Here is a 115,343-nt window from a genome sequence, read left to right as displayed (position 1 = left end):
AATGCAGAACAGGAATAAGACGTTAACGGTTATTTTTTTCATTTTAGTTAGATTTAGGTATCCAAGCATTAATTTTATTTTCTAATATCGCTAAAGGCATTACACCGGATTCCAATACTTTTTCATGGAATTTTTTAATATCAAATTTAGCACCCATTTTTGTTTCGGCTTTTTTACGTAATTCTAGAATCTTCAACTGACCAATTTTATAGGATAAAGCCTGTCCAGGGATGGCCATATACCGCTCTATTTCTGGAATAATACTAGCTTCACTTTCGGCCTCATTTGCTAATGAATATTGGATGGCTTGCGCTCTAGTCCAGCCTTTGGAGTGCAGTCCAGTGTCAACTACTAGTCGCACTGCGCGGTGCATTTCATTGCCCAGCATTCCAAAGTATTGATACGGATCTTGATACAATCCCAGTTCTTTTCCTAAGCTTTCCGTGTACAAAGCCCAACCCTCACCATAAGCGCCAAACCAATTGAATTTTCTGAAGTCAGGAAGATTTTCGTTTTCCTGCTGCAAGGATATTTGGAAATGGTGCCCAGGAACGGCTTCATGCAAAAACAAATCTTCATCGCCGTACATATTATAATTCGCTACATCAGGTATCGGAACATAGAAAATGCCTGGGCGCGAACCATCAGCAGTTCCTTGATTGTACTCGGCGCTAGCCGTTTTTTCTCTAAAGGCTTCTGTTCTTCTGATTTCAAACTTCGTCTTGGGTTGGAGTGCGAATAATTTATCTACATTCGGTTTGATTCGGGTATAAATGCTTTGAAAATTGGCTATAACCTCTTCTGGTTTTGTAAATGGTTTTAATTCTTTTTTGTTTCTAACCACCTCAAAGAATTCTAATAAAGTGCCCTTGAAACCTACTTGCGTTTTTACCTTTTCCATTTCGGAGTTCAATCGTGCGACTTCTTTTAATCCCAGTTCGTGAATTTGTTCGGGAGTCATATCAGTAGTGGTCCATTGTTTTACATACGTGGCATATAACTCTTTTCCAAAAGGCAAACTTCCTATTCCGCTGGTAGCTCTGGAAGCAGGAAGATATTCTTTATTCAGGAAATCGGCCATTTTCTTGTATTGCGGAATCAATTTGTTGTTGATGGTTGCGGTATATTTTGCGGTTAACTCGTTTTTGATTCTGTCAGGAAAAGTAGTAGGCAGGAGTATTATAGAAGAATAAAACAAATTGTCTTCGATTTTAGGTGTAGCCATTTCTGCAAATTGTGGAATCAGTTTTACCGTTAATGATTTTGGTAAAACAACCCCTTTTGCCATTCCTTTTTTCATATACACCATTGCTGAATCGATCCAGGCAGCATATTTGTCCATTCTTTTTAGGAAATTGGTGTAATCTTGTTCTGTCTTAAATGGTTGTGCACCGGTTCCTCCCGCAAATTGTCCCATGGTTAGATGTGTTCCCCAAAATTGATGTACCGGCAGCAAATTTGTCGGTTGTTTTAATAAATCTTTCCCGATTTCAACTTCCCATTTGATGATTTCGTAACTGTTTTTTTCCTCTTCGGATAAGTCTTCAATAGCAAATCCTTTTAAGGCAGTTTGGTATTTGTCAAAGAAAGCTTCTTGTGATTTTCTAAAACTGTCCGTCATTTCAAACTGCAGTTGGTCGTTGTATTGGTTTTGACCACTTTGGGTCGCATCCAGAGGATTCATAGCATTTTTGTCGTCAAAATAATTTTCTGTCAGACTGCTAAAGTCTTGTTTTTTTTCTTCCGATTTACAATTAAGTAGCAATAATGAAGTGGTTACGGAAAGTAAAAGAGTGGTTATTTTTTTCATAATTATATTTGGTAATAGATTGAGCTAATTTATTGTTTTTTTTTCAAATTCAAATGTAAGAATAGTTTTTCGTTTGTAAAAACATCTTTATTTGTCATAAAATTTAGTTAACGCGCCATCGTACAGTTTGTTTTTAGTAGATTTCTGCTAAATTTACTTTTTTAATTAATCACACCTAAATGAGAAAAAAATCCTTTTTTATTTTGTTAGTTATCGGAAATATGCTAACAATTGAAGCACAAGAAAAACAAGAAAACACTAGTATGAATCCATTTTTTCAGGCTTACGACACGCCGTTTAATGTGCCGCCTTTCGATAAAATTAAAAACGAACATTTTAAGCCCGCGATTTTAGAGGGAATTAGTACCCATCAAGCGGAGGTTAATGCTGTTGCAAATAATACGCAACCCGCTACTTTTGAGAATACTATTCTTGCCATGGAAAATGCAGGGGAATTATTATCGAATGTGAATACGGTTTTTTCTAATCTGAATTCGGCGAATACCAATAAAGAGATTCAGAATATTGCCAAAGAAATGGCACCAAATCTTTCCGCGCACAGAGATAATATTTACCTGAACGAGAAATTATTCGCAAAAGTAAAAACGCTTTGGGACAAAAAAGAAACTTTGGGACTGAATTTAGAACAGGCTAAAATTTTGGATAATGCGTACAAAAATTTCGTTCGTAGTGGAGCCAATTTATCAAATGCTGACAAGGAAATATTGCGTAAAATAAACGGAGATCTTTCGCTGACCAGTTTAAAGTATGGACAGAATATTTTGGCGGAGACTAATTCATACGAGTTGGTTGTTGATGCCAAAAAAGATTTGTCCGGATTGCCACAAGGATTAATTGATGCTGCTGCTGTTGATGCCAAAGCAAAAGGCAAAGAAGGAAAATGGGTTTTTACCCTTTCTAATTCCAGTGTGATGCCATTTCTGCAATACAGTTCTAATCGAGAATTGCGCAAGCAAATTTGGAATGCCTACCAGACTAGAGGTAATCAAGATAATGAATTTGACAATAAAAAGAATGCAATAGCATTAGCAAATCTTCGTGGGCAAAAAGCACGATTATTAGGGTATAAATCACATTCTAATTATGTCTTGGAAGAATCAATGGCTAAAACTCCCGAAAATGTGAATAAGCTATTGAATGATTTGTGGAAACCAGCTTTGGAAATTGCTAAAACGGAAGCTGCCGATATTCAGAAAATGATGGCTAAAGAAGGAATTAAAGGTGCCGTACAGCCGTATGACTGGAGGTATTACACGGAGAAAATTAGAAAAGAACGTTTTGATTTAGACGAAGAAGAATTAAAGCCGTATTTCAGTTTAGAAAATGTTAGAAAAGGCGTTTTTCAAGTAACCGAAAAGCTTTACGGGCTTCAGTTTAAAGTATTGACGGATGTTCCAAAATACCATGAAGATGTTACCGTTTGGGAAGTGACTGAGAAAGACGGAACCCATTTGGGTGTTTTATACATGGACTTTCATCCGCGTGAATCCAAACGAGGCGGTGCATGGATGACCTCGTACAGAACTCAAAAAACGGTTGACGGAAAACGCGTGGCTCCAGTAGTTTCTATTGTTTGTAATTTTACTAAACCATCAGCGAATGCCCCAGCACTTTTGACATTTGATGAGGTTACGACTTTCTTTCACGAGTTTGGACATTCTTTACACGGAATGCTGTCTAATGTTACCTATAAAAGTTTAGCAGGAACAAGTGTTCCAAGAGATTTTGTAGAACTTCCTTCTCAAATTATGGAGAATTGGGCAGCTGAACCAGAGGTCTTAAAAATGTATGCAAAGCATTATAAAACTGGGGAAGTGATTCCAGAAACATTGGTGAATAAATTAAAAAAAGCAGGGACTTTTGACCAAGGTTTTACTACAACAGAATATCTAGCAGCTTCTTTATTGGATTTAGAATACCATTCTCAAACCAAAGACATTACCGTTGATGCAAACGCTTTCGAAAAAGCAGCAATGACAAAAATTGGTTTGATTCCATCTATTATTCCAAGATACCGAAGTACGTATTTCAGTCATATATTTTCTGGAGGATATTCTTCCGGATATTACAGTTATATATGGTCAGGAGTTTTAGATACGGATGCTTTTGAAGCGTTCAAAACAACTACTTTGTTCAATCCTGAAAAAGCCAAATTATTCCGTGAGAATGTTTTGGAAAAAGGAGGGACAGAAGATCCGATGGTTTTGTACAAACGTTTCCGCGGTGCGGAGCCAAGTATTGAACCGCTGTTGAGAAAACGTGGTTTGGACAAAAAAGAAGAAGTATTTAAAAAGATAAAAGGATAAAATAATTTTGTTCTAAAGCAAAAACCCTACAATACAAATAATGTGTTGTAGGGTTTTTTATTGTCCTTCAAAAAAGGCTTATCCGTGATACACTCTGGAAGCAATTATTTTACCTTCTCTGATATCTAATACTTCTGCTACCAGTAAATCTTCTTCACCGGCTACCGTTCGTATGTATTCCATAAAAACGCGGTCACCATTTGCGGTAAGCGATTTTACATTGTAATTCAAACTCGGCAAACGTTCAAAAGTATCTTTCCACCATTCTCGCAAGGCTTCTTTGCCGGTGACAAAACCGTTGCTTTCGGGTTTGAATATTTTTAGTTTTGGACTAAAATGCACAGCATCGTCATCATACAAAGACAATAGTTTTTCTAATTCTTTATTGTTGAAAGTTTCAAACCATTTAAAAGCTATAGATTGTAATTTTTCTGGCATCATACTAATTTTAATTTGCATTTTTAATTAAAAAAATCCCGTTTTGCTACGCAAAAGGGATTTAATTTTATAATTTCAAAGAAATATTAAACGTTCTTCAAATTGATGATTTCTTGTTCAGTAAGCAATCTCCAGTTTCCTCTTGGTAAATTCTTTTTAGTCAAACCAGCAAAAGCAACTCTGTCAATACGCAACACATCATAACTGAAATGTTCAAAAATATTACGAACCACTTTCACGTTAGCGGATCTCAACTGTAATCCAATTTCACTTTTCGCTTCTCCGTCAATGTAGCTTACATCTTCCACAAAAACACGGTGTCCGTCAAGAGTCAGTCCTTTGTTTATTTTTTCTAAATCCTCAAATTTCAAGTTTTTATCTAATGAAACTTGGTAAATTTTAGATGATTTTTGACTTGGTAACGTAAATTTACGAATCATATCCGTATCATTCGTAAACAATAGTAAACCAGTTGTATTCTTGTCCATTCTCCCAATAGCGCCAATTTTTGCTGTTGTAGAGCCTTTTACCAGTTCCAGTACATTACGATATTCCTGACCTTCGTCCATCGCAGTAGTAAAGTTTTTTGGTTTGTTCAATAAGATGTATACTTTTTTCTCCGGTGTCAAAGTGGCGCCGTCAAAATTTACTACGTCTCCCGGTTTTACCATATATCCCATTTCGATAACGGGAATTCCATTTACTTTTACAGTTCCGGATTGAATGTAAATATCCGCATCACGACGCGAGCATGCCCCAGAATTGGCGATGTATTTATTCAAACGGATTTCGTCTTTTACCTTTGGTCTTTTAGGAGCTTGATTTGGTTTTTTTTCTACTTTATCCGTATCGACAGCTACAACTTTAGTATTTATTTTAACTTTTTTTGGCCCTTGTGCCCGTTTTTGCATCGCAGGTTTTGGCTTGTTAGAACTTGGTCTTGAACTATTTGTTCTAGCACCACTTCCTTTATTGTTGCCTTGCTTATTATTCATAATATTCCTTAATTTGCGCAAAGATAGTATTTATATAATTGAGAATCAATAGATGGCAATTATAAAAAAGGTAACTGGCTTGTTAATAAGCGAATTAAAAAAAAATAAATTCGCTTTTTAGAGATGGCTCTCGATTTCTACTGTTCCCCCTTTTCTTTTTAAAACAAAAAAAATCTAGTCATCTTGCTATTTTCATAAGTTGTTTTTGTTCGTTTTATCAGGAATGAAATAGTGAAATACTGCCGCAATAAAGCACTAATTGTACTATTAGATGCAATCTTTCTGGGATATTTCAAGCAGTTATTAATGCGCTTCCAGCCAGTCTTTGCCAGTGCCAAGATCTACTTCTAGTGGAACATTTAACTTGAAAGCATTTTCCATTTCATATTTTATCATCGGTTTGATTTTTTCGAGTTCATCATTATGCACATCAAACACAAGCTCATCATGAACCTGTAGCAACATTTTACTTTTCCAATTTTCAGAGGTTAGTTTTCCGTGAATATTAATCATTGCAATTTTGATGATATCAGCAGCACTGCCTTGAATTGGTGCGTTTACCGCATTTCGTTCTGCGCCACCTCGAACAATGGCGTTTTGAGAATTAATATCTTTCAAATAACGACGACGACCCAGTATTGTTTGTACATAGCCATTCTCTCTTGCAAAATCTATTTGATTCTGTATATAGGACTTTAATCTTGGATAGGTTTGGTAATACGCTTCAATCAAATCAGCGCTCTCTTTACGAGATAAGTTAGTTTGATTGCTCAATCCAAAAGCCGAAACACCATATATAATTCCGAAATTGACCGTTTTGGCATGACTTCGTTGCTCGCGAGTCACTTCTTCCAGCGGAACATTAAAGACTTTTGAAGCAGTAGATTTGTGAATGTCTTCGTGATTCTGAAAGGCTTTGATCATGTTTTCTTCACCGCTTAATGCAGCAATTACCCGCAATTCTATTTGGGAATAATCTGCAGAAACCAATGTGTAATTTTCATCTCGTGCCACAAATGCTTTCCGGATTTGTCGGCCACGTTCGGTTCGAATCGGGATGTTTTGTAAGTTGGGATTATTCGAACTCAATCGTCCTGTTGCCGCAACGGTTTGCATATAATCGGTGTGTATGCGGTTCGTGATTTTGTCAACTTGGTTGGGTAAAGCATCAACATACGTGTTTTGTAGCTTTATCAATTGTCGCCAATCCAGAATGTCTTTTACAATTGGGTTTTCAGCGGCTAAATAGCTTAAGATTTCCTCTCCGGTTGCGTATTGACCGGTTTTGGTTTTCTTTTGTTTGGCTCCTCCAATTTTCAATTTGTCAAATAATACATCGCCCAGTTGTTTTGGGGAAGCGAGATTGAATTTTTCACCGGCAGTTTCATAAATATTTGCTTCCAATATCTTTATATCATCATCCAAGGTTTTCGACAGGGATTTCAAGAAATCGACATCTACGCGGATTCCTTCTTTTTCCATAGCGGCCAAAACAGGTACCAATGGAATTTCGATTTCCTCAAAAAGTTTTTTGGTGCCGGTTTTGTCTAATTCTAAAGTGAATATTTCCTTGAGTTGCAAAGTTACATCAGCGTCTTCAACCGCATATTCTTTGATTTCTTCCAGTTCAACGTCGCGCATTGATTTCTGGTTTTTTCCTTTTTTCCCAATTAAAGTTTCAATAGATTGCGGGGAATATTTTAAATATGTTTCTGCCAAAATATCCATATTATGACGCATATCCGGATTGATTAGATAATGTGCAATCATGGTATCGAATAGTTTTCCTTTTACGGTAACCTTGTAATTAGAGAGTATCTTTAAATCGTATTTTAAATTCTGACCAATTTTCTCGATGTTTTCATTTTCGAAAAAAGGAATGAATTTCTCGATTAAAACTTGTGCTTCCTCTTGATTTTCCGGAAAAGGAACATAGAATCCTTTTCCTTTTTCGAAAGAAAACGAAATCCCCACTAATTCGGCATGCAAAGCATCTAGACCAGTTGTTTCGGTGTCAAAACATACTGAAGCTTGTTTTTGTAAATTTTGCAACAGCAACTTCAGCCCTAAATCCCCTTGGATTATCTGATACGAATGTTCTGTGTTTGCTAGTGAACTATAATATTGATGGCGTGTTTCTTCTGATGAATCTTCCTGAATGGCACTTCCAAAAAGATCAAACTGTTCTTCAGTTTTAGGTTGTGTTTTTTTATATAATTTAGTTTCATCAACCGGGTTATTGGTGGTCGCAGTCGCTCCTTTTTTGAATATAGCGTCAAACTGCTCTGCCATTCGGCGGAATTCTAACTCGTTGAACAGTGCGTCTGTTTTTTCGACATCAGGAGTGGATAATTCATAGTCCGTTTCATCAAAAATAACGGGACAATCCAGTAAAATTGTGGCTAAGGTTTTAGATAATAATCCTTTTTCCTTGTTCGCCTCAATGTTCTCTTTCATTTTTCCTTTCAGCTTATCCGTATTAGCTAAAAGATTTTCCATGGTTCCAAATTCTTTTAGAAACTTCTTTGCAGTGACTTCGCCTACTCCGGGAAGTCCTGGAATATTATCCGCTGCATCACCCATCATTCCAAGGAAATCGATTACCTGATCCGGGCGTTCAATTTCAAATTTTGCCAAAACCTCAGGAATTCCCCAGATCTCTATTCCATTCCCCATTCGGGCAGGTTTGTACATAAATATGTTTTCAGAAACAAGTTGTGCAAAATCCTTATCCGGGGTGACCATAAAAACTTTATAATTTTGTTTTTCGGCTTGTTTGGCAATGGTCCCAATTAGGTCATCAGCCTCATAGCCTTTGACTTCTATTATAGGAATATGCATGGCTTTCAGTAAATCTTGGATATAAGGAATAGCAATTTTTATGGCTTCCGGAGTAGCATCACGATGGGCTTTGTATTCCGGGAAGATGTCATTTCTCAACTGGCTGCCACCATTGTCAAAAGCAACGGCTAAATGATCTGGTTTTTCTCTTTTTATAACATCCATCAATGAATTCATAAAACCCATAATGGCGGATGTATCCATTCCTTTAGAATTGATCCGTGGATTTTTTATAAAAGCATAATAGCCTCTGAAGATTAAGGCATAGGCATCAAGAAGAAACAGGCGTTTTTGTTGTGACATGAATTGTAATTTTTGTAAAGTTTTCAAAAGTACAAAACTTGTCAGATAAAGGCATGAAATATTTCTTCAAATCAATTTCACTATGTTTTTTAAAATAAAATAGGAGAAACAGGGGCTTAGGTGCAGCGATTTTATATTTGTTAAACTTGTTTATTAAATAAAGCACGAATAATTTGTACGATAACGGTTTTGCTTTTTATTTAAAATTAAGTTTTTCTATTTCAGCTAAGCTGTTTCAAGTTGATTTAATGTAATTTTAGTTAAATTTAGATTAATAAAAACGCATACTATTTTCTTAATTTGTTATTTTGTGTAAAATTTGATTAAAAATGATTTTCCGTGTCGTATTCTTGTGTTCAATTCTACTTATTATTGAGCTGTATACTTTTCAGATCTTAAAAACTTTGATAAAATCAAAACTAATATTGTTTTCAATTCAGGGTATAAGCCTATTAGTTTTAATATATATCGTGTATTCTTTAATGCAATTTGACCGTAGCGTAGGACAAACCCAGCAATTCATGTTTAGTATGGGATTGTTGCTTATTGTTTATGTTCCAAAATTAATTTTAGCCTTAATTTTAATAGGGGAAGACATTTTTAGAGTAGGTGCTGGAGCCTTAAATTTTTTCGTGGATTATGACAAGAGTACTGATTTCCTTAATTCCAGAAGAAAGTTTATCAGTCAAATAGGATTAGGGTTAGCGGCGGTTCCGTTTTTATCCTTGATATATGGAGTCACGATTGGGAAATACAATTACAAAGTGATCAGGCAGCGTATTTTTTTTCCGGATTTACCGGATGCTTTTGATGGTTTTAAAATTACTCAAATATCCGATGTTCATAGTGGAAGCTTTGATGACCCGGAAAAAATTAATTATGCGATTGACTTGGTAAATGAGCAAAATTCAGATATGATTCTGTTTACTGGAGATATTGTCAATACGCACGCCAAAGAGATGCATCCTTGGATAGAAACATTCAACCGAATTAAGAAACATGAATATGGCAAATATTCCGTTTTGGGGAATCATGATTACGGAGAATATGTAACCTGGCCAAGTGAAGCCGCAAAAGCAGATAATTTTAAGGCAATAAAAAATTTATACGGAGAAATTGGGTTTGATTTATTGCTGAATGAGCATACGTTTATCGAGAAAGGAGATGCCAAAATAGCATTAGTAGGTGTCGAAAACTGGGGACATAATTTCAAGCAGGCCGGAGATTTGAATAAGGCTTCGGGGCAGTTAAAGAAAGAAGATTTCAAGATTTTGATGAGCCATGACCCTTCCCATTGGGAGCACGTGGTGCAGCACGATGATAAACACTACCACCTTACGCTTTCCGGACACACACACGGAATGCAATTTGGAATCGAAATTCCCGGTTATTTCAAATGGAGTTTGGCGCAATACGTATACAAACAATGGGCCGGCTTATATGAAAACATGGGAAGATACGTTTATGTCAATAGGGGATTTGGTTTTCATGCCTTTCCCGGAAGAGTAGGAATCATGCCGGAAATAACGGTCATCGAACTAAAAAAAGGCACTAATGTAGCAGAATTCGTTTAAAATGCTACATTTGTAAAATTAACATCTCTGTTTAGTGAATTTTAAAAATTAAATTTTTGGTTTTATGTCAAAATTTGGAGAACTTATAAATACTAAAATTCCGGTATTAATTGACTTTTATACGGAGTGGAATGAATCCTCCGTTTTAATGCATCCTGTGATCAGAGATGTAGCGGCGGCCCTTGGCGATAAAGCGAAAGTCATTAAGATTGACGTGGATAAAAATCAAGAATTAGCGGATGCTTTGCGGATCAAAGGGTTGCCTACGTTGATGATCTATAAACAAGGTCAGATGATCTGGAGACAGTCCGGAGAACTTGACGCCAATACGATAATTAGTCTCGTTCAGGAACAATTGTAATATTTTTATAAAGGGTTGCACTTAAAATTATTTTCTTTTAAATAAGCTAGTGTTTTTGGCAACACGTATTGTAGGTTCTTGAACGCTTTTATACTGTCGTGAAAAACAATAATACTCCCCGGTCTTACATTTGACAACACATTATTCAGGCATTTTTCTTTAGATATTGTGGCATCAAAATCAGCACTCAGGACATCCCACATAATTATTTTGTACCCTAGTTTTTGTAGTTTTTTTGATTGCGATTTTTTTATTTTTCCATACGGAGGGCGAAAAAGTTTAGCGTCTGGATGGGTGTGGTTTTCAATCGCTTCTTGAGCTTGTTTCGTGTTTTTGATGTACGTATCAGTAGTTGTTTGCCAGCCATTTAAGTGGTTGAAAGTGTGGTTTCCTATGGTGTGGCCTTCCCGAATCACCTTTTTGAATATTTCAGAATTTTTTTCGATATTATTTCCAATACAGAAAAAAGTGGCTTTGATTCCGTATTTTTTTAATTCCACCAAAACCCATTCTGTAACTTCTGGAATGGGGCCGTCATCAAAGGTAAGGTATACAGTATTTCCTGTATTGGAGACATCCCAACTATAATTAGAGAATATTTTTTTTATAATCCAATTGGTTTTTATCCAGTACAATTTCATTTTTTTCATTTTAAAATTTAAAAAAATAGCGACATTGAAAAATGTCGCTATTTTTTTAATGGCTCTTTAATATTACTCTTTGTCGCGTCCAAAACGTTCAAACATTTTGATGTACGTATTGAAGACAATTTTGTTCTTATTGTAAAATGCGAGATCGCCATTTTCTTTCATGACTTGCAAGAGGCTTCTGTAGCGCTCAATATCAGTTATGATTGGAATTGCAATACTGCTTTGTTCAGAAGATTTAAGATTGCCATAATAGTTGAGGTTTTCTTGGTACTTAAAGACTAATCGGTCCAATAATTGTTCGGCTTTTATTTTTTCGCCAGTTTTATAATAGCCCCCCGCAAAAGGTTCTACTAATGAATAATAGCCAAAGCTGTCCAAAGGCATTTTTGCCATAGCTAAATCAATGATTTTTTTGGCTTTTTCTTTCTGTCCTTCTAGGATTAACTGATTCATCAGTCTAGAAAGGAAAGAACGGTAATTAATACTGTTCTTTCTTGTCTCAGGATCGTGATAGATGGATGGATTTTCGCTATTTCCCCAATCCATTTTCATAACATTATTATATAGTTTGTCTGAATCAATCATACCCATATTTAATGGGCTGCCATCTTTTGGGAAGGGAGTTTTTATAGGAACCAATTTATACGCCAATCCTTCTAGTTGAAGGTAGTCTTTCATCCATAAATAGTCTTCAGCGTCATAAGCCCCATTGCTAAAATAAATTGGTCTTTTCCAATTGTTATTAGCAATGATATCTAACATCATCAATCTGTTTTTATATAAGGCATTTCCTTTGATGTCTATATCAATATAAGGCACTATAGAGTCATTGTATTTAGGGGATACTACTTTGTTTTGTATGATCGTATTTTTGTCAACGGGAATCCGAATCTTATTGGTTGGGTAAAAATGGATGGTTTGTCCGTTTTGCATTCCTACCGTTGATTTAGGATTTTTAATAAAATCGATAAAATCTTTTATATCCCAGCGACTTTCAATTTTTGGAATATGAGCCACATAGTCTAATTTGTCTCCCACATACTCCTCGTGTGTAAACGAAACCGGTACCGGGTCTGATTCGTATGTTTTGGTTTTCATTTGATCGATATACCAGTCCGTCATGAATAAACTGGTGTTTACAATTTTGACATCGGTTCTTATTTTTTCAATTTCCTGTGCGTACCAAAGCGGGAAAGTGTCATTGTCTCCAATGGTGAATAAGATGGCATTAGGGTCACACGAAGTAAGATATGCTTTTGCCATAGACAACGCGGTATATTTGCCGGAACGGTCGTGGTCATCCCAGTTTTGTGACGCCATAAGCACTGGTGCCACTACTAAACTTAATGCGATAAGGAGAGGGCCAGCTATTTTTGGAGCGAGATGTTTTTTGACACTTTCATACAAGGCGTAAACACCAAAGCCTATCCAGATGGCAAATACATAAAAGGAGCCTACCAATGCATAATCCCTTTCTCGAGGTTCAAAAGGCCTTTCGTTCAAATAAATTTTCAGGGCTATTCCCGTAAAAAGAAACAAGGCAAGCAAAACATAAAAGCTTTTTAAATCCTTATTGGCATGATACATAAGTCCAATAAGGCCCAGAATAAAAGGCAAAAAGAAATATACATTCCGACCTTTGTTGTTCAATACATCCGATGGTAAGTTGTCCTGACTTCCTAAATGCAATTCATCAATGAATTTTATACCACTGAGCCAGTTGCCATCCAGATAGTCGTATCGTCCCTGAACATCATTTTGACGGCCAACAAAATTCCACATCAAGTACCTCCAATACATGTATCCAAATTGATACTCTACCATAAAACCTAGATTGTCCGCAGTTGTTGGTTTTTCAACAATCAAATAGTCGCCATAACTTTTTAGGAAGGTGACATATCCTTCGTTGTCAATTTGTTTTTGCGCGTAGGCTTGTCTGAATTCAGAAATTATTTTTTGAGTTTCATTTTTGAGTTGAGCAATCGCTTTATTATAATCTTCTTCACTAAGCTGACTGGCATCAATACCGTATTTTGCTAAATCATCCTCGTAAGGATAATTAGGATTTAATTTGAATTGAGGCGGATTGGTAAAATTCATGTAATTTTCAATATGTCCATCGCTCCACATTCTTGGGAGAATGGTTTTGTGATTGTCATCTGAATTTTGGGAAGCATTTTTATAATTATTGACAATAACATATTTCCCTGTTTTATAATCTCTTTCATAATTGGGTGCTTTGTCTAAATAAGGATTATTGGCATCTAATCCGGCAAAATTCTCTGTGTATTGTGGACCATAGAACAATGCATTTACACCATATTGTTCTCTATTGTAATAGGCTAAAACTTCGCGGGCATCAGACGGTTTGTTTTCATTGATTACAGTATTTGCATTTGCTCGAATGGGTAGCATCATCCATGTCGAGAAACCAATTAAAATAAAAAGGATGCAAAGAATTATGGTGTTGTAGAACACAAAGCCTTTTTGTTTGGTGTATTTCAATCCAAAGTAAAAGAAAGCAATCAAAGCTATTGTAACAAACACAGTGCCCGAGTCAAACGGCAGTCCTAAACTATTGACCATAAAAACTTCTGTTTTACCAAAGAATCCCATGGTCATAGGAAGTAGCAATTTGAAAATAAACAACAAAATAGCAATTACTACAACATTTGCAATAAGGAAACTTTTAACTGTTACTACCTTATAGTTTTTAAAAAAATAAAGAAAACCTATTGCGGGAATTGTTAGTAATGCCATAAAGTGAACCCCAAAGGAAAGTCCTACAACAAGAGAAATAATCAATAACCACTTATTTCCTCTTGGAGTATTCATGTCTTGCTCCCAGCGTAAACCCAGCCAAAACAATAGGGCAATAAACAAGGATGCCATGGCGTAAACCTCAGCCTCGACAGCATTGTACCAAAAGCTATCTGAAAAAGTGAAGGCTAAAGCACCAACAAATGAACTTCCTAGTATAACGATTTCATTGTTTCTGTTAGTCTCTGAAAATCGGGAAATCAATTTTTTTAGAAGAATGGACGAAGACCAAAAAAGGAATAAAATAGTAAAGGCACTCGAGAATACGGACATCATATTTACCATTAAGGCAATGTGTTGATCATCTGATGCAAACATGGCAAAAAAAGCGCCAATCATCTGGTATAAAGGAGCTCCCGGAGGGTGGCCAACTTGAAGTTTTGCTGCGGTGGAAATGTATTCGCCACAATCCCAAAAACTCATGGTAGGCTCAACAGTTAAAGTGTAAGTTAATAATGCGATTCCAAATGTTAACCAACCAATAATTGTGTTCCATTTATTGAAGTTGAATGTTCCTTTGTCCATGTACTAAAATTTAGTTTAAATGTAAGTTACAAAGAAAATGTTTTTTTATTTAACCCTAGTAGCATTAACACTATTTTCTGGAAAAGTAATGAAATTCAATAATCAATTGATTGTAAAGCTCTTTTGAGATATTTTGCAGCTGATTTTATTTTTTGTTATTTTTTTTTAATAAAAAGGTAAAAAAAATTTGTGCAAACTAAATTTTATTTTAAATTTGCACTCGCTTAGCAGCAATGCTGGTCTATGGTGTAATGGTAACACAACTGTTTTTGGTGCAGTCGTTCAAGGTTCGAGTCCTTGTAGACCAACAAAAAACCTCTCAATTCCTGAGAGGTTTTTTTATAGATAAAATTCTGAGTAGTGTTTGTTGGGATTTTCGAGATAAGAGAATGAAGTTGGTTAGTTGTTTTTGCAAAGCCAAAAGGAGTTAAATTCTAAAAGTGATAACAGGTCTGGTGGTGTGGTTTACTAAGTCCTCACTGATGCTTCCGTTAAAAAAATGCGCTAAACCAGTTCTGCCATGAGTGCAAAGGCCAATTAAATCAGCATCTATTGTTTTTGAAAAATTGATTATTCCACTTTCAATATTTGCATCATTAAATAGATGTGAGGAGTAGTTTGGAAGATCAAATTCAGCCATAAAAGCGCCCATCACCTTTTCGGCAGCAAGAGTGGTCTTAAAACTATTGGGAGTGCAAATCATGACTAAAAACAAATTGGCATCAAAGATCTTCGCGAACTCCATCATTTTTTTAAAAGGCTTTTTAGCTTCTTTTGAAAAATCAGAGGCAAAGACGAAATTTTTAAATTTTAATTTACCTACATCTTTTTTTATAACTAAAACTGGAATTTCGGAGAGTCGGACCACTTTTTCAGTATTAGAGCCAATAATGATTTCTTCAATGCCTGAAGTGCCATGAGAGCCCATAACGATTAAATCAATTTTATTCTTTTTGTTAAAGGATAAAATACCGCTAAAAGCTTTTTCAAATTGTACAGAGACATGTACCGGAATTCCTTTCAAATAGGGCTGTTCTTTTATTTTTTGAAGGTTTTCGTTAACTTTTTTGATGAACAACATAAGCGCCGGAGTAATGTCTGCTCCAGTAACAGAGTCATTCATGTGGTTTGGGAGTTCTAACAAATGCAATAGGAATATTTCACACTTGTTTTTTCTTGCAATTACAGCAGCCACTTTTAGAGCGTTTCCGGCATGATCAGAAAAATCGGTTGGGACTAAAATACGTTTCATAATTACAGCGTGTTAAATTATGGTAAAACTGTTGTTTTGAATTGTTCATTAAAGATAAGAAATTATTTTAGAGCAATCGATTATTTTGGTTTATAAAAAAAAACACTATATTTGCACCGTTATTTATTAAAATCTAGATAATGAGGGGACTAAATGTCCCCTCTTTTTATAAGCATATGACATTTAAAGAGAAAGTAAACACGTTATTGGCAGAAGGCCTGTTAGAGAAGCCGTCAATTTTTTTGATAGACCTGATTATCACGGATGCTTTTAAGGTTATTGTGACCTTGGATGGAGATAATGGAGTAGCGCTTCAGGATTGTATTGATGTGAGCCGTTCACTAGACAATAGCCTGGACCGTGAGGAGCAGGATTTTTCTTTAGAAGTGGCTTCGGTAGGAGTAGGATCTCCATTGAAATTGATCAGACAATACAAGAAAAATATAGGGCGTACATTGATTGTGAAGACTGGAGCAGAAATAATTGAAGCGGAATTAGTGGAAGCTAATGATGATTTTGTAATTTTGTCATGGGAAGCAAGAGAGCCAAAAAAGATTGGTAAAGGGAAGGAGACCGTTCAAAAAGAACTTAAACTACCTTATGGAGACATTAAAGAAGCAATTGTTACAGTAACATTTTAATTAAAGAATTCGCATGGAAAATTTAGCATTGATCGATTCATTCTCAGAGTTTAAAGATGATAAACTTATTGATCGTGTAACGCTTATGGCAATTTTAGAAGATGTATTTAGAAATGCATTGAAAAAAAAATACGGTTCAGATGATAATTTCGATATCATTATAAATCCTGATAAAGGAGATATGGAGATTTGGCAAAGAAGAGTAATTGTTGCGGATGAAGACTTGGATTTTGATCACCTTGAAATTACATTGACTGAAGCTAGAAAAATAGAGCCTGATTTTGAAATTGGAGAAGAGGTTTCTGAAGAAGTTAAATTAATTGATTTAGGAAGAAGAGCAATTTTAGCTTTGCGTCAGAATTTGATTTCTAAAATTCATGAACACGATAACACCAATCTTTACAAGCAGTTTAAAGATTTAATAGGAGATATTTACACCGCTGAAGTGCACCATGTGCGTCCAAGAGTTGTGATTTTAGTTGATGATGAAGGCAATGAAATTATTTTGCCAAAAGAAAAACAAATACCTTCTGATTTTTTCCGCAAGGGAGATAATGTCAGAGGGATAATTGAAAGCGTTGAGTTGAAGGGAAATAAACCTCAAATTATTATGTCTAGAACTTCGGAGAAGTTCTTGGAAAAATTGTTTGAGCAAGAAATTCCGGAAGTATTTGATGGTTTAATCATGGTAAAGAAAGTGGTTAGGATACCCGGCGAAAAAGCAAAAGTAGCTGTTGATTCTTATGACGACAGAATAGATCCTGTGGGGGCTTGTGTAGGTATGAAAGGGTCTCGTATTCATGGAATCGTGCGTGAATTAGGTAATGAGAATATAGATGTTATCAATTATACAAGCAACATTCAATTGTTTATCACAAGAGCATTAAGCCCTGCAAAAGTATCTTCGATCAAGATCAATGAAGAGACTAAAAGAGCAGAGGTTTTCTTGAAGCTTGAAGAAGTTTCAAAAGCGATTGGTCGTGGGGGACACAATATCAAATTAGCGGGCTTATTAACGGGCTATGAATTAGACGTTATTCGTGAAGGTGATGTTGCTGGTGCTACCGCTGATGATGATGATGTTGAATTAACAGAGTTTTCAGATGAAATTGAAGACTGGGTTATTGAAGAATTTGCAAAAATTGGATTGGATACTGCAAAAAGTATCTTAAAACAAGATGTAGAAGATTTAGTACGAAGAACAGACCTGGAAGAGGAAACGATTCTGGATGTAATGAGAATATTGAAAGAAGAATTTGACAGTTAGTCATTGAGTCTTCAACGATAAACATGCCATTTTACAATTAATTCTTGCTCGGTAGGTATCGAGTCGGGAGTAAAGTGAGGAATAACAAAAAAGGTAATAATAAAAAGGTTTTATGTCTGAAGAGAGAATTATTAGAATAAACAAAGTTTTAAGGGAATTGAATATTTCTTTGGAAAGAGCTGTGGATTATCTAAAAGATAAAGGGATAGCTATTGAAGCAAACCCAAACACAAAAATTTCTGATGATGTATACAATGTCTTGTGCGGTCAGTTTGCAGGTGACAAAGGGAATAAAGAAGCTTCGAAAGAAGTTGGGGAAGAAAAAAGAAAAGAAAAAGAGGCTTTGCGTTTAGAACGAGAGAAAGAAATCGAAGACAAACGTAAGATTGAGGAAGAGCGTCTGAAACAGCAAGAAGTTATAAAAGCGAGAGCAGTTATAGCGGGTCCTGTTCAGGTAGGTAAGATTGATCTTAATCCTAAAAAACCTTCCATCGTCACTCCTGTGAAAGCGGTTGAAAAAGTGGAGACTCCAGTTGCTAAAGTAGCTGAGGTGAAAGCAATTCAAAAAGAAGCTTCAACAGAAAAACTGTCGCCAGAAAAACCTTTAGAAGAAAAACCTGTTTCAGATAAAAAAGAGATAAAACCGGTTGTTGGAATTAAAGAGGTAAAAAAAGAGACTGTAAAAGCAGTCCCTGCTGAACCAAAAGAGGTAGTGAAAACGGAAATTGCTAAAACTGATGACGTGCCTGTTGATGAAACCATCACAACGCAATATCAAAAATTATCAGGAACTACTTTGACAGGGCAGATCATTGATTTGTCACAATTCAACAAACCAAAAAAGAAAAAAGAAGAACCTAAAATCACTCCTAATAAACCGGGTGCTCCAGGATCGGCTGCGGCTAATGCAAATAAAAACAAGCGTAAAAGGATTGCTCCTAAACCAGGAGTTCCTAGGCCGCCTGCAGTTCCAGGAGTTCCGGGAGCGCCAAATCCTAACAAGATTACGCCAAATGTTGGTGGTGGCGGATTTAATGCTAACAGAAGTGCAAGACCTGGTTTCGTAAGAGGAAACAGACCTGCTATTGTTGCTAAAGTAGAGCCTACGGAAGAAGAAGTAAAAAACCAAATTAGAGAGACTTTAGAAAAACTTCAAGGAAAAGGAGGTAAATCTAAAGCAGCTAAATATAGAAGAGATAAAAGAGATACGCACCGTCAAAAATCAGATGACGAGCAAAGAGCCATAGACGAAGGAAGCAAAACGATTAAGGTTACTGAGTTTGTTACCGTTGGTGAAATTGCCATCATGATGGATGTGCCAATTACAAAAGTTATTGGAACTTGTATGTCGCTTGGAATCATGGTTACCATGAATCAGCGTCTTGATGCGGAAACATTGACAATCGTTGCGGATGAGTTTGGTTATGAAGTTGAATTTATCACGGTAGATATTGAAGAAGCAATTCAGGTTGTTGCAGATAGAGAAGAAGATTTAGTATTCAGAGCGCCTATTGTTACGGTAATGGGTCACGTAGATCACGGTAAAACATCGTTACTGGATTACGTTCGTAAAGAAAACGTAATCGCAGGGGAGTCTGGAGGAATTACACAACATATTGGTGCCTACGGAGTAACTTTGGATAACGGACAAAAAATTGCATTCTTAGATACACCGGGTCACGAAGCTTTTACAGCGATGCGTGCGCGTGGTGCTCAAGTTACGGATATTGCAATTATTGTGATTGCTGCGGATGATGACATCATGCCACAAACGAAAGAAGCGATCAGTCATGCTCAAGCAGCAGGCGTTCCTATTATATTTGCCATTAATAAAATTGACAAGCCTAATGCCAATCCTGAAAAAGTAAAAGAAAGATTAGCGGGTATGAATTTACTAGTAGAAGATTGGGGTGGGAAAATTCAATCTCATGATATCTCTGCAAAAGTTGGTACAGGTGTCAAAGAATTATTAGAGAAGGTATTGTTAGAAGCGGAACTTTTAGATTTAAAATCAAATCCAAATAAAGCGGCTCAAGGTACAGTGGTTGAGGCATTTCTTGATAAAGGAAAAGGATATGTTTCTACCATATTAGTACAGCATGGAACGTTACGAGTTGGTGATTATATGTTAGCAGGGAAGCATCATGGTAAGATAAAAGCCATGCATGATGAAAGAGGGAATATAGTTACAGTTGCGGGACCTTCAACTCCGGTTTCTGTTCTGGGTCTTGATGGAGCAGCCACTGCAGGGGATAAGTTCAATATTTTTGAAGATGAAAAAGAAGCCAAACAAATTGCTTCAAAACGTTCTCAATTGATGCGTGAGCAGTCTGTACGTACACAACGACACATTACATTGGATGAAATTGGACGTAGAATAGCATTGGGTCAATTTAAAGAATTAAATATTATCCTTAAGGGAGATGTGGATGGTTCTGTTGAAGCATTGTCTGATTCGTTCTCTAAATTATCTACCGAAGAAATTCAAATTAATATTATTCATAAAGGGGTTGGTGCAATTACAGAAACTGACGTAATGTTGGCTTCGGCATCTGATGCAATCATCATCGGATTTAATGTTCGTCCTGCTGGAAACGCAAGACAATTAGCAGATAAAGAAGAAATTGATATCCGTTACTATTCTATTATTTATGCTGCAATTGATGACTTGAAAGATGCCATGGAAGGGATGTTAGCTCCGGAAATGAAAGAAGAAATTCTGGGTACAGCGGAGATTAGAGAGATATTCAAAATCTCTAAAGTAGGTTCTATTGCGGGTTGTATGGTAATGGACGGTAAAATTTCCAGAAGCGCTAAAATGAGAATCATTAGAGATGGTGTGGTGGTGCATACAGGTGAACTGATAGCATTGAAACGTTTCAAAGATGATGTTAAAGAGGTTGCTAAAGGCTATGATTGTGGAATTCAGATCAAGGGATATAATGACATTGAAGAAAGAGATGTTATTGAATCTTACCATGAGGTAGCAATTAAGAAGAAATTGAAATAGAATTATATTGTTTTAATTAAAATCCCGACTAGTCGGGATTTTTTTGTTTTAAACAAAGACAGGTTTAGTCTTGAAAAGCTTTTTTAATGGCTGAATAAAAGTTTTTTGTTTTAACACTGATTTTTATTTGTTAAGGAAAAGTGACAACTTTTTTTTATTTCAGTTAGTAAAACGCGATTTTTTATTTAATCGAGAGTGGGATAGGAGTTTGTGTTGAACTGAGCTTATTCGTTTATGTCATCCTGATTTAAAGTTTTTTGCTTATTTCAAATAATAGAGAGCTTGATTTTATATAATTTGAATATTTTTTAAGTTTATTAGAGGATAATTTTGCTATTTTTCAATTGTCTTTGGTTTTTTTTAATCCAATTATAAAAACAAAAAAACCACTTTTGAAGTGGTTTTTTTAAAATAGGAGATGCATGATTACTGATGCTGTTTTATTTGTTAGGCTTTATCAAATGTACATTGGAATAGCTTTTTTTGATCTCTATTAGATTTCGTTCTGCTTCAATTCGTGTTTTGAAATTCCCAACCCAAACTTTGTAGTTTGGAGTAAAAAAAATAATGGTGCCGTCAATATCTCGAAATTGTTGTCTAAATTGATTAAGAGTGTTTCTTGCTTTTTCACTTTCGCCACTAAATATTTGAATTTTATATTGGTCATTTATAGCATTAGAAATATTTGTTTTTCTCTTTTCATTTAGTAATTGTTCAAATTTAGGGTCTTGATTAACGGTTAAGTTTTTGTCTTGTGCAATTGCATGTATATAAGATATACAAAATGCAATAGTGATAAAAAAAGCTTTTTTGGAGGCTAAAATTCTCATAATGTGATTGTTTTTGTGTAAAAGTACTATTTAATAAATCATACTAAACTCAGAATATTATTTAGAATAGATATAAATTGAAATTAAGACTATTTTAAGGTTTTGAGAGTAGTTCTTAAGTCGTATTTTTGTGCAAGTTTAAAATAAAGGATCAGTTTTTATAAAAATAATTAGAAAAAACTGTGCCAATTTTTAGTAGATAATCATTATACTATATGAAAAAGGTGGGTAACCATAATTCGATCTCAAGGAAATTAATTCTTAGCATAGCTTTAATGCTGTCTGTTTCCTTTACTTCATTTGCTCAAGAAGCTACTCCAGCAGTAGCGGATGTTACTGCGGATGCTACAGCTACTTCACAAAGTGCTGATCCGGTTAAGGGTAAAGAGCTTTTTAATGCTAACTGTGCGGCATGTCACAAACTTGATGCGAAAGCAACAGGACCGGCTCTTAGAGGCGTGGGTGCTAAATATGATGCTTCATGGCTTCATAAGTGGGTTCGTAATAGTTCAGATCTTATCAAATCAGGAGATGCTCAAGCTGTAAAAGTTTATGAGGAAAATAACAAGGCCGTAATGTCTGCTTTTCCTCAATTATCGGATGCTGATATTGATGATATAATTGCTTACACTTCAGAGCCAAAAGCGGAGGCTCCTGCAGTAGCTTCAGGTACTGAGGCGGTTCCAGGAACAGCTGATGCAGGCAGTGGGGTTTCGAATAATATTATTTTAGGGGCTTTGTCCTTGGTGATGTTAGTTCTTGTGGTAATGTTGTTTCTTGTAAATAATGTGTTAACTAAAGTAGCAAAAGCAAATGGTATTGAAGTTGCTCCAAAAACTCCAACAACACCTATTTGGAAATCGTTTGTTAGAAATCAGTTTTTAGTATTGGTTACTTCTGTATTTTTGTTGTTGGCGAGTGCGTATTTTGTATATGGTTATCTGATGCAAATTGGTGTTGACCAGGATTATGCGCCAGTTCAGCCGATTCATTATTCTCATAGAATACATGCTGGAGATAATGAGATCAACTGTAAGTATTGTCACTCCTCGGCAAGAGTTAGTAAGAATGCTGGAATTCCTTCATTGAATGTTTGTATGAATTGTCATAAGAATATTGCTGAAGTTGCTGAAACAACAGCTACTCCTGAATACAGTAAGGCGTTTTATGATGAGCAAATTCAGAAATTATATACAGCAGTTGGTTGGGATCAAACAACTCAAACGTACACAGGTAAAACACAGCCTGTAAAATGGGTTCGTATTCATAACTTGCCGGATTTTGTTTATTTTAATCACTCGCAACACGTAACGGTGGCTGGTATTGAATGTCAAACTTGTCACGGTCCAGTACAAGAATATGAGATTCAAAAACAATTCGCTCCTTTAACAATGGGTTGGTGTATTGATTGTCACAGGAAAACTGAGGTAAAAATGGAAGGCAATGAATATTATACTAAGATTCACGAGGAGCTTTCTAAGAAATACGGTGTAGATAAGTTGACTGCGGCTCAAATGGGAGGTTTAGAATGTGGTAAATGCCATTATTAATCAAATTATTAAGATTTTAATATTTATATATGTCATCAAACAAAAAATACTGGAAAAGTGTTGAAGAGCTAGATCAAAATAGTTCTGTTGTTGAGGCCCTTAGAAATAACGAATTTGTTGAAGAAATTCCTACGGATGAATTTTTAGGAAATGATGGTACTTTGTCATCTTCGTCAACATCACGTCGTGATTTTTTAAAGTACGTTGGTTTTAGCACAGCAGCAGCCACGCTTGCGGCTTGTGAAGGACCGGTTAACAAGTCTATTCCTTACGTGCTTCAGCCGGAACAAATTATCCCCGGAGTAGCCGATTATTATGCAACGTCAGTTTTTGATGGTTTTGACTTTGCAAATCTTTTGGTGAAAACACGCGAAGGGCGCCCTATTAAAATAGATAATAATACTATTCAAGGTGCTGCGTTTAGTGCTAATGCAAGAATTCATGCTTCTATTCTTTCGTTATACGACAGTATGCGTTTGAAGGAGCCAAAGATAGAAGGTAAAAATGCGGCTTGGTCTGCTGTTGATTCTAAAATAAAGTCTAGTATCGTTGCTGCTGCTGCAAAAGGCGGGCAAGTGGTGCTTTTGACTAATACATTGGCGAGTCCATCATCAGAAAAGCTTATTGCTGAATTTATTGCCAAAAATCCAAATGCGAAACATGTTGTTTACGATGCTGTTTCTTCTTCGGAAGCATTAGATGCTTTTGAAACTGTTTATGGAGAAAGAGCTTTAGTTAATTATGATTTTTCAAAAGCATCTCTTATCGTTTCTGTTGGAGCTGATTTTCTTGGAGACTGGCAAGGCGGGGGTTATGATTCGGGTTATACGCAAGGAAGAGTGCCAAAAGCAGGAAAAATGTCTCGTCATTTTCAGTTAGAAGCTAATATGACACTCTCGGGTGCTGCAGCTGATAAACGTTTGCCAATGTCTACGGCTAATCAAAAGCAAGCGTTAGTTCATATTTATAATGTGGTAACAGGTTCTTCTGTTGGCGTAACTTTAGAAGATAAATTTAAAGCTGAAGTTACTAAAGCGGCTCAGCAGTTAAAAGCTGCTGGTGCAAAAGGAGTTTTAGTTTCTGGTATTCAAGATAAAAATGCTCAGTTAGTAGTTTTGGCTGTCAATCAAGCATTGGCCAGTGAGGCTTTTACTACCTCTGGTGTAAGACAAATCAGAAAAGGTTCAAATGAAAAAGTGAATCAATTAATTAATGATATGAAAGCAGGAAGTGTTCATACGTTGATTATGAGTGGTGTTAATCCAGTCTATACTTTACCAGACAGCACTTCTTTTGTTGAAGCAATGAAGAAAGTTAATACATCAGTATCTTTTTCTTTGAAAGAAGATGAAACGGCTTTAGTAAGTACAATTGCAGCAGCTGTTCCTCATTATTTGGAATCATGGAATGATGTAAGTTTCACCAAAGGAACTTATGGGATTACTCAGCCTACGATCCGTCCTCTTTTTAATACCAAACAATTTCAGGATGTATTGTTGTCTTTAAATGGAATGACTGGTACATTTTACGATTATATTAAAGGGAATGCTTCGACAATAATAGCAGGTTCTTCTTGGAATAAAGTGTTGCATGATGGTGTTTATGTGGGTGTTGTACCAACTGTAGCTGCAGGTTCTGCTGATTATGGTGCTGCTGCAACTGCTTTGGCACAATCAAAAGCTTCTGAAGGACTAGAACTTGTTTTATACACCAAAACTGGTTTAGGGGATGGACAACAAGCAAACAACCCTTGGTTACAAGAATTTCCGGATCCAATTACAAGAGTTTCTTGGGATAATTATCTTACGGTTTCGAATGCTGATGCTAAGAAATATGATCTTTCGAATGAAATTGTTGCTAATGGGGGGTTAAACGGAAGTTATGCTAGTATTACCACAGCAGACGGAATTAAATTAGAAAATGTTCCTGTAATTGTGCAACCGGGTCAGGCTGTTGGTACTATTGGCTTGGCGTTAGGGTACGGTCGCAAAGCGGCTTTGAAGGAAGAAATGATGGTGGGTTTAAATGCCTATTCTTTATATAAAGGTTTCAATAATGTACAATCAGTAACCTTGGTAAAAGCTGAAGGTGAACATGAGTTTGCTTGTGTTCAAGGTCAGAAAACATTGATGGGAAGAGGGGATATTATAAAAGAAACATCTTTAGAAATTTTTAATACAAAAGATGCTCAAATCTGGAATCCTCAACCTATGGTGTCATTGGATCATAAGGAGGTAGAGGCTACTAAGGTAGATTTGTGGTCTTCATTTGATCGTTCTGTCGGGCATCATTTTAATCTTTCTATAGATTTAAATTCATGTACCGGTTGTGGTGCTTGTGTGATAGCATGTCATGCTGAAAATAACGTTCCTGTAGTAGGGAAAGCTGAAATTAGAAGAAGTCGTGATATGCACTGGTTGCGTATTGACAGGTATTATTCTTCCGAAAGTACTTTTGAAGGTGATAACGAAAGAAAAGAAAATATAGCAGGTTTATCAAGTTCATTATCTACATTTAATGAAATGGAAAAGGCAGGTGATAATCCTCAAGTTTCCTTTCAGCCTGTAATGTGTCAACATTGTAACCATGCGCCCTGTGAAACAGTTTGTCCAGTAGCGGCAACTTCACACTCGCGTCAAGGTCAAAATCATATGGCTTATAACAGATGCGTTGGTACGCGTTATTGTGCTAACAACTGTCCGTATAAAGTACGTCGTTTTAACTGGTTTTTATACAACAAAAACAGTGAATTTGATTATCATATGAATGATGATTTAGGACGTATGGTATTGAATCCGGATGTTAATGTTCGCTCTCGTGGAGTTATGGAAAAATGTTCAATGTGTATTCAAATGACACAAGCAACTATTTTGAAAGCTAAAAACGAAGGAAGAGTAATCATTGATGGTGAATTCCAAACGGCATGTTCAAATGCTTGTTCTAATGGAGCAATGAAATTTGGAGATATAAATGATAAAGATGCGGAAGTGGCTGCCTTAGTTGCTGACGAAAGGATGTATCATTTGTTGGAGCATGTTGGAACAAAACCTAATGTGATTTATCACGTTAAAGTTAGAAATACTTAGTACAAAAAAAGAATTAATTAAGAATCAATATAAAGGATTATGTCGTCTCACTACGAAGCAACCATTAGAAAACCCTTAGTTATAGGTGATAAAACTTATCATGATGTAACTGTAGATGTAGCAGCACCTGTTGAAGGTAAAGCAAATAAACATTGGTGGATTGTATTTTCAATTGCATTAATAGCCTTCCTTTGGGGTTTAGGCTGTATAATTTACACTGTTTCTACAGGTATTGGAACATGGGGGTTAAATAAAACTGTTGGATGGGCTTGGGATATCACGAACTTTGTTTGGTGGGTTGGTATTGGTCATGCTGGAACTTTAATTTCGGCAGTATTATTGCTTTTCCGTCAGCGTTGGAGAATGGCTATTAACCGTTCTGCTGAAGCAATGACAATTTTCTCTGTTATCCAGGCAGGTTTATTTCCAATTATTCACATGGGTCGTCCATGGTTAGCCTATTGGGTTTTACCAATTCCGAATCAATTTGGTTCTCTTTGGGTGAATTTTAACTCACCATTACTTTGGGATGTATTTGCAATTTCTACCTATCTTTCTGTTTCATTAGTATTTTGGTGGACTGGTTTATTACCTGATTTTGCCATGTTGCGTGACAGAGCAATAACTCCTTTTAATAAAAGAGTATATTCTATATTGAGTTTTGGTTGGAGCGGTAGAGCAAAAGACTGGCAACGATTTGAAGAAGTTTCTTTAGTTCTTGCAGGTTTAGCAACTCCGCTTGTGCTTTCGGTGCACACAATTGTATCAATGGATTTTGCCACGTCAGTTATTCCTGGCTGGCATACTACAATTTTTCCGCCTTACTTTGTTGCTGGAGCAGTTTTCTCAGGGTTTGCAATGGTAAATACGTTGCTGATTATTATGAGAAAAGTTTCAAATTTAGAAGCTTATATCACAGTTCAACACATTGAATTGATGAATATCGTAATCATGATTACAGGTTCAATTGTAGGTGTTGCTTATATTACGGAATTATTTGTTGCATGGTATTCCGGTGTAGAGTATGAACAATATGCCTTTTTAAACAGAGCTACTGGACCGTACTGGTGGGCTTATTGGTCTATGATGACTTGCAATGTTTTTTCTCCACAATTCATGTGGTTTAAAAAATTAAGAACAAGTATTATGTTTTCCTTTATAATTTCAATTGTAGTGAATATTGGAATGTGGTTTGAAAGATTTGTAATCATTGTAACTTCATTGCACAGGGATTATTTGCCATCTTCATGGACAATGTTCTCTCCTACATTTGTTGATATTGGAATTTTTATTGGAACTATAGGATTCTTCTTCGTACTGTTTTTACTCTATTCCAGAACATTTCCTGTGATAGCTCAGGCAGAGGTGAAAACAATTTTAAAAGGAACCGGAGATAATTACAAAAGAGAAAGAGAAGCAAATAAAGATTCACACCATGAGTAATAAAGTAATATACGCCATTTATAATGACGATGATATTTTGATGGATGCGGTTAAAAAAACCCGAGCAGCCCATCATCATATTGAAGAAGTTTTTACTCCATTCCCTGTACACGGTTTGGATAAAGCTATGGGAATTGCACCAACGAGATTAGCGATTTGTGCTTTCCTGTATGGTTGCGTAGGTATTTCGGTAGCAACAGCCATGATGAATTATATAATGATTCAAGATTGGCCTCAGGATATTGGTGGAAAGCCAAGTTTCAGTTATATTGAAAATATGCCAGCTTTTGTTCCAATTATGTTTGAACTTACAGTGTTCTTTTCTGCTCACTTAATGGTTATTACTTTTTATATGAGAAGTAAATTATGGCCTTTCAAAGAAGCGGAAAATCCTGATGTAAGAACCACAGATGACCATTTTTTAATGGAAGTTGCTGTAAACAATAATGAAGAGGAATTAGTTTCTTTTTTCCAAAGCACGGGAGCTGTAGAAGTTAAAGTAATAGAAAAGCATTAATTATAGATATGAAAAGCGTATATAAAATAACACTTTTATTTGGTATAACTATTTTAGTTTCCTCCTGCCATAATAATGCGGCACCAAACTATCAGTATTTTCCAAATATGTATGAGTCAGTAGGGTATGAAACTTATTCTGAATCAAATGCATTTAAAAATGGTAAAGAAGGACAACTTCCTGCTCAAGGATCCATAAACCGAGGGTTTGAGCCTTTTGAATACGAAAACTCTACGGCTGGATATGAGTTAGCTAAAGTGAATCTTAAATCTCCTTTAGACTCCTTAAGTAGAGAACCTGAAAAGGCAAAAGAACTTTTTGAAATTTATTGTATCAGTTGCCACGGTGCTTCTGGAAACGGTAAAGGTAAACTGGTAGAAAGAGAAAAATTTCTGGGTGTTCCTAGTTATAAAGATAGAGTTATTACTGAGGGAAGTATTTATCATGTAATAACGTATGGTTTGAATTCTATGGGCTCGCATGCAAACCAGTTGAGTGCCCATGAACGTTGGTTGGTTACTGACTATGTTCTAAAACTAAAAAGCGAATTATAATTGTTGAACAAACTGATCGTAATAGATATGTATACATTTTCAAGTAAATTAAAAACTTTTTCTTTCCTCTTAATGGCCATAGGCGTATTAGGGATTGGATATGGTTTTTGGAGTGCACCAAAGGATATTCAAGAAGTTGAAACTCTTCTTGCTGCTGAAAGCCATGGTAGTCATGGAGAAGTTAAACATGAAACTTCAAAACCTGTTGAAGAGCATGTTGTTTCTAACGGGCACGAGGAAGCTCAAAGTACAAAAGAGGGCAATGCAATAGTATCGCCTACGGACAGCACTTCAGAAGTTATTAATGAAGTTCATGAGAATTCGTTACACACCGAAGTAGCTGTAAAAAAGGGTGAACATGAAATTAGTGAAGAAGTGAAACATGCGGAACATTTGAATCATGTTTTGCATCAGTTGCAAAATAAGCCATGGGCTGCTTTTTATGTTGCCTGTATATTCTTTATGTTGGTGTCTTTGGGTGTTTTAGCTTTTTATGCTATTCAACAAGTAGCTCAGGCTGGTTGGTCGCCTGTTTTGTTTAGAGTTATGCAGGGTATAACGTCTTATTTACCAGTAGGGTCTGTTGTCTTTTTTATAGTATTATTGTTATGTGGTCTTCATCTTAATCATCTTTTTATATGGTTAGATCCTGAAGTTGTTGCTACGGATAAATTAATTGCGAATAAAGCGGGGTATTTAAATTTTCCTTTTTGGATTATTAGGGCAGCTATATTTTTGACTGGTTGGAATTTGTATCACTATTTTTCTAGAAAATATTGTTTAGCGCAAGATGATGCTAGTGATGATTTATTTTACAAGAAAAACTTTAAATTATCGGCTGTCTTCTTAGTTTTCTTTATTGTTACAGAATCGATAATGTCCTGGGACTGGATTATGTCTATCGATCCACATTGGTTTAGTACTTTATTTGGGTGGTATGTTTTTTCAAGTTTCTTTGTTAGTGGAATCACCACGATAGCATTAGTTACTTTGTATTTGAAATCTAGAGGTTTTTTAGAGCACGTTAATACGAGTCATATTCATGATTTAGCAAAATTCATGTTCGGTTTTAGTATATTTTGGACTTATTTATGGTTTTCACAATATATGCTTATTTGGTATGCTAATATTCCGGAAGAGGTAACTTATTATATAACTAGAATCGAATTATATAATATTCCGTTCTTTGGTGCTGTGGTTATGAATTTTGTATTTCCTTTGTTGATCTTAGTTAATACTGATTTTAAAAGAATTACATGGGTTTTAGTCATGGCAGGTGCCGTTATTTTGGTTGGACATTATATAGACTTTTTCAACATGATTATGCCAGGAACTGTTGGAGACAGATGGTTCATTGGGGTTTCAGAGATAGCTTCTGTTCTTTTCTTCCTTGGATTATTTATTTATGTTGTTTTTACAGCATTGACAAAAGTTCCTTTGTTGCCAAAAAGAAATCCATTTATTGAAGAAAGTAAACATTTCCATTATTAATATTTAAAGAAAAAAACAGATGACAAGTTTGTTGGTAATTATAGTTTTAGCTTTATTAGCTGTTGCTTTGTGGCAATTGACTAAAATATTCGATCTGACGCAAGTTGGATCCAATTCCGATAGCTCTGAAGTAGCTACAGATAATGACAATAACGTTCAAGGTTATTTAATGTTTGGTTTTTTGGCCTTTATTTATATTTTTTCAATATATGGTTTGTTTGCTTGGGGACCTTTAGTCCTTCATACATCTGCTTCTGCTCATGGTGAACAAGTGGATTATTTGATGAACATAACTTGGATTCTTATCTTTATTGTGCAAGCTATTACTCAGGTTTTATTGCATTATTTTGCTTTCAAATACAGAGGAAAAAAAGATCAAAAGGCACTTTATTTTGCCGATAATAATAAATTAGAAGCTATTTGGAGCGTTATTCCTGCAGTAGTTTTGGCAGGATTAATACTTTATGGATTGTATGCTTGGAATAATATTATGTTTGTTGATGAAGATGAAGATACAATCGTAATCGAATTATATGCGCAACAGTTTAACTGGAAAGCCAGATATTCAGGAGAGGATAACGTACTTGGAAAAGCAAATGTAAGGTTTATCGAAGGTGCAAATGCTGTAGGAGTTGATTTATCGGATCCATATTCTCAAGATGATATATTGGTAACAGAATTGCATATTCCAAAAGGGAAGAAAATTCATTTCAAAATGCGTTCTCAAGACGTTTTACATTCTGCTTACATGCCTCACTTTAGAGCGCAAATGAATTGTGTTCCTGGTATGGTAACTGAGTTCGCTTTTGAGCCTGTTTATACCACTGTAGAATACAGAGAATTGCCTTATATGGTTGAAAAAGTTGCAAATATTAATGCTTTAAGGGCTAAGAAAAGTGTTGGTTTGGTGGCAAAAGGAGAGGCAGCTTTAGATCCTTATACTTTTGATTATCTGTTACTTTGTAATAAAATTTGTGGTACATCTCATTACAACATGCAAATGAAGATCATTGTAGATACTCCTGAAGACTATAAAGCTTGGTTGAAAGAGAAGGCTACTATCGTTAATGAAGTTAAAGCAGCTTTAGCTACGCCAGCTCCTGTAGATACTGGAGCAAGTACTGATACTGCTGCTGCTGTAACGGCAATGAAATAATATTATAAAAAAAATTTAAAGTAAACATATATGTCAGCAGAAGGTCACGATCACGCAATAGATCACGAACACGAACATCACCATAAAGACACTTTTATTACTAAATATATTTTTAGTATTGATCATAAGATGATTGCCAAACAATACCTAATTACGGGTATCATTATGGGGATTATTGGTGTTGGGATGTCTATGCTTTTTAGAATGCAATTAGCATGGCCGGAAGAATCTTTCCGAATATTTAATATTTTACTAGGGGATAAATTTGCTCCTAATGGAGTCATGGCTAATGATATTTACTTAGCATTGGTTACTATTCATGGAACAATAATGGTTTTCTTTGTTTTAACGGCTGCCCTGAGTGGTACTTTTAGTAACTTATTGATTCCACTTCAAATTGGAGCGCGAGATATGGCATCCGGTTTTATGAATATGATTTCGTATTGGTTGTTTTTCTTATCTAGTGTAATCATGATTAGTTCCCTTTTTGTTGAGGCTGGTCCTGCTTCTTCAGGATGGACGATATATCCTCCCTTAAGTGCTTTACCACAAGCTATTCCTGGTTCAGGTATGGGTATGACATTATGGTTAATTTCAATGGCTATTTTTATTGCATCTTCTTTAATGGGATCTTTGAACTATGTTGTTACGGTAATTAACTTAAGGACTAAGGGAATGTCTATGACTCGATTACCACTTACTATATGGGCTTTCTTTGTGACTGCTATTATTGGTATAGTATCTTTTCCTGTTCTTTTATCAGCTGCTTTATTATTGATTTTTGATAGAAGCTTTGGTACTTCATTTTTCTTATCTGATATTTATATTGCAGGGGAAGTGTTGCATTATCAAGGAGGTTCTCCAGTATTGTTTGAGCATTTATTCTGGTTTTTAGGTCACCCTGAAGTTTATATAGTTTTATTACCTGCTTTGGGTATTACTTCTGAAGTGATTGCTACAAATTCTCGTAAACCAATTTTTGGTTACAGAGCAATGATTATGTCAATTATTGCAATTGCATTCTTATCGACGATAGTGTGGGGGCATCATATGTTTGTCTCCGGTATGAATCCGTTTTTAGGATCTGTATTTACATTTACAACATTGTTAATTGCGATACCTTCAGCGGTAAAAGCGTTTAATTATATTACAACATTGTGGAAAGGAAATTTACAATTGAATCCGGCTATGCTGTTTTCTATTGGATTGGTTTCTACATTTATTACAGGTGGTTTAACAGGGATTATTCTTGGGGATAGTACACTTGATATTAATGTACACGATACTTATTTTGTTGTAGCTCACTTTCACTTGGTAATGGGAATTTCTGCACTTTATGGAATGTTTGCAGGTATTTATCACTGGTTTCCAAGATTATTTGGAAGAATGTTAAACAAGAATCTTGGATATGTACACTTTTGGGTAACTGCAATTTGTGCCTATGGAGTTTTCTTTCCGATGCACTTTATTGGACTAGCGGGTCTGCCAAGACGTTACTATACTAACACCAACTTTCCGTTATTTGATGATTTACAAAATGTTAACGTTTTGATCACAATATTTGCTTTAATTGGTGGTGCCTTTCAATTGGTTTTCTTGTACAATTTTTTCAGTAGTATCTTCTACGGTAAAAAATCAGTAATGAATCCTTGGAAATCAAATACATTAGAGTGGACTGCACCTGTGGAACATATTCATGGGAACTGGCCAGGAGAAATTCCTGAGGTTCATCGTTGGCCTTATGACTACAGTAATCCAGCTCATGATGTAGATTTTGTACCTCAAAATGTTCCAATGAAAGAAGGTGAAGAAGTTTTACATCACTAAAATATAAAAAAAGCCTCGCGAAAGTAGAGGCTTTTTTTAGGACATTACTCAATTTTCATCCCTTTTGTAAGTGTGTAATCACTGTATTTATAGAAGGGTTCAATTGTTAATGCAGTGCATTCTACAACCATTGTGGTGTCTGGATTTTGTTTGAATGAATAAAAAAATAACATACTGAAATAGATTGCTTGATAGTATTGCTTTTTTATTTATAGCATTTTAAATTTAAATTTATAATTCAATATTGCTTTGCTATCTTTGTTATATGAATGAAAATTTAGACCCAACAGCAAATGGTTACAATTCAGAAGAGCTAGATCTTGAAAAAAAATTGAGACCACTTTCTTTTGATGATTTTGCAGGACAAGACCAAATATTAGAAAATCTGAAAGTTTTTGTTCAGGCTGCAAATCAACGAAATGAAGCACTTGATCACACGCTGTTTCATGGTCCACCTGGCTTAGGAAAAACAACATTAGCCAATATTCTTGCCAATGAATTGCAAGTGGGAATCAAAATTACTTCCGGTCCGGTTTTAGACAAACCTGGAGATTTAGCCGGTTTACTGACTAATCTAGAAGAAAGAGACGTTTTATTTATTGATGAAATTCATCGTTTGAGTCCAATAGTAGAAGAATATTTGTATTCTGCTATGGAGGATTTTAAGATTGATATCATGATTGAATCTGGACCTAATGCAAGAACCGTCCAAATCAATCTAAATCCATTTACCTTAATTGGAGCCACCACGCGTTCTGGTTTATTAACCGCTCCTATGAGAGCGCGTTTTGGAATTTCTTCCCGCTTACAATATTATACCACTGAGTTACTCACCACAATCGTAGAAAGAAGTGCTACTATATTTAAAATGCCTATATCCATGGAGGCAGCTATAGAAATAGCTGGTCGTAGTCGTGGAACTCCTCGCATCGCGAACGCATTGTTACGGCGTGTGCGTGATTTTGCCCAGATAAAAGGGAATGGCACTATCGATATAGAAATTGCCCGTTACGCCTTAAAAGCACTTAATGTAGATGCTCATGGCCTGGACGAGATGGATAATAAAATACTAAATACAATCATCGATAAATTCAAAGGCGGACCTGTAGGTTTATCTACTTTGGCGACAGCCGTATCTGAAAGCAGTGAAACAATCGAGGAAGTCTATGAACCATTTTTGATTCAGGAAGGTTTTATTATGCGTACGCCAAGAGGTAGAGAAGTTACCGATAAAGCATATCAACATTTAGGGAAATTAAAAACAAACAATCAGGGCGGTTTATTCTGATTTTTAGGAGCTGTTTCCCGCTTTCCGCTGTATTTCCGATATAGAAAAACAAGGCTTTTTCAGCCGTAGTTTTTGTTAATCGGGAGACGCCGATGCTATCAGGTCTTGGAATCCCGTTTATTAACTTCTATTTTTTAACTATTAATACAAAAGCGACATACACGCAATTTATCAAATCTGAAGCGAAACGTCTCGGATTTTTATCCTGTGGAATAGCTAAAGCTGGTTTCTTGGAACAAGAAGCACCGCGGTTAGAAAACTGGTTGGAGAACAATAGAAATGGCCAAATGTACTATATGGAAAACCATTTTGACAAGCGTTTAAATCCAACTTTACTCGTTGAGGATGCTAAAAGTGTAGTTTCACTGTTGTTAAATTATTATCCAGAAGACCTGCAAAATACAGATTCTTATAAGATTTCAAAATATGCGTACGGTCAGGATTATCATTTTGTGATCAAGGAAAAACTCAAAGAATTTTTATTTTCTATTCAATCTACAATCGGAGATGTTTCTGGTCGGGCCTTTGTAGATTCTGCTCCAGTCCTTGACAAAGCTTGGGCTGCCAAAAGTGGTTTGGGTTGGATAGGCAAAAACAGTAATTTATTGACACAAAAAGTAGGTTCTTTTTACTTTATCGCGGAACTCATTATCGATTTAGATTTAGACTATGACAATCCTACAACCGATCATTGTGGTACGTGTACAGCTTGTATAGATGCGTGCCCTACAGCGGCAATAGTTGCGCCTTATGTAGTAGATGGCAGCAAATGCATTTCCTATTTTACAATTGAATTAAAAGAAAATATCCCTCAGGAGATGAAAGGTAAATTTGATGAATGGGCTTTTGGATGCGATGTGTGTCAGGATGTTTGTCCTTGGAACAAGTTTTCAAAAGCACATAATGAACCTTTATTTAACCCAAATCCAGAATTACTGTCCTTGTCCAAAAAAGATTGGATAGAAATTACTGAAGAAACATTTAAAGCTGTTTTTAAAAACTCACCAATTAAAAGAGCCAAGTTTCAAGGATTAAAAAGGAATATTGATTTTTTACAGTAACGAAATTTTGAAACTTAATTTATTTGAATTTTGTAGAAGATTCTCTAACAATAATGCTTGTTTCTAATTCAACAGTTCTTGGAGTAAAAGGAATTCCTTCTTTATGACAATTCATTTCTTCTAACAATAAGTTAAAAGATTCAATTCCCATTTCATGGCTTGGCTGATCTACAGTACTAAGTTTTGGAGTCAGTACTTGCGATATAAACCAATTGCTAAAACCAATTACCGCTACTTGTTCCGGGACATTGATTTTGTTTTCATTAAAATAGTCTAATACTCCCACTGCTACCAGATCTGTTATAGCAAAAATGCCGTCTATATCAGCATGCTCTTGAATAATCTGTTTAGCAAAATATCTTCCTTCTTCAAAAGTCACATTTTCACATGCAAAAACTAATTTTGTGTCAAAAGGAATGTTATTTTTCTCTAATGCTTTTTTATATCCAATATACCGATCTATTGAATTTTGTGGATTCAATGGCCCTCTAATGTGTGCTATTTTTCTACAACCAGTGTCGATTAAGTGTTGCACTGCATTAAAGGCCGCTTTTTGGTCATCAATTATTACTTTCGAGCATTTAGAAAGCTTTGCTATTTTGTCAAACATAACAAAAGGAATATTTCTATTCATTATTTCTTTTATATGATCATCATTATTGGACTCATTTGATAAGGACATGATGATTCCGTCAACTCTTTTGTTTATAAGCAGTTCTACTTGTTTTTTTTCTAAAGCCAGTGTCTCATTTGATTGTAAAATGATTACTAAATAGCCGTTTTTTTCAGCTTCGTTGATGATAGCATTGACCACATTCGAAAAGAAATGATGTACAACTTCAGGAATAATTAGACCAATGGTTTTTGATTCTTTTGTTCTTAAATTTACAGCAAAACTATTAGGAGTGTAGTGTAATTGCTGGGCAAGTTCAATTACTGCTTTTTTAGTTTTTTCACTAACATCAGGGTAATTTTTAAGCGCTTTTGAAACAGTCGTTATTGAAATTCCCAGTTTTGTTGCAATTTCCTTAAGAGTAATGTCTTTCATGAATCGAATTTCTACGTATTTAATTTTAAGAAAAGGTGTTTATAGTAACTTTGCTGTGCGTCCTTTTTCAGTCTTTGACATAGGTATAAAAAAGACTATAAGTTCAAATATTCCTTACCAAGGTATTGATTTTTATCTTATTTCTGTAATTTTTTAATAATAAAACAAATTATTACACATTCGTTACATAAACTAATTGGATCTGCCATTTTTAGTAAAGGCGGGAACATCCTAGGTTGACGTTCTTTCATTTATACGTGTTCCGATCTTAATGTACTTAAAACCAGAAGGGAATTGTTTTCTTTAATAGATTTCGGCATTCCTTCAATGACTCTGAAACGTGGGTTTTAGAAATCCGTAATTGAGTGGCTATTTCGTTGATAATGGGATTTTTCAAAGTTCAATACTTTTGTTTAAAACCCTAAAAAAAAGCACAATAACTTTTTTGTTATCCCAAAAAATTTCTGTAAATCAATCTTTTCATGATTGATTTACAGATGCATGGGTTTTTTTTGGGTTGTTGTAATTGTTAAAAATCAGTTTCGCTAAACTAGCATGGATTCATAAAGGCACTAATTTCATTATTTGAAATTTTGGGATTGGCTCCTTCATTTTTGGCTACAATGGCTCCTATTGCACAAGCGAAATCAATTGCTTCTTGGGGATCGGCATCCTTTAATAGTTTAGAAAGCAATCCGGCTAAAAAAGAATCTCCGGAACCCACGGTATCTACAACATCTATTTTATAGCCACTATTGTAGTACATTTTTTCATTGTAATACAACACCGCACCATGATTTCCTTTTGTAACGCAAATGTGTTTTGTATTCGTTTGTGTAGCAATAAATAGAATATTTTGCTCTAATGAATGGTATGGTGAATTCATAAAAGCACTTATTTCATACAATTCCTCATCATTAAATTTTATAAAATCTGACTGCATCATCAAATTAATCAGTAGTTCCTTAGTGTAAAAAGGAGCACGTAAATTAACATCGAAAACGGCATATTTTGCATAGTTAATTATTTCTAATAGGGAATCGTGCGAAACAGAATCTCTACATGCAAGACTCCCAAAAACTAGTGCATCTGCTTTCTTGACCATTATTTCGTCTTCCGGAATACATATAATTTTGTCCCAAGCAACCGGATAATTGATTGTGTATGAAGCAGCTCCTTTCTCATTTAATTGAACAATAACTTGTCCGGTAGAAGCGTTTTTATCTACTTGAATCGTATCGGTAACAACTCCATTTTTTTTAACAAAGGCAAGGAGTTCTTTTCCAATTTCATCATTTCCTACTCGGCTTATTATTTGAGCATCAATGCCAAGTGATGCTAAACGCAGCGCCACGTTCAATGGCGCTCCTCCGATTTTTTGGTGCGTTGGGAAAACGTCAAATAAAACTTCCCCGAAACAGATTATTTTTTTGGTCATAATTATTCTTTTTTTGACAAACTTTCAGATAGTTCTTCTAATGTTCTCCCTTTGGTTTCCGGCATTTTTGTAAATACCCAAAGCAATTGGAAAACCATCATTATGCAGAAGACGGCAAAAACGGTTGTTGTTCCAATCTCTTTAAACAAAAACGGAATGAATGATGGGATTAATGCTGCTAAAATCCAATGTACAGAAGTGCCAAAAGAGGTTCCGGCAGCTCGAAGTTTATTCGGGAACAATTCAGAGATAAATACCCAAATGACGGCTCCTTGACCTATGGCGTGTGAGGCTATAAACAAAAAGAAAAATAACGGAACAGCCATTCCTTTCCATTCAAAATAAAAGGCGGTTGTCACTAATCCTAGAGAAATAATGTATCCTACCGAACCCAAATACATGAGCGTTTTTCGGCCATATTTATCTATTAGCGAGATTCCAATCATGGTAAATATTAAATTGATTATCCCAATTCCGATACTACTCAAAAAAGAGGCAGATTTTTCTAATCCTGCCAATTCAAAAATTCGAGGCGCATAATATAAAAAAGCATTAATTCCGGAAAGCTGATTGAAAAAGGCAATAAAAAACGCTAAGAGCAATGGTTTTCTATATTTAGCCATGAAAATAGATTCGTTTTTCCCCTCCTGAATAGTTTCTTTTTCTATAGCAGCAATTTCCGCTTCTACTGCTGCGTCACTATTGATTTGTTTCAAAATAGCGACTGCTTTTTGTCTGTCTTTTTTGTATTCTAAAATCCAACGCGGACTTTCCGGGATTCCAAATACCAGAAGTGTGTAAATGAAAGATGGAAACGCTTGTATTCCTAACATCCATCGCCAGGCATTTTCTCCTATATCTTGCAAATAGTAGTTGGATGTAAAGGCGATTAAAATTCCAAAAACAATATTGAATTGGTACAAAGCAACCAGTTTTCCACGGTCTTTTGCAGGAGCAATTTCAGAAACATAGGTTGGAGCAGCAATGGTTGAAGCGCCAATACCAATTCCGCCAAGAAATCTAAAAACGGAAAAGAAAATGGGATCATTTGCGAATGCAGTTCCAATGGAAGAAACCAAAAACAGTAATCCTATAATTATTAGAGTCTTTTTCCGACCTAAAATATTCGTTGGAAACGCACCAAAAATAGCGCCAATAACCGTTCCCCATAATGCGGATGACATCACTACTAATCCATGAAACAAATCAGAAGAACCCCATAGTTGTTGCAATTGTTTATCTGCTCCTGAAATTACGACGGTGTCAAATCCAAATAGAAATCCTGCAAAGGCAACGATAATGGACCAATAGAGTATTTTTTTGTTATTCATTATTCTGTTTTTTTTAGTTAGTGGTTTTGGTTATTATAAATGAATTTTATTACCAGATTCCTTTTATTTCAGCAATACTAAAATTTTTAATTTCTTGATTTTCATCGGATTGAATGGTTAGTTTGGTATATGGTTTGTTAGGGAAAATTTGTTCTGTGAAACTGTAAACGCCACCGTTGAGGAAAATTTCTATTGAGGACCAATCTACTATGATTTGATAATCAATAGCCTCAGAAATTATATTTGGAATTTTGGTGTTGTGTATTTCTTCTCCAAAACTTTTTTCAAAATTGACTACGCCGGAATGTCTTCTGTCAACAGAAAAAGTCTTTCGTTTCGCATCGTAATTCATGACCAAAGAATCCTTTACATCATTGGAAAAAACCAATTTTAAATTTTTATTTTTAGCATTAAATTGTACTGCTGATTGATTTAAATATTGGTAATTAAATGTAGTTTTTTGATTCGCTTTTAGGATAATTTCATCTTTAGAAAAGGCTATGGTCTCTTGTTTTTTGAATTGTTCCACAGGAACGTTTTTTAGGACATAATCGCCATTGATTTTTGCAAGCGAAAGTTCTCTTGGCAACGTCATGGCGCTTCTCCAGTTTTTGGTAGGCGTATTTCTGGCATACAGCCAATTGCTCATCCAGCCTATGAATATCCGTTTGTTTTCTGGCGTATTATTGTACGTGACTCCGGCATAGTTATCAGTACCATTGTCAATCCATTTGATGTTTTTTTGGGTGGTTTTAAAACTTTTTCCATCAAAATCACCAATGAAATATTGTGTTCCTGAACCACCAAGTGGTGCACCGGGATTGATGCTAATGAGTAGAACCCATTTTTCTTCATTGGAACCGGCAATTTTTAATTTGAAAAGATCAGGACATTCCCAAACACCGCCATGAGCTCCTATATTTTTACCAAATTCACTTTCAAATTTCCAATTAATTAAATTTTTGGAAGTATAAAATTGTGCATGATCTCCTGCTACTAATACCATATTCCAAAGATTAGTATCGGTATTCCAGAACATTTTAGGATCTCTAAAATCTTTCTGATCAACATTTCCTATGATTGGATTTCCATTGTATTTGAGCCAAGTTTCGCCTTCGTCTAAGCTATATGCCAATCCTTGCGTTTGATAATTTCTTTTGCCCGCTTTTTCGCCTGCCATGTCGTGATAGGTAAAAATGGCAATCATTGGTGGATTTTCTTTTGTTCCCAAACCAGTAGTATTTTTTAAATCTACAACGGCACTTCCTGAAAATATCATTCCTAATTTGTCAGGAAACAAAGCGATTTTTTGGTGTGTCCAATGGATTAAATCTGTACTTGTGGCGTGTCCCCAATGCATTGGTCCCCAAACGATATCATCTGGGTAATATTGGTAAAATAAATGATAAATCCCTTTATAGAAAACCATTCCGTTAGGATCATTCATCCATTTTTTTTCCGGAGAAAAATGAAATTGCGGTCTAAAAGGTTCTTTGTATTTTTTAGAGGAATCTACTGCTAATTTTCCAGAAGCATCAATGGTGATAACATCATTTTTAGTTTCTTTTATGCAGGAAAATAGAATTAAAGAGACTGCAAATAGTATAAAAAAATAGGTGATTTTATTTGTGAACTTCATTAAAAAAAGGATTAATTAGTATAGTATCCTCATAAAAATAGAATTATATTTTGTAATTGTTCATTTGGGACCGATCAAAAACGTTTTCGATTAGTCGAAAACGTTTTCGATTTGTATTCCATATACTATATTGAGCTATTTAATGTTTTTACGAATAATTTATATATGTTTGAAGATATTATTAAAAAATTATATGATGAATTTAACAGTTAAAACATTGGTGTTCATGCTCTTAGTTAGTACTGTGGTTTGTGGTCAAGCCCAATCAGACGAGTGGCACTTATATGCTAATTCCAGAGAGAATTATTTTGGAGTTGCCATGGCCAATGGTCAAATAGGAATCGTTACTGACGACACACCTCTCAAAACAAAAGAAATTATCCTGAATGGTGTGTATGACGGAAGTCCTGAAAATGGGATCAGCAGAATAGTACGCGGAATTGAGTTTTTAAATCTGCATTTGAATATCAATAAGCAAGAAATCAAATCAGACAATATCGATAATTGGAGTCAAGTGGTTTCAATGAAAGAAGGAACGAGTACCACTTCCTTTTCGTTTAAAGATTTGGCCACAATTAATTACACGATTTTGGCTAATAGAGCTGTTCCTTTTTCAGCGATGGCAATTGTCGAAATTACTCCTATTAAGGATATAGAAATTACCGCTAACAATTACATGGTTGTTCCTGATGAACTGAAAGAGGCAAAAAGTCAGTTTCGGGTCTTAAAGGATAATCAGTATTTAATGCCGGTTTTTGGTACTACAGCTAAAACGCTAACCGGTAAATATACAGTGGCCGCTTCAACAACTTTTCTTTTTGATGATGAAAGCGAAACCTTAAAACAAACCGGAAATGAAGTTGGGTTTACTAAAAAATTGATCAAAGGCCAAAAATACCGTTTTGCGGTTGCAGGAGGAATTTGCACTTCCAAGGATGTTACGGATCCTTTGAACGAATCCGAAAGACAACCTATTTATGCCCTTCAGGAAGGAATTGATAAATTATTGAACCGTCACAAACAAGCTTGGGCTGAATTATGGAAAACGGGTGACATACAAATTGAAGGCGATCTGGATGCGCAACAACGGGTGCGTTTTGCATTGTATAACTTGTATTCTTATATACGTCCAGGAACCAGACAAAGTATTGCGCCTATGGGGTTGTCGTCTCAAGGCTATAACGGACATATTTTTTGGGATACGGAACTTTGGATGTATCCAACGCTCTTGGCACTGCAACCTGATATGGCAAAATCATGTTTGGATTACCGGTCAGATCGTTTGCAAAAAGCAAAACAAAAAGCCTTTATTTATGGGTACAAAGGAGCAATGTATCCTTGGGAATCTGATGATACAGGAGAAGAAGCAACACCAACTTGGGCCTTGACAGGTATTTTTGAACAGCACATCACAGCAGATGTTTCGATAGCTTTTTGGAATTATTACGCCTATACACAAGACACTTCTTGGTTGAAAAAAGAATGGGCGGTTCTTAAAGAAACAGCCGATTTCTGGGTTAGCAGAGTAGTTAAAAATCAAGACGGAAGTTTTTCTATTTTGAATGTAGTTGGTGCCGATGAGTATGCGCAACATGTAGATGACAATGCTTTTACCAATGCATCAGCGATCGAGTCTTTGAAAAATACGATTAAAGCAGCGACACTTTTAAATGAGCCGATCAATCCAGAATGGATAGCAGTATCAGAGAAATTAGTGATTCATAAAAAGGATGGGATTACTCAAAATTATAAAGGATATCAAGGACAAATGATCAAACAGGCAGATGTCAACTTATTAGCATATCCTTTGCATACAATCACTGACAAAGAACAAATAAAAAGAGATTTGGAATATTACGCCGAAAAAATTGACAAAAAAGATGGTCCAGCTATGGCTTCCGGAGTTTTATCGGTTCTATATGCTCGATTGGGCGATAGAGATAAAGCCTATAGTTATTTTGTGAAATCGTATTTACCTAACAGTCGGCCTCCTTTTGGCGTATTTTCGGAATCAGCCAATAGTAATAACCCTTATTTTGCTACTGGAGCCGGAGCAATGCTTCAAGCCGTTATTTATGGTTTTGGCGGAGTGGAACAAACGGATATGGGATTGAAATACAACAAGGGACTGCTGCCAAAACAATGGAAATCACTTAAGATTATTGGAGTGGGCGTGGATAATAAAACAATTGTTATCAAATAATAAAGTAACCCGTTGGGTGTAATTACACCCAACGGGTTACTTTAAATAATTTTTGCCGCGAATATACAAGCAATTTATTTTGAAGATTGTTATAGTATTCGTGGTTTTTTGTTTTTAGAAGCCATTGGGTTTTATTCAATTTAAATTTTCGACAGAAAAAGCTGCATGATTGCTTTTACTATTTTAGGACTGATTATTTAGATAAAATAAATAGGATGAAGTGATAAATGGTTTAATTATGTAATTTATTCCAAATTTATATTTTAAAGGAGAATACAATTTAGTTATAATACGTCTTGTAAATATGATATTTTTAGCCGTTGAAACAGTGAGTGAAAATTAAATAGGGTATTTATGGCGTACTATTTTTAGACATTTGACGCGGCTTATTTTGGATTATCGATTTGGTATAAAAAACTTCATTATGATGAGTAATTCGTAATCTTAGTTTGTAAAAAGCTTTTCTATTGAGTAATATACAATTGATTTGAAGTGAAAAAGCCACTAAATTATAATAATATATTTTTTAGTATCTTTTTTTTGTGTTTAGTATAATTTTAGTATTAATTTTTTAAAGTATTAATTTTAAAATCGAAAACGTTTTCGGCGTAACGAAAACGTTATAGTTTAGTAATATCTTAATATTATCATAAATTTATAATTATGTTTGATGTTAATATTTAAACAAACCAATAAAAAAAATTATTAACCAACTTATTTATTACGTATGAAAAATAGTCTAATTAAAGGCTTGATGGTGTTTCTAACGATGCTGTGTACAAGCTTGACTTATTCGCAAGATGTGTCTGGTACAGTATCTGATGGCAGCGGTCCGCTTCCAGGGGCTTCTGTCTTAGTTAAAGGAACAACAAATGGAGCGCAAACTGATTTCGATGGAAAATTTACGATCAAAAATGTAGGCTCAAATGCAGTTTTAGTATTCAGTTACATTGGTCTTAAATCTCAAGAGGTAAATGTAGCAGGTAAGAGCACTATTAGTGTAGTCTTAAAAGAAGATTCTGCAGAACTGAACGAAGTAATCGTCATTGGTTACGGAACGGTTAAAAAGAAAGATGCAACTGGAGCAGTAGACATCATTACTTCTGAAGATTTTGATAATATAGCGGCAACATCGCCTGCGGAATTATTAAGAGGAAAAGTATCTGGAGTTCAGGTAACGCAATCTAGTGGAGAGCCAGGTGCAGGAGTTTCTATCAGAATTAGAGGGAATTCATCTATACGATCCGGGAACGGACCATTAATCGTTATTGATGGAGTTCCGCTTGACGGAGGAAACGTTTCTTCCGGAGGTTCTGAAATTGCTGATTTAGGGGCTTCCTCGGCTAAAAATCCATTAAATTTTGTGAATCAAAATGATATCGAGAGTATGAGTATCTTAAAAGACGCCTCTTCTACGGCTATTTATGGTTCTCGTGGTGCGAATGGTGTTATTGTTATCACAACTAAAAAGGGGAAATCAAAAATCCCTCAGTTATCGTACAATACATCTGTTAGTTTTAGTAAAATGTCAGGTGATTTTAAGTTACTTAACGGGGATGAATTTGTTGCTGCTGGTGGGACAGACAGAGGATCTAGGTCTTACAATTGGGAAGATGCTATTTTGCGTGGTGGTTTTTCTAATAATCATGATATTGCATTTAGTAGTTCAACGGACAACTCAAATACCAGACTTTCATTTGGAGCCAATGTCACAGATGGAATTGTGAAAAATACTGGGATTGATAAATATACAGCATCTTTCGCAAACACGAATGAATTTTTCAATAAAGCCTTAAAAGTAGAATCAAGATTGTTGTATGCTGCAATAAAGGATGAAACAACTTTATTAAGTAATAATGCGGGCTTTATAGGAAATTTAATTGGTAGTGCCCTTTACTGGAACCCGACTTTGCCAATTTATCAGGCCAATGGAGATTATACTTTTGTTGGGAATGATTATTTAAATCCGGTGCAGTTATTAAATGCCTATAAAGATTACACAAATACGAACAAGATATTAGGAAATATTAATGCTACGTTAAAGATAACGAATCATTTAAAATATCAAATTTTATTCGGTATTGAAACGTCAACATCAATAAGAAAAAGACAAATAGCTCCTACAATCCAAATTAATAGTCAAGATCTTGTAAAAAGTGATGCTGCTAATGGTGGTATTACCAAAAGAGGTTTTGCTGAAATTGCGGATTTAACTAAATTTAATAAAACATTAGAACATACACTTACATATACTAATGATTTTAGTGATAATTTATCTGTAAATGGATTAGTAGGCTATTCCTATTATTCCTATGATGTAGATGGTAGTAGTGCAAGAGGTCATGGGTATGTTAAAGAACAAACAAATTTAATAGACAATATTCAAGGCGGTATTCAAGCGGAATTTAGAGCGTCGTCTTTTAGAAATAAAACGGAATTACAATCGTACTTTGCAAGAGCTGAATTTGTTGTGTATAAAGATTTGATTCTTACTGGTACAGTTCGTGCTGACGGATCCACTAAACTGGGTGCAGATAATAAATGGGGTTATTTCCCCTCCGTAGGTGCAGCGTACAAATTGATAAGCAGTAAAGACGGTGCGGTGAATGACTTTAAAATTAGAGGAAATTATGGTATCACCGGAAATCAGGAATTTGCTGTGAATTCTGCGGTTTCGAAAGCCAATTATGGAAATGGTGGTTCGCCAAATACCATATCTGGAGCCAATAATTTATTGCGTTGGGAAACAACTACCTCTTATGGTATAGGGACTGATTTTACCTTCTTGAAAAATCGCTTAACAGGTTCCTTAGATTATTTTAACAGAGATACTAAGGATTTAATTGCTCCTGTACCGCAAGCTACCGCTCAACCAGGACCTGGATCGAACAGAAGTGTTAACTTGCCTGGGAATTTAATTAACAAAGGTTTTGAAGCTGCTTTGAGTTATAAAGTTATTGATTCAGAGGACATGGCCTGGGATATTTCAGGGAATGTAGCTTTCTTAGACAATGAAATTAAAAACTTTGGTTCAGTGTCCTTATTAGCAGGTGGAATCAATGGTCAAGGTTTGTCTGGGGCTAATGCTGAAATCATCAAAGATGGTTACCCATTATACACTTATTTTTTATATGATTTCCGTGGGTATGACGCTTCAGGTAATTCAATATATGCTGCAGCTGATGGATCTGATACAGGTTTAGGTAATGCAGATAAAAAATTATTAGATAAACAACCGTTACCAAAAATAAATTTAGGATTCTCTACTAATTTTTCTTATAAAGGATTTGATGTAGGAGCTTCTTTTTATGGTGCTTTTGGTCATTATTTATATAATAACACGGCTAATGCTTATTTCTTTAAAGGAGCATTAATCGGAGGAAGAAACGTAACTCCCGAGGCAGCAGCTACTCCTCAGGTTCAGTCAGATCCAAACTCACCATCGACAAAATATTTAGAAAGTGGTGATTTCTTAAGAATGGGGAATTTAACAGTAGGGTATACTATTAAAGGAGATGTTTTAGAAAAATTAAAAATTAAATCAGCGCGTTTCTTTGTAAGTGGACAAAACTTGTTCGTTATCACTGGATATTCTGGATTTGACCCGGAAGTAGATACTGATAAAGCTTTAAATGGAGTGCCTTCTGCAGGTATGGATTATTTATCCTATCCAAGAGAAAAAAGTATTGCTATTGGACTTAATGTAACATTTTAATTAACAAAAAATGAAAAGAATAAATATTATAAAAAGCATCTTTTTTATAGGTACAATTGCATGCGGAGTGAGTTGTACAAATTTAGAAGAAGAAGTATTAGACGGGTATGTCACTGCTGATGGCGCTGGTGGTAATGTAAATACAGGAAATTTTTTACAATCTGCTTATGAAGGATTAAGAGGTTTTCAGGACCAAGACAAAATGTTTACCATGAACGAAATGTCTGGTGATGGATTGGTAGGACCTACCAGAGGAGGAGACTGGGATGATAATGCGAAATGGAGACAATTTCACGTTCATACTTGGGGATCGGACAATGTTGAAATTAGAAATGCATGGAATTCATTGTTGACAAATGTTTACAATTGTAATTTGGTTATTAATAACACGGCAACTGCACAACAAAAGACGCAAGCTCGTTTTTTAAGAGCCTTTTATTATTATAACGTAATTGATTTATTTGGACAGGCACCTTATAGAGAGGCAGGGTCTCTTATTACAGAAAGCCCAAAATTCTATTCTAGAAAAGAAGCTACGGCATTTGTTATTACTGAATTAGAAGCTGTTTTGGCAGATTTGCCAGCACGTGTTGCCAATGACGCAAGTATTGCAAATAAAGATGCCGGTAATTTTCTATTAGCAAAACTATATTTGAATAAAGCAGTTTTTAATGCGGATAACGCCTCAGGTCCTTATACTTTTGATGCCGCTGACATGAATAAAGTTATCACTCATGTTAATGCGATAAACAGTTCATTAGTATCAGAATACTGGAGTAATTTTGCACCGACAAACAATACATCAGGAGAGATTTTATTTTCTTCTAAAAATGTACTTGGTACAGGTGGAGGAATTCAGTCCAGATGGAGAATGAGTATGCACTACAATCAAACTCCAGATGGTTGGAATGGTTTTGCTACGGTAGCAGAATATTACAATAGGTTTGATGCTGCGGATGATCGCAGACAACATACTTCCTCTTCGATCATTGCTAATTTTGGTAATCCAATTGGGTTTCAAGCGGGTCAAATGTTCGCTCCGGGAGGGGTAACGCCTTTAAAAGATAGAACTGGTAGACCTTTGTTTTATACTTCAGCAGTTACAATGATTACAAGTGGAGCTACCTTAGAAACCGCGGGTATACGTACTCAAAAATACGAGCCAGACAATGCTAATTTAGGAAATCCTGCTAACGATTATGTTTTAATGCGTTATTCTGATGCCTTGTTGATGAAAGCTGAAGCTGCCTTAAGAGGTGGTACAGGTGGAGCAGCAACAGCTAAAGTAATAATCGATCAAATAAAGATTAGAGCCAAATTGACGGCAAGTGCAAGTGCAGCAACTTTAGATGCCGTTTACTTAGAAAGAGGGAAAGAATTATGGTATGAAGGTTGGAGAAGAAATGATATGATCCGTTTTGGTAAATTTTTAGCTCCAAGAGAGTTGAAACCAACTACTTCAGATAGTAAATACGCATTATATCCAATTCCAGCGGATGCATTGTTTAATCCTAATGTAGTTCAAAACCCAGGCTACTAAAAAGTTATTTAAAATCAATTATTTTTGAGTTAGTTATAAAGAGGGTATTTAGTACCCTCTTTATTTTTTACATAATGCAGCAAAATGTGTTTTAATTTAATCTTGAGTTCTTAATCAATGTTAAAAGTAGTCTTCAAATAATTATAGAAATAAGGAACGTTTTTTTAACTGTAAAGCCTCTATTTTATCTATTTTTAATTTTTTTATATAATGTTTATTATATAAATTAGGCATTTCTAATTACCTAATCAAATAGTTTGTAAATATGTTTAATCGTATTTTTTTATTTATTCCTTTAATAATTATTTTTTCTAACTGTTCTAAAGATAACCCTGGAAACAACGATACTTTGTTCTCTAAATTAGATGCCTCCCAAACCGGAATTAATTTTATCAATGAAGTGAAGAATGGTTCGGATATGAACATATTCAAGTACAGGAATTTTTATAATGGTGGTGGTGTCGCTATTGGTGATATCAATAATGATGGTCTATCAGATGTGTATTTTACTTCAAATCTGGGCGATAATAAACTCTACTTAAATAAAGGAAATTTTAAATTTGAAGATATTTCTAAAAAAGCCAGAATCGAAGGAACTAAAACCTGGTCAACTGGTGTCGTGATGGTCGATATCAATGCTGATGGGTTTCTGGATATTTATGTCTGTAATGCCGGAAACAGCATGGGTGACTTGCAACAAAACGAACTTTTTATTAATAATGGTGACAATACTTTCACGGAAAAGGCAGCTGAATACAATCTTGCGGATACGGGCATAACAACTCATGCCGCTTTTTTTGATTACGATAAAGATGGCGATCTAGATGTTTATATTCTAAATAATAGTTTTATACCGGTAAGTAGTCTTAATTATTCTAACAAAAGAGATTTAAGAGACAAAGACTGGGATGTGGCTGAAATCCTAAAAGGAGGAGGCGATAAATTAATGCGCAATGACAACGGAAAATTTGTTGATGTCAGTAAAGAAGCAGGTATTTATGGAAGTCTGATTGGCTTTGGTTTGGGCGTTACCGTAGGAGATGTAAACGGAGATTTGTATCCGGATATTTATATTTCTAATGATTTTTATGAAAGAGATTATTTATACATAAACAATAAAAACGGAACCTTTACCGAACAAATTCAGGGATGGACGTCTCATATCAGTCAATCTTCTATGGGTGCTGACATGGCCGATGTAAACAATGACGGGAAAGCCGATATTTTTGTAACCGATATGTTACCGGAACCGGACGAACGCTTAAAAACGACTACTAATTTTGAAAATTATGATTTATTTACCCGAAAAGTAAATCTCGATTTTTATACGCAATATATGCAGAACACCCTGCAAATTAATAATGGGAATAATCAATTTCTTGAAATAGCAAATCATGCTGGCGTTGCTAAAACGGATTGGAGTTGGGGCGCATTATTATTTGATATGGATAACGACGGATACAAAGATATTTATGTTTGTAACGGAATTTATAACGATTTAACCAATCAGGATTTTGTAGATTTCTTTGCCAACGAATTCATGCAGAAAATGGTCGTTACGGGCAAAAAAGAAGAAATTCAAACCATTATCAGTAAAATGCCAAGCACTCCAATACCTAATTATGCCTTCAAGAATAACAAAAATCTGACCTTTACGAATGAAGCTTTGAAATGGGGATTAGATACACCAAGTTTTTCTAATGGGGCAGCGTACGGCGATTTAGATAACGATGGAGACCTCGATTTAATTGTCAATAACGTTAATATGGAGGCTTTTATTTATCGAAATAATTCCGAAAAAAACAAAAATAATCATTTCATAAAAGTAAAACTAAAAGGCGGAGGACAAAATACATTTGCGGTAGGAAGTGTCGTGGAGTTGTTCTCAGGCAAAGAAATTCTCAGACAAGAATTAATTCCTTCCAGAGGATTTCAGTCTTCGGTAGATTATGTGATGACTTTTGGAATAGGTACCAAAAAAATTGACTCTTTGCAGGTAATTTGGACAAATGGAAAGTTTGAAATGATTAAAAAAGTGGTAAATAATACCACGATGAATTTAAATATTGCGACAGCTAAATTGGATTATGTTCCAAAAAACAAGGTGCTCAAGCCATTGTTTTCTGAAAAGGAAGCACCGTTTTTAGCCCACAAAGAAAATAATTATGTCGATTTTGATCATGAAGGATTAATTTCTAAAATGCTTTCACAAGAAGGACCTGCACTTGCGGTGGCTGATATTAACGGTGACGGAAATGAAGATGTTTTTATTGGCGGAGCCAAAGGACAAGCCGGAAAAATATATGTGAACAAAGGAAATGGTAATTTCACTCTTTTGGCTCAAAAAGACTTGGAGTCAGATGCCGGTTTTGAAGATACTGCCGCTAGTTTTTTTGATGCCAATAATGATGGACACGTCGATTTATTAGTTGGTTCAGGAGGAAATGAGAAATCAGATCAGGCCAATTATAAAAACCGCTTGTATTTGAATGATGGAAACGGATTTTTTGTAAAAAGCAAAACCAATATCCCAACAACGAACAATAATGTTTCCGTAATTGCACCCTGTGATTTTGATGATGATGGTGATATTGATGTGTTTATTGGAAGCCGAAGTGTTCCTGGCGTATATGGTATAGATCCAAAACATCTACTATTAGAAAACGACGGAAAAGGTAATTTTGTGAATGTAACAGATAAAAAAGCTTTCAAAATAAATACGGTGGGAATGATAACCGATGCCGTTTGGGAAGATATTGATAACGATGCTAAAAAAGATTTAATTCTGGTTGGTGATTGGACTGCACCAATGATTTTCAAAAACACAGGAAGACGATTGACAGCATACAAAACGAACCTCAGTGGATACACTGGTTTTTGGAATGCTGTGGCTTGTGTTGACCTAAATAAAGATGGAAAAAAAGATTTAATTCTGGGCAATAGAGGGACCAATATGCCTTATAAACCAACCAAAGGAAATCCGTTGAAATTATTTACCAATGATTTTGACAACAACGGAACCATTGAGCAAATAGCCACCCGATCCGTTAATGGAAAGGATTTGCCAATCCATTTAAAACAAGAATTAGCAAGGCAAATTCCTTCTATAAAGAAGAAAAATTTAAGTTATGCCGATTATTCTAAGAAAACGTTTCAGGAACTTTTCACTCCGGAGATCGTCACTAATTCTATTCAGAAAACCGTTGCTATTCAAGAAACCGTGATTGCCATTAATAAAGGCAATGGAAAATTTGAAATACAAATGCTTCCAAAAGAAGTGCAGTTCTCCAGCGTAAACACTATTTGTGTGATGGATGTAAATAATGACGGAATACTAGACCTGATCTTAGGAGGAAATCAATATGAATTTAAACCTCAGTTTTCCAGATTAGATGCTAATTTTGGGAGTGTCCTCTTAGGAAATAAAAAAGGCACTTTCTCATGGACTCCTTATGATAAATCTGGTTTTTTCATAAAAGGCGAAGTAAAACAACTTACGGTGATCAAAGACAAAAACAATACGATTTCAATACTAGCCGTTGTAAATGATAATACCCCTAAACTATTTAGACCCAATGAATAATTTTATTAGAATAGGACTCGCATCACTTCTATTTATGGGGTGTTCCAAAAAAGAAGGGCAGTTGTTTGAAAAATTGTCTTCGGAGGAAAGTAATGTTACATTCAATAATCAATTATTAGAGTCCAAAAACATTTCCATTTTAGATTACCTTTATTACTATAATGGCGGTGGTGTAGCGCTTGGCGACGTCAATAACGATGGTTTGGTCGATATCTATTTTACTTCTAATCAAGGTAAAAATAAATTGTACCTGAATAAAGGCAACAATAAATTTGAAGATATTTCCGCTAAAGCTGGAGTAGAGGGGCAAAGTGATTGGAATGCCGGAACGGTGATGGCCGATGTAAATGGTGACGGATATTTAGATATTTACGTATGTGCCGTAGTAGGAATTAATGGTTTCGAGGGACAGAATGAACTGTTTATCAATAATAAAGACAATACATTTACCGAAAGTGCGGCTGAATACGGATTAGATCTTGATAATTACAGCTCTTCGGCAGCATTTTTTGATTATGATCTGGACGGGGATTTAGACATGTATTTGTTGAATCATGCGGTTCACTCCGAATTGTCTTTTGGAAATGCCGCTACAAGAAATAAAAGAAGTTACGAATGCGGGGATAAATTATTCCGCAATGACAATGGAAAATTTGTAGATGTTAGCGAGCAGGCAGGAATTTTTGGAGGTGCCAATGGCTATGGTTTAGGATTAGCCGTTTCTGATTTTAATTTAGATGGGTATCCGGATATTTATGTGGGAAATGATTTTCATGAAGATGATTATTATTATCTGAATAACGGAGACGGAACTTTTACGGAAAGCTTAAAACAGTACTTTGGACACACTAGCAGGTTCTCTATGGGGCTGGATGTCGCGGATGTGAACCATGATGGTTTCCCTGATATCTTCAGCCTTGATATGCTTCCTGAAGATGAAAAAGTATTAAAATCTTCCTTGGGAGATGATAATCCTCAAATGCTAAAAATGAGAACCGAAAAATTAGGCTATCATTATCAGTATGCCAGGAATATGTTGCAATTAAACCAAGCCGGTAATCATTTTACAGAAACGGCTTTATTAAGTGGACTTTCCGCTACGGACTGGAGCTGGAGTACCTTGTTTGGCGATTATGACCAAGATGGGGAGCAGGATATTTTTGTTTTTAATGGTATTCCTAAACGACCTAATGATTTAGATTATGTCAAATATTATTCAAATGATCAGATCAAGAGTAAAATTAGTACTACCAAGTTATTGGACAAAGAGGCGTTGAAGCGAATGCCAAAAGGAAATGTAACAAATTATATTTTTCAAGGATCTTCTGATTTGCATTATAAAAACAGATCAGCAGATTGGATAGAAAACGACTCTATTATTTCAAACGGAAGTGGTTATGCCGATATTGATAATGATGGTGATTTAGACGTGATTACTAATAATACAAATAGTATCGCTACCGTCTACATTAATAAAACGGACGGAAAAGCAAACTACCTGAAATTGAAATTGCGGTTTATAGGAAAAAACACCTTTGGGATTGGAGCCAAAGTGATTTCCTATGCCAAAGGAAAAAAACAATTCAAAGAACTGCAAACTACCAGAGGATTTCAGTCCTCATCAGAGCCAATAATTCATTTTGGATACGGAAAAACGACTAAAATAGATTCCTTAGTGGTAATTTGGCCGGATAAAACCTATCAAACTCTGAAGAATTTAAAAACGAATCAAACCCTCACTGTAAAAGCAAAGACAAACAGAAAAGCGTTTGATTACAGGAAATTACACCCTGCTGTTTTGCCCATTTTCAAAAAGGTGGAAACAGGATTGGGTATTGATTTTATACATAAGGAAAATGATTATATTGATTTCTTAGTTCAAAAACTGATTCCATATCAACGTTCTGACCGCGGTCCGGCTACTGCAGTAGGGGATTTAAATGGAGATGGAAAAGAGGATGTCTTCTTTGGTGGTTCCAAAGATAAAAAAGCGACAATCTACTTTCAAAATCAAAATGGATTTACCAAGAAAGGTTTTGCTGCCATCGAAAAGGATTCTGTTTATGAAGATGCTTCAGCAGTGATCGGGGATTTCAATGCAGATAAAAGGAATGATTTAGTAGTGGTTTCTGGTGGGGGCGAAAATGCATCCAATCTGGAAGACCGGCTATATCTAAGCAAAGACAATCAATTTCTAAAAGCAACCTTGCCTAAGCTGGCTCAAAACGCATCCGTTGTCAAGGCTTTTGATTACGACAAAGATGGTGATTTAGATATTTTTGTAGCCAATAATTCCGTAAATAATAGATTTGGAAGTATGCCCGATTGTTATTTATTGAACAACAATAAAGGCGTATTCACTATTGTTCAAAACAAAACTTTTGAAAAAATAGGAATGGTTACGGATGTCATTTTTACAGACTTCAATAAAGACGGTCAAACAGATTTAATTGTGGTAGGTGAATGGATGAAGCCTACTTTTTTTGCGAATAAAAACGGTAAATTCACGGATGTGACAACAACTGTTTTTCCTGAAAAAAGCAATGGACTATGGCAGTCAATACTTTCTTTTGATATTGATCAGGACGGTGACGAAGATTATTTGGTTGGTAATTGGGGAATGAATTCTAAATTTAAAGCCTCGCAGGAATTTCCAATGAAAATGTATTACGGAGATTTTGATGCGAACGGATCTTTTGAAACTATTGTGGCAATAGAAAAAAACGCAAAATATTACACCACTTTAGGCCTGGACGAATTAGTAGAGCAATTCAGTGGCATGCTAAAAAAGAAGTTCAATAGTTACAAATCATTTGCAGGAAAAACTCTCGAGGAAGTTTTTGATCCAAAAATGCTTGCGACAGGAAAATTATTTGAAGTTCATAATTTAAAATCCGGTTATTTAAGAAACGATAAGGGAACCTTTACTTTTATGCCCTTTTCGAATAAAATGCAAGTAGCACCTATCACCAGTTTTGTGAAATCTAATTTTGATTCAGATGCTAGGGAAGAAGTTTTTGCTGCGGGAAATTATTTTGGAGTGACTCCATACCACAGTAGATTTGATGGGTTTTCCGGTGCTTTGATCAAGAACGAAAAAACCATCTTGCTAGGACATCAAATAGGAATTGATTTGACTCAAAAAGCAGTTAAGCATCTGGGGATTATCAATTTTAAAGGCAAAAGATATTTACTAATTACCATCAATAATAAAAAGGCAGAGCTGTACGAAATGCCTTCAGCTAAGAACTAATTTAATAAAAAAAACACACTTAAACCTAGTAAAATGAACTCTAAAATTTATCTTTTAGGACTTATAATGCTCTTTTTGACCTCTTGTGGCAAAGAGATGCCAATTAAAGTATCATCAGCTGATTTTTGTGCTGCAGTTGATACAGTAACAGGAATTATGGTTCATGACATATTTTCGCCGCCAGTAGCGAGTAGAATTTATGTTTATCCCAATGTTGCCGCTTACGAGATTATGGCACAAAACAGCACGAAATACGAAAGTTTACAAGGGCAGTTAAAAGGTCTGGATTCTATTCCTAAACTAGATCCTAAAAGTGGAGTGAATAAAAATTTGGCGGCGCTTATTGCCCATATTGAAGTGAGTAAAGAATTGATTTTTTCTGAGGAAGCTATAGAAAAATATAGAGATAGTTTGTATGAAAAATGGAGCGCTGAAAATCAAAAAGAATTTGATGTTTCCAAAGCGTACGCTTTAAGAGTGGTAGACAGAATAAAAATGTGGATGGGGAAAGATAATTATAAACAAACGCGTACTTTTTCTAAGTTTTCAGTGTATGCAGATCAACCCGGTCGATGGCAGCCAACGCCACCCTCTTATATGGATGGTGTGGAGCCGCATTGGGGCGAAATAAGAACTTTAGTTATGGATTCAGCCTCTCAATTTAAAGCCATCCCACCTTATCCTTATTCTACGGATAAAAATTCTGCTTTTTATAAAGAGGCAAAAGAAACCTATGATGTCGGAAATTTAATTTCTGAAAAATTAATTGAAGTCGAAAAAAATCCAAGCAAACCAATTCCTGAGGAATCGGCTATAGCTTCCTTTTGGGATTGTAATCCCTATGCTACAGTCATACAGGGACACATGATGTTTGCAAAGAAGAAAAATACACCGGATGCACATTGGATTAATATCACTAAAATAGCCTTAAAAAAATCGAAATCAGATTTTGAAACTACTGTTTTTGCTTACACTATAACATCTATCGGAATTTTTGAGAGCTTCATTAGTTGTTGGGATGAAAAGTATAGGAGTAATGTTGTGCGTCCTGAAACGTATATCAATCAAAACATAGATGAAAACTGGAGACCACAATTACAAACACCTCCTTTTCCGGAATATGTAAGTGGACACTCTGTGGTTTCGTCGTGTTCGGCAATTATTCTAACCTCGATTTTTGGAGATAATTTTAGTTATATCGATGACTCAGAAGTTTCTTTTGGGTTGCCTAAAAGACCTTTTAAATCATTCAAGCAAGCTGCGGCAGAAGCTTCAATAAGTAGGTTGTATGGAGGAATTCATTACAGAGCCGCTATTGAGAATGGTGTTGTACAAGGCAATAATATAGGACATTACATTAATAATACATTAAAAATGAGTAAAAAATAATGACAGTTAGAAAAAAAAGTATAGTAGTATTAAGCGTTGTGTTGTCCTTGTTTTTAGTTTGGTATTTTTTTCTAAAGCAGGCCGATTATTGTATTTCTTTTAAAGTAAAAGCTGCTACAGGAACCGTATTTCAAGGGATTCAGGAATGGTCGATCCTTCAATTGGAAAATGAAAAAGAAAATTACACTATTCTCGAAAAAAGAAATTTTGATTTTATCAAACAAGAAATGAAAAAAGGAGCTGCCCAAATGGAATATACTTGGGATATTAAGTTTGTAAACGATTCAGTTACAAAAGTAAGTGTTGGAATACACGATTTGAATCATAGTTGGTACAATAAAATAACCGTTCCTTTTTTTAATACGAGTTTCAAAGAGGATCAAATCAAGAAAATAACGAATTTTAAAAATGGTTTAACAGAACATCTAAAAAATTTCAAGGTCAGAATTGACGGGGAAGGTTCCTCCGAAGAAACATTTGTGGCCTATATTAGTTTAAAAAGTGTTTTACAGGAAAAAGCACAAAATATGATTGCGAATGACGCTGTAATTACCGGATTTTTATTTCAAAACAAAATAGAAATAGTTGGAAAGCCGTATGTAGAAATTACAAAATGGGATTTGGATAAAGAAATAATCGATTTTAATTATTGTTTTCCAATTAATAAAAAGACAAAAGTCATTGAAAATGAAGTGGTTAAATTTAAAACCTTACCTGCACGCAAAGGATTAAAAGCGACTTACTATGGTAATTTCAGAACTTCAGACAGAGGTTGGTTTGCCTTGATTGATTATGCAAAAAATCACAACCTTAAATTAGAAAATACCGTTTTGGAACATTACATGGACAATCCTTTTAATGGGGGTGTAGAATCAGAATGGGAAACAAAAATCATCATTCCTTTTGCTTCAAAATAAAGGTTGATTGTCGTTGATTTAAAATAATCGAAAACGTTTTCGGGTCTTCCGAAAACGTTTTTGTTTTTAATCTGTTTTTAATTGGCAATATTAAAATTATTTTTAGATAAAATTAACAAATCAACCAACCAAAATGAGCTTTAAAGTAAAATTAAAATTTTGGCAGATAATCAATATGAATGTTGGTTTTTTCGGCATACAATACAGTTTTGGCTTGCAACAAAGTGCCGTAAATCCTATTTATGATTTTTTACATGCAAGTCCGGATCAAATTCCTATTTTAAATCTTGCCGGACCCTTAACGGGCTTATTGATTCAACCCATTATTGGCGCGATGAGTGATAAAACGTGGCATCCAAGGTGGGGAAGGCGCAAACCGTACTTTTTTATCGGAGCCATAATTTGTAGTATCGCCTTATTTCTATTCCCATTTAGCAGTTCCTTATGGATGGCTGCAGGTTTGCTTTGGATTCTGGATGTTGGTAACAATACTGCTATGGAACCGTATCGGGCTTTTATTGCGGATACGCTGGATGAAGAACAACAACCAACAGGTTTCCAGGCGCAAAGTTTTTTTACTGGTTTCGGACAGTTTCTGGCTTATATTTCCCTTTTTCTGTTTCCAATTATTTTTGTAGGATATACAGGATCGCTACCAACGTGGATTTATGCCTCCTTTTTTTTAGGAGCAATTCTTTCAGTAACTTCCATTTGGTGGAGTATGGGTAAAACTACAGAAATCCCGCCAACAGCAGAAGAATTAGCTATCTTAAAAGCAGAACCTCTAAATATTTTTTCGCCTTTTATCGATATTTATAAAGCAGTTTTAGAAATGCCAACGGTCATGTGGCAACTGTTTCTGGTGTATTTGTTTCAATGGTATGCCATGATGTGCTATTGGCAAAATAATTCGAAAAGTATTGCTTTGTCCGTGTGGAATGTAACTCCGATGAATACAATGGGCTATGAAAAAGCGGTAGAATGGAACGGATTAATTGGTGCTTTTGGATTTATAGTTACTTTTTCAATTGCCTTTTATTTGGCAATATTAGCTAAAAAATACGGTGCAAAAATGATTCATTTTGTCTGTCTTTTATTTGGAGCCGTTTCTTTTTTATGGTTTCCAATGGTGCAAAATCAATACATATTTTTTGCAGTAATTATTGGTTACGGAATTGCTTGGGCCAGTATGATGGGAATACCATATTTGATGGTCGTTGCTGTTATTCCAAAAGAGCGCTATGGAGTGTACATGGGTATTATTAATATGATGATTGTTATTCCAATGATTATCCAAAATCTCTCTTTTGGTTATATTTTAAAGAATTTCTTAGATAATGATGCTCGCCAAGCCATTACTTTTGCTGGGGTTCTGATGCTAATCGGTGCTTTTTGTACTCTTTTGATTAAAAGTAAAAATGTTTCAAGACAATAATATGAACAGTGATTTGAATTATACAAAAGCAATGGAGTTGCTTGAGAAAGTGTCTTCTTCTGAAGGATTTCTAGCCAGTGCTCAAAATATTTCCAACTATAAAAGAGTCTGGGCCCGAGATGGAGTGATTTGTGGATTGGCGGCTTTGGCCTCTGGAGATAAAAAATTGATCGAAACATTCCGTAACACATTAGAAACATTAGCTAGTAATCAACATCAAAATGGCACTATTCCGTCTAACGTGATGACAATTGGCGAGCAAGTTGAGGTTAGTTATGGCGGATTGGCAGGAAGAGTCGACGCCGTGACTTGGTTTGTAATTGGGATCTGCCAATATGCGTATTATACAAAGGACATTACTTTTGTAGCAAAATACGATACTGAAATTGAAAAGTGTTTTGCGCTCCTGGAATCCTGGGAATTTAACAATAAAGGCCTTTTGTATGTGCCATTATCAGGAAATTGGGCGGATGAATATATTACGGACGGCTATGTTTTGTACGATCAATTACTCCGAATTTGGGCCTTAAAAAGTTACAATCATTTTGCACATGACGAGGATATTACCGTAAAGATTGAAACAATAACAGCGCAACTAGAAATTAATTTTACTCCAAATTCAGTTGGTGAAAAATACCACGAACGTGCATATAATGAATTGAACTTCCAAAAATACATGCCGTGTTCTTTTTCACCGGCTGGTTACAAAACACAGTTTGATGCTTTTGCAAATTCGTTGGCTTTGTACTTAAACATTGGTTCCGAAGATTTTCAAAATTCAATTTTAGAATATTCAATTGCACTCAAAAACGAAATGAAATTGCAGTTGTTACCTGCTTTTTGGCCACCAATACAAGAAACTGATTTAGACTGGAATTTGCTTAAAAACAATTGCAAATACGAGTTCAGAAATTACCCTAATGAGTTTCATAACGGTGGAAGTTGGTCCATGGTCAATGGCTTTTATGGTCTGGCTTTGCTTTCGAAAGGAAATAATAAGGAAGCAGAGGCGCTTTTAACGGCTATAAATGAAGCCAACGCTATTGAAAATTTTAGTTTCTACGAAAATTTTAATAGCGAAACCAAAGAGCCAAACGGCGTTCCTTTTTGCGCTTGGAGTGGCGCAGCAACGGTGCTGTTGCACCAAAGTGTACATACAAATTTTAAATTTTTAGTTTAAGTGAAAAAGTCAATAGACATATTATGTGCAGGCGAAGTTTTGATTGATTTTATTGGTCATGAAATGAATACGTCTATAAATAGAACCAAAGATTACCATCGTTTTCTGGGCGGTTCGCCAACAAATTTGGCCGTAAATGCTGCGCGTTTGGGTCTGAAATCAGTATTAGTGGCCACCTGTGGAGAAGATGGTTTAGGCGAATATATTGTTCGAAAGTTAAAAGCAAATCATGTCATTACGTCACAAATTAGAATATCAGAAAGTCATCCGACGTCTGTAATATTTGTTTCAAAATCGACAAGTACGCCGGATTTTATTCCGTACAGAGAAGCAGATTGTCAGATTGAGCAAAGTCAAATACCGAATGATTTACTGGAAAGTGCTAAAATTTTCCATACGACTTGTTTTGCTTTAAGCAAAAATCCAGCTCGGACCACTATTGTGGAAAGTGCCAAACGAGCGAAAGCATTAGGATTACAAACGAGTATTGATATTAATTTTTCGGAGAGAATTTGGCCTGATCGGGAAGAGGCAAGTGAGGTTTTAAAGGATTATTTGTCAACAAATCCTTTGGTAAAATTAAGCGAAGATGACTGTTACCGTCTTTTTGCGGAAGAAAAAACCGAAAATTTTATTTTTGATTATTTTCATAGCTTGGGCGCTTCAACGATTTGTTTGACAAAAGGGAAAGATGGCGTAGTATTGTCTAATGTTGACTATGGAAGGTTTCATCAAAAAGCATTGCCGGTAGAAGATATTAAAGACACCACAGGAGCAGGAGACGCTTTCTGGACGGGTTTTTTATATGCACAATTGTTGAATAAAAACTTTGAAGAAACAATAACTATTGCACAGAAACTGGCAGTATTGAAACTTCAGAATGTAGGCAGATTGCCAGAAGGAATAGATATTCAGGAATATTTAAATTCCGATTTGTAATGTCTTTGAATAAAAATTAATTGTTATAATAGATAAAACATGAAAAAAAGCACTATAAAATTAGCCATGTATCTCAACTACTTTGTATTTGCAATTCTGCTGAACAGCGTGGGAATTGTGATATTAAAGGCGCAAAAAAATTATGGTGTAGATGAATTTCAAGCCAGTGTTTTGGAAGCATACAAGGATTTGCCCATTGCTATAGTTTCGTTTTTAATCGCTTCGTTTTTACCCAGAATTGGATATAAGAAAGCTATGCTTATTGGTTTGGCTTTGGTTTCAGCAGCTTGCGTCAGTATGTATTATGGAAATTCTTTTGGAACGGCCAAATTGCTTTTTGCTACCGTGGGCGTTTCTTTTGCATTGATAAAAGTATCGGTGTATTCACTTATTGGAACCATAACAACCAATCAACACGAACACAATAGTTTGATGAGTAGCATTGAAGGCGTGTTTATGATAGGAATTGCATTAGCGTATTTCTTGTTTCCGGCTTTTAATTCAGATGCGAATCCAGATGCTTGGTTGAACGTGTATTGGTTATTGGCCGGTATTTCGTTATTGTCTTTTGGTTTTTTATTTTTTATCAAATTCGAAAATAAAATTGAAATTCCGGGCGTTGATCTAGCTGATGACTTCAAACAAATGTTCAAATTATTTGCGAAACTGTTAACCATCGTTTTTGTAATCAGCGCATTCCTATTTGTAATGATTGAGCAGGGAATTATGTCTTGGTTGCCTACTTTCAATAATAAGGTGTTGCATCTTCCGGAGAATATCAGTATCATGATGGCGAGTATTTTGGCTATTTCATTGGCTGTAGGCCGACTTGTTGCTGGGGTAATTACTAAAAGAGTCAATTGGATTTGGGTACTCAGTTTTTGTATTATAGCAGCTATGCTCATTGTGATTTTTGTACTTCCTAAAACAGTTGGATTGAATGTCAAAGAAATCAATTCATTAAGCGATATTCCTTTGATAGGATTTGCATTTCCGTTAGTAGGACTTTTTATTGCACCGATTTATCCGCTTTTAAATTCAGTAGTTTTAAGTGCCTTGCCAAAAAAATTACACAGTTCTATGACTGGTTTAATTGTGGTTTTCTCAGCACTTGGTGGTACTTTGGGCTCTAGAGTTATTGGTTACTTATTTAAAAATGAAGGCCCTGAAAACGCCTTTTATTACACTTTAATTCCAATGTCATTACTGCTTGTTTCTTTCTTTATTTTAAAAAAACTTACCGCTAAACAATGAAATTCATACTCAACATAGACAAAGTATTCCAGGAACTATTACTTCAAGAGGATACAGATCAGGATAAAAAAATTACGAAAGACGACAATGGGCCTAAAAAATTTGTTTTGGTTGACGAAAACACCAAACAGGAAGTGGCTATCATAGGTACATATCATTTGTCCAATTTATTACAGGAATTAGCGCAGCTTAAGGAAGCGAATTCAGTATTGGGTGAAGTCGATTTGAGTCGCATTCAAGAGAATCCAGTTCACCGAATTTCAAGAAAAATCAAGGATGATTATTGGGAGGAACTGACTCGTACCATTGATAAAAAAGGGTTGAAACAAATTATTGAAGATGAAAAAACGTCCAGTGATGTGGCAACACTTTATGTTGCTGCCAAAGACAAAACGGGAGTTGCTTATTTTCAAGAATTAGAAAAAGAATTGCCAAATTTTAAAGTTGAAATTCTGCCTGAGAATTATTCGGTGGAATATGTGGAAACTTTAAATGAAAAACCAGGAATTCTGGCTTTGGCTCTGGAACAAAAATTATACAGTCTGCAAGGTGTGCCTTTTGTGGTTCCTGGTGGAAGATTCAACGAAATGTATGGTTGGGACAGCTATTTTATTGGCGTTGGCTTGTTAATAGATGGTCAATTAGACAAAGCAATCGCAATTGCTGAAAATTTTAAATACCAAATTATACAGTATGGTAAAATTCTGAATGCGAATAGAAGTTATTATTTGACCAGAACACAACCGCCTTTGTATTCTTCTTTGCTAATCGAAATTGCAAAAAAGAAAACGCCAAGTGTAGACTGGTTAAGAAGCCATTTGGAAACGGTCATTTTGGAATACAATACAGTTTGGATGGTGCAAGGAAATCGCTTGACCCCAACAGGTTTAAACAGGTATAAAGCCGATGGAATTGGAATGCCATTTGAAGTAGAACCGGGGCATTTTGATGATGTTTTAGAGCCGTATGCTAAAAAATACAATTTACCTATTCGAGAATTTGAAAAACAATATTTACAGCGAACGCTTGTTGATGACGAACTGGACATTTATTTTGTTCATGATCGAAGCATGAGAGAAAGCGGGCATGATACAACAAACCGCCTGATAAATACGTGTACTAATTTGAATTCAGTAGATGTCAATAGTTTTCTTTACAAATATGAAAAAGATGTCGCTTACTTGATAAAAGAATATTTTAGTAATGCTTTTCAAAGTGGCGAGATCCTTTACACTTCAGAAGAATGGGAGCAAAAAGCACTTTCCCGTAAAGATAAAATGAATGAATTGTGCTGGAACGAGGACGCAGGTATGTATTTTGATTATGATTTTGTGAGCCATAAGCAGTTCCCGTTTGAAGCGGCGACAACATTTTTTCCTTTGTGGGCTGGGTTATGTGATGATAATCAGGCCAAAAAATTAGTGGAAATTGCTTTGCCGCAATTTGTGAAAACAGGTGGAATTACAGGAAGCACTAAGGCTAGTATTGCTAATGCTTCAAAAGAGGTGCCGCAACGACAATGGGATTATCCTTTTGGTTGGGCACCGCACCAAATGTTGCTGTGGGAAGGATTGATTAACTATAATTATCTAGATAAAGCACAAGAAATGGTGTACCGATGGTTGTGGTTAATTACTAGAAATGCAGTGGATTATAATGGAACAATCCCGGAAAAATTTGATTTGGAAATCAGTTCCCATAAAGTTTTTGCCGAATATGGTAATGTAGGGACTGAATTTGATTACATCGCAAAGGAAGGTTTCGGCTGGGTGAATGCGTCCTATCAATATGGATTACAAATTTTGAATGAAGAATTAAAAGCTAAATTAGGAGCGTTGGTTTCTCCTGATGCTATATTTTAGAGCTTAAAAAAAAGTTTTTGTTGTTTGAATGCATATTTTTTTTAACTTTATGATTCACTAAATGAATCAATTATGACAGTTAATCAAATTTTAAGTACTAAAGGGAAGGAAGTGTATTCCATACTTTCCACTAACACTGTTTACGAAGCATTGTCAGTGATGAGTGAAAAAAACATCGGAGCAATTCTTATTATTGAAGATACAATTTTGAAAGGTGTGCTGTCTGAAAGAGATTATGCTCGGAAAATTGTTCTGAAAGCAAAATCTTCAAAAAAAGCCTTTGTTTATGAAATCATGGAGACGGATGTGGTTACAGTAAGTCCATCGGATAATTTGGAGTACTGCATGGAGTTGATGAGTGCCAAAAGAGTGCGTCACCTGCCCGTTTTGGAAAATGAAATTGTAATTGGAATTATCTCAATAAGTGATGTGGTAAAGGCTATAATCGAGATCCAAAAAGAGACTATTCAACATTTAAACTCCTACATTACCCAATAAAAAAGATTCAAAAAAATAATAATTATTTAAAGCTGCATTACGTGTAGCTTTTTTTTTGGAATCAAATCAGACCTTTTTATGCAAAAGAATGGGAGAAAAGTCCTCTCTTTTTAAATCTAGACCCCTATCTTTACGCGCTAGAATAAAATCTAAAAACAATGGAAAAGAATAGTAAAAGAAGAGAAGCATTATTATACCACGCAAAGCCGACTCCTGGTAAAATTCAAGTAGTTCCCACCAAGAAATATGCAACACAAAGAGATTTATCTTTGGCCTATTCTCCTGGTGTAGCTGAGCCGTGTTTAGAAATTGCTAAAGACGTAAACAATGTTTATAAATATACTGCAAAAGGAAATTTAGTTGCAGTGATTACTAATGGAACTGCAGTTTTAGGATTGGGAGACATTGGTCCGGAAGCGTCAAAACCAGTAATGGAAGGAAAAGGGTTGTTGTTTAAAATTTTCGCCAATATCGACGTATTTGATATTGAAATTGGGACAAAAGATATAGAAGAATTCATCCAGACGGTAAAGAACATAGCGCCAACTTTTGGGGGCATTAATCTGGAAGATATCAAAGCACCGGAATCTTTCGAAATAGAAAGACGGCTTGTAGAAGAGCTTAATATACCCGTGATGCACGATGATCAGCATGGTACAGCCATCATTTCTTCGGCAGCATTGCTAAATGCCCTTGAGCTGGCCGGCAAAAATGTAGAAGATGTAAAATTGGTAGTTTCAGGAGCAGGTTCAGCCGCTCTTGCTTGTGCAAATTTATATATTTTACTGGGTGTAAAACTAGAAAATATCCTAATGTATAACAGCAAAGGATTGTTGACCAAAGACAATCCGAAATTGTCTGATTTACAATTAAAATATGCCAAAGACATTTTACCTATCAGTCTTGAAGAAGCTTTAGTTGGTGCTGATGTCTTTTTAGGGTTATCATCAGGAGATATTATGACCCCTAAAATGTTACAGGGAATGGCTGTAAATCCTATCGTTTTCGCTATGGCAAATCCAGATCCGGAGATTGATTATAATTTAGCCATTGCAACTCGAAAAGATGTGATTATGGCTACTGGAAGGTCTGATTATCCTAATCAAGTGAATAATGTTCTTGGATTCCCTTATATTTTTAGGGGTGCCTTAGACGTGCGTGCGACCAAAATAAATGAAGCCATGAAAATGGCTGCAGTCAAAGCGCTGGCAGCTTTAGCGAAAGAGTCCGTTCCTGAACAAGTGAATATCGCTTACGGGGCTAAAAAGTTAACATTTGGACGGGATTATATTATACCTTCTCCTTTTGACCCAAGATTGATTATAGTTGTTGCTCCGGCGGTAGCTAAAGCAGCAATGGATTCTGGGGTTGCATTGAATCCTATAACGGATTGGGTCAAGTATGAAGAGGAACTTTTAGAGCGTTTAGGGAATGATAATAAAATGGTTCGATTGATTACCAATAGAGCTAAAATGGATCCTAAAAAAATCGTTTTTGCCGAAGCAGATCACTTAGATGTTTTGAAAGCAGCCCAGATAGTATTGGAAGAAGGAATAGGTTTTCCAGTTTTATTGGGGAATAAAGAAATTATTTTAGAATTGAAAGCAGAAATTGGCTTTGATGCCGATGTTGAAATTATTGATCCGAAAATCACTGAAGAAGAAGGTCGAAGAAATAAGTTTGCCACGACATACTGGACCTCCAGACAAAGACGAGGAATCTCATTATTAGATGCTCAGAAGCTGATGCGCGAAAGAAATTATTTTGCGGCTATGATGGTCAATGAAGGCGAAGCTGATGCATTGGTAACAGGATATTCCAGAAGCTATCCTACGGTGGTAAAACCTATTTTACAGCTTATCGAGAAAGCACCTGGGGCTTCGCTGGTGGCTACAACTAATATGATGATGACGGCTCGTGGACCAATGTTTTTATCTGATACGGCTATAAATATTAATCCATCAGCAGATGATTTGGCAAAAATTGCAGTTATGACAGCTAAAACCGCCAGAATGTTTGGAGTAGAGCCAGTCATTGCCATGATTTCCTATTCTAATTTTGGATCTTCCTCAAATGAAAGTGCCACTAAAGTAAGACAAGCGGTTGCTTATTTGCATGAAAATCATCCGGAAATGATTATTGATGGAGAACTTCAGGCTGATTTTGCCCTTAATCCAGAAATGCTGAAAGAGAAATTTCCGTTTTCTAAATTGGCAGGCAAAAAAGTAAACACCCTTATTTTTCCCAATTTGGAATCGGCTAATATCACCTATAAACTGTTGAAAGAACTAAATAAAGTAGATTCTATTGGGCCAATCATGTTAGGGATGGGAAAACCTGTTCACATATTTCAATTGGGAGCCAGTGTTGAGGAGATGGTAAACATGGCAGCTATTGCTGTGATTGATGCTCAGGAAAAACAAAAGAAAAAATAAATTAAATTCAGAAAAGCGTCAAGAAGCTAACAAAGTTAAATTAATGAATTTACTAAAATAGTATGCTAATTTTGTTATATTTGTTAACATATTGTTAATTCATGATAGCACACTTACAAGGGAAACTAGTTGAGAAATCACCCACTCACATAATTATTGATTGTGGTGGCGTAGGTTACCACGTAAATATTTCCTTACATACCTATTCGTTACTTCCTAGTACAGATTTTATAAAAGTGTATACGTATCTTCAGATAAAAGAAGATGCGCATACACTTTTTGGTTTTATGGAAAAGTCAGAAAGAGAAATATTCAAAATGTTATTGTCCGTTTCAGGAATAGGAGCGAGCATAGCAAGAACAATGCTTTCCTCGCTAGATCCTAAACAAATCATACAAGCAATTGCGACTGCGGATGTAATTACTGTTCAGTCTATAAAAGGAATTGGAAGTAAAACAGCACAAAGAGTCATACTGGATCTAAAAGAGAAAGTATTAAAATTATACGACTTAGATGAAGTTTCTATGTCACAGAACAATACAAATCGAGATGAAGCGTTATCAGCTTTGGAAGTTTTAGGTTTTGTACGAAAAACTTCGGAAAAAATTATAGAAAAAATTGTTAAAGAAGATCCGGACGCCACAGTGGAAACAATCATCAAAAAAGCATTGAAAAATCTATAAAAAGGGATTCAAGAAACACGAGTTGTATGCATAAAATTTGTATTTTTTCACTTGTTTTATTTTGTGGTTTTATGTCAAATGCACAAGTAACTCAGGCAGTTCAGGATACCGTAAAAACCGGATTTTCTATAGGGAAGGTACAGTTAAAAAATCCTCAAAGTGTCCTTTCGGCATATACCTATGATCCTGTAACTGACAGGTACATCTATACAAATTCCGTGGATGGTTTTTCTATTAATTACCCTATTATTTTAACACCAAAAGAGTATGAAAATCTTGTTTTGAAGGAATCCATGCGGGATTATTTCAAGAAAAAAGTAGACGCTATTGATGGAAAAAAGGAAGGAAGTGAAATTGCTAAAAGAGATTTATTACCTCGATATTACGTAAAATCAGGGCTTTTTGAATCTATTTTTGGTAGCAATACCATTGATGTAAAACCTACCGGATCTGTTGAAATGGATTTAGGAATGCGGTATACCAAACAAGACAATCCCTCATTTTCCCCGAGAAACAGGACTACTACTTCATTTGATTTTGATCAAAGAATTAGCATGAGTTTGATGGGAAAGGTAGGGACTCGGCTCAATGTAAATGTAAATTATGATACGCAGTCAACATTTGCTTTTCAAAACCTGATCAAGCTGGAATATGCACCATCAGAGGACGATATTATTCAAAAAATAGAAGTGGGTAATGTCAGCATGCCATTGAATAGTTCCTTGATCCGTGGAGCACAAAGTCTATTTGGTGTAAAAACACAATTACAGTTTGGGAAAACAACAGTCACCGGTGTTTTTTCGGAACAAAAATCGCAGACTAAAAGTTTAATCGCTCAAGGTGGAGGCACAATTGAAGATTTTGAGATGTTTGCCTTAGATTATGATAGTGACAGGCATTTTTTCTTATCCCAATATTTCAGAAACAGGTATGATAAATCCCTGGCAAATTATCCTTTTATTGACAGTAGAGTTCAGATCTCCCGAATCGAAATTTGGGTAACCAATAAGCAAAACCGTGTCACGACCACGAATAATAACCTTAGAAATATTATTGCACTTCAGGATTTAGGGGAAGGACAATTATCGGGTTTGGCAGACAACGAAGTAGTTGTTTTAGATCCATCAACAGGTATTTTTAATAATCCCTTAGATTCTCCTGCTGACAATTCAAATAATGATTATGATCCTGCACAAATTACTACAGGAGGAGGTTTGCTGAATCCCAATATACGTGAAATTGTAACGGCAAACTCCGGTTTTAATGTGACAGTAAGTGAAGCACAGGATTATTCTAAACTAGAAAATGCTCGAAAACTGAATCCAAATGAATATACTTTTAATTCACAATTAGGATATATTTCATTGCAACAACGACTGGCAAATGATGAGGTTCTGGCAGTGGCGTATCAATATACCATAGGCGATCAGGTCTATCAAGTGGGGGAATTTGGTAATGATGGAGTAGATGCAACGGTGGTTACGGGGAATGGTTCCTCAAATCAAGCGGTTATCTCGCAAAGTTTGATATTGAAAATGCTGAAAAGTAATTTGACTAACGTTAGAAACCCTATTTGGAACCTGATGATGAAAAACATCTATCAGATTCAAGGAGGCTATCAATTGAAACAAGAAGATTTCAGATTTAATATTCTCTACACGGATCCTTCGCCTCTAAACTATATTACGGAAGTACCTGGAAGTCCTTTTCCGGATGCTAACAATAAAAATGAAATTCCCTCAAAAGATTATACTATTACCAGCACACCATTGTTGAAAGTTTTTAATTTAGACAAATTAAATTTCAATAATGATCCGCAAGCCGGAGGTGATGGTTTTTTTGACTTTATGCCAGGGCTGACTATAGATGCTCAGAACGGAAGAATTATTTTTACCACAAAAGAACCGTTTGGAGAATTATTGTTTTCTAAATTAGCAAACCCCGCTTTAATAGAAAATTATAACAATGTAAGTTCTTATAATGAGAATCAGAAAAAATATGTGTTCCGCAATATGTACCGCAACACCCAATCAGGGGCTTTGCAGGATAGTGAGAAAAATAAGTTCTTATTAAGAGGGAAATACAAATCTACAGGTGGTGATGGAATACCAATTGGCGCTTTTAATGTTCCTAGAGGTTCTGTTGTAGTGACCGCAGCAGGAAGGGTTCTGGTAGAAGGAATTGACTACAGTGTCAATTATCAATTGGGTCGCGTACAGATTTTAGATGCTTCACTTCAGGCCTCTAATACGCCTATTGAGGTGTCATTGGAAAACAACTCTGTTTTTGGCCAGCAAACCAGACGGTTTATGGGTGTAAATGTAGAGCATAAAATTGCTGATAATTTTGTGGTTGGAGCCACTTTTTTGAAAATGAGCGAAAGGCCATTTACTCAAAAATCGAGTTTTGGACAGGAATCGGTCAACAATACTATTTTTGGATTTAATACTAATTTTTCAACCGAAGTGCCATTCTTGACTCGATTGGTAAATAAATTACCCAATCTGGATACGGATGTGCCTTCTAATCTTTCTATACGAGGCGAGGTTGCTTTCTTGAAACCGGATTCGCCTAAAGCAGATCAATTTCAGGGTGAATCTACGATTTATGTAGATGATTTTGAAGGAACTCAATCTACTATTGATATGCGAAGCCCATATTCTTGGAGTCTTGCATCAACCCCAGAAAAAAACACAACTAGTACGTATGATTTTAATGCCAGTGCCAATGACTTAAGTTACGGGTTTAAAAGAGCCAAATTATCATGGTATTCTATAGATCCGATATTTTATACACAAAAACCATCCGGTGTTTCTAATGAAGACCTTTCCTTCAATACCACCAGAAGAATTTTTAGTCAGGAATTGTATCCCCTGACAGATATCGCTCAAGGACAATCACAAGTGATAAACACATTAGATTTAAGTTATTATCCTTTAGAACGGGGGCCATATAACAACAGCCTAAATGTTGGTGCAAATGCCAAAGACAATTTTGGTGGAATCATGCGAGCATTAAATTCGACTAATTTCGAACAAGGAAATGTGGAATACATCCAGTTTTGGATTTTAGATCCGTACGTAGGAAATGGTCAGGCAGCACAAACAAATACGGGTAAAATATACTTCAACTTAGGAGAGATATCAGAGGATGTCCTGAAAGATGGAAGAAAACAATATGAAAACGGATTAGGACCGGATCAGATAGTGGCAAATCCACAGCCAATATGGGGCGATGTCCCGGCTTCTCAATCATTGATTTATGCTTTTGACACAAATGTTGATAATAGAAAAAATCAAGACATTGGTTTAGATGGTTTGTCTAATGCTAATGAAGGATCAGTATATACTAATTTTGCTTCTGAGCTGGATCCAGCGGCAGATGACTATACTTTTTACTTGAATGCATCAGGCGGCATTATTGATCGATACAAAATGTACAACGGTACTGATGGCAACTCAACAGTAGATATCAATGATCCTAACAGAGGGTCTACCACTCTTCCTGATGTCGAGGATATCAATAAGGATAATACGATGAATACCATTAATGCGTATTATGAATACAGCATTACTGTCCAGCCCAATATGGCCGTGGGACAAAATTACATTACGGATATTAGAAATACGCAAGTGACCTTGCCCGATGGTTCAAATACAGAGGCCCGATGGCTGCAGTTTAAAATTCCGGTTTCGCAACCTGAAAACACAATAGGAAATATTTCCGATTTTAGATCTATTCGTTTCATGAGAATGTTTATGACCGGTTTTGAAGATCAAGTAACGGTTCGTTTTGGAGCCTTGGATTTAGTTCGAGGAGAATGGAGACGCTATACCAATACCCTTGATTTTAATGATACTAACATAGACGATGACAATACTAATTTAGATGTTTTAGCCGTAAATGTTCAGGAAAACAACCAAAGATGTCCTGTTAATTACATTACTCCACCGGGCGTAACGCGTGAACAACTGTTTAATAACAACACGGTAATTAATCAAAACGAACAATCATTAGCCTTGCGGGTATCCGGAAACGGACTGGAACCATTAGACTCCAGAGCCGTTTTTAAAAACGTTAGTATTGATATGCGCCAATTCAAGAAATTAAAAATGTTTTTGCATGCAGAATCTTTACCAAACGAAATTGCACTTCAAGAAAATCAAATGGTAGGTTTCATTCGTTTTGGAAATGATTTTACCCAGAATTTTTACCAAATTGAAATTCCTTTAAAAGTCACCACGCCATCATCAGCATCTAATTCTGATTGCTCACCTTTGAGTGCCGAAACAGTTTGGCCCGCAGAGAATGAAATTGATTTGTCACTTGCTTTATTAACGCAATTGAAGATTCTGGCTATGAGTATCGATCCTGCCACACTGCCATTAGATGGGATTTATTATCAAAATGAAGATGAATTGGATTCCTCCCTGGGCAATAAAATAAATAAATTAAGAATAGGAGTTAAGGGGAATCCTAATTTTGGGTTAGTGCGAACCTTAATGGTTGGGGTAAAAAACAATGATGCCCGCAACGATATTAAAGGAGAAGTTTGGTTTAATGAACTTCGCCTGGCCGATATGGATAACAAAGGCGGAATGGCCGCAGTGTTGAATATTGATTCAAATTTAGCTGATTTCGCCACTGTTTCAGCTTCCGGTAGAAAAAGCACTATTGGTTTTGGAGCATTGGAACAAGGCCCAAATGAAAGAAGCAGAGAAGATACGCAACAGTATACTATTGTTGCTAATGTGAATTTAGGAAAATTACTGCCTCCAAAATGGCAGATTAACCTGCCTTTTAATTACGCTATAGGCGAAGAAACAATAACGCCGGAATACGATCCTTTTAATCAAGATATAAAACTAAAACAGTTACTGGATAAAACCACGGATCAAAATCAAAGAGATAATATTGCCAGTAGAGCTATTGATTATACAAAACGCAAAAGTATAAACTTTATCGGGGTTAGAAAAGAACGTGGTCCGGAACAAAAACAGCATGTTTACGACCCGGAAAACTTTACTTTTTCGCAATCTTTTAATGAAGTAGAAAGACATGATTTTGAAATCGAAGATTATGTGGATCAACAGGTAAACTCTTCTGTAGATTATGCGTACACATTTCAGCCTAAATCAGTGGAGCCGTTCAAGAAAACTAAGTTCATGAAAAACAGTAATTATTGGAAGTTACTGAGTGATTTTAATTTTAATTATTTGCCTTCAAATATTTCGTTTAACAGCAATATTATTAGACAATACAACCGTCAGCAATTCAGACAGGTTGAGGTAGAAGGCATAGGACTTGATCCGTTGTATCGCAGAAATTTTGCTTTTAATTACCAATATGGATTTAATTATAATTTGACAAAATCACTGAAATTAAACTATACCGCTTCATCCAGCAATATTGTAAAAAGCTATTTGAACGAGAATAATGAGCCTATTGATACGTTTACAATTTGGGATAGTTATTGGGACATGGGAGATCCAAATCAACACATGCAACAACTGGTTTTGAATTATGAAATTCCAATTAATAAAATTCCGTTGTTCAGTTTTGTAAAAGCAACGTATTCTTATACCGGTGATTACAGCTGGCAGCGTACTTCTAATGCTTTGTCAGAAATACAAATTGAAGGCGCTAATTATAATCTGGGAAATACCGTTCAAAATGCAAATTCCAATAATTTGAATGCAACATTCAATATGGATTTGTTGTATAAATATTTAGGACTTGCCAAAAACAGTACTAAGACAGTACCTAAACCTAGAATGACTGCTCCAAAACCGGGAGAAAAAATAGTAAATAGGAATGCAAACCAAGCTCCAAAAAACAATCCATTTGTAGATGGTTTGATTGGGATGTTGACTAGTGTCAAAAACATTCAGATGACCTATACACACAATAGCGGTACCGTTTTGCCGGGATACACACCAAGCGTGGGGTTTCTGGGTTCTTCAAGACCATCGTTAGGATTTATTTTTGGAAGTCAGGATGATGTTCGCTTTGAAGCAGCAAAAAATGGATGGCTGACCAATTATCCGGATTTCAACCAAAATTTTTCCCGAGTGACAAATAAATTATTTAAAGCTACAGCAAATGTAGATTTACTGCCGGATTTAAAAATTGATTTGACTTTAGACCGGGCCTACTCTGAAAATTTTTCGGAACAATATGACGTTACCGATGGCGTTTATAACGCAAGATCTCCCTACACTGCCGGGATTTTCTCGATATCGACCGTTCTGATAAAAACTTCCTTTTCGGGTAGTGATGAAAATATATCAGCTGCATTTGATGACTTTAGATCAAACAGGCTTACTGTGGCAAATCGACTGGCAACACAGCGCGGCATCGACATTAATAATCCGAGTAACCTGGATCCGGAAGGATTCCCTTTGGGTTATGGAAAAAATAATCAGGCCGTATTGTTACCAGCGTTTTTAGCTGCTTATTCCGGGGGAGATGCTTCCGCTGTTTCGCTGGGAATTTTTAGAAATTTTCCAATCCCAAACTGGGCTGTGAAATATAATGGACTGATGCGTTATGAAGTTTTTAAAAAGAATTTCAAGCGATTCTCCCTGCAGCATAATTACAGAGCTTCATATACGATAAATGCATTCAGATCAAATTTTGAATACGACAAAGCACCAGAAGGAATCGATGCAAGTGGTAATTTTTTTAATCAAACCATCATGTCTAATATCAATTTAGTAGAGCAATTTAATCCGTTGTTGCGAATGGATTTTGAACTGAAAAGTTCCTTGAAAGTATTGGCCGAAATCAAAAAAGACAGAGCGTTATCCATGAGTTTTGATAATAATTTATTGACTGAAGTGAAGGGTATTGAATATGTGGTGGGGCTAGGCTACCGTTTCAAAGATGTTATTTTTTCTTCCAGACTCGCGGATAATCCCACAGGAATAATAAAAAGCGATATTAATTTGAAAGCAGATTTGTCCTATCGGAACAATCAAACCATTGTAAGGTACTTGGATTATAACAACAATCAGCTGGCAGGCGGTCAAAATTTGTGGTCACTTACCGTAAAAGCTGATTATTCCTTTAGTAAAAACCTTACGGCTATTTTCTATTACGATCATTCTTTTTCTAAAGCAGTAATCTCGACTTCTTTTCCACTGACAAATGTTCGTTCCGGGTTTACACTTCGGTATAATTTTGGGAATTAATTTTCTTTAAATCTAAACCAGATTTGAATTGAGATTGCTACATTTGTCACATAAAATTCAAATTATCATTTAATAATTATCAATTACAATAATATGAACATACCAGCAAATTTAAAGTACACAAAAGATCACGAATGGGTAAGCCTTGAAGGGGATATTGCAACAGTAGGAATCACTGATTTTGCGCAAAAAGAATTAGGGGATATCGTGTATGTTGAGGTGGAAACTTTAGATCAGACTTTAGAGAAAGATGAGGTTTTTGGGACTGTGGAAGCGGTTAAAACGGTTTCTGATTTGTTTCTTCCTCTCTCAGGAGAAATTATCGCTTTTAATGACGCACTAGAGAACACTCCGGAAAGTGTAAACTCAGATCCTTATGGCGCCGGATGGATGGTAAAAATTAAAGTAACTAATGTTGCTGAATTTGATTCGCTTCTTTCGAGTGATTCGTATAAAGAAATTATTGGTGCATAAGCAACTATTTTTGTGGGCAGCTATTGTATGGGCTGGAATTATTGCCTTTTTTTGTTTAATACAATTGAACAATGTCCCTCTTGGGAATGTGTCCAATATAGATAAATATGTCCATGCTTTTTTTCATTTTGTACTAACGTCATTTTGTTATTTGTTTTTAAAAAAACAGATAAGCAGTTCGAATAGTTTAAAACCGTTAGTGTTTTCTTTTTTGTTTTCCTTTTTTTTTGGAATAGTAATCGAGATTTCACAAGAGTTGTTTACCCTTTCCAGACATGCAGACATATATGATGTTTCAGCAAATACATCCGGAGCGGTGCTGGCAGTAGCAATCGCGGTGCTGTTTAAGAAATAAAAACATAAAGATAAAGTCCCACTTCTTGTGGGATTTTATGTTTTAGGCACTAGAAGAGTTGCGGTTTTACGGAACAGGATTTTTACTATTTTTAAGGTAGTGAAAGTATCAGTTGTAGTATCAAAAATAATTAAATTGTACGATCTAGCACTAAGCTCATGTGCATATAAAATGTATTTTTGTCAGTCAGAGTTCACTATAATTATGAAATCAAAATCGCTATGGATATCAAGCAATATTTAGACTCAACCTATTTGAAAACTGCGGTACAAGCGGGTCTCAGTCATGAAGAAAATACGCTTGTGGCTCAGGGATTTATTCAGGAAGCCATTGAGGAACGCTTTAAACTCATTATGATACGTCCCGAGATGGTTCCTTTAGCTAGAAAAATGATTCTTTCGGCACATTCAAATCTGGAAATAGGAACTGTAATTGATTTTCCGCAGGGCAAATCTTCAATTGAACAGAAGTTGATTGAGGCCGGACAGGCTATAGATAATGGGGCTGATGATCTGGATTTTGTTTGTAATTATGAAGCCTTCAAAAATGGTGAAATTGACTTGGTCAAAGATGAAATTCTAAAGTGTACGCAATTGGGATTGGCCAAAAAGAAAGTTGTAAAGTGGATTATTGAAGTTGCAGCGCTCAATGATAAAGAAATCATCCAATTATCAAGTTTGATTAAAAATGTTATTGTTTCTAATTTTCAGCAAGAGTTGTTCGCTACGATTTTTGTGAAGTCTTCAACCGGATTTTATAAAACGGAAAATAATCTGCCCAATGGCGCTACGATTCCTGCTATAAAAATGATGCTCGAAAATGCGTCGCCTTTACCGGTAAAAGCTGCCGGAGGAGTGCGGACGTATGAGGAAGCTGTTGAAATGATCCGATTAGGCGTAAGACGAATAGGAACTTCGGGAGCTAGAATGATTGCTAACGGTCAAAATTCACACAATGAATATTAGATTTATAAAGGAAATTGAGGTAAAAAAAACAGTGTTTGTAATGCTTTTGTTCCTGTCTTCTTTCTATACAAACGCTCAGCAGATTAATAGTTTACTGCAAGAGTCAGGAAATTCAGCCGAACGATTTCCTGTTTTTCCAGATTGTGTAAACTTGCAATCCAAAACATTAGAAACGTGTTTCTATAATCAGGTTCAGGATTTTGTTTTTCAAAACTTTGAAATTCCAGAGCACCTAGTCCAAAATGATTTTCAAGGAGCGGTAAAAGTGCTCTTTGAAGTAGATAATACGGGGGTATTTAAAGTGATTTATGTAGATGCCATAGCGCAAGACCTGATAAAGGAAACCAAAAGAGTTTTTGCAAAATTGCCTAAAATTCAACCCTCAACCTACAACGGCAACCCCACCTATAATAAGTTTACAATGACGATTGCAATTCCTTTAAAAAACAGGAAAGAAGTTGTTGCTGAAGCTTTGGCGAAAGCCGAATTCCTGCCTAGTAGCAATAAAAAGGTAACAGAACTGGATAGCATCGTGTATAAAAAATTTAATAACCCTGAATTTGATAGCCATTTGAATGTGCCCTTTTCACACAGTTATTATGCTCAATTTGATGCTTCGTTAAATCAAGTGGGGAGCAATAATCATACGGCATCAAAACCATATACATACACGGAGGTGTCAAAATATTATGACTTAAAAGGAGCCAATGAAAAGCTGAAAAAGAATGTTTCCGGCTGGTGGGCCAGAAAACTATGGAATGAGAGTACAGTTGCAATTCAAGGGGAAGGCTATTGGTTTACAGTTAATCCTATTTTTGACCTGCAGCTTGGGAAGGCTACCCAAACGGAGGCTTCTTATACTTATGTAAATACACGGGGGATAAATTTTCGTGGTGGTATAGGAAAACAACTCAATTTTACCACAACCATTTTTGAAAGTCAGGGTCGTTTTGCGGATTATTACAATCGGTATGCTGAGTCAATCAAACCGGATGGAGGTAATCCTGCGATTATTCCGGGAATCGGAATTGCAAAAGATTTCAAAACGGATTCGTATGATTTTCCTTTGGCCGAAGCCAATTTGACTTTTGCGCCCAGCAAACATATTGATATGCAATTGGGTTACGGAAGAAATTTTATTGGGGATGGTTATCGCTCTTTGTTAGAAAGTGATGGCGCCAGTCCCTATCCTTATTTTAAATTGAATACTAATTTTTGGAAAATAAAATATACCAATACTTATATGTGGCTTAAAGACGTTCGCCCGGACGCTACGCTGGAAAGAACCTACGCTACGAAGTTTATGGCCAACCATTATTTGAGTTGGAATGTTTCGAACAGGCTGAATCTAGGTTTCTTCGAATCTGTGATTTGGACAAATACCAATGAGAGAGGATTTGACATGAGTTTTGTGAATCCCATAATTTTTTATCGTGCGGTCGAATTTGCTTCGTCAGCAAGAACCGGAAATGCGCTTTTAGGATTGACTTATAAATACAAATGGAGCAACCAGATTAACTTATACGGACAGTTTGTTCTCGATGAATTTTCGCTTGGTGATGTAAAAAAACGGGATAACAGCTGGAAAAATAAATACGGATACCAACTTGGAATTAAATATTTTGATGCTTTCAAAGTAGATAATTTACTATTGCAGTTAGAGTACAATCATGTTCGTCCGTATGTATATTCTCATAGTGCTCCAATCACAAATTATGGACATAATAATCAAAGTATAGGACATCAGTGGGGCGGAAATTTTAAGGAATTTATTGCAATTGCCCGATACCACAAAGGAAGGTATTTTGCTGACGCAAAAGTTACTATGGGAACTCGAGGCCTGGATTTTGGTACAACAGAAGATGTTTTTAATTATGGAGGAAATATTTACAAGGATTATGATGAAAACAGGCCGTTTGACAGTGGTGTAAAAGTGGGTCAAGGAAATAAAACAGCTGTTTTTATTGCGGACTTTCAAGGGGGATATTTAGTCAATCCGGCAACCAACCTAAAGTTTTTTGGAAGCTATATTTACAGGAGTTTCGACCCTTCGAAAAATACGGAAACAGCTTTCAATCAGAGCACTAATTGGCTAACTTTAGGATTAAGAGCTGATATTTTTAACTGGTATTTTGACTATTAGTTTTCATTTTCATTTTAAAAAAGTTTTTTATGAATTGTTTTTTGTCAAATCCCTTTTGATACCCTACTTTTGCAAAAGTTTTTACAAAGCAAATCATCTTTAGCATTGAGCACAACACAAAGTACCCTTTCATTAAAATCTATTTATATCGATTTCCGCGAAATCACTAAGGCTCGTTTAGCCGTTAGTGTCGTATTTTCATCTATTGCAGGATTTATGCTTGGGATTTATGATTTGCACTCTTTAGATTGGGCGGTGTTGTTCAAATTAGCTGTAGGCGGGTATTGTATGGTGGGCGCTTCGAATGTCTTTAATCAGGTAATTGAAAAAGATTTAGATGCTTTGATGGACAGGACCAAAAATCGTCCGGTTCCAACGGGAAGAATGTCTCAACGCACTGCATTGCTGGTAGCAAGTTTGCTTACCGTTATAGGAATTGCGATGCTTTATACGATCAACCCGAAGACGGCCATGTTTGGTGCTATTTCCATATTTTTATACACAAGTGTTTATACGCCATTAAAAACAATGACTTCATTGTCCGTTTTTGTGGGGGCATTTCCGGGTGCAATTCCTTTTATGTTGGGGTGGGTAGCGGCAACGGGAGAATTTGGAATAGAGGCAGGAACCTTGTTTTTGATTCAGTTTTTTTGGCAATTTCCACATTTTTGGGCTATTGGTTGGTTTCTATACGAAGATTATGAAAAAGCAGGGTTCTTTATGTTACCAACGGGAAAGAAAGACAAAGGAACCGCTTTGCAGGTTATTCTGTATACAGTGTGGCTTATTTTGGCTTCCTTATTGCCGGTTTTAGGGTATACGGGACGTTTTTTTATCACGCCAATTGCAGCAATTGTTGTATTTTTACTGGGTATTTGGATGCTTTTTTATGCCGTTCGATTGTATAAATTACGAACCGCAAAAGCGGCTAAAACTTTGATGTTAGTTAGTGTAGCCTATATTACTTTGTTACAATTAGTCTATATATTTGATAAATTTTTAAGATAAATTATGGAAATGATAATGACAGCAGCCGAGCAAAAATCAAGAACGGCAAGATCCTATAAATTGATTTTGTTGTTTGCTATGGTGAGTATGACTATGATGTTTGCAGGACTAACGAGTGCTTTTGTAGTGAGTAAATCAAGAGCTGACTGGTTGAAGAATTTTCAATTGCCAATTGCTTTTTACTATAGCACTGCGGCAATTATAGGGTGTAGTGTGACTTTTTACCTAGCCAAAAAAGCGATTCAAAAAGACAATCAAACACAAACTACAATGTTTCTTTTAGCTACTTTAGCATTAGGAATATTGTTTGTTTTTTTGCAGTTTGCAGGTTTTGGAGAAATAGTCGAAAGCGGGTATTATTTCACGGGAAGTGGAAGCTCAATAACGACTACTTTTTTATATGTTGTAACGGTTGTGCACCTGATTCACCTTGCTGGTGGTGTGATTTCACTACTAATTATAATTTATAATCATTTTAAACAAAAATACAATTCATCTCAAACCCTTGGTATAGAACTAGGTGCAATGTACTGGCACTTTTTGGATCTATTATGGGTTTATTTGTTTTTGTTTTTATATTTCTTTAAATAAGAAAAAAACGTAAATTTGGGAACTTTTTAACGAATAATTTTTATGGAAGCGACAGTTACTACTGCAAATAGTGAAGAGAAAACTTGGGGAGGCGGCAATGAGCCAATGAGGGCAAGTTATGGCAAATTGATGATGTGGTTTTTTATCGTATCGGATGCTTTAACGTTCTCTGGATTTTTAGCCGCGTATGGTTTTTCTAGATTTAAATTTATTGAGACATGGCCGTTGGCTGATGAAGTGTTTACACACTTTCCATTTATGCACGGGGTATCTGCTCCGATGTATTATGTAGCATTAATGACTTTTATTTTGATCTTTTCATCTGTGACTATGGTTTTGGCCGTTGACGCAGGGCATCAAATGAAAAAAAATAAAGTAATCCTTTATATGTTTTTAACTATTATTGGAGGTTTGATTTTCGTAGGGTCTCAAGCTTGGGAATGGAAAAATTTCATCAAAGGCGAATACGGCGCTATTGAAACAAAAGGAGGTAGTTTGCTTCAGTTTGTTGATAAAGACGGAAATCGTGTAGCTTTGGCTGATTTTGCTGCCAATCTGCACGAAGAAAGAGAGCAATTGACTCCAAATAAAGCCAAATGGTTTATGAGTGAGCCATCATTGCCTTCCTATTCTGTAGCCGAGGTTCAAGCCGGTTTCAAAGCACATCCTGAACTTTTGATTCGAACAGAAGTGATGACCGCAACCAAACAGAAAACAATTCTTTCTAGAGAAGAATCCGTATCTAGATTGGGTCAGGCACATTATGTTGTGGAAGGCGCAAATCTGGTCAGAAATGAATATGGAAGTAAATTATTTGCTGATTTCTTTTTCTTTATCACTGGTTTTCACGGTTTTCACGTTATTTCAGGAATAATAATTAATATTATTATATTTTTTAATGTATTAATTGGAACCTATGAAAAAAGAGGAAGCTACGAAATGGTAGAAAAAGTGGGGCTCTATTGGCATTTTGTCGATTTAGTTTGGGTGTTTGTATTCACCGTTTTCTATCTTGTTTAATTTTCAAAAAAAGTAATTATCATGTCACACGTACACGTATCTAACATAGGCAGAATCTGGAAAGTTTTCGGAATATTATCTGCCGTTACCATAATAGAAGTTATTCTTGGGATTTTGAAACCTGAAGTTCTTCACATGAATAATTTTATGGGTATGAATTTGCTTAACTGGATATTTTATGGCCTTACAATTTATAAGGCGTACTATATAGTTTGGGCCTTCATGCACATGGAGGGTGAAAAAAGTAGTTTAAGAAGTGCAGTTGTTTTGCCTTTAATTTTCTTGATCATTTACCTGCTTTTCATTCTTTTGACAGAAGGAGATTATATTCATGAGGTTTTTAAAAATTCCACGATTAAATGGAATTTTTAACACGATATTAATTCAAAAAAGGGTGCGCATTGCGTGCCTTTTTTTATTTTTGTACTTTAATAAATAGCATTGTCACAATGAAAAAAAATAGTGTTCTTTTTGTTCTTTTTATTTTACCCATCGTTGCGTACCTCTTTTTTGCTTCTGGTGTAAACAGTTTTACAAAACTTCCTATTGTAACCCCTAAAACTGCTGATTTTGGAGATTGGTCTACTTTAGACGGAGGAAAAATCAGTTTAAATGATAAGGTTACCGTTCTGGGGTTTTCAGGGACAGATCTTTTAATAAACAGAGGGAACCTTTTTAACCTAAATCAGAAAATTTATCAAACGTATCATAAGTTTAAAGATGTCCAGTTTGTGGTAATTTGTCCTACAGGGACTGAGACAGATGCGAAGAAAGTAGTTGATGCCTTGTCCGCTTTTACAGATATGGCGCAATGGCGTTTTGTGTTTGCCTCAGCTGAAGAAATTCAAGCGTATCACAAGCAATTAAAACTTATCGAGAACCTTGACCAAAAGTTAGGGACTCCCAAAGTGTATATCATCGATAAAGAACGGAATCTTCGAGGGAGGAAATTAGTAAAAGATACCAAAGAGGGATATAATACGTTTCACCCAGCTGAGTTAAGCAATGAAATGCTGGATGATTTTAAAGTCATTTTGTATGAATATCGCGCTGCTCTGAAGAAAAATAAGAATGCCAGTAGAAAAATTTAAATTTATAGTTTATGTTTAAGAATAAATCATATATCGGTATTTCGTTTATTATTTTGATTTTTGGCATCTATGCGATTCCAAAAATTGTAGATAGAATTAAAAATGACAAAGTGGTTCAGGGCGACCGTCTGGACAGTGTGAGGCCAGCAGTTATAGAAGGTGAGAAGCTAACTAAAATTGGTCCAGCCCCACAATTCGAATTGACAAATCAAGACAATAAAAAAATAACGAATGAAACCTACAAAGGAAAGGTCTATGTTTTAGAGTTTTTCTTTTCAACGTGTCCTACGATTTGTCCAAAGATGAATGAAAGTATGCTTCTTATTGAAAAAAGTTTTTTTGGAAATCCTAATTTTGGGATCGTTTCTATTACTATAGATCCGGAGCACGATACTGCAGAAGTATTAAAAGAGCATGCAGACTTTTTAGGAGTAAAATCTACGAATTGGAATTTTTTGACCGGGGATAAAGCCTACATTTTTAATCTGGCCAATAAGGGATTTAATCTTTATGCTGGGGAAAATAATAAAGCAACAGGTGGATTCGAGCATTCAGGATTGTTTGCCTTGATTGATAAGAATGGAAATATTCGTTGTAGAAAAGATGATTTTGGGAATCCAATTTTATATTACGATGGTTTAGATAAAAAAGGAGTAAGGAACATCCAACAGGATATTAATATTTTATTAAAAGAGTAAATGGAAAACAGTTCTTTAGAAAAAAAATACAATACGCTAATTATAGCGGTATCGGTATTAATACCAGTGGTTGTGGCTATACTCTTTGGGGTCAAATTAAAAGATTTGGGATATGATGTAGCGCCTCTTTCTTTTTTGCCACCCATTTATGCTACTACTAATGGGGTTACTGCGATTTTGTTAGTTGCAGCCGTAGTAGCAATTAAAAACGGAAAAAGGAAACTTCACGAAAGGTTGATGACAGGAGCTATTGCATTGTCTATCGCCTTCTTGGTAATGTATGTTGCCTATCACATGACGTCCGTTTCTGCTATTTTTGGAGATTCTAACCATAATCTTATATTAGAGGATTCTGAAAGAGTAACTATAGGATCATTACGAATCGTTTATTTATTGATTTTAATCACGCATATTATTTTATCGATTGCGATTATTCCAATGGTTTTGATTACATACGTTAGAGCATTAGCACAAAATTTTGAAAGTCATAAAAAGATCTCCAAAATTACTTTTCCAATCTGGTTGTATGTCGCCGTTACCGGAGTAATTGTTTATTTAATGATTTCCCCTTATTATGTATATTAAAAGTAAAAGTCAGATTTCAAAAACCAAGAGTATAATCAGAAAGTGGTCTGTATCTATATTTGTACTAATTTGTTTTCTTTTTTCGTCTTCTGTAAAGGCTCAATGTGCGATGTGTCGCGCGGCATTGACGAGTGAAGGAAATACCACTACAGCAGCAGCGGTTAATGACGGAATTGTATATTTAATGGTAATTCCTTATCTTCTGGTTGCAGGGATTGGTTACGCTATTTATCGAATGAAAAAAAACAAATCCAGTTAAACAGCACTTTCCATTTTTTTTAAAATGGAAAAATTATTTCAGGCCGTTTATAGCGACATTGATGGTTCCTTTTATTTTTATAAAGGCTAAGATGGCTTGATTTGTCAATTGGATTCTTTGAAATTGAATGTTTTCCATTTTTCCATTGATGAACACGCCTTGCATTGGAGAATAATTTTTTAGATAAGGCAGTATATTTTTTTGACCCTCTTCAAGATTTGGTATCAAGGAATATCGGCAAGATTGTTCCATTTTTCGCAATACAAATCCTTGTGCAAGCCAACTAGCAGTGCGCGTCAATTTATTTTTGGTATCCAAAGCATAGGTCAATTGATCAAAATAGATCTCTTTTGTTTGTTCATTATATTTGGGTAATCCGGACAAATAGAGTGTTCCGTTTACAGATCCTGTTATTTCTAGCGCAATAATCATTTTTCCGGTTTTGTGCCAAATTGCTACATTTTGCACTTTTACTTTCTTTGATCCTGAGCTAAATTCCTGGCCTGCAAAATTCTTGGTCATTATTTTTGAAGCCTCCTGATAGGTCGAAACAGCAATGATATTTGCAGTGATGGCTTCTGGAATTTTAGTAACTGGTTTTAAAATGATCTTTGAGGCATCAAATTTAGTATCAGGTTCTTGTCCTATTATGGTTTCCATGTTGCATTTCATCCCCATTTGCAACACAAAAGTGTCTTTTTTTAGTTGGGCATTTGTAGAATAAATTTCAATAGGAACAATACGAAGCCAACTGTTATAAGTAGTACTCATTTGAAAAGGGGTGCAAATTTTTTCTAAAGCGGCCAAGACATTCGGCTTGAAATCCATTGATTTCGCAATAGCGGCATCAATTTTATTTTCGATTTTCGATTTAAATAATTGGATGGCAGGATTGATTAAATAGGTAACTGGAACATTTTTTCCAAAAACACGCATCGTTGGGCTTTCATTCCAGTCCAATGATTGCAGTTGTGTTGTGGTATTCAGTTTCCAATTGGTTAAGCTAATTTCGCTTACTAAAGTGATCACGCCATTCAGGTTGAATTCCCGCGTATCATACAATTCAATACCCATTTTTTTAGTGCCAATTCGGTATTTCACAACCGCTTTTAAGGGTAAAATAGTTTTTATTTTTTCTCCTGAGTTCTCCGGGTCATTCACGATACTTATTGGTGCCAATTTCCAAACTTTCATTTCAATGCCATCATCGTTAATGTTGTTGTCTTCGTAAATCAAGCCGTTCATTAGAGTGTTGGTTTGGTTTTGAATTTCTTTCAGTTTGATACTGATGGGCAAGTTGATAAAGGACGGAGTATTTTCATAGACTAATGGTGTTGCGTCGTCAGGCTCAGGTTTCAAAGCTTCAATTTGATTTGTTGACGAACAGCTAAAAAATAAAATTATAGAACAGAGTGTAAGCAGGGTTGATAGCGTTTTTGGCATTTAATTCGGGTTTAAAGCGGTAAAATTAATAAAACTATTCTTTTTTAAGATTAAAGTGTAACATTTTATCTGCAACGAAGTCTTATGGTTAAAATCCTTGAAGTCATCCTTTTTATTTCCGTATAATTTACTGTTGAAACTAATTAAATAGTGTTTTAAAATTGCCAGATTATGATTGAAATTAAAGACCTGTACAAATCGTATAAAATATGAAGTTCTGATCTACATGTTTTAAAAGGGATTAATTTCAATATCAAGGAAGGCGAGCTAGTGGCCATTATGGGTTCCCCTGGTTCAGGGAAATTAACACTATTAAACATACTTGGAATTCTGGATGAGGCAGATTCCGGGAATTACAATTTAGATACTGTTCCCGTAAAAGTAGGGAATCAGGTTGTTGAAAGTAATAACTTCAATGAAGGGACAACAATTGCAAGTGTTGCAGATGTAGGCCGAATGATATTTGTGGGGAAAATTGACGAGTCAGAAGTGGGCGAAATAAAAGAAAAATTACCCATCGAAATTACCATTGGCGCTATCGAGAACAAAAAATTTGACGCCGTATTGCAATACATTGCTCCAAAAGGTAAAACTGAAAATGGTGCCATCCAATTTGAAATCAAAGCATCATTAGCCAATAGTGAGAACACTTTTATTCGCGCTGGTTTGAGAGTAAATGTGTCAATTATACTTGAAAAAGTGGATAAGGTATTGGCGCTGAAAGAGGCGCTGATTCAATTTGATAAGAAGACACAAAAACCATACGTAGAGATTCAAACGGGGACGCAGGAATTTATAAGAAAGGAGTTAATCTTGGGTATCAGCGATGGTATTTATGTCGAAATCAAAAGTGGAATTAAAGCTTCCGATACGATTAAAGTTTGGAATCAAGTCTTAAAAAGCGAAGAAGTGAAACCCTAAATCTGTACTTAAAAAAGAAATTCAGTTTTTTAAAAAATGTTAAATATGTGTAGTACCTTTGTTACACTTTCATCTAAAATATATGAAAAAAAATAGTTATATCAGTTTCGTTTTTATCACGCTGTTCAGTTTGTCTATTCAGGCGCAATCCAAAAAATGGACCCTCGAGGAATGCGTGAAATATGCCATTCAAAACAATATTTCCATCAAGCAATCTGAATTAGATAGTAAAACAGCTCTTATTGATAAAAAAGGAGCCATCGGAAATTTTCTGCCGTCTTTAAATGCAAATGCATCACATTCCTGGAACATTGGTTTGAATCAGGATATTACAACAGGGCTTTTGCAGAACCAAACGACGCAGTTTACTTCGGCTGGAGCCAATGTTGGAGTGGATATTTATAAAGGACTGCAAAATCAAAATACACTTCGAAGAGCTAATCTTTCAATTGTGGCGGCTAAATACCAATTACTCAAAATGCAGGAGGATATTGCCCTGAATGTTGCCAACGCTTTCTTACAGATTCTTTTTAATAAAGAAAATCTAAAAGTACAAAAAGAACAGTTGGAAATTAATGAAAAACAATATGTACGCTCTGAAGAATTAGTTAAAGCAGGTTCAATTCCTCGTGGGGATTTATTAGATATCAAAGCTACAGTAGCATTGAACAATCAAAATGTTATTGCTGCAGATAATGCTTTATTAATTTCTAAATTAAGTTTAGCGCAGTTGTTGCAATTAAAAGAGTTTGAAGATTTTGATGTAGTAGATGATACTGACATTAGAGATAAAAATAATATAATGGTACAAACTCCAGCTGCTATTTATGACAAAGCATTAGAAAACAGAACTGAACTGAAAATTGCCAGAACAAATCTGGAGATTGCACAGAAAGATCTGGAGATTGCCAAAGGAGCTTTTCAACCTACTTTACAAGGTTTTTACAGCTTTAATAGCAGAGTTTCTTATGCTGATGTCCCTTTCTTTGATAGTATGAGGAATCTAATTGGCACTAAAAATTCAGCTCCGTTTTTCGAACAGTTTAATAGTAATAAAGGACAGTCTTTTGGAGCACAATTGTCGATTCCGATATTCAATGGGTTTTCGGTGAGGAACAATGTAGAACGTTCAAAAGTAAGTTTAGAACGGTCAAAAATTGCAGTGGAACAGCAGGATTTAGATTTGCAGCGTAATGTTTTTACTGCCTTTACAGATGCTAAAGGCGCACTAAATGCCTATGAATCCTCAGTTGTGGCACTTGAGGCGAGACAAGGCGCTTACGATTATGCCAAAGAAAAATATGATGTAGGTTTGATGAATTCATTTGATTTTAATCAATCACAAACCTTACTGACGAATGCACAATCAGAAATTATTAGAACCAAATACGATTATATTTTTAAAATCAAAATACTAGAATTCTATTTTGGAATTCCAATTATCAAATACTAATTTATCATGTCAAAAAAAACAATTTATATTGTATTAGGTGTTTCAGTAGCAGCTATTGTATTGTTAGTAACGCTTTCAAAAGCAGGTGTTATAGGAAATAAAGATGAGGGAACAGAAATTGAAATCGCCCAGGTCAATCCCTCAACTATTATTGAAACCGTATCGGCTACCGGGAAAATTCAACCAGAAATTGAAGTTAAAATTTCATCGGAGGTTTCAGGCGAAATTATTTCTTTGAATGTAAAAGAAGGACAAGCCGTTAAAAAAGGCGATTTATTGGTCAAGATAAATCCGGATTTGTATACTTCAGGATACAATCGTTCCGTTTCTAATTTATCAGGCACACGAGCTGCTTTGAGTCAGGCGGAGGCCTCTTTTAAAGAATCCAAATCAAATTACGAGAGAAACAAAATATTATTTGAAAAAGGCATTATCTCAAAATCAGATTGGGATAAAGCAGTTGCTTCTTATGAAGTTGCTAAAGCATCAAAACAAACGGCTTACTTTAATGTTCAAAGTGCTGCGGCAACCGTAAATGAGGCTAAAGATAATCTAGGGCGTACCACCATTTATGCACCCGCTGACGGAACCATTTCAGTACTGAATGTAGAGCTGGGCGAGCGCGTTTTGGGTACGCAACAAATGACCGGAACGGAGATTTTAAGAGTGGCCAATTTAAATAATATGGAAGTGGAAGTGGATGTCAATGAAAATGATATTGTAAAAATTAAAGTAGGAGATGAAGCAAATGTGGAGGTAGATGCCTATTTAAAAAAACAATTTAAAGGGACGGTAACTAGTATTTCTAATTCAGCCAGTTCCGCCTTGACAGCTGATCAGGTCACTAATTTTAAAGTAAAAGTTAGAATTTTGAAGGAATCTTATCAAGATTTACTTAAAGGAAGACCAGAAACATATTCCCCTTTTAGACCTGGAATGACCGCAACGGTTGATATTATTACCGATACAAAAACAAATATACTGACAGTGCCTATAAGTGCTGTTGTTATAAAGTCAGATACGGCTTCAGTCAAAGAGATTAAAGTGGCAGATCCAGCTGAAGAACAAAAAGAAGCATCGCCTAAAAGTGATAAAAAATACGAATGTGTGTTCGTAAAAGTAGGGGATAAAGCAAAAATTAGAGTTATTAAAACCGGAATTCAGGATGATACTAATATTGAAGTTTTGACAGGTCTTAAAAAAGGCGATGTGGTCATTACCGGGCCATACTCTACAGTCGCTAAGGAACTGAATTCAGGAGATAAAGTGATGCTGAAAAAAGATAAGGAAATTATGAAAAAATAAAAGCGAAAAACAGGATAAATAATGCGAATTTTGTAATTCAAAAATAAAACAAATTAAAGGTTTCGAGAGGAACTTTAAACTTTAAACTTTAAACGGCTTGTCTTACTTATTAAATATTGAAACCGCCACTAAAAATTGCTCGGTAGCTCTTGCAAAAGGAGGAAAAACGATTCTCTGCAAAGAAATAGCAGAAGAAGGATATTCCCACGCGGAACGATTGCATGTTTTTATTGAGGAAATTATCAAAGAAGCCGGAATTACGTTTCAGGATTTATCCGCTGTTGCCGTAAGTCAAGGACCGGGTTCTTATACTGGATTGCGAATTGGGGTTTCGGCAGCAAAAGGGCTTTGCTATGCACTGAACATCCCATTGATTGCTATTGATACTTTGCAAGCGTTGGCATCGCAGGTTACAGTTTCCAGCGGATTGATTATTCCCATGATTGATGCGCGAAGAATGGAAGTATATAGTGCTGTTTTTAACCCGAATTTAGTAAAAAAACGAGAAGTTCTTGCCGAAATAATTACGGAGAATTCATTTGAAGATTTGCAGGAATCCATCTATTTTGTTGGAGATTGTGCCGAGAAATGCAAGCTGGTTTTAACTAAAAAAAATCATATTTTTTTAGAGGAGATTAAATATCCTTCTGCCAAAGAAATGAGCGCTTTGAGTTATGAGAAATTCAAAGTAAGTGACACCGTTGATGTTGCGTACTTTGAGCCTTATTATTTGAAAGATTTTTTGATTACGACTTCAAAAAAATAGTTATTGCTTTTGTGGAATCTGAGTTTTAAAATAATAGTGTCGTAACTTCTGCCTTTCTTATTGTAGGAATGCGGTTTTAATAAAGAAATTAAGGGTTTGGCTGTACTGCCAAACCCTTAATTTCTTTATTATTATTATTATATTTCATTACTCTCCGTGTTATTCTTTTTTGAAGACTCTTTAACATAAGGCTGAATAATAATTCCCGCGGTATCAAATGCTTGTTTGCAGTTTTCTAATGTATCGGCATAAACATCCCAAAAATCTTCATTTGTAGCCCAAGGTCTTACCGCTATTTGGATGGCGCTGTCGGTGAGGTTTTTTACGGATACTTCAGCAGCAGGTGTTTCAAGCACTTTTGGATTGTTCTTTAGAACTGCCGTTATCATTTCGCGCGCTTTTTTAATATCCGTATCATAAGAAATAGCAATTGTCAAATCAGCTCTTCTGATCCTTTGTAAAGAATAATTTATGATATTTCCATTTGATAAAGATCCATTGGGTATAAAAATAGTTTGATTGTTAGCGGTGATTAATTTGGTTACAAATATTTGTATCTCGTTAACAGTTCCAATGACCCCTTGGGCTTCAATTGTATGGCCAACCTTAAAGGGTTTAAAGAGAATAATCAACATGCCGCCTGCAAAATTGGAGAGTGATCCTTGGAGAGATAAGCCTACAGCAAGTCCCATTGCACCGAGAATGGCCACAAAGGAAGATGTTTCAATCCCTAGTTTCGAAATAAAGGATACAAATAAAATTATTCGTAAGACCCAAACTAAAATATCTGCCAGAAATTTTGTCAGTGTAGGGTCTAGATTCCTTTTCACCATTATTCTTCTTATGAATCTATTGATGAGGCGGATGATATAAAGTCCAGCAAATAGAATTATAAAGGCAGAAATCAATTTTGGAGAATAATCTATCAATACTTTTAAAAAAGTATTAGCGTAACTAGAAAGTTGGTCTGGATCTAAATTCATTTTTATGTAATAAAAAACCTTCTCAAAAGGAGAAGGTTAAGTTTGAAAGACAAAAATACGAATAAATTAATCGGCATCTTCTTCTTCTATTTTATTTATGGTTTCTTTTTTGCTCTGTTTTAGTTCTTCATCGCCATCATGTGCAAGGGAACTTGCCTTTTCTTTTAGAGTGTCAACAACTTCAGAAGCGGTTGTTTTTGCATCACTGGCTAAGTCTTCTGCTTTGTCAGCAGTTTCGCTTGCTTTTTCTTTTAGGGTATCAATAACTTCAGATACGCTTGTTTTTTCCTCAATGGCCATATCTGATGCTTTGTCAGCAGTTGCATCAGTTTTTTCTTTTATACTATTTACTAAATCCCCAAGAGCTTCTCCGGTTTTGGCTGAATACTCGCTTAATACTTCTCTAGTATTGCTGGCAAAGTGTTCTGCTTTTTCTATAATTGGCGCTGCCGTTTCTTTTGCTTTTTCAAAAGTATCTTCAGCAAAAACCCCTGCTTTTTCAAGATAAGGTGTTGCGCTTTCTTTTGTTTTTTCAAATGTTTCTGCTACGAAATTCTCTGCTTTTTCTAAGTAAGGTGCCGCTGTTTTTTTGGCGTGATCAAAACTAGTTTCTGCTTTGTTCGCTAATTCATTAGTCGTTTCTTTGGCTGAGCCAAATAATTTTTTAAAAAATGATGCTAGTCCCATGGTATTTCTATTTGATTGGTCTTACAATAGTAGTGATTTTTTTCTATGATTACTTTATTAAATCATTAATAATTTGTTGATAATCAGTATTTGGCATTGAACAGGTATAGTTTTGACTCAAGGATGACAGCTTTTCTTGGTTTGAGATGCGTGCCTGTAAAAAAGAGAATTTGATAGTTTTGTATTTCTGTCATTGCTGCCTTAGTGCCATACAGGTTGGTTGTTAATGGCTGGGAAATTAGCGGTGTTTATAATCCTGGGCTTGTCTTTTTCTAGGGTTGGTGCCAATGATTTTGAAATCAGAGTTTTCGGTTTACTGGATTTTTGGGGTGTTGTAATAAATAGGGACTGGTTTTAAAATGGAATTTATTCATGGGAATTTTTTTAGCCCCGGTAGAAGTGGAAATCCTTTTTCTTTTTTCTTTAAAAAGAAAAAGATTGTAACGGATGACGGGAAATTGCTCCTAAAAAAAGCGCTTCTGATGAAACGCTTTGATTTTTTTAGCTACTCTATTCGTGTTCGAAAGTTAATTTTAGATTTATTCTAAATTCTGTTATAACACCAGTACTGATGGTTGCGCTTTGGTCATGGACATAGACGGACCGCATGTGTTTTACAGATTTTCAGGCTTTGGCTATTCTTTTCGAGCTCCATCTTGCCAACTTGTTTCAGAACTGCAAAGAATTTCAATTACTTTTGATAGTGACCTGATTTCTAGGTGTTAAGTTAAATATTAAAATGTATTTTCAATTTAAAACACATTTTTTTAACGTAACTATATTTAAATCAATGTTTTGAATTATTTTTCCTTTTTATGCATTTATTGCCTCTACTTTGATGCTTTCGTCATTTAACATGCTTTTTAACATGTTTTCTATCCCGCTTTTTAAAGTAAATGTAGAAGAAGGACATCCGCTACAAGCACCTTGTAAAATCACTTTTACAGTTTTGTCGGCTTCGTTATAGGAATCGAAGGCTATATTTCCACCATCAGCTTGTACTGCGGGTTTTACATATTCTTCTAATATATTAATGATTTGTTGCGAAGTGACATCCAGGGTGTCAAATTCTTTTACTTTTATTTTTTCTTCTGTAGTTACCGTGGCAATATAATTTTCATCTAAAACAGTTCCGCCATTTTCTATGTATTGCTTGATGAAACTTCTTAGTTCTAAGGTAATTTCTTGCCATTCATTGACTTCGTATTTAGTTACGGAGATGTAATTTTCATCAATAAAAATTTCTTTTACGTAAGGGAATTTGAACAGTTCTTTTGCCAATGGAGAAGCGCCAGTTTGATCGATATTTTTGAATTCAATAGCGTTTTTAGTGAGTATTTTGCTAACTACAAATTTCAAAGCTGACGGATTAGGAGTTGTTTCGCCATACACGGTCACCGGTTGTTTTTTAGACTTATTTTCTTCTATAGTAATGATTAATCCGCCATCATTTACAAATTTTTCTATTTGTTGCGCCACAGCATCTTTGACATCATCCCATTCAACAATATTATATTTTTCAACGGCAATAAAATTCCCGGAGATATAAATTGTTTTTACGAAAGGCAGGTAAAATAATTGTTGTGCTAAAGGGGATGTTTTTGCCTCGTCTATATTTTTGAATTCAAAACTTTCATTTTGAGTGATGAAATCGTTAAATTCAAATTTTAATATCGTTGGATTTTGGGTCTCTTTTATGGTAACTTTGTTCATCAGTTTTGAATTTTTTACAAATTTACTAAAGTTATTTTCTACGAATACCTATATTTGATTTTTTAATGAATAAATTAACTTTAATTTACGTGTTTGATTCGGCTTTTGCTTTTTTTTAATAATTTATATTGTTTTTTGATCGCATCCGTTTTACTAAAAAGTATTTGAATGTATAATAAGATTAGATTTCTAGCCATTATTTTTTTGATGTCACATTATTCCTTTTCTCAGGAAGGAATACCGGTGTACTCAGATTATCTGTCAGACAATTATTACTTGATACATCCTTCTATGGCCGGAGCGGCAAATTGTGCTAAAATTAGGTTAACCGGTCGTAAGCAATGGTTCGATCAGAAGGACGCACCTGAATTACAAACACTTAGTTTTAATGGTAAAGTAGGTGAAAAAGCAGGAGCGGGTTTTATACTTTTTAATGATAAAAACGGGTATCATTCTCAAAAAGGAATAAAATTGACGTATGCGTATCACCTTATGTTTTCAAGAGATGAAATTGATTTAAATCAATTGTCTTTCGGGATTAGTGGTGGATTGATACAAAGTCAATTAGATGAAACCGCTTTTTTGCAGTCAGGGGATTTTGATCCAATAATTGACGGAACCGTGGTGCAAAAAGATTCTTATTTTAACGTGGACTTTGGAATATCCTATAATTTTTTAGATTTTTACGCGCATGCGACAGTAAAAAACGCAATTGAAACGAGAAGAAATATTTACACGGAATATGAAAGTGATAACTTAAGGAAGTTTTTATTCAGTGCAGGGTATGTTTTTGGTAATTCAGATCAAATCTTATGGGAGCCTTCTGTTTTATTCCAATTGGTGGATCAAACAAAAGAGAAATCAATTGACCTTAATTTGAAAGCATATAAAAATTTAGATTTTGGTAGAGTTTGGGGTGGATTGTCCTATCGAAGAAGTTTTGATGGTGCAGAATATCTTGATGGCAATACAATTTCCAAACAAAATCTGCAATACATAACACCAATTGTGGGTGTGAATTTTGATCAATTTATGGTCGCTTATACGTATTCTCAATTGTCTGGAGCGGTGAAATTTGATAATGGTGGTTACCACCAAATTACCCTTGGGATTGATTTATTTTGTAAACCTGTAAAATATGATTGCAATTGTCCGGCAATTAACTAATTTATCTTATCATGCTAATAAAATCTGTCAACGGTAAATCACCTTCTATTCCGAAGGATTGTTATGTTGCTGAAAATGCCACTATTATTGGGGATGTTACTTTTGGAACCAACTGTAGTGTATGGTTTAATGCTGTTATCAGAGGCGATGTTAATTGTATTAAAATTGGAAACAAAGTCAATATTCAAGATGGTGCTATTATTCATTGTACGTACAAAAAACATCCTACGCTCATAGGAAATAATGTTTCTATTGGACATAATGCAATCGTTCATGGTTGTGTGGTTCATGACAATGTATTGATTGGAATGGGGGCGATAGTAATGGACAATTGTGTTATCGAAAGTAATTCTATTGTAGCTGCCGGTGCTGTTGTTACTCAGAACACTGTTGTAGGCTCAGGGACAATCTGGGCAGGAGTTCCCGCTAGAAAAGTTAAGGATATAGATCAGTCCGATTTTGCAGGAGAAATTGAACGCATCTCGAATAATTATGTTATGTATTCCAGTTGGTTCAAGGAGGAGTAATATTCAGCCGTTTTAGAAATTTTCCTGTTCTACCGTATACTTGTTTTCTAAAATTTCAGTCAATACTTTTGGATTGGTGTTGGTATAAAAAATAGGTTCGTTGTTTTGTGATGATGCGAAACCTATATTTTCCCGCAATATGTTTTGAGTTTGTTTGGCAACTGCTTCACCGGAATCTATAATGTGAATGTGTTTGGGAAGGATTTTTTTTATTTGAGGAATCAGATACGGATAGTGACTGCAACCTAATACTAAATAATCAATATTGGCATTAATCATAGGAATCAGGTAGGCTTGAAGTAATGTGGTCATTTCGGGCGAGTTGATCTCTCCATTTTCAATTAATTGCACTAATCCATGTCCCACCTGCTCAATTATTTTAGTGTCTTGGTACTTTTCAGTGGTTTTATTGAAAAGTTCACTGTTTAGTGTGCCTTGTGTAGCCAGAATTCCTATTATTTGTGTTTTTGAATGAGTGACTGCTGGTTTTATCGCAGGTTCTATTCCTATGAAAGGAACATTATATTTAGATCTTAATTCTTGAATGGCATTAGTTGTTGCCGTATTGCAGGCAACTACAATTAATTTACATTTCATATCAAGCAGGAATTCGGTATTTTTCATGCTTAATGCAACAATTTCCTCTTTTGTTTTTTGTCCGTAAGGTGCATTCCTGCTATCGGCAAGGTATATGGTTTTTTCGTTTGGAAGTAGTTTGTGAATTGCTTTCCAGATGGAGGTGCCACCTATTCCTGAGTCAAAAATCCCTATAGGTTGATCGTTGTTGTTCATAGAAACAAAGTTACGCGCTGAAATTTTAATTTCCTAGAATATTTGTTAAACAAAAAAACTGCTCTGTCCTAATATAAGGTGAGCAGTTTTTTTGAATTTTGTTCTTTTTTTTAGAAACCTAAATCTTTTTTTACATCCATAGTCAAGTTTGGACCATCAGCCAGTAAAAGAGTTGAACCGTCTAAAACATATTGATATCCTTTTGCTTTACCCACTTTTTGGATCGAAGCTCTTACTTTTTCCATTAATGGTTTTACGATATCAGATTCTTTTTGTTGCAATTCTTTTTGAGCATTGTCTCTGTAGTCAACAATTCTTTTTTGCATGTCCTGAACTTCTTTAGAACGTTCTGTGTTTATAACTTCAGTAACTGTTGCTGCTTCTGCTTCGTACTTTTTTAATTTAGCTTGGTATTCTTCAACCATTTTTTTGTAATCAGCATCATACGTAGTACTCAATTTGTCTAATTGTTTTTGAGCATCTAACATTGCAGGCATTTTTGTCATAATTTCACTTACATCTACATGTGCTGTTTTTGTTTGTGCAGTAATTGTTTGATTTGCTCCTAAAATAACAAGGGCAGCAATTAATAGGGTTTTGATTTGTTTCATCGTTTTTAAAGTATTTAGTAATTAATTATTGTTTGTATTTTCTTTTATTTTTTCCTCTTTTGCTTTTTTGAGAGCTTCTCTGTCTTCCAGTATTTTTTTTCTTCTTTCTTCTAAAGCTTTCCTGCGATCTTCAATGACTTTTTTACGATCTTCCAATGTTTTAGTTCTGGCATCAGCTTGTTTTTGTTTGGCTAATTCAACAGTTTCTTTAGCATTGTCTTTTTTTGAGTCACTTACTGATGGTGCTGTAACGGTGTCAGTTGCTTTGACATTTGCAGAAACCGTGCCATTTTTTTTAGCTTCTCTGTCAGCTATTATTTGTTTTCGCTTGTCGTTAAATTCTTTTTTTCGTTGTTCTTGAAGTAATTTTCGGTCTTCAAGCAATTTGTCTCGGGCTATTTTTTTATCGTTCAGGATTTTTTGTCTATCGGCTAATGCAGGATTTTCATCTAACGCATCTTCCTTGCTTTCTCTGGCTTCTTCTTCCTGAAGTTGTTTTTTTGTCAGTTGTTCTCTTTTTTCTGTACGGTTCAATACACGTAAAACTTGCTCACTGATATCAAATCTTTTTGCTGCAAACAGCATGGTAAGATCAGAGGCTTTATCAAAGATGAAATCATATTTTTTTGCTTCAGCAATATCCTGAACGGCAGTAAAAATTTGATCCTGTATTGGTTTTACCAAAATAGATTTTTGTAGGATCAAATCGCCATTGGGTCCAAATCTTTTTTGTTGATAGTCTAAATTTTCATTTTCGAGGAAACTAATTTCTGTTTCTCTTTCGCTAATGAGTTCTTTGGTTAATAGTGCTTTTTCGGCTTTTAACGCATCTTTCAATTTATTGATTTCAATTTTTTTAGTTTCAATTTCTAGTTTCCATTTTTGGGCTTTTTGCTCTAATTGAACTTTTGCTTCGGTATAATTTGGAACATTCTGTAAAATGTATTCCATATCAATATAGCCCAGTTTGGTTCCTCTAGTTTGCGCTTTCATAGTCTGCGCAACTGCTAAAATTAAAAAAAGATATAAAAATTGTTTTCTCATAAATAGTAACGTACTAGAAAAATTTTAAATCAATTTTTTAGAATTGTTGTCCAATAATAAAGTGAGTTTCCCATCCGTTTGGTTCTGCTTGTCCGGGCAGAGCGTCAAAACCATGGCCAAAATCAATTCCCAACAAACCAAATGCGGGCATGAATACACGCAATCCAACTCCTGCGGAACGATTTAAGGCAAAAGGGTTATAGCTCTTGAAATCACTAAATGACGAACCTGCTTCCATGAATGCCAAAGCATAAATTGATGCGGATGATTTTAATGTTATTGGATAGCGTAACTCCATTGAAAATTTGTTAAAAACCGTAGCTCCAATTTGATCTCCTGTGCTATTTACGGGTGTCAATGAATTATTAGGATACCCTCTTAACTGAATGGTTTCTCTACCATCCATAGAAAAGTTAGCCAGTCCGTCACCCCCAAGATAAAATCGTTCAAACGGAACTGAACCTCTGTCTTGATTGTATGCTCCAAGAAATCCAAATTCAGTCAACGTTCTAAGGACTAATTTTCCGTAAATCTTAGTATACCAGTCCGCTTTAAACTTTATTTTATAATATTCCAACCATTTAAATCGCTCTTGATCTACTTTACTAATGTTTGTTGCCGCCAGGTTAAAATCGGTCACTTTGTTTCCGTTGGTGTCAATATAATCTCCAATTTGAACAATATTCCCATTTCCATCAGGCACATTTTGTCGGTCTACAGTGTTTTTTAATTTGTATTCTTCTTTATCGCCTAGTGTGGCATAATCTATTCCATTCAACAATGAATAGGGTGGTGTAAATTTAGCGGTTAAACTAAATTCAGAACCGTACGTTGGAAATATAGGATTGAATCCTTTATTGGTATGCGTTAGTCCTATAGTATACGCTAAATTTCTGGAAGACCCGTTTCCAAAAGTAAATAATCCAGTGTTGTAATTATTTAAATCATAATGTTGGTAACTTACGGATTGAGATAAATACGTGTTATCATCCGGCACCGTTAATCTTTTTGACAAGCCAACGGACAATGTAATGATATTAAAACTCTTACTTTTATCGGCTCTTTGTGTTATAAAATTATTCAAAAATTGTTTGCTGTATGACAATGAGGTACTAAAAGATACGGGTTTTTTACCTCCAAACCAAGGCTCGGAAAACGAGACGCTATACGTTTGAAAAAAGGTGCTGGCCTGTAAACGTAACGATACTTTTTGACCATCTCCCATAGGAAGCGGTTTGTAGGCTTCTTTATTGAGTAAGTTTCTGGCTGAAAAGTTATTAAAAGAAAGTCCTAATGTTCCAATGAAACCACCACCACCGTAACCACCTTGAAGTTCGATTTGGCTGGATCCTTTCTCCACCAGATTGTATTCAATGTCTACAGTTCCTGCTCCTGAATCTACATTCTTGAATTTTGGATCGATGGCTTCCGGATCAAAAAATCCTAATTGGCCAATCTCTCTAATGGTTCGTACTAACTCTTCTTTGCTATATTTCTCTCCTGGTTTGGTTCTTAATTCCCGGTAAATTACACGGTCATTGGTCTTGTCATTTCCTACTACTGTAATTTTATTGAAGTATGCAATTGGTCCTTCAGTAACTCTGATTTCAAAGTCAATGGTATCATTTGCGGTTCTTACCTCTACAGCATTGATATTAGAAAATAAATAACCGCTGTTTTGGTATAAATTCGTGATGTCCTCTCCGTCAGGTTTTGATTTGTCTGCAATTCTTTTCTCCAGAAGTACTCCGTTGTAGGTTTCCCCTTTTTTGACACCTAAAATTCTGTTTAGATATTGATCCGGATAAACGGTATTTCCTAAAAATTTAATGTTTCCAAAAAAGTATTTATTTCCTTCCTCGACATTTATTTTAATCATTAAGGCTTTTTTGTCTTTGTCATAGGTAACAGAATCCGAAAGTATTCTGGCATCTCTATAGCCTTTCTCTTTGTAAGAAGCGATTACGTTTTCTAAATCCGATTTGTATTTTTCTTTTATAAATTTAGAGCCTTTTAAAACACGCAGGAAGTTTTTTTGTTTGGTATCCTTCATTGCTTTACGCAATACTTTATCGGATATTTTTGTGTTTCCTACAAAATCAATTTTTTGTATTTTTACTTTATTTCCTTTGTCTACATTGATAACCATGTTGACTTGGTTTATCGTAGCTGTGTCTTTGGCAGTATTTATGTTTACTTTGGTGTTGTAATACCCATCTTTTTTATACTTGTTCTCGATGTAGTTTTTTGTAGTGGTAATTAAATTTTCATTGACTACTTTCCCTTTGTTAAGGCTGTTGTCTTTAATTAAAGCTTCCGTTTTTGATTTTTTTACACCTACAAATTTTACACCACTCAATTTAGGTAATTCCACGATATTCAAATCAAGATAGATGCTGTCATTTTCTATTCTATTGATATAAAATGAAATTTCATCGAACAAGCCCAGTTTTCCTAGTTTTTTTATGGCGCTGCTTATTTGTTCACCAGGAATAGTTATCGATTGTCCTTTTTGCAGACCAGCAAAAGTAACTACAGTTTGAGTGTTGAAAGTGATATCGCCAACAACTGTTACATCTCCTAAGATGTATTTTTTTCCTTGATCAAAAGGAACTCTTTCTTGTGCTTTAACTTGTGTAAAACTTCCTAAAATTAAAACGGTGAGGGCTATTCTGATGCTTTTATTTAACACTAAATAATTATTTAATTTGTTCACTTGTTTTTCCAAATCTACGTTCTCTTTTTTGATAACTAATGATAGCCTCATATAAATCTTGTTCTTTAAAGTCTGGCCATAATACATCAGTAAAATATAATTCTGCATAGGCAATTTGCCATAACAAAAAGTTACTTATTCTATGCTCTCCACTAGTTCGTATTAATAAATCTACATCAGGTAAATTTTGCGTGTAAAGATGCTCATTAATAATGGAATCGTCAATAGTGTCTATTGAAATTATATTATTTTTAACTTTACTGCAAATGTTTTTTACAGCAGTGACAATTTCCTCCCTGGAACCGTAGCTTAACGCTAGGGTTAGTGTCATTTGCGTGTTGTCTTTTGTCTTACTAATAACGTCGAGGAGCTCTTTTTGTGCAGATTTTGGTAATTTTTCTAAATTACCAATAGCATTCAGTTTTATATTGTTTTCCTGTAAGGTTTTTAATTCCTTTTTTAAGGAGTTGATGAGTACCTTCATTAAGGTTTCTACTTCCAGTTTGGGCCTGTTCCAGTTTTCGGTAGAAAAAGCATAGAGTGTTAGAAAATCAATCCCTAGTTTAGCACTGGCTTCAATTATTTTTTTTACTGATTTTGTCCCGCTTTCATGACCTAAAGCTCGTAAGAGTCCTTTTTGTTTTGCCCAACGGCCATTACCATCCATTATGATAGCCAAATGGTTTGGTAGGTTCGTTGCATCTATAGTGTCTAGTAAATTCATTTTTTTATTCTGCACAATAACAGGGTTTGTTTCCAAAGGTATACGTTAGCGTAACTCCTGTGAAGACATACCAATCATTATTATTTATATTTCCAAAATTCCCATTATAACTTCCTTCTATATTATCGGTCAGCGTATACCGTGCTCCGGTTTCTAATCCCAATATTAAACTGGGAGATAGCGTTGACTTGATTCCTAAAATCATCGGGATCGCTATTGATTTTCTTCTTTCTGATCTGCCTTCTGCTGTTGTACCTGCTTGCGTGTCTGTCAATTTGTACCTGCTCAGGAAATAACTGATTCCTGAAAACACATAAGGTGTAATTTTAGTTCGAGAGTCGTGAAGATTAAAGTCAAAAAAGTTGAATTCAAGTCCTAAAGAGACTTCTTTTAGATTGTTTTCAAAACGATATCCTCTTTGGTTTCTTGCTGCTTCTTTTGAATCTGAATCATCTGAATTTATGTTTGACTGCATGTATGAAAATCGGTAAGCATGTCTTGGACTTTTATTCCATTTGTATAAAACCCCAAAAGCAGGTTCGTTTGGCGCAAGGTAAGTCGTAGGACCAACATCGCCTACAAAGTTACTTCCACCTGCAAAAACACCAATTTCGTGGATCTGAGCCTGGGTGTTCGTAAATGGGAGTAAGCAAAACAATAAATAGAAAATCTTGTTCATTCAATCAAAAATTGCGTGCAAATATAATAATAATCAATACGATTCAATACCCATTCAGTTAAATGTGTGTTTTTTTGATTAATTGACAAGTAAATTGCGCAAAGTGAGTATTTTATTTATTCAAACGAAAAAAAAACATAGAATCGTATATTATTTATTAAAATGATTTAGTTCCGCTTATCTTGTCCCCAAAGTAATTTGCTTCGAAGGGTTTTCAAAAAAGTTTCTTCGGGTATTTCTACCATATTGATTTGAAAGGGGGTTTTTTTTAAGGTTAGTATGGATTCGTTCTTTACCGAGGTAACTCTGGAGTCTAAGGACACTAAATAATTTTCCTCTCTTCCGGAAACTTTCAGTCTAATTTCTGTTTCATCCGGAACAACAAGAGGCCTGGCCGTTAGGTTGTGGGGAGCAATTGGGGTGATGACGATGCTTTTTACATCAGGTGTCAAGATTGGACCGCCACAACTCAAAGAATACCCCGTAGATCCTGTTGGTGTTGATATAATTAACCCATCGGCCCAATATGAATTTAAAAATTCGTTATTCAAGTACGTGTCTATCGTAATCATCGATGTAGTGTCTTTTCTACTGACCGTAATTTCATTCATGGCAAAATCCATTTTTTGGATGGATTCATTTGGTGGCGTGCAGGTTACGCTCAGTAATGTTCTTTTTGAGATGGTGTATTTTTTGTCAATGACAAATTGCATGAATGTTGCGATATTCTCTTTTTGGACGGTTGCAAGGAAACCTAGTCTTCCCGCATTTATTCCTAAAATAGGAACTCCGGAATCCCGCACTAAAGTGGCCGCTCTTAAAATAGTTCCGTCTCCTCCAATGCTGATGAGCATATCAAAACTAGAATCAAGTTCAGTGTGGGATGTGAAGGTTTTGTATTTTTTTTCTACAATTTTCCTTTCGTTGAGCATCAGCAAAAAATGAGACTCAATAATCATCTCTACATTATTTTTGTTAAAAAAAACAAAGATGTCGTTTATAATAGGTTCGGTACTGTTTTGATAATATTGGCCGTAGATCGCTACTTTCATCTTTTTGTGTAATCGTTTAATGTTGATATGTTTGTTTTAGTATTTAATCGATTAAACAAATAATCGGTTAAACGAGCACTATATATTAAGGTACTTGTCTAAATAATCAGAGCGTTCCTTCAAATTATTGATGTAATTGTCTTCTTGATGCTCGGATATAATTTCATAATCATATCTTCTGAAAGTCTGTATTATTTCATTGATAGCGCCTAACGTTATTTTTAAGGTAACTTCAACGCTCTCAACATCTAATTCGGAGACGAATACACCTAAAAGTTTGCCATTGTTGCTTTCGACTATTTGGGTAATTTGACTCATAGAATAATCTAAAGCGGCTTTCTTGACAACGATAACGCCGCCGGGTTCCTTTAAAAAAGGAGTTTCATGAAAAAACTTCATGATGTCTTCTATTTGATAATAACCCACGTAGGTGTTGTTTTCGTCTAAAACCGGAACTAAATTAGTCTGATTTTTTGCAAAAACTTCCAGCACATCAAGCCATATTGTATTAGTTCTTGTGAAAAACCCTTCCAGTGAATAGCGAAAATCAGATACTTTTTTAGTGCTGTCAAAAGTTTCTAGATCTTCGCGGGCAATACTGCCCAGATACACCCCTTCTTCGATTATTGGGAAATGTGAAAAGTGGACGTCATTGAAGAATTCTTGAACAACCGCAATAGTATCTTGGTTGTTAATCGCTTTAAAATCATTGGTTATATAGTCTGTAATTCCGATCATAAATAAGGCAAAAATATTTCATGCAAAATAATCAAAAATAAGCAAAAACTCCTAAGTTTTACTTTGTATTTTTGCTTCAAGAAATAGTACTGGTTTAATCAAAAAGGGTTCCAATGACAAAATTAAGTGTAAACATCAATAAAATAGCTACTTTACGTAATGCTCGTGGAGGAAATGTTCCTGATTTATTAAAAGTAGCTGCCGACATTCAAAAGTTCGGAGCGCAAGGAATTACCATACATCCCCGTCCGGATGAGCGCCACATTCGCTATCAGGATGCACGGGATTTAAAAACGACTGTTTTTACGGAATATAATATAGAAGGAAATCCAGAAAAAACCTTTATCGACCTTGTTCTGGAAATAAAACCGACTCAGGTAACTCTAGTTCCGGATGCTGTAGATGCCATAACATCTAATGCTGGTTGGGATACCATAAAACACGCTTCTTATTTGACTGAAATTGTTCAGGAGTTTCAACGGAACGGAATTAGAACGTCCATTTTTGTAGATCCTGTTCTCGAAATGATTGAAGGTGCAAAAAAAATTGGAACCGAAAGAATTGAATTGTATACCGAAGCATTCGCACACCAATACAGTTTAGGAAATCAAAACGGAATTGTGCCATACACACACGCTGCCATCCTAGCCAATGCGCTTGGATTAGGGATCAATGCAGGTCATGATTTGAGTTTGGATAACATTCAATTTTTTAAACAAAATATCCCGGGATTACTCGAAGTTTCTATTGGTCATGCACTGATTTCCGAAGCTATTTATCTGGGATTAGACAATGTGGTGAATATGTATTTGCAAAAATTAAAATAGTTTTTTTTAACCATTAAGAAATTATGATGGATTAAGTTTTAAGCTTAATAACTTTACTTTCTTAATGGTTTTTAATTTAAATCATAACGTTAAAATCTAAAATTATATGCTTTTTTCAAAAATAGAAGGATCAGGACAGCCACTTTTAATTCTTCACGGATTTCTGGGGATGTCTGATAACTGGAAAACACTCGGAACGCAATTCGCAACTGATTTTCAGGTTCATATTCTCGATTTACGCAACCACGGACGAAGCCTGCACTCAGAGAATTTTACCTACGAAATTATGGCGCAGGATGTTTACGAGTACTGTCAAGCTCATAAATTAGAAAATATCAATATTTTAGGACACTCGATGGGCGGGAAAATAGCCATGCTTCTGGCAACATTGCATCCTGAATTAGTTAATAAGTTAATTGTTGCGGACATAGGACCAAAATTTTATCCGCAGCATCATCAGGATATTTTGGCGGGATTGAATGCGGTTGATTTTTCAAAAAAACCAAGTCGAAGTGATGTCGAAGAAATCATGGAGAAGTTTGTTCCTGATTTTGGAACCAGACAATTCTTGATGAAGAATTTGTTTTGGCAAGAGCCCGGGCAACTTGCCTTTCGATTTAATTTGGCAGTTTTCAATACAAAAATGGATGAAATAGGAATTCCGTTGCCTAAGAATTCCGTTTTCGAGAAACCAGCCTTGTTCATTCGAGGCGGAAAATCAAATTATATTTTAGACAGCGATTTTGAAATTATAAAACAGCATTTCCCGGATTCAAATATTGAAACGATTCCTAATGTAGGGCATTGGCTTCATGCCGAAAATCCAGCTGAGTTCTATCAAAAAGTCACTTCTTTTTTAAAATAAAGGAGATGGTTTCTAATTTTCACTACATTTATTAAAATTTAAAAAGATAAACTTATGAATTTACTCATCAAAATTCTTATTACCTCTGGTTTAGTATTGCTTATTGCGAACTTTATGCCGGGTGTGCGTGTAGATGGATTCGCCACGGCTTTGATTGTGGCAATTGTTCTTGGATTACTTAATATATTTATCAAGCCAATATTAGTGATACTAACTTTGCCGGTAACGATACTAACTTTAGGTTTGTTTTTATTGGTTATTAATGCACTGATGATTTTGTTGTGTACAAAAATTGTGGACGGTTTTCGCGTAGATACGTTTTGGACTGCCTTGTTTTTTAGTATTATATTATCCGTATCGCAGTCTATAATGAATGGAATTCTAGGCGAGGGAAAATAATAGGCTATTTTTAACACGTATTTATGACGTAATGCATTTGAAATTAAGAATCAATCAATATCTTTGTACTTTATTTAAACGATACTATGGCTAAAAAGTTTTACATATTGTTATTAGTTACGTTTGGTTTCTTTATGACTCCAAGTGTAGCTATTGCGTGTGGAATAAAAGCAGAGAAATCGTGTTGCAAAAAAGAATTCTCTTCAAAAACGGAGCAAAAAGACTGTTGTAAGAAAGAAAAAAAATCAAATAAAGGCTCGCATGATGGTTGTAACGGTGCTTGCAAGAGTATTTCTTGTGGCAGTACAGCAATTCATTTGGGTTTAACATCCATATTTAATACGGAATTAAACAAGCAAATTTTTAGTTTTTCTACTGAAAAACAAAATTATTATTACTCGGAAATCTTTATCTCATCCCATTTCCGTTCTATTTGGCTTCCACCTAAAATAAGCTAAATTTCTTTTTTGACAGCCAAAAAACTGTCTTGTTCAAAGCAGTATATGCTTTAAAAACCAATAAACGTAGTCAATTACAATTCAAAAAACAGAGCAAAATAAGCTGTTGTTTTCAATGTTTTGCGACTAATTCACTTCAAAATAATATCAAAATGAATTCAATAAAAAAAATATTGATGGCAACTACTCTGTTGCTTTCAATCACAATCAGCCATGCGCAAATTAAAAATGCTACAACAGAAACGGTAAAAATATATGGCAACTGTGAGATGTGTAAAAGCACCATAGAAACTACAGGTAACCTGAAAAAAGCAGCGAAAGTCGAGTGGAATAAAGACACCAAAATGGCAACACTCACGTATGACTCGACTAAAACAAGTCAAGACGAAATCCTGAAACGCATTGCTTTAGCAGGGTATGACAGTGATAAGTTTCTTGCTCCAGATGCTGTTTATGACAAACTACATGGCTGTTGCCAATATGAAAGAGAAGCAAAAGTAGCCGTTTCTCCAGCAACGAAAATGGAAACCGTCACTACAGAAAATCATGCAGGCCACGCCAATCACTCAGATAATGCGGTTACAAAACAACAAGTAGATACTACATTAAAAGCTGTTTTTGATAGCTATTTTCTTTTAAAAGATGCTTTAGTGAAAACAGACGGAAACAGTACTTCCTTGAAAGCGAAGGATTTATTAACGGCAATCAATTCCGTGAAGATGGAAACACTAAAATCGGAAGAACATATTGTTTGGATGAAAGTTTTGAATGACTTAAAAGAACATTCTGAGCATATTGGTGATACAAAAGATATTTCTCATCAGAGAGATCATTTCATGGATTTATCAAAATCGATGTATGAATTGATAAAAGTGGCTAAATACGAGACTCCGGTTTATCTTCAGTTTTGTCCTATGGCAAATGGCGGTAAAGGAGCCAACTGGTTGAGCAAAGAAAATGACGTTAAGAATCCGTATTACGGTTCGCAAATGATGACTTGTGGAAAAACGGTAGAGACGCTTCAATAATTATTTAAAGGAAAATAAAATGAAAAAAATAATTCTGGTAGTAAGTGTAATAATCAGTTTTTCAACGGCTAATGCCCAGATGAAAATTGGAGATAATTTACCTGATTTTGAACTTAAAAATAATAAAGAGGCCACTGTAAGTTTGGCTTCTGTAAAAGGGAAAACCGTCTTAATTGACTTTTGGGCTTCTTGGTGCGCACCGTGTAGAATGGCCAATAAAAAGCTGGTGCCTTTTTACAATCAGTATAAAACAGAAAATTTCGAAATTATAGGAATATCCCTGGATACGGATCAAGCGAAATGGTTAAGTGCCATTCAAAAAGACAAATTAGAATATGAGCAGTTGATTGATCCCAAAGGGTTTGATGCGCCATCGGCTATAGTCTTTGGCGTAGAGCAGTTGCCTAGTGCCTATCTTTTTGATGCAACAGGGAAACTGGTTGCTGTAAATCCAACAGAAGAACAAATTTTAATGCAAATAAAAAAATAAAATAAGATGAAAAATATAAATATAAAATTCATTGGTATTGCTTGTTTGGTTTTGATGGCAAGCATGAAGTCCTATTCTCAAATTTCAAAAGCAGACATAATTGCAACGGGTTTAACGTGTTCCATGTGTTCGAATGCAATTAACAAACAGCTAAAGGCCATGACTGAAGTAGACAGCGTCAGTACAGATCTAAATACGAATACGTTTACCGTTTATTTGAAGGAAAATAATTCAATAAGTCCAAAAACTTTAAAAACGAGTGTCGAAAAAGCTGGTTTTTTTGTGGGCTCCATGGTGTTGACAATGGCTTTCGATAATTTGAAAATAGAAGACAACCTAGCATTGAAAAAGGGTGAACACACCTTTATATTTGTTGATGTGAAAGCAAAGACAATGAACGGGGAAACAAAGTTAAAAGTGGTTGATAAAGGTTTTGTTACTCAAAAAGAGTATAAAAAAACATTTAAAACATTGTCGAAATACCCTAGTTATCTGGTCGAAAATGAAAATAATTTTCACCTTAAAACAATTTAATATGAGTTATTTACGCTTTGCTGTCCTATTCCTGATATCGGCTCAAATGCAAGCCCAGGAATTATTTGTTGTTACGGACCCAGCCAGTAATATCCCTGCAAATTCATTGAGTGTAAGACTGTCACAATCCCTTTTTGAGGAGCAATTTAGTGAAGAGTACAACTATCATTTGATGCCGGAAGTAACCTATGGTTTGAATAAAAATTTGATGGTTAGGGCTACCGCATTTGTCAGTAATAGAAACAGTCAATTGGTTACAGAAGGAGGCGGTTTTTATGCTAAATACCGGTTTTTCTCGACAGATGATTTAAACAGTCATTTTCGTTTGGCTGCTTTTGGAAGGTATAGTTTTAATAACGCGGATATTCATCAGGATCAAATTGAAATAATGGGGCACAATACGGGTTTTGAGACCGGATTAGTAGCCACGAAACTGATAAAAAAAGTAGCAATTAGTTCGTCGGTAAGTTTTGAAAAGGCATTTGATAATAAACCAAATTATCCTTTTCCAAGTGAATTAGGCAATAACGCCACGAATTATACCTTGTCTTTTGGCAAACTGATGTATCCCAAAAAATACACCAGTTTTAAACAAACAAATATTAACCTGATGGTTGAATTTGTTGGGCAAACGATCAATGAAAATGGAAAATCGTATCTTGATGTGGTTCCGGCAATACAATTTATTTTCAATAGTCAAGCCCGTTTGGATTTGGCTTACCGGAGGGAAATTATGAGTTCTATGATGCGTACAGCACCCAATGGAATTTATTTAAATTTAGAATATAATTTTTTTAATATCATAAAATAAATAGATAAAGCTTAAATTTATAACAATGAATAATTGATTTTAAATAAAAGTAAATTTGTAATTATAAAAAAAACACAATGAAAAAAATAATGCTTTTGTCCTTAATAACGGTATTTATGACGGTTTCTTGTGACCAGAAAAACAAAGAAGCAGCAGCTACAAGTTCTGAAAAAACAGAAAAAGCTACGGAATTATATGCCTGTCCGATGCATCCGGAAGTTACTGGTGCATCCGGTGGAGAATGTTCAGAATGCGGGATGGAACTAACCGAGAAAGTGGTGCAAACAATCCCTACTGAAAAAGAGCTAACTCCTGTTGAAAACAGGGCAAAATCCGGTGCTGTGCTCAAAACGGAGAGTGCTGATAAAATGACTTTTCCAACCGATGCTATTGTATCTAATTATCTCAAAATTAAAAATGCATTAACCAAAGACGATTCAAAAGGAGCAGCCATCGCGGCAAAAGATTTGCATACTATATTGAATAGTTCCAGCGCAACTTCATTAGACACCAAATTAAAAAATAAATACAATGCTTTTGTGGCGGATGCCAAAGTAAATGTCAAACATATTGGGGATAATGCCGGTAAAATGGAGCATCAAAGAACGTATTTTTCGTTATTGAGCAAAGATGTTTTTGATTTGATAAAAGCCTTTGGAACCAAACAAACCGTATATCAGGATTACTGTCCCATGTATGGAGCAGGAAAAAACGGGTATTGGATCAGTGAAACCCAAGACGTGATTAATCCCTATTTTGGTGCGGAGATGCTAAATTGTGGCAGGAGAATAGGAACCGTTCAATAGCGATGAAATTCTATGTCAAAAATATGGTTTGTGGTCGCTGTATAATGGTTGTGAAATCCGAGCTCGAAAAACTTGGGATTTTTCCTGTTTCGGTGAAGTTAGGAGAAGTCGAATTAGTAGAAAATAACAGATTGCAAATTGATAGGTTGTAAAACTTATAAATCATTTCCAAAATTCTACAACAAGTTAAAATAGAAGGTTATGTACCTTTGTTTAGTAGCAATGAATGTTTAGCTAAATATTTTAATAATAGAAAAAATGAAAACATTAATTATCGTACTAAGCGTATTCTTAGCAGTGAATTCCATAGCATCAGCTCAAGAAGCGGTGAAATCTTCCCAAAAGGAAACCCATAAAGCAATGTATTCTTGTTCAATGCACCCGAAAGAAATGAGTGATAAATCTGTAAAATATCCAAAATGTGGGATGCAGATGACTCCAAAAGCAAGTGATACAAAAGAAGAGAATCATCAACATTAAAGTTTTTTTAAATCGGTTCTATACTTTTATAGAACCGATTTTTTTTAAATTCAACATTATGAAACATACTTATACAGTCACTGGAATGTCTTGCGACGGTTGCCGTTCCAAAGTAGAAAAAACATTGAATGTTATTGATGGAATTCAAGCGACAGTTACTTTGAATCCGCCAATAGCGACTATAACAATGGATCAACACATTTCCACAGTTCAATTACAAGAGGTTTTAACTGGCGCTGGAAACTACACCATAGAAATGAATACTAGTGTTGATTCTCATGGAATTACTGAAAAACCAATTGAGAAGTCATGTTGCAGTTCGAATAAACCACAAGAGAAATCAACCGTAATTTTACCCGCTACTGCGCAAGGCAAATACTATTGTCCGATGCATTGTGAGGGGGGAAAAGTCTATGATAAACCGGGAAGTTGCCCTGTGTGCGGAATGAATCTGGAAAAAGTTCCCGAATTGAGTGTTGCAAAAACAAGGTACACGTGTCCGATGCATCCCGAAGTAATCAAAGACGGTCCCGGTTCCTGTCCCATTTGCGGAATGGATTTAGTACCAATGGAACCCACCGCTTCTGAAGAAAACAAAGTGTACAATGACTTAGTCCGCAAAATGAAAATAGCGGTAGTTTTTACAGTTCCCATTTTTATTATTGCCATGTCAGATATGATTCCGAATAATCCAATAATGAAAATTATGGATTTAGAAAAGTGGAATTGGGTACAATTATTATTTTCACTTCCTGTCGTTTTTTATGCGTGTTGGATGTTTTTTGAGCGTGCATGGAAATCTATAGTTACTTGGAATCTCAATATGTTTACGTTGATTGGAATTGGTTCTGGAGTCGCTTTTCTGTTTAGTTTGGTTGGATTGTTTTTTCCCGCTATTTTCCCGGATGAATTTAAAACGGATAACGGAGCGGTTCATCTTTATTTTGAGGCTACAACGGTGATATTAACTTTGGTTTTATTGGGGCAATTACTCGAAGCTAGAGCGCACAGTAAAACCAGTGGAGCGATAAAAGAATTATTGAAGTTAGCGCCAACCGAAGCTGTTTTGGTTAGCAATGAAGGGGATAAAGTGATTTCGATTCATGATATCAAAAAAGGAGATTTATTGCGGGTAAAACCGGGAGATAAAATTCCGGTGGATGGAAAAATTACCGATGGAGAAAGTACTGTTGATGAATCGATGATAACAGGTGAACCCATTCCTGTAGATAAAAAAACAGGCGATAGTATTAGCTCCGGAACCATTAACGGCAATAAATCCTTTGTGATGATTGCTGAAAAGGTAGGTTCGGAAACGGTGCTTTCGCAAATTATACAAATGGTCAACACTGCCAGTAGGTCTAAAGCACCAATCCAGAAACTAGCGGACAGAATCGCTAAATATTTTGTACCAATTGTAGTTGGGGTTTCCATAATCACTTTTTTTGTTTGGGCACAATTTGGTCCTGAACCCGCAATGGTGTATGGATTTATCAATGCGATTGCAGTATTAATTATTGCTTGTCCGTGTGCCTTGGGATTGGCCACGCCCATGTCCGTAATGGTTGGTGTTGGTAAAGGAGCGCAATCTGGAGTTTTGATAAAAAATGCCGAAGCGTTAGAGAATATGAATAAAGTAAATGTGCTGATTACCGATAAAACAGGAACCATTACGGAAGGAAAGCCTTCTGTTGAAAAAGTATTCTCTTTAAATAATGAAGAAGATTCTTTGTTGCAAAGTATTGCTTCTTTAAATCAGTATAGCGAACATCCTTTGGCGCAAGCCGTAGTCAATTTTGCGAAAGCGAAAGCAGTTTCATTAATCGAAGTCAAGGATTTTGAAGCGATTTCCGGCAAAGGAGTTATTGGAACCGTAGTCGATAAAAAAGTGGCACTCGGAAATAAAAAATTGATGGAGCAGGTAAATGCCACGATTTCCGAAGAATTAGAAAATAAAATTATCGCCGAACAGAAACTCGGAAAAACGGTTTCTTATATTTCAATTGACGGAATTGCGGTGGGATTTGTCTCGATTACAGATGCCATCAAAGCCACAAGCATCACAGCTATAAAAGAACTGATGCGTCAGGGAGTTGAGGTAATCATGCTTACCGGTGATAATGAAAATACGGCAAAAGCAGTGGCTCAGGAGTTGCATTTGAGTTCGTATAAAGCGGGTTGTTTGCCTGAAGACAAGCTCAAAGAAATTAAACGATTGCAAGCCGAAGGGAAAATTGTAGCCATGGCAGGTGATGGAATCAACGATGCGCCGGCTTTGGCACAAGCCGACATAGGAATTGCCATGGGAACAGGAACAGATGTGGCTATCGAAAGTGCCAAAATAACGTTAGTGAAAGGCGATTTGCAAGGAATAGTCAAAGCCAAAAACTTAAGTCATGCGGTGATGCGAAATATTAAGCAAAATTTATTCTTTGCCTTTTTCTACAATGTGCTTGGAATTCCAATTGCAGCGGGTGTTTTGTATCCGTTTTTTGGCGTGTTGCTTTCGCCAATGATTGCGGCTTTGGCCATGAGTTTTAGCTCTGTTTCAGTAATTGCAAATGCGTTGCGATTGCGTAATTTAAAATTTTAATTATGAAAAAATACTCCATAATAATTATACTCTTGCTTTTTGCTTGGAATGCTGAAGCGCAAAAAATAGTTCGGTATGATTTATATGTTCGGGATACGATTGTCACTTTTGGCGATACACCCAAAAGAGCGATTGCCGTAAACGGACAGATTCCCATGCCGACACTCACGTTTACCGAAGGCGATATTGCCGAAATTTATGTACACAATGAATTAAATGAAGATACTTCGCTGCATTGGCACGGATTGTTTTTACCCAATAAAGAAGACGGCGTGCCTTATTTGACTCAAATGCCAATAAAACCGCATACCACCCATAAATATACGTTTCCAATTATTCAACACGGAACACATTGGTACCACAGTCATACGGGGTTGCAGGAACAAATTGGGATGTACGGTTCCTTTGTTATGAACAAACGAAATGAGGATCCAACTTTTAGAGCAGGAATTGATGATTTACCAACCGTTCCAATCATTTTGAGTGAATGGACGGATTTAAATCCAAAAAATGTCCATCGGATGCTGCACAATGCAACCGATTGGTTTGCAATTCAAAAAGGAACTACCCAGAGCTATGCCGAAGCCATAAAAGCAGGACATTTTAAGACAAAAATTACCAATGAATGGAAACGAATGAATGCGATGGATGTAAGCGATGTGTATTACAATAAGTTTTTGATCAACGGCAAAAATGAAAGTAAAATAGATGGCGTTTCTTCTCCCCTTTCCTTTGAAGAGGGGTCTGGGGTGAGGAAGTTCAAAGCGGGAGATAAAGTGAGGTTGCGGATTGCCAATGGTGGCGCTTCTACTTATTTTTGGCTGACGTATGCCGGTGGAAAAATTACCGTGGTGGCCAGTGATGGAAACGATGTGGAACCAGTTGAAGTCGACCGATTAATCGTAGCTGTTTCTGAAACGTATGATGTTGTTGTAACGATTCCAGCAGATAAAACGGCGTATGAATTTTTAGTTACTTCGGAGGATAGAACTAAATCAGCTTCGTTGTATTTAGGAGATGGAATCAAGCAACTGATGTCGCCTTTGCCAAAATTAAAATATTTTGAAGGAATGAAAATGATGAACGGCATGATGAAAATGAATGGCGATTTAGATGATATGGGAATGAAAATGTCACTGAACCAAATGGATATGAATGTAGTAATGTATCCTGAATTATCCTCCCCCAGCCCCTCCGAAGGAGGGGAGACTAAAAAAACCGATATGCTATTAGATGATGAACATGCAAACCATAATAAGTATGATTCTAATTCACTTTCTGATATTGTCACTTTGAATTATGCCATGCTGAAATCACCTACTAAAACAACGCTTCCAACTCCCCCTTCGGGGGCTGGGGGGACAAAAGAACTGCGGTTTGAATTATCAGGAAATATGAATCGCTACGTGTGGAGTCTGGACAATAAAGTGGTTTCTGAAGCCGATAAAATTTTAATTAAAAAAGGAGAGAATGTTCGAATTGTACTCTTCAATGGTTCCATGATGCGCCACCCGATGCATTTACACGGGCATGATTTTAGAGTCCTGAATGGTCAGAAAGAGTTCGCTCCCATGAAAAATATCATCGATATTATGCCGATGGAAACCGATACGATTGAGTTTAATGCGAATGTCAAAGGCGATTGGTTTTTTCATTGTCACATTCTCTATCACATGATGGCGGGAATGGGTCGCGTTTTTAGTTATGAAAATCAAGAGCCCAATCCTTTGATTCCAAATCCAAAATTAGCGCAACGCAAATTATTTGCCGATGACAGAACCTTCCATGTGATGGCTGAAAATGATTTTGCCACCAATGGGAACGATGGAATGCTGATGATTCAAAACACGCGTTGGAGTATTGGTACCGAATGGCGTTTGGGTTATACCGATCATCACGGGTATGAAACGGAAACGCATATTGGACGATATTTAGGGAAAATGCAGTGGCTAATGCCATTCATTGGTTTTGACTGGCGGTATCGAAAAATGGAAATGGGAGCAATGGAAGAGAATCTTTTTGGGCAAACCAATACCAAAGACAATCGCGCCGTTTTTAGTGCCGGAGTCGAATATACCATGCCAATGCTGATTAAAGCGCAAGCCGAAGTGTATACCGACGGGAATTTCAGGTTGCAATTTGAACGCATGGATATTCCGGTTTCTAAAAGATTGCGCATGAATTTAATGTGGAATACGGACAAAGAATACATGGCGGGATTGCGGTATATAGTCAAGAGAAATTTTGGAATTACCACGCATTATGACAGCGATATGGGAATGGGTTTTGGATTGAGTTTGAATTATTAAAAACGGAATACTTTGTTTTTGTAATTTTGGGAAAAATAGAGTGCTATGGTACAACTTTCAGAAATCTGGATTTATCCTGTA

At 35.5% G+C, this 115,343-nt stretch carries 89 protein-coding genes and 1 tRNA gene (2 of these 90 only partly in view); 64 read left to right on the top strand and 26 right to left on the bottom strand.

The genetic code is table 11. The features are described 5' to 3' along the window. Together EKL95_RS02050 and EKL95_RS02045 are read right to left on the bottom strand one after the other, a co-directional pair. Nucleotides 1-42: the beginning of a hypothetical protein gene (locus EKL95_RS02050; RefSeq protein WP_126563424.1), read on the bottom strand. It extends 648 nt beyond the left edge of the window; only the first 42 of its 690 coding nucleotides appear in the window; it begins with the start codon at nt 40-42; the stop codon falls past the left edge of the window. Nucleotide 43: 1 nt separating this feature from the next. Continuing rightward, nucleotides 44-1,810 (bottom strand): DUF885 domain-containing protein, encoded by a 1,767-nt coding sequence (locus tag EKL95_RS02045; RefSeq protein ID WP_126458385.1) that lies wholly within the window; start codon nt 1,808-1,810, stop codon nt 44-46. Between the two features lie 179 nt (nt 1,811-1,989). On the opposite strand from EKL95_RS02045, the gene EKL95_RS02040 reads away from it, so the two are divergent. Beyond that, nucleotides 1,990-4,137, top strand: a complete 2,148-nt coding sequence (locus tag EKL95_RS02040; RefSeq protein ID WP_126563423.1) for a M3 family metallopeptidase — start codon at nt 1,990-1,992, stop codon at nt 4,135-4,137. Nucleotides 4,138-4,215: 78 nt separating this feature from the next. On the opposite strand, the gene EKL95_RS02035 is transcribed toward EKL95_RS02040, so the two are convergent. The 3 genes from EKL95_RS02035 to polA form a co-directional block, all read right to left on the bottom strand. Continuing rightward, on the bottom strand, nt 4,216-4,596 hold the full coding sequence (locus EKL95_RS02035; RefSeq protein ID WP_231507426.1) for a nuclear transport factor 2 family protein: 381 nt from the start codon (nt 4,594-4,596) through the stop codon (nt 4,216-4,218). Between the two features lie 65 nt (nt 4,597-4,661). Next, nucleotides 4,662-5,570, bottom strand: a complete 909-nt coding sequence (locus EKL95_RS02030; RefSeq protein WP_126458390.1) for a pseudouridine synthase — start codon at nt 5,568-5,570, stop codon at nt 4,662-4,664. A gap of 303 nt (nt 5,571-5,873) precedes the next feature. Then, nucleotides 5,874-8,714, bottom strand: a complete 2,841-nt coding sequence (gene polA / locus EKL95_RS02025; protein WP_126563422.1) for a DNA polymerase I — start codon at nt 8,712-8,714, stop codon at nt 5,874-5,876. A gap of 329 nt (nt 8,715-9,043) precedes the next feature. Here polA and EKL95_RS02020 point away from each other — a divergent pair, with 329 nt between their 5' ends. Both EKL95_RS02020 and EKL95_RS02015 read left to right on the top strand, forming a co-directional pair. Beyond that, nucleotides 9,044-10,288, top strand: coding sequence for a metallophosphoesterase (locus EKL95_RS02020; RefSeq protein WP_126563421.1), 1,245 nt, complete (start codon nt 9,044-9,046; stop codon nt 10,286-10,288). A gap of 64 nt (nt 10,289-10,352) precedes the next feature. Next, nucleotides 10,353-10,649: a thioredoxin family protein gene (locus EKL95_RS02015; protein WP_126458398.1), complete on the top strand. Its 297-nt coding sequence runs from the start codon at nt 10,353-10,355 to the stop codon at nt 10,647-10,649. A gap of 5 nt (nt 10,650-10,654) precedes the next feature. On the opposite strand, the gene EKL95_RS02010 is transcribed toward EKL95_RS02015, so the two are convergent. After that, nucleotides 10,655-11,290 (bottom strand): polysaccharide deacetylase family protein, encoded by a 636-nt coding sequence (locus tag EKL95_RS02010; RefSeq protein ID WP_126563490.1) that lies wholly within the window; start codon nt 11,288-11,290, stop codon nt 10,655-10,657. A 72-nt stretch (nt 11,291-11,362) separates the two neighbouring features. Continuing rightward, complete coding sequence (locus tag EKL95_RS02005) at nt 11,363-14,644, bottom strand: DUF2723 domain-containing protein (RefSeq protein WP_126563420.1); 3,282 nt, start codon at nt 14,642-14,644, stop codon at nt 11,363-11,365. A gap of 237 nt (nt 14,645-14,881) precedes the next feature. Here EKL95_RS02005 and EKL95_RS02000 point away from each other — a divergent pair. After that, nucleotides 14,882-14,952 (top strand) — tRNA-Gln (locus tag EKL95_RS02000). Nucleotides 14,953-15,071: 119 nt separating this feature from the next. On the opposite strand, the gene EKL95_RS01995 is transcribed toward EKL95_RS02000, so the two are convergent. Next, complete coding sequence (locus EKL95_RS01995) at nt 15,072-15,896, bottom strand: universal stress protein (protein ID WP_126453832.1); 825 nt, start codon at nt 15,894-15,896, stop codon at nt 15,072-15,074. Between the two features lie 176 nt (nt 15,897-16,072). On the opposite strand from EKL95_RS01995, the gene rimP reads away from it, so the two are divergent. The 3 genes from rimP to infB all read left to right on the top strand — a co-directional run bounded on the left by rimP (nt 16,073) and on the right by infB (nt 20,814). Then, nucleotides 16,073-16,537: a ribosome assembly cofactor RimP gene (gene rimP / locus EKL95_RS01990; protein ID WP_126563489.1), complete on the top strand. Its 465-nt coding sequence runs from the start codon at nt 16,073-16,075 to the stop codon at nt 16,535-16,537. 13 nt (nt 16,538-16,550) lie between these two features. Continuing rightward, a complete protein-coding gene (gene nusA, locus EKL95_RS01985) occupies nt 16,551-17,804 on the top strand; it encodes a transcription termination factor NusA (RefSeq protein ID WP_126453830.1) in 1,254 nt (417 codons plus the stop codon). 112 nt (nt 17,805-17,916) lie between these two features. Continuing rightward, nucleotides 17,917-20,814 carry a translation initiation factor IF-2 gene (infB, locus tag EKL95_RS01980; RefSeq protein ID WP_126458402.1) on the top strand — a complete coding sequence of 966 codons (2,898 nt, stop codon included), beginning with the start codon at nt 17,917-17,919 and terminating at the stop codon, nt 20,812-20,814. Nucleotides 20,815-21,254: 440 nt separating this feature from the next. On the opposite strand, the gene EKL95_RS01975 is transcribed toward infB, so the two are convergent. Next, complete coding sequence (locus tag EKL95_RS01975) at nt 21,255-21,644, bottom strand: SPOR domain-containing protein (protein ID WP_126458404.1); 390 nt, start codon at nt 21,642-21,644, stop codon at nt 21,255-21,257. Between the two features lie 215 nt (nt 21,645-21,859). Here EKL95_RS01975 and EKL95_RS01970 point away from each other — a divergent pair, with 215 nt between their 5' ends. From EKL95_RS01970 to queG, 10 genes are all read left to right on the top strand, one after another. Continuing rightward, the gene (locus tag EKL95_RS01970) at nt 21,860-23,194 is read left to right on the top strand and encodes a c-type cytochrome (protein WP_126458406.1); all 1,335 of its coding nucleotides are present in this window, start codon (nt 21,860-21,862) and stop codon (nt 23,192-23,194) included. Between the two features lie 29 nt (nt 23,195-23,223). After that, nucleotides 23,224-26,280: a TAT-variant-translocated molybdopterin oxidoreductase gene (locus tag EKL95_RS01965; RefSeq protein ID WP_126563419.1), complete on the top strand. Its 3,057-nt coding sequence runs from the start codon at nt 23,224-23,226 to the stop codon at nt 26,278-26,280. Between the two features lie 39 nt (nt 26,281-26,319). After that, on the top strand, nt 26,320-27,723 hold the full coding sequence (gene nrfD / locus EKL95_RS01960; RefSeq protein WP_126458410.1) for an NrfD/PsrC family molybdoenzyme membrane anchor subunit: 1,404 nt from the start codon (nt 26,320-26,322) through the stop codon (nt 27,721-27,723). After that, nucleotides 27,716-28,240, top strand: a complete 525-nt coding sequence (locus EKL95_RS01955; protein WP_126458413.1) for a DUF3341 domain-containing protein — start codon at nt 27,716-27,718, stop codon at nt 28,238-28,240. The genes nrfD and EKL95_RS01955 overlap by 8 nt, the downstream gene beginning before the upstream one ends. Nucleotides 28,241-28,248: 8 nt before the next feature. Further along, nucleotides 28,249-28,794, top strand: a complete 546-nt coding sequence (locus tag EKL95_RS01950; protein WP_126458417.1) for a c-type cytochrome — start codon at nt 28,249-28,251, stop codon at nt 28,792-28,794. 27 nt (nt 28,795-28,821) lie between these two features. After that, complete coding sequence (locus tag EKL95_RS01945) at nt 28,822-30,285, top strand: quinol:cytochrome C oxidoreductase (RefSeq protein ID WP_126563488.1); 1,464 nt, start codon at nt 28,822-28,824, stop codon at nt 30,283-30,285. A gap of 19 nt (nt 30,286-30,304) precedes the next feature. Beyond that, a complete protein-coding gene (locus EKL95_RS01940) occupies nt 30,305-31,441 on the top strand; it encodes a cytochrome c oxidase subunit II (RefSeq protein WP_126553157.1) in 1,137 nt (378 codons plus the stop codon). 30 nt (nt 31,442-31,471) lie between these two features. Next, complete coding sequence (locus EKL95_RS01935; protein ID WP_126562636.1) at nt 31,472-33,268, top strand: cbb3-type cytochrome c oxidase subunit I; 1,797 nt, start codon at nt 31,472-31,474, stop codon at nt 33,266-33,268. Between the two features lie 265 nt (nt 33,269-33,533). Further along, nucleotides 33,534-34,556 (top strand): Holliday junction branch migration DNA helicase RuvB, encoded by a 1,023-nt coding sequence (gene ruvB / locus EKL95_RS01930; protein ID WP_126454217.1) that lies wholly within the window; start codon nt 33,534-33,536, stop codon nt 34,554-34,556. A 92-nt stretch (nt 34,557-34,648) separates the two neighbouring features. Beyond that, nucleotides 34,649-35,617, top strand: coding sequence for a tRNA epoxyqueuosine(34) reductase QueG (queG, locus tag EKL95_RS01925; protein WP_126563418.1), 969 nt, complete (start codon nt 34,649-34,651; stop codon nt 35,615-35,617). A 19-nt stretch (nt 35,618-35,636) separates the two neighbouring features. On the opposite strand, the gene EKL95_RS01920 is transcribed toward queG, so the two are convergent. From EKL95_RS01920 to EKL95_RS01905, 4 genes are all read right to left on the bottom strand, one after another. Then, a complete protein-coding gene (locus EKL95_RS01920) occupies nt 35,637-36,665 on the bottom strand; it encodes a LacI family DNA-binding transcriptional regulator (protein ID WP_126458431.1) in 1,029 nt (342 codons plus the stop codon). A gap of 550 nt (nt 36,666-37,215) precedes the next feature. Next, a complete protein-coding gene (locus EKL95_RS01915; RefSeq protein WP_126563417.1) occupies nt 37,216-38,103 on the bottom strand; it encodes a carbohydrate kinase family protein in 888 nt (295 codons plus the stop codon). 2 nt (nt 38,104-38,105) lie between these two features. Further along, entirely contained in the window at nt 38,106-39,434 is a 1,329-nt protein-coding gene (locus tag EKL95_RS01910) for a sugar porter family MFS transporter (RefSeq protein WP_126563416.1), read from the bottom strand. Nucleotides 39,435-39,483: 49 nt separating this feature from the next. Further along, complete coding sequence (locus EKL95_RS01905; protein ID WP_126458440.1) at nt 39,484-41,073, bottom strand: glycoside hydrolase family 32 protein; 1,590 nt, start codon at nt 41,071-41,073, stop codon at nt 39,484-39,486. Between the two features lie 196 nt (nt 41,074-41,269). On the opposite strand from EKL95_RS01905, the gene EKL95_RS01900 reads away from it, so the two are divergent. The 28 genes from EKL95_RS01900 to EKL95_RS15350 all read left to right on the top strand — a co-directional run bounded on the left by EKL95_RS01900 (nt 41,270) and on the right by EKL95_RS15350 (nt 84,341). After that, nucleotides 41,270-43,276: a glycosyl hydrolase family 95 catalytic domain-containing protein gene (locus EKL95_RS01900; protein ID WP_126563415.1), complete on the top strand. Its 2,007-nt coding sequence runs from the start codon at nt 41,270-41,272 to the stop codon at nt 43,274-43,276. Nucleotides 43,277-44,003: 727 nt separating this feature from the next. After that, nucleotides 44,004-46,991, top strand: a complete 2,988-nt coding sequence (locus EKL95_RS01895) for a SusC/RagA family TonB-linked outer membrane protein (RefSeq protein WP_233589281.1) — start codon at nt 44,004-44,006, stop codon at nt 46,989-46,991. A 10-nt stretch (nt 46,992-47,001) separates the two neighbouring features. Continuing rightward, complete coding sequence (locus EKL95_RS01890; protein WP_126563414.1) at nt 47,002-48,531, top strand: RagB/SusD family nutrient uptake outer membrane protein; 1,530 nt, start codon at nt 47,002-47,004, stop codon at nt 48,529-48,531. Nucleotides 48,532-48,796: 265 nt separating this feature from the next. Then, nucleotides 48,797-52,114 carry a VCBS repeat-containing protein gene (locus EKL95_RS01885; RefSeq protein WP_126563413.1) on the top strand — a complete coding sequence of 1,106 codons (3,318 nt, stop codon included), beginning with the start codon at nt 48,797-48,799 and terminating at the stop codon, nt 52,112-52,114. Then, complete coding sequence (locus EKL95_RS01880; RefSeq protein WP_126563412.1) at nt 52,107-55,367, top strand: VCBS repeat-containing protein; 3,261 nt, start codon at nt 52,107-52,109, stop codon at nt 55,365-55,367. The genes EKL95_RS01885 and EKL95_RS01880 overlap by 8 nt, the downstream gene beginning before the upstream one ends. 33 nt (nt 55,368-55,400) lie before the next feature. After that, nucleotides 55,401-56,756 carry a vanadium-dependent haloperoxidase gene (locus EKL95_RS01875; protein WP_126454194.1) on the top strand — a complete coding sequence of 452 codons (1,356 nt, stop codon included), beginning with the start codon at nt 55,401-55,403 and terminating at the stop codon, nt 56,754-56,756. Continuing rightward, the gene (locus EKL95_RS01870; protein WP_126563411.1) at nt 56,756-57,673 is read left to right on the top strand and encodes a GyrI-like domain-containing protein; all 918 of its coding nucleotides are present in this window, start codon (nt 56,756-56,758) and stop codon (nt 57,671-57,673) included. The genes EKL95_RS01875 and EKL95_RS01870 overlap by 1 nt, the downstream gene beginning before the upstream one ends. 133 nt (nt 57,674-57,806) lie before the next feature. Then, nucleotides 57,807-59,108 carry an MFS transporter gene (locus tag EKL95_RS01865; RefSeq protein WP_126563410.1) on the top strand — a complete coding sequence of 434 codons (1,302 nt, stop codon included), beginning with the start codon at nt 57,807-57,809 and terminating at the stop codon, nt 59,106-59,108. Next, nucleotides 59,092-60,288, top strand: a complete 1,197-nt coding sequence (locus EKL95_RS01860; RefSeq protein ID WP_231507383.1) for a glycoside hydrolase 100 family protein — start codon at nt 59,092-59,094, stop codon at nt 60,286-60,288. The genes EKL95_RS01865 and EKL95_RS01860 overlap by 17 nt, the downstream gene beginning before the upstream one ends. Further along, nucleotides 60,289-61,227 (top strand): carbohydrate kinase family protein, encoded by a 939-nt coding sequence (locus tag EKL95_RS01855; protein WP_126458466.1) that lies wholly within the window; start codon nt 60,289-60,291, stop codon nt 61,225-61,227. It begins immediately after the preceding gene. A gap of 39 nt (nt 61,228-61,266) precedes the next feature. Then, nucleotides 61,267-62,481, top strand: a complete 1,215-nt coding sequence (locus tag EKL95_RS01850) for an MFS transporter (protein WP_126458469.1) — start codon at nt 61,267-61,269, stop codon at nt 62,479-62,481. Then, on the top strand, nt 62,478-64,343 hold the full coding sequence (locus EKL95_RS01845; protein ID WP_126563409.1) for a trehalase family glycosidase: 1,866 nt from the start codon (nt 62,478-62,480) through the stop codon (nt 64,341-64,343). The genes EKL95_RS01850 and EKL95_RS01845 overlap by 4 nt, the downstream gene beginning before the upstream one ends. 72 nt (nt 64,344-64,415) lie before the next feature. After that, nucleotides 64,416-64,841 (top strand): CBS domain-containing protein, encoded by a 426-nt coding sequence (locus EKL95_RS01840; RefSeq protein ID WP_126458474.1) that lies wholly within the window; start codon nt 64,416-64,418, stop codon nt 64,839-64,841. Nucleotides 64,842-64,999: 158 nt separating this feature from the next. After that, nucleotides 65,000-67,276, top strand: a complete 2,277-nt coding sequence (locus tag EKL95_RS01835) for an NADP-dependent malic enzyme (RefSeq protein WP_126554769.1) — start codon at nt 65,000-65,002, stop codon at nt 67,274-67,276. Nucleotides 67,277-67,377: 101 nt separating this feature from the next. Next, the gene (ruvA, locus tag EKL95_RS01830; protein WP_126458479.1) at nt 67,378-67,959 is read left to right on the top strand and encodes a Holliday junction branch migration protein RuvA; all 582 of its coding nucleotides are present in this window, start codon (nt 67,378-67,380) and stop codon (nt 67,957-67,959) included. A 26-nt stretch (nt 67,960-67,985) separates the two neighbouring features. Beyond that, nucleotides 67,986-75,152: a cell surface protein SprA gene (gene sprA / locus EKL95_RS01825; RefSeq protein ID WP_126563408.1), complete on the top strand. Its 7,167-nt coding sequence runs from the start codon at nt 67,986-67,988 to the stop codon at nt 75,150-75,152. A gap of 93 nt (nt 75,153-75,245) precedes the next feature. After that, nucleotides 75,246-75,626: a glycine cleavage system protein GcvH gene (gene gcvH / locus EKL95_RS01820; protein WP_126454175.1), complete on the top strand. Its 381-nt coding sequence runs from the start codon at nt 75,246-75,248 to the stop codon at nt 75,624-75,626. Then, nucleotides 75,565-75,981: a VanZ family protein gene (locus EKL95_RS15390; RefSeq protein WP_126454173.1), complete on the top strand. Its 417-nt coding sequence runs from the start codon at nt 75,565-75,567 to the stop codon at nt 75,979-75,981. The genes gcvH and EKL95_RS15390 overlap by 62 nt, the downstream gene beginning before the upstream one ends. Nucleotides 75,982-76,202: 221 nt before the next feature. Beyond that, nucleotides 76,203-76,946, top strand: coding sequence for a deoxyribose-phosphate aldolase (deoC, locus tag EKL95_RS01810; protein WP_126563486.1), 744 nt, complete (start codon nt 76,203-76,205; stop codon nt 76,944-76,946). Continuing rightward, nucleotides 76,936-79,089, top strand: a complete 2,154-nt coding sequence (locus EKL95_RS01805; RefSeq protein WP_126563407.1) for a gliding motility protein RemB — start codon at nt 76,936-76,938, stop codon at nt 79,087-79,089. Before deoC ends, EKL95_RS01805 begins: the two co-directional genes overlap by 11 nt. Before the next feature lie 105 nt (nt 79,090-79,194). Further along, entirely contained in the window at nt 79,195-80,097 is a 903-nt protein-coding gene (gene cyoE, locus EKL95_RS01800) for a heme o synthase (protein ID WP_126554776.1), read from the top strand. 3 nt (nt 80,098-80,100) lie between these two features. After that, nucleotides 80,101-80,688: a heme-copper oxidase subunit III gene (locus tag EKL95_RS01795; RefSeq protein ID WP_126458492.1), complete on the top strand. Its 588-nt coding sequence runs from the start codon at nt 80,101-80,103 to the stop codon at nt 80,686-80,688. A gap of 42 nt (nt 80,689-80,730) precedes the next feature. Beyond that, nucleotides 80,731-81,708, top strand: coding sequence for a cytochrome c oxidase subunit 3 (locus EKL95_RS01790; RefSeq protein WP_126458495.1), 978 nt, complete (start codon nt 80,731-80,733; stop codon nt 81,706-81,708). Between the two features lie 21 nt (nt 81,709-81,729). Continuing rightward, nucleotides 81,730-82,080 (top strand): cytochrome C oxidase subunit IV family protein, encoded by a 351-nt coding sequence (locus tag EKL95_RS01785; RefSeq protein ID WP_126454166.1) that lies wholly within the window; start codon nt 81,730-81,732, stop codon nt 82,078-82,080. A 77-nt stretch (nt 82,081-82,157) separates the two neighbouring features. Beyond that, complete coding sequence (locus EKL95_RS01780; protein WP_126516467.1) at nt 82,158-82,799, top strand: hypothetical protein; 642 nt, start codon at nt 82,158-82,160, stop codon at nt 82,797-82,799. 11 nt (nt 82,800-82,810) lie between these two features. Next, nucleotides 82,811-83,497 (top strand): SCO family protein, encoded by a 687-nt coding sequence (locus tag EKL95_RS01775; protein WP_126563406.1) that lies wholly within the window; start codon nt 82,811-82,813, stop codon nt 83,495-83,497. Then, on the top strand, nt 83,498-84,082 hold the full coding sequence (locus EKL95_RS01770) for a DUF420 domain-containing protein (RefSeq protein WP_126563405.1): 585 nt from the start codon (nt 83,498-83,500) through the stop codon (nt 84,080-84,082). It begins immediately after the preceding gene. 109 nt (nt 84,083-84,191) lie between these two features. After that, nucleotides 84,192-84,341: a hypothetical protein gene (locus EKL95_RS15350; protein ID WP_317125129.1), complete on the top strand. Its 150-nt coding sequence runs from the start codon at nt 84,192-84,194 to the stop codon at nt 84,339-84,341. 33 nt (nt 84,342-84,374) lie between these two features. Here EKL95_RS15350 and EKL95_RS01760 read toward each other — a convergent pair whose 3' ends face one another. Beyond that, nucleotides 84,375-85,784, bottom strand: coding sequence for a DUF4403 family protein (locus tag EKL95_RS01760; protein WP_126563404.1), 1,410 nt, complete (start codon nt 85,782-85,784; stop codon nt 84,375-84,377). A 240-nt stretch (nt 85,785-86,024) separates the two neighbouring features. Here EKL95_RS01760 and EKL95_RS01755 point away from each other — a divergent pair, with 240 nt between their 5' ends. The 4 genes from EKL95_RS01755 to tsaB all read left to right on the top strand — a co-directional run bounded on the left by EKL95_RS01755 (nt 86,025) and on the right by tsaB (nt 90,229). Further along, nucleotides 86,025-86,705: an efflux RND transporter periplasmic adaptor subunit gene (locus EKL95_RS01755; RefSeq protein WP_199736764.1), complete on the top strand. Its 681-nt coding sequence runs from the start codon at nt 86,025-86,027 to the stop codon at nt 86,703-86,705. 82 nt (nt 86,706-86,787) lie between these two features. Beyond that, on the top strand, nt 86,788-88,158 hold the full coding sequence (locus EKL95_RS01750; RefSeq protein WP_126562605.1) for a TolC family protein: 1,371 nt from the start codon (nt 86,788-86,790) through the stop codon (nt 88,156-88,158). A gap of 6 nt (nt 88,159-88,164) precedes the next feature. Then, the gene (locus tag EKL95_RS01745) at nt 88,165-89,463 is read left to right on the top strand and encodes an efflux RND transporter periplasmic adaptor subunit (protein WP_126554790.1); all 1,299 of its coding nucleotides are present in this window, start codon (nt 88,165-88,167) and stop codon (nt 89,461-89,463) included. A 97-nt stretch (nt 89,464-89,560) separates the two neighbouring features. Beyond that, on the top strand, nt 89,561-90,229 hold the full coding sequence (gene tsaB / locus EKL95_RS01740) for a tRNA (adenosine(37)-N6)-threonylcarbamoyltransferase complex dimerization subunit type 1 TsaB (RefSeq protein WP_126563403.1): 669 nt from the start codon (nt 89,561-89,563) through the stop codon (nt 90,227-90,229). Nucleotides 90,230-90,366: 137 nt separating this feature from the next. Here the strand turns inward: tsaB and EKL95_RS01735 are convergent, their stop codons facing one another. The 4 genes from EKL95_RS01735 to EKL95_RS01720 form a co-directional block, all read right to left on the bottom strand. Beyond that, nucleotides 90,367-91,212: a mechanosensitive ion channel family protein gene (locus EKL95_RS01735; RefSeq protein ID WP_126563402.1), complete on the bottom strand. Its 846-nt coding sequence runs from the start codon at nt 91,210-91,212 to the stop codon at nt 90,367-90,369. 66 nt (nt 91,213-91,278) lie between these two features. Continuing rightward, nucleotides 91,279-91,899: a hypothetical protein gene (locus EKL95_RS01730; protein ID WP_199736762.1), complete on the bottom strand. Its 621-nt coding sequence runs from the start codon at nt 91,897-91,899 to the stop codon at nt 91,279-91,281. A gap of 510 nt (nt 91,900-92,409) precedes the next feature. Next, entirely contained in the window at nt 92,410-92,508 is a 99-nt protein-coding gene (locus EKL95_RS15345; protein WP_317125150.1) for a dodecin domain-containing protein, read from the bottom strand. A 204-nt stretch (nt 92,509-92,712) separates the two neighbouring features. Beyond that, nucleotides 92,713-93,612 carry a NifU family protein gene (locus EKL95_RS01720; protein ID WP_126563401.1) on the bottom strand — a complete coding sequence of 300 codons (900 nt, stop codon included), beginning with the start codon at nt 93,610-93,612 and terminating at the stop codon, nt 92,713-92,715. Between the two features lie 168 nt (nt 93,613-93,780). Here EKL95_RS01720 and EKL95_RS01715 point away from each other — a divergent pair, with 168 nt between their 5' ends. Together EKL95_RS01715 and EKL95_RS01710 are read left to right on the top strand one after the other, a co-directional pair. After that, entirely contained in the window at nt 93,781-94,779 is a 999-nt protein-coding gene (locus EKL95_RS01715; protein WP_126563400.1) for a type IX secretion system membrane protein PorP/SprF, read from the top strand. 11 nt (nt 94,780-94,790) lie between these two features. Then, complete coding sequence (locus tag EKL95_RS01710) at nt 94,791-95,306, top strand: gamma carbonic anhydrase family protein (protein WP_126563399.1); 516 nt, start codon at nt 94,791-94,793, stop codon at nt 95,304-95,306. Between the two features lie 12 nt (nt 95,307-95,318). Here the strand turns inward: EKL95_RS01710 and murI are convergent, their stop codons facing one another. From murI to EKL95_RS01670, 8 genes are all read right to left on the bottom strand, one after another. Then, nucleotides 95,319-96,098, bottom strand: a complete 780-nt coding sequence (gene murI, locus EKL95_RS01705) for a glutamate racemase (protein WP_126458537.1) — start codon at nt 96,096-96,098, stop codon at nt 95,319-95,321. Nucleotides 96,099-96,208: 110 nt separating this feature from the next. Then, nucleotides 96,209-96,709 carry an OmpH family outer membrane protein gene (locus tag EKL95_RS01700; RefSeq protein WP_126458540.1) on the bottom strand — a complete coding sequence of 167 codons (501 nt, stop codon included), beginning with the start codon at nt 96,707-96,709 and terminating at the stop codon, nt 96,209-96,211. Between the two features lie 21 nt (nt 96,710-96,730). Continuing rightward, nucleotides 96,731-97,753, bottom strand: coding sequence for an OmpH family outer membrane protein (locus EKL95_RS01695; protein WP_126563398.1), 1,023 nt, complete (start codon nt 97,751-97,753; stop codon nt 96,731-96,733). A 37-nt stretch (nt 97,754-97,790) separates the two neighbouring features. Then, nucleotides 97,791-100,520, bottom strand: a complete 2,730-nt coding sequence (locus EKL95_RS01690) for an outer membrane protein assembly factor (protein ID WP_126458546.1) — start codon at nt 100,518-100,520, stop codon at nt 97,791-97,793. Next, nucleotides 100,453-101,193, bottom strand: a complete 741-nt coding sequence (locus EKL95_RS01685) for an isoprenyl transferase (RefSeq protein WP_126458549.1) — start codon at nt 101,191-101,193, stop codon at nt 100,453-100,455. The genes EKL95_RS01690 and EKL95_RS01685 overlap by 68 nt, the downstream gene beginning before the upstream one ends. A gap of 4 nt (nt 101,194-101,197) precedes the next feature. Further along, complete coding sequence (locus EKL95_RS01680) at nt 101,198-101,872, bottom strand: DUF6089 family protein (RefSeq protein ID WP_126563397.1); 675 nt, start codon at nt 101,870-101,872, stop codon at nt 101,198-101,200. A gap of 167 nt (nt 101,873-102,039) precedes the next feature. Next, entirely contained in the window at nt 102,040-102,924 is an 885-nt protein-coding gene (locus EKL95_RS01675; protein WP_126554809.1) for an NAD kinase, read from the bottom strand. A 78-nt stretch (nt 102,925-103,002) separates the two neighbouring features. Then, a complete protein-coding gene (locus tag EKL95_RS01670; protein WP_126454125.1) occupies nt 103,003-103,662 on the bottom strand; it encodes a CBS domain-containing protein in 660 nt (219 codons plus the stop codon). Between the two features lie 113 nt (nt 103,663-103,775). On the opposite strand from EKL95_RS01670, the gene EKL95_RS01665 reads away from it, so the two are divergent. The 13 genes from EKL95_RS01665 to EKL95_RS01600 form a co-directional block, all read left to right on the top strand. Continuing rightward, complete coding sequence (locus tag EKL95_RS01665) at nt 103,776-104,489, top strand: pyridoxine 5'-phosphate synthase (RefSeq protein ID WP_126563396.1); 714 nt, start codon at nt 103,776-103,778, stop codon at nt 104,487-104,489. Between the two features lie 106 nt (nt 104,490-104,595). Next, nucleotides 104,596-105,354 carry an alpha/beta fold hydrolase gene (locus EKL95_RS01660; RefSeq protein WP_126562594.1) on the top strand — a complete coding sequence of 253 codons (759 nt, stop codon included), beginning with the start codon at nt 104,596-104,598 and terminating at the stop codon, nt 105,352-105,354. A 54-nt stretch (nt 105,355-105,408) separates the two neighbouring features. Beyond that, a complete protein-coding gene (locus EKL95_RS01655; RefSeq protein ID WP_126458568.1) occupies nt 105,409-105,753 on the top strand; it encodes a phage holin family protein in 345 nt (114 codons plus the stop codon). 86 nt (nt 105,754-105,839) lie between these two features. Next, nucleotides 105,840-106,211 carry a hypothetical protein gene (locus tag EKL95_RS01650; protein WP_126563395.1) on the top strand — a complete coding sequence of 124 codons (372 nt, stop codon included), beginning with the start codon at nt 105,840-105,842 and terminating at the stop codon, nt 106,209-106,211. Nucleotides 106,212-106,363: 152 nt separating this feature from the next. After that, nucleotides 106,364-107,239: a DUF3347 domain-containing protein gene (locus EKL95_RS01645; protein ID WP_126563394.1), complete on the top strand. Its 876-nt coding sequence runs from the start codon at nt 106,364-106,366 to the stop codon at nt 107,237-107,239. Between the two features lie 19 nt (nt 107,240-107,258). Then, nucleotides 107,259-107,729 (top strand): TlpA family protein disulfide reductase, encoded by a 471-nt coding sequence (locus EKL95_RS01640; RefSeq protein ID WP_126563393.1) that lies wholly within the window; start codon nt 107,259-107,261, stop codon nt 107,727-107,729. Nucleotides 107,730-107,735: 6 nt separating this feature from the next. Then, nucleotides 107,736-108,263 carry a heavy-metal-associated domain-containing protein gene (locus EKL95_RS01635; RefSeq protein ID WP_126563392.1) on the top strand — a complete coding sequence of 176 codons (528 nt, stop codon included), beginning with the start codon at nt 107,736-107,738 and terminating at the stop codon, nt 108,261-108,263. Beyond that, nucleotides 108,232-109,074 carry a hypothetical protein gene (locus tag EKL95_RS01630; protein WP_233579257.1) on the top strand — a complete coding sequence of 281 codons (843 nt, stop codon included), beginning with the start codon at nt 108,232-108,234 and terminating at the stop codon, nt 109,072-109,074. The genes EKL95_RS01635 and EKL95_RS01630 overlap by 32 nt, the downstream gene beginning before the upstream one ends. A 77-nt stretch (nt 109,075-109,151) precedes the next feature. After that, nucleotides 109,152-109,880: a DUF3347 domain-containing protein gene (locus EKL95_RS01625; protein WP_126563391.1), complete on the top strand. Its 729-nt coding sequence runs from the start codon at nt 109,152-109,154 to the stop codon at nt 109,878-109,880. A gap of 258 nt (nt 109,881-110,138) precedes the next feature. Beyond that, nucleotides 110,139-110,360: a hypothetical protein gene (locus EKL95_RS01615; protein WP_126554825.1), complete on the top strand. Its 222-nt coding sequence runs from the start codon at nt 110,139-110,141 to the stop codon at nt 110,358-110,360. A 58-nt stretch (nt 110,361-110,418) separates the two neighbouring features. Continuing rightward, complete coding sequence (locus EKL95_RS01610; RefSeq protein ID WP_126563390.1) at nt 110,419-112,953, top strand: heavy metal translocating P-type ATPase; 2,535 nt, start codon at nt 110,419-110,421, stop codon at nt 112,951-112,953. A gap of 2 nt (nt 112,954-112,955) precedes the next feature. Next, on the top strand, nt 112,956-115,262 hold the full coding sequence (locus tag EKL95_RS01605; protein ID WP_126563389.1) for a multicopper oxidase domain-containing protein: 2,307 nt from the start codon (nt 112,956-112,958) through the stop codon (nt 115,260-115,262). A gap of 45 nt (nt 115,263-115,307) precedes the next feature. After that, nucleotides 115,308-115,343 carry the beginning of an MOSC domain-containing protein gene (locus EKL95_RS01600; RefSeq protein WP_126563388.1) on the top strand. It continues 783 nt past the right edge of the window, so the window shows 36 of its 819 coding nt (coding positions 1-36); the start codon lies at nt 115,308-115,310; its stop codon lies off the right edge, out of view.

The sequence above is a fragment of the Flavobacterium sp. LB2P53 genome (assembly GCF_003970305.1).
In the GTDB taxonomy this organism is placed as follows: domain Bacteria; phylum Bacteroidota; class Bacteroidia; order Flavobacteriales; family Flavobacteriaceae; genus Flavobacterium.
This window is presented reverse-complemented; position numbering and strand designations above follow the sequence as displayed.

What these genes read in the sequence shown, in the direction of transcription:
- EKL95_RS01955 (WP_126458413.1), top strand. Translation starts at nt 27,716, where the DNA reads ATGAGTAATAAAGTAATATACGCCATTTATAATGACGATGATATTTTG.
- EKL95_RS01920 (WP_126458431.1), bottom strand. Translation starts at nt 36,665, where the DNA reads ATGAAAGACATTACTCTTAAGGAAATTGCAACAAAACTGGGAATTTCA.
- EKL95_RS02015 (WP_126458398.1), top strand. Translation starts at nt 10,353, where the DNA reads ATGTCAAAATTTGGAGAACTTATAAATACTAAAATTCCGGTATTAATT.
- EKL95_RS01730 (WP_199736762.1), bottom strand. Translation starts at nt 91,899, where the DNA reads ATGGGACTAGCATCATTTTTTAAAAAATTATTTGGCTCAGCCAAAGAA.
- EKL95_RS01860 (WP_231507383.1), top strand. Translation starts at nt 59,092, where the DNA reads ATGTTTCAAGACAATAATATGAACAGTGATTTGAATTATACAAAAGCA.
- EKL95_RS01775 (WP_126563406.1), top strand. Translation starts at nt 82,811, where the DNA reads ATGTTTAAGAATAAATCATATATCGGTATTTCGTTTATTATTTTGATT.
- sprA (WP_126563408.1), top strand. Translation starts at nt 67,986, where the DNA reads ATGCATAAAATTTGTATTTTTTCACTTGTTTTATTTTGTGGTTTTATG.
- EKL95_RS01865 (WP_126563410.1), top strand. Translation starts at nt 57,807, where the DNA reads ATGAGCTTTAAAGTAAAATTAAAATTTTGGCAGATAATCAATATGAAT.
- EKL95_RS01675 (WP_126554809.1), bottom strand. Translation starts at nt 102,924, where the DNA reads ATGAAAGTAGCGATCTACGGCCAATATTATCAAAACAGTACCGAACCT.
- EKL95_RS15390 (WP_126454173.1), top strand. Translation starts at nt 75,565, where the DNA reads ATGTTGCTGAATTTGATTCGCTTCTTTCGAGTGATTCGTATAAAGAAA.
- polA (WP_126563422.1), bottom strand. Translation starts at nt 8,714, where the DNA reads ATGTCACAACAAAAACGCCTGTTTCTTCTTGATGCCTATGCCTTAATC.
- EKL95_RS01910 (WP_126563416.1), bottom strand. Translation starts at nt 39,434, where the DNA reads ATGAATAACAAAAAAATACTCTATTGGTCCATTATCGTTGCCTTTGCA.
- EKL95_RS01965 (WP_126563419.1), top strand. Translation starts at nt 23,224, where the DNA reads ATGTCATCAAACAAAAAATACTGGAAAAGTGTTGAAGAGCTAGATCAA.
- rimP (WP_126563489.1), top strand. Translation starts at nt 16,073, where the DNA reads ATGACATTTAAAGAGAAAGTAAACACGTTATTGGCAGAAGGCCTGTTA.
- EKL95_RS01655 (WP_126458568.1), top strand. Translation starts at nt 105,409, where the DNA reads ATGAATTTACTCATCAAAATTCTTATTACCTCTGGTTTAGTATTGCTT.
- murI (WP_126458537.1), bottom strand. Translation starts at nt 96,098, where the DNA reads ATGAACAACAACGATCAACCTATAGGGATTTTTGACTCAGGAATAGGT.
- EKL95_RS01780 (WP_126516467.1), top strand. Translation starts at nt 82,158, where the DNA reads ATGAAAAAAAATAGTGTTCTTTTTGTTCTTTTTATTTTACCCATCGTT.
- EKL95_RS15350 (WP_317125129.1), top strand. Translation starts at nt 84,192, where the DNA reads ATGTGTCGCGCGGCATTGACGAGTGAAGGAAATACCACTACAGCAGCA.
- EKL95_RS01770 (WP_126563405.1), top strand. Translation starts at nt 83,498, where the DNA reads ATGGAAAACAGTTCTTTAGAAAAAAAATACAATACGCTAATTATAGCG.
- EKL95_RS01875 (WP_126454194.1), top strand. Translation starts at nt 55,401, where the DNA reads ATGAACTCTAAAATTTATCTTTTAGGACTTATAATGCTCTTTTTGACC.
- EKL95_RS01640 (WP_126563393.1), top strand. Translation starts at nt 107,259, where the DNA reads ATGAAAAAAATAATTCTGGTAGTAAGTGTAATAATCAGTTTTTCAACG.
- EKL95_RS01710 (WP_126563399.1), top strand. Translation starts at nt 94,791, where the DNA reads ATGCTAATAAAATCTGTCAACGGTAAATCACCTTCTATTCCGAAGGAT.
- nrfD (WP_126458410.1), top strand. Translation starts at nt 26,320, where the DNA reads ATGTCGTCTCACTACGAAGCAACCATTAGAAAACCCTTAGTTATAGGT.
- EKL95_RS01615 (WP_126554825.1), top strand. Translation starts at nt 110,139, where the DNA reads ATGAAAACATTAATTATCGTACTAAGCGTATTCTTAGCAGTGAATTCC.
- infB (WP_126458402.1), top strand. Translation starts at nt 17,917, where the DNA reads ATGTCTGAAGAGAGAATTATTAGAATAAACAAAGTTTTAAGGGAATTG.
- EKL95_RS01885 (WP_126563413.1), top strand. Translation starts at nt 48,797, where the DNA reads ATGTTTAATCGTATTTTTTTATTTATTCCTTTAATAATTATTTTTTCT.
- EKL95_RS01665 (WP_126563396.1), top strand. Translation starts at nt 103,776, where the DNA reads ATGACAAAATTAAGTGTAAACATCAATAAAATAGCTACTTTACGTAAT.
- EKL95_RS02040 (WP_126563423.1), top strand. Translation starts at nt 1,990, where the DNA reads ATGAGAAAAAAATCCTTTTTTATTTTGTTAGTTATCGGAAATATGCTA.
- EKL95_RS01880 (WP_126563412.1), top strand. Translation starts at nt 52,107, where the DNA reads ATGAATAATTTTATTAGAATAGGACTCGCATCACTTCTATTTATGGGG.
- nusA (WP_126453830.1), top strand. Translation starts at nt 16,551, where the DNA reads ATGGAAAATTTAGCATTGATCGATTCATTCTCAGAGTTTAAAGATGAT.
- EKL95_RS01835 (WP_126554769.1), top strand. Translation starts at nt 65,000, where the DNA reads ATGGAAAAGAATAGTAAAAGAAGAGAAGCATTATTATACCACGCAAAG.
- EKL95_RS01890 (WP_126563414.1), top strand. Translation starts at nt 47,002, where the DNA reads ATGAAAAGAATAAATATTATAAAAAGCATCTTTTTTATAGGTACAATT.
- ruvA (WP_126458479.1), top strand. Translation starts at nt 67,378, where the DNA reads ATGATAGCACACTTACAAGGGAAACTAGTTGAGAAATCACCCACTCAC.
- EKL95_RS01645 (WP_126563394.1), top strand. Translation starts at nt 106,364, where the DNA reads ATGAATTCAATAAAAAAAATATTGATGGCAACTACTCTGTTGCTTTCA.
- EKL95_RS01805 (WP_126563407.1), top strand. Translation starts at nt 76,936, where the DNA reads ATGAATATTAGATTTATAAAGGAAATTGAGGTAAAAAAAACAGTGTTT.
- EKL95_RS01845 (WP_126563409.1), top strand. Translation starts at nt 62,478, where the DNA reads ATGAAATTCATACTCAACATAGACAAAGTATTCCAGGAACTATTACTT.
- EKL95_RS02005 (WP_126563420.1), bottom strand. Translation starts at nt 14,644, where the DNA reads ATGGACAAAGGAACATTCAACTTCAATAAATGGAACACAATTATTGGT.
- EKL95_RS01635 (WP_126563392.1), top strand. Translation starts at nt 107,736, where the DNA reads ATGAAAAATATAAATATAAAATTCATTGGTATTGCTTGTTTGGTTTTG.
- EKL95_RS02010 (WP_126563490.1), bottom strand. Translation starts at nt 11,290, where the DNA reads ATGAAATTGTACTGGATAAAAACCAATTGGATTATAAAAAAAATATTC.
- EKL95_RS01785 (WP_126454166.1), top strand. Translation starts at nt 81,730, where the DNA reads ATGTCACACGTACACGTATCTAACATAGGCAGAATCTGGAAAGTTTTC.
- EKL95_RS01840 (WP_126458474.1), top strand. Translation starts at nt 64,416, where the DNA reads ATGACAGTTAATCAAATTTTAAGTACTAAAGGGAAGGAAGTGTATTCC.
- EKL95_RS01850 (WP_126458469.1), top strand. Translation starts at nt 61,267, where the DNA reads ATGAAAAAAAGCACTATAAAATTAGCCATGTATCTCAACTACTTTGTA.
- EKL95_RS01735 (WP_126563402.1), bottom strand. Translation starts at nt 91,212, where the DNA reads ATGAATTTAGATCCAGACCAACTTTCTAGTTACGCTAATACTTTTTTA.
- EKL95_RS15345 (WP_317125150.1), bottom strand. Translation starts at nt 92,508, where the DNA reads ATGCGGTCCGTCTATGTCCATGACCAAAGCGCAACCATCAGTACTGGT.
- EKL95_RS01610 (WP_126563390.1), top strand. Translation starts at nt 110,419, where the DNA reads ATGAAACATACTTATACAGTCACTGGAATGTCTTGCGACGGTTGCCGT.
- EKL95_RS01950 (WP_126458417.1), top strand. Translation starts at nt 28,249, where the DNA reads ATGAAAAGCGTATATAAAATAACACTTTTATTTGGTATAACTATTTTA.
- EKL95_RS01940 (WP_126553157.1), top strand. Translation starts at nt 30,305, where the DNA reads ATGACAAGTTTGTTGGTAATTATAGTTTTAGCTTTATTAGCTGTTGCT.
- EKL95_RS01795 (WP_126458492.1), top strand. Translation starts at nt 80,101, where the DNA reads ATGGAAATGATAATGACAGCAGCCGAGCAAAAATCAAGAACGGCAAGA.
- EKL95_RS02045 (WP_126458385.1), bottom strand. Translation starts at nt 1,810, where the DNA reads ATGAAAAAAATAACCACTCTTTTACTTTCCGTAACCACTTCATTATTG.
- EKL95_RS01680 (WP_126563397.1), bottom strand. Translation starts at nt 101,872, where the DNA reads ATGAACAAGATTTTCTATTTATTGTTTTGCTTACTCCCATTTACGAAC.
- EKL95_RS01625 (WP_126563391.1), top strand. Translation starts at nt 109,152, where the DNA reads ATGAAAAAAATAATGCTTTTGTCCTTAATAACGGTATTTATGACGGTT.
- gcvH (WP_126454175.1), top strand. Translation starts at nt 75,246, where the DNA reads ATGAACATACCAGCAAATTTAAAGTACACAAAAGATCACGAATGGGTA.
- EKL95_RS01915 (WP_126563417.1), bottom strand. Translation starts at nt 38,103, where the DNA reads ATGACCAAAAAAATAATCTGTTTCGGGGAAGTTTTATTTGACGTTTTC.
- EKL95_RS01905 (WP_126458440.1), bottom strand. Translation starts at nt 41,073, where the DNA reads ATGAAGTTCACAAATAAAATCACCTATTTTTTTATACTATTTGCAGTC.
- EKL95_RS01685 (WP_126458549.1), bottom strand. Translation starts at nt 101,193, where the DNA reads ATGAATTTACTAGACACTATAGATGCAACGAACCTACCAAACCATTTG.
- EKL95_RS01650 (WP_126563395.1), top strand. Translation starts at nt 105,840, where the DNA reads ATGGCTAAAAAGTTTTACATATTGTTATTAGTTACGTTTGGTTTCTTT.
- EKL95_RS02035 (WP_231507426.1), bottom strand. Translation starts at nt 4,596, where the DNA reads ATGCAAATTAAAATTAGTATGATGCCAGAAAAATTACAATCTATAGCT.
- EKL95_RS01895 (WP_233589281.1), top strand. Translation starts at nt 44,004, where the DNA reads ATGAAAAATAGTCTAATTAAAGGCTTGATGGTGTTTCTAACGATGCTG.
- EKL95_RS01715 (WP_126563400.1), top strand. Translation starts at nt 93,781, where the DNA reads ATGTATAATAAGATTAGATTTCTAGCCATTATTTTTTTGATGTCACAT.
- EKL95_RS01630 (WP_233579257.1), top strand. Translation starts at nt 108,232, where the DNA reads ATGAAAATAATTTTCACCTTAAAACAATTTAATATGAGTTATTTACGC.
- EKL95_RS01750 (WP_126562605.1), top strand. Translation starts at nt 86,788, where the DNA reads ATGAAAAAAAATAGTTATATCAGTTTCGTTTTTATCACGCTGTTCAGT.
- EKL95_RS01720 (WP_126563401.1), bottom strand. Translation starts at nt 93,612, where the DNA reads ATGAACAAAGTTACCATAAAAGAGACCCAAAATCCAACGATATTAAAA.
- EKL95_RS01945 (WP_126563488.1), top strand. Translation starts at nt 28,822, where the DNA reads ATGTATACATTTTCAAGTAAATTAAAAACTTTTTCTTTCCTCTTAATG.
- EKL95_RS01700 (WP_126458540.1), bottom strand. Translation starts at nt 96,709, where the DNA reads ATGAAACAAATCAAAACCCTATTAATTGCTGCCCTTGTTATTTTAGGA.
- EKL95_RS01670 (WP_126454125.1), bottom strand. Translation starts at nt 103,662, where the DNA reads ATGATCGGAATTACAGACTATATAACCAATGATTTTAAAGCGATTAAC.
- deoC (WP_126563486.1), top strand. Translation starts at nt 76,203, where the DNA reads ATGGATATCAAGCAATATTTAGACTCAACCTATTTGAAAACTGCGGTA.
- EKL95_RS01660 (WP_126562594.1), top strand. Translation starts at nt 104,596, where the DNA reads ATGCTTTTTTCAAAAATAGAAGGATCAGGACAGCCACTTTTAATTCTT.
- EKL95_RS01760 (WP_126563404.1), bottom strand. Translation starts at nt 85,784, where the DNA reads ATGCCAAAAACGCTATCAACCCTGCTTACACTCTGTTCTATAATTTTA.
- EKL95_RS01695 (WP_126563398.1), bottom strand. Translation starts at nt 97,753, where the DNA reads ATGAGAAAACAATTTTTATATCTTTTTTTAATTTTAGCAGTTGCGCAG.
- EKL95_RS01790 (WP_126458495.1), top strand. Translation starts at nt 80,731, where the DNA reads ATGGAAGCGACAGTTACTACTGCAAATAGTGAAGAGAAAACTTGGGGA.
- EKL95_RS01870 (WP_126563411.1), top strand. Translation starts at nt 56,756, where the DNA reads ATGACAGTTAGAAAAAAAAGTATAGTAGTATTAAGCGTTGTGTTGTCC.
- EKL95_RS01995 (WP_126453832.1), bottom strand. Translation starts at nt 15,896, where the DNA reads ATGAAACGTATTTTAGTCCCAACCGATTTTTCTGATCATGCCGGAAAC.
- EKL95_RS01605 (WP_126563389.1), top strand. Translation starts at nt 112,956, where the DNA reads ATGAAAAAATACTCCATAATAATTATACTCTTGCTTTTTGCTTGGAAT.
- EKL95_RS02030 (WP_126458390.1), bottom strand. Translation starts at nt 5,570, where the DNA reads ATGAATAATAAGCAAGGCAACAATAAAGGAAGTGGTGCTAGAACAAAT.
- EKL95_RS01690 (WP_126458546.1), bottom strand. Translation starts at nt 100,520, where the DNA reads ATGAGGCTATCATTAGTTATCAAAAAAGAGAACGTAGATTTGGAAAAA.
- EKL95_RS01970 (WP_126458406.1), top strand. Translation starts at nt 21,860, where the DNA reads ATGAAAAAGGTGGGTAACCATAATTCGATCTCAAGGAAATTAATTCTT.
- queG (WP_126563418.1), top strand. Translation starts at nt 34,649, where the DNA reads ATGCTATCAGGTCTTGGAATCCCGTTTATTAACTTCTATTTTTTAACT.
- EKL95_RS02020 (WP_126563421.1), top strand. Translation starts at nt 9,044, where the DNA reads ATGATTTTCCGTGTCGTATTCTTGTGTTCAATTCTACTTATTATTGAG.
- EKL95_RS01900 (WP_126563415.1), top strand. Translation starts at nt 41,270, where the DNA reads ATGAATTTAACAGTTAAAACATTGGTGTTCATGCTCTTAGTTAGTACT.
- EKL95_RS01975 (WP_126458404.1), bottom strand. Translation starts at nt 21,644, where the DNA reads ATGAGAATTTTAGCCTCCAAAAAAGCTTTTTTTATCACTATTGCATTT.
- ruvB (WP_126454217.1), top strand. Translation starts at nt 33,534, where the DNA reads ATGAATGAAAATTTAGACCCAACAGCAAATGGTTACAATTCAGAAGAG.
- EKL95_RS01745 (WP_126554790.1), top strand. Translation starts at nt 88,165, where the DNA reads ATGTCAAAAAAAACAATTTATATTGTATTAGGTGTTTCAGTAGCAGCT.
- EKL95_RS01935 (WP_126562636.1), top strand. Translation starts at nt 31,472, where the DNA reads ATGTCAGCAGAAGGTCACGATCACGCAATAGATCACGAACACGAACAT.